Genomic DNA, 115,343 nt, shown 5'->3' with positions numbered 1-115,343 from the left:
CCGGGAGTCCGTCATCGAGCCGGGCGCGGGTGGTACGGAGGCGGTTGACGGGGACGCCGGCAGCGGCGACGAGGCCGCCGTGTCCGTAACGAAGTCCGAGGCGAAGCCGGAAGCGAAGTCCGGGGCGACAGGGGAGAAGAAGGCCGAGGTTCCTGCGGAGGCCGAAGCCCCTGCCAAGGCCCCCGCTGAAGCCCCTGCCAAGGTCTCCACCGAAGCTCCCGCCGAAGCGGAGAAGGGCACCACCAAGGCCGAAGAGCCCTCCGAGAAGCCCTGACGGATCACCCTCCGTCGCCACCGAGGCCGCCGCACCCACCGGGTCCGGCGGCCTCGGCGCGTACCGGGTCAATTTCCCGAGCCCTCTCGCGTTTGTGCAGGTCAGAGAGGTAAGTTCGGCCTTCCTTGCTAGCGGATCACCGTGATTCGTGCGTACTTTTGAATCCGTTCGGGGTGGGCCACCGGGTCCTCGCCCCCGGTGTGAGGAGTACGCGCAGCAATGTCTGTCCTGGATACGGCCGAGGCCCCGCACGTCGCCCACCGCGACAACCACACCCACCGCGATGTGAACGGCGGCTGGCTGCGGCCGGCGGTTTTCGGCGCCATGGACGGGCTGGTCTCCAACATCGCCCTGATGACCGGTGTCGCGGGCGGCTCCGCCTCCTCGCAGACCATTGTGATCACCGGGCTCGCGGGGCTCGCGGCCGGTGCGTTCTCGATGGCCGCGGGCGAGTACACCTCCGTGGCCTCGCAGCGCGAGCTGGTCCAGGCCGAACTGGACGTGGAGCGGCGCGAGCTGCGCAAGCACCCCGAGGACGAGATCGACGAACTGGCCGCGTTGTACGCGTCGCGGGGCGTCGAAGCGGCCTTGGCCCGCAAGGTCGCGGAGCAGTTGTCGAAGGACCCGGAGCAGGCCCTGGAGATCCACGCCCGCGAGGAGCTGGGCATCGACCCCTCCGACCTGCCCTCCCCGATGGTCGCCGCGGTCTCCTCCTTCGGCTCCTTCGCGCTGGGCGCGCTGCTGCCCGTACTGCCCTATCTGCTGGGCGCGACCTCGCTGTGGCCCGCCGTGCTGCTCGCGCTGATCGGGCTCTTCGGCTGCGGTGCGGTGGTGGCGCGGGTGACGGCGCGGTCGTGGTGGTTCAGCGGGCTGCGGCAGCTGGGCCTGGGCGGGGCCGCGGCGGGCGTGACGTACCTGCTCGGCATCCTTTTCGGTACCGCCGTGGGTTGACGGTTTATGCGGCCGGCCGCATAGTGAGCGAGTTACCGTGCGGTTTCAGGGTTCGGGCGGCCGGGCATAAGCCCCCAGCGTCGCGGGCAACGTCGCCCGCTGCACGTTGTCCCACCGGCGGGCGATCAATCCACATTCGCCCCGACTCGCACTTTACGTCTGAAGTCCACATCCTGGAATCAGGCATCCGCTGTTCGAGAAGCAGGCCATCATGTAACCTGCACGAAATTCTTCGCAGAGGGCCAAAGTCGTCCCTCGGCACCCTCAGATGCCATGACGACGACGGGAGAGCCGATGCGATCCGCATCCCACCCCGCCCAGCAGGGTTTGTACGACCCGCGCAATGAGCACGACGCCTGCGGCGTGGGCTTTGTCGCGACCCTCACCGGCGAGGCGAGCCACGCGCTCGTCGAGCAGGCCCTCACCGTCCTGCGGAACCTCGAACACCGCGGCGCCACCGGCTCCGAGCCCGACTCCGGCGACGGCGCGGGCATCCTGCTCCAGGTCCCCGACGCGTTCCTGCGCGAATCCGTCGCCTTCCCCCTCCCCGAGGCCGGCTCGTACGCCGTGGGCATCGCCTTCCTCCCGGCCGACGCCGAGGAAGCGGTCGCCGCCGTCTCGCGCATCGAGACCATCGCCGCCGAAGAGGGCCTCGACGTCCTCGGCTGGCGCGTCGTCCCCGTCGCCCCCCAGCTCCTCGGCAGCGGCGCCCGCGCCACCATGCCCGCCTTCTCCCAGCTCTTCGTCACCGCCCGCGACGGCGGCCAGGAGCTCACCGGCCTCGCCCTCGACCGCAAGGCCTTCGCGCTGCGCAAGCGCGCCGAGCGCGAGGCGGGCGTCTACTTCCCCTCGCTGTCCGCCCGCACCCTCGTCTACAAGGGCATGCTCACCACCGGACAGCTGGAGCCGTTCTTCCCGGACCTCTCCGACCGCCGCCTCGCCACCGCCATCGCGCTGGTCCACTCGCGGTTCTCGACCAACACCTTCCCGTCCTGGCCGCTCGCCCACCCGTACCGCTTCGTCGCGCACAACGGCGAGATCAACACCGTCCAGGGCAACCGCAACTGGATGCGCGCCCGCGAATCCCAGCTCGCCGGCGACCTGCTCGGCGCGGCCGACCGGGAGCGGCTGTTTCCGGTCTGCACCCCCGACGCCTCCGACTCCGCCACCTTCGACGAGGTGCTGGAACTCCTCCACCTCGGCGGCCGGTCCCTCCCGCACAGCGTGCTGATGATGATCCCCGAGGCCTGGGAGAACCACGCCTCCATGGACCCGGCCCGCCGCGCCTTCTACCAGTACCACTCCACGATGATGGAGCCCTGGGACGGCCCCGCCTGCGTCACCTTCACCGACGGCGCCCTCGTCGGCGCCGTCCTCGACCGCAACGGCCTGCGCCCCGGCCGGTACTGGGTCACCGACGACGGCCTCGTCGTCCTCTCCTCCGAAGTCGGCGTCCTCGACATCGACCCGTCCAAGGTCGTCCGCAAGGGCCGCCTCCAGCCCGGCCGGATGTTCCTCGTCGACACCGAGCAGCACCGCATCATCGAGGACGACGAGATCAAGGCCGGCCTCGCCGCCGAACACCCCTACGGGGAATGGCTGGACGCCGGCCTCATCGACCTCGCCGACCTGCCCGAGCGCGAGCACATCGTGCACACCCACGCCTCGGTCACCCGCCGCCAGCAGACCTTCGGCTACACCGAGGAAGAGCTGCGGGTCATCCTCGCGCCCATGGCCAAGGCCGCCGCCGAGCCGATCGGCTCCATGGGTACCGACTCGCCCATCGCCGCCCTCTCCGACCGGCCGCGCCTCCTCTTCGACTACTTCACCCAGCTCTTCGCGCAGGTCACCAACCCGCCGCTGGACGCCATCCGCGAGGAGCTCGTCACCTCGCTGATCTCCTCCCTCGGCCCCCAGGGCAACCTCCTCACCCCCTCCGCCGCCTCCTGTCGCAGCGTCACCCTGCCCTTCCCGGTGATCGACAACGACGAGCTCGCCAAGCTCATCCACATCAACGCCGACGGCGACATGCCCGGCCTCAAGGCCGCCACCCTCTCCGGCCTCTACCGCGTCAGCGGCGGCGGCGACGCCCTCGCCGCCCGGATCGCCGAGATCTGCGCCGAGGCCGACGCCGCCATCGAGGACGGCGCACGCCTGATCGTCCTCTCCGACCGGCACTCCGACGCCGAGCACGCCCCGATCCCCTCGCTGCTGCTCACCGCCGCCGTCCACCACCACCTCATCGGCACCAAGCAGCGCACCCAGGTCGGCCTGCTCGTCGAGGCCGGCGACGTCCGCGAGGTGCACCACGTCGCGCTGCTCATCGGCTACGGCGCCGCGGCCGTCAACCCCTACCTCGCGATGGAGTCCGTCGAGGACCTCGTACGAGCCGGCACCTTCCTGCCCGGCGTCGAGGCCGAGGACGCCATCCGCAACCTCATCAAGGCGCTCGGCAAGGGCGTCCTGAAGGTCATGTCCAAGATGGGCATCTCCACCGTCGCCTCCTACCGCGGCGCCCAGGTCTTCGAGGCCGTCGGCCTCGAAGAAGCCTTCGTCGACGCCTACTTCCACGGCACCGCCACCAAGATCGGCGGCGCCGGCCTCGACGTCATCGCCCGGGAGGTCGCCGCCCGGCACGCCAAGGCGTACCCCGCCACCGGCATCGCCGCCACCCACCGCCGCCTCGACATCGGCGGCGAATACCAGTGGCGCCGCGAAGGGGAACCGCACCTCTTCGACCCCGACACCGTCTTCCGCCTCCAGCACTCCACCCGCTCCCGCCGCTACGACATCTTCAAGCAGTACACGGAGCGCGTGAACGAACAGTCCGAGCGGCTCATGACGCTCCGCGGCCTGTTCACCCTCAAGAGCACCGGCCGCACCCCCGTGCCGCTGGAGGAGGTCGAGCCCGTCAGCGACATCGTCAAGCGCTTCTCCACCGGCGCCATGTCGTACGGCTCCATCTCCGGCGAGGCGCACCAGACCCTCGCCATCGCCATGAACCAGCTCGGCGGCAAGTCCAACACCGGCGAGGGCGGCGAGGACGCGGACCGCCTCTACGACCCCGCGCGCCGCTCCGCCATCAAGCAGGTCGCCTCCGGCCGCTTCGGCGTCACCTCCGAATACCTGGTCAACGCCGACGACATCCAGATCAAGATGGCCCAGGGCGCCAAGCCCGGCGAGGGCGGCCAACTGCCCGGCCACAAGGTCTACCCGTGGGTCGCCAAGACCCGGCACTCCACGCCGGGCGTCGGGCTCATCTCCCCGCCCCCGCACCACGACATCTACTCCATCGAGGACCTCGCCCAGCTCATCCACGACCTCAAGAACGCCAACCCCGCGGCCCGCATCCACGTGAAGCTGGTCTCCGAGGTCGGCGTCGGAACGGTCGCCGCGGGCGTCTCCAAGGCCCACGCCGACGTCGTCCTCATCTCCGGCCACGACGGCGGCACGGGCGCGTCCCCGCTGACCTCCCTCAAGCACGCCGGCGGCCCCTGGGAGCTCGGCCTCGCCGAGACCCAGCAGACCCTGCTGCTCAACGGCCTGCGGGACCGCATCGTCGTACAGACCGACGGCCAGCTCAAGACCGGCCGCGACGTCCTGATCGCCGCCCTCCTCGGCGCCGAGGAGTTCGGCTTCGCGACCGCGCCGCTGGTCGTCTCCGGCTGCGTCATGATGCGCGTCTGCCACCTCGACACCTGCCCCGTCGGTATCGCCACCCAGAACCCGGTGCTCCGCGAACGCTTCGCCGGCAAGGCCGAATACGTCGTCAACTTCTTCGAGTTCATCGCCGAGGAAGTCCGCGAACTCCTCGCCGAACTCGGCTTCCGCACCATCGAGGAGGCCGTCGGCCACGCCGAACTCCTCGACACCGAACGGGCCGTCGACCACTGGAAGGCCCAAGGGCTGGACCTCGCCCCGCTGCTGCACGTTCCCGACCTGCCCAGCGGCGCCGTCCGCCACCACATCGCCGCCCAGGACCATGGCCTCGCCAAGGCCCTCGACAACGAACTGATCAAGCTCGCCGCCGACGCGCTCGCCGCGTCCTCACCGGCCGACGCCCAGCCCGTACGCGCCCAGGTCGCCATCCGGAACATCAACCGCACCGTCGGCACCATGCTCGGCCACGAGGTGACGAAGAAGTTCGGCGGCGCGGGTCTGCCGGACGACACCATAGACATCACCTTCACCGGCTCCGCCGGCCAGTCCTTCGGCGCGTTCCTGCCGCGCGGCATCACCCTGCGCCTGGAGGGCGACGCCAACGACTACGTCGGCAAGGGCCTCTCCGGCGGCCGCGTCGTCGTCCGGCCCGACCGCGGCGCCGACCACCTCGCCGAGTACTCGACCATCGCCGGCAACACCATCGCGTACGGGGCGACCGGCGGCGAACTCTTCCTGCGCGGCCGGACCGGCGAACGGTTCTGCGTCCGCAACTCCGGCGCCACCGTCGTCTCCGAAGGCGTCGGCGACCACGGCTGCGAGTACATGACCGGCGGCGCCGCCGTCATCCTCGGCGAGACCGGACGCAACTTCGCGGCCGGCATGTCCGGCGGCACCGCGTACGTCATCGACCTCGACCCCCACAACGTCAACAAGGAGCTGGGCTCCGCCGTCACGACGCTGACCGCCGACGACCGGCAGTGGCTGCACGACGTCGTGCGCCGCCACCAGGAGGAGACCGGCTCCACCGTCGCCGCGACCCTCCTCGCCGACTGGCCGGCCGCCGCCGCCCGGTTCAGCAAGGTCGTACCGGCCACCTACCAGGCAGTGCTCGCCGCCAAGGACGCCGCCGAGCGAGCGGGGCTCTCCGAGTCCGAGATCCACGAGAAGATGATGGAGGCGGCGACCAATGGCTGACCCCAAGGGCTTCCTGACCACCGGCCGCGAGGTCGCCCAGACCCGCCCCGTCGGCGAGCGCGTCAAGGACTGGAACGAGGTCTACGTCCCCGGCTCGCTGCTGCCGATCATCAGCAAGCAGGCCGGGCGCTGCATGGACTGCGGCATCCCCTTCTGCCACCAGGGCTGTCCGCTCGGAAACCTCATCCCCGAGTGGAACGACTACGCCTACCGCGAGGACTGGTCCGCCGCCAGCGAGCGGCTGCACGCGACCAACAACTTCCCCGAGTTCACCGGCCGGCTGTGCCCCGCCCCGTGCGAATCCGCGTGCGTGCTGGCCATCAACCAGCCCGCCGTCACCATCAAGAACGTCGAAGTCACCATCATCGACAAGGCGTGGGACAGCGGCGACGTCACCCCGCAGCCCCCCGAGCGGCTCTCCGGCAAGACCGTCGCCGTCATCGGCTCCGGCCCGGCCGGGCTCGCCGCCGCCCAGCAGCTGACCCGCGCCGGGCACACCGTCGCCGTGTACGAGCGCGCCGACCGCATCGGCGGACTCCTGCGCTACGGCATCCCCGAGTTCAAGATGGAGAAGCGCCACATCAACCGCCGCATCGAGCAGATGCGCGCGGAGGGCACCAAGTTCCGTACGGAGGTGGAGATCGGCCGGGACGTCGACGCCGCCAAGCTGCGCAAGCGCTACGACGCCGTCGTGATCGCCGCCGGCGCCACCACCGCCCGCGACCTGCCGGTGCCGGGCCGCGAACTGAACGGCATCCACCAGGCGATGGAGTACCTGCCGCTCGCCAACAAGGTGCAGGAGGGCGACCTGACGGTCGCCCCGATCACCGCCGAGGGCAAGCACGTCATCGTCATCGGCGGTGGCGACACCGGCGCGGACTGCGTCGGCACCGCCCACCGTCAGGGCGCCGCCTCCGTCACCCAGCTGGAGATCATGCCCCGGCCGGGCGAGGAACGGCCCGCCAACCAGCCGTGGCCGACCTTCCCCATGCTCTACAAGGTCACCTCGGCCCACGAGGAGGGCGGCGAGCGGGTCTACTCCGTCTCCACCACCCACTTCGAGGGCGACGAGGACGGCAACGTGCAGTTCCTGCACCTCGCCGAGGTCGAGTTCAAGGACGGCAAGCTCGAACAGAAGCCGGGCACGGAGCGGAAGATCCCCGCCCAGCTCGTGACGCTGGCCATGGGCTTCACCGGCACCGACCAGGAGAACGGCCTGGTCCGCCAGTTCGGCCTGGAGCTCGACGCCCGCGGCAACATCGCATGCGACGGCGAGTACGCCACCAACGTGCCGGGCGTGTACGTGGCGGGCGACGCGGGCCGCGGCCAGTCGCTCATCGTCTGGGCCATCGCCGAGGGCCGCTCGGCCGCCCGCGGCGTGGACCGCTTCCTCGCGGGGGACAGTGCGCTGCCGGCCCCCATCAAGCCCACGGACCGCTCGCTGACGGTCTGAGCGACGGGCCCTCGCGGCCCCATAGTCGTCCGTACAGCGCCGTACGGGCCACAGCGGCGCCTGCTTCTCCCCGACCGGAGGCAGGCGCCGCGTTTCTACGTTCTGACGGGTCCGGTTCGGTTCGGCTTTATTTGGTTCAGTTCTGCCCGGACTCGGATGGCTGCTAACGGAGCGTTGCGCGGCCGGCGCGTTGTCGGCGTTCCAGGGCCGGCCGGGGGAGTAGGGGAGCACCCGGCGGGGCCAGCGAGGGCTACGTGTCGCAGTCCAGGACCGTACGGCACAGCCCGCACCGCGCCCGCAGCCTGCCCTGCACCGGCACTCTGATCCGCTGGTGGCAGGTCGGGCAGGGGAAGACGACGCGCAGCGGAGCGCGGCCCTCGAAGGTGTAGCCGCCGTTGGGAAGAGCGGACGCGGCGGACGACGGGTCCGCCTCCACCTGGCGGCGGTCCCTCGCGTACCGGTGGCGGGCGAGCCGCCCGGCGGCGGCCAGCGGCGGCCGCTGCTCGTCGCGCCGCGCGCGGGTCTGCCCCTTCACGTACGCCTCGTACGCCTGCGGGCTGGTGAACCACGGCGCCGGGTCCTCGTCGAAGGCGAGCGCCCGCTTGGCGAGGACGTAGCCGTACTCCTCGGGGGTGAGGTAGCCGAGCTTCTGGCTGGAGAGGGAGTCCTCCCGGTACGCGTCCAGCAGCAGCCACCCCGCCCCGAGATAGGCGGCCGCGGTGTCGGTGAGGATCTCGTTGTCCCGCGTGCCCGGGAAGGCGAGGTCGAGGCGGTGCAGATAGACGTGCATCACCTCGTGTGCGAGGGCGGCGCCGATGTCGCGGCGGTGGTTCTTGAAGCGGTCGTTCAGCTCGATGAAGTACTCGGGCCCGGCCGCCAGCTCGACGTTGGCCGCGTGCTGCATCTCGCGGAAGCTGACGATCATCCGGGCGTCGGGGAGGTGCAGATGCTGCACCATCGCGCGGGCGACGCGCTGCACCCCTAGGTGCAGGTCCTCGTCGTCGTCGAAGGCGACGTCGACGGGGAGCATGCTCAGCCCGAAGGTGTGCACCGTGTCGTAGGAGAGCCGTTTGTAGAGCGCGGTGATCGCGCTGCGGACCGTCTCCAGATGCGGAAAGCCGTGTTCGACATCGCTCCCCGGCACTGCCATGCGATCACCCCCGTGCTGCTCGGTCGGCCCGCCCCGAGACGTCGGCGACGTCGGCTCCGAGACGTTGCCCCAACTCTACGGGCGTGCACTGACAGCCCGGACGCGGCGGTGGAGGTGGCCGGAAAGCCACCCTTGTCACACCGTTCACCCCGTCCACATAATCACAAAACGTTTCACGGGCTTGTCGTTGTCATGATCCTGCCAAAGAGTCGACCGGAGTGCCTGCCAAGGCGCCGGATGAAGCGCCTGCCAAGGCGGCTCCCAAAGCGCCTGTCAAGGCGGCTTTCCCAGCGCCTGCCGAAGCGTTGCGCCCCCCACGGAAGGAAGTCCAATGACCCGTCACCTGAAGCCCCTCAAGAGAACCCTCGCCGTCGCCGCCGTCGCCCTCGCCGCCTTCAGCCTCCAGCCCGGCAGCGCCCAGGCCACGGCCGAATCGGCCGACCCCAGCCCCGGCGTCGTCGGCGGCACCCGCGCCCAGCAGGGCGAATTCCCCTGGATGGTCCGGCTGTCCATGGGCTGCGGCGGCGCCCTCTACACCCAGCAGATCGTCCTGACCGCCGCCCACTGCGTGGACGGCAGCGGCCGCGACACCTCCATCACCGCCACCGCCGGCGACGTCGACCTCAAGGGCTCCAAGGCCGTATCGGTGAAGTCCACCGACGTCCTCCAGGCCCCCGGCTACAACGGCAAGGGCAAGGACTGGGCACTGGTCAAACTCGCCAAGCCCCTCAACCAGCCCACCCTGAAGATCGCCGAGACCGACGCGAACAACTCCGGCGAATTCACCATCGCCGGCTGGGGCGCCGACCGGGAAGGCGGCCAGCAGCAGCGCTACCTCCTCAAGGCCAAGGTCCCCTTCGTCTCCGACGCCGTCTGCAAGAAGGCGTACGGCAACCAGCTCACCCCGGGCGACGAGATCTGCGCCGGATACATCGACAAGGGCGGCGTCGACACCTGCCAGGGCGACTCCGGCGGCCCGATGTTCCGCAAGGACGCGGCCGGCGGCTGGATACAGGTCGGCATCGTCAGCTGGGGCCAGGGCTGCGCCGAACCCGGCTACCCCGGCGTCTACAGCGAAGTGAGCGCCTTCGCCGCCAACATAAAGAAGGCGGCCAAGGGCCTCGGCGGCTGACGGCCGGCAGCGCGCGGACGGGCCCGTACCGACGGGCCCGTACCGACGGCCCGTCCGATCGACTTTCGTATGACGCGGACGGGGCCGCCGTCATCCTTCGGGCGTAGGCAACAGTGGCCGTACGGCCGTGGTGCGGGCACGTCCTGACTCCGTAACGTGCATCTCATGGCGCCGCCGACCGGCGACCGCGCCCCGAGACGCACACAGAAAAGGACCGCCCGTGCCCACCAAGGCCCGCATCCTCCTCGCCACCGCCTTCGCCACGGCCACCGTCGCCGTCGGAGTCGTGGCCGTCCCGGCAGGCAGCGCCCACGCCGCCGAACGCGACGGGAAGAGCCAGGCCATGGCCTTCACCAACCCCCTCAAGCAGGCCGTCGACATCGGCCAGGACGTCCGCGACCACCACGACATCCCCGGTCCGCTCCTCGCGGGCGCCGCCGTACTCGTCGCGGGCACCGGCGCGTACGGAGCGCTGCGCCTCGTCCGCCGCCGCTCCACGCACTGACGGGCTCCGCCCTCGGGCCGGCCGCGAGAAACGACACGCCGTGCGGCGCGCCACCGGGCACCGGCCCCCGCGCCGCGCCCCGGCAGCACCGCGACATAGGGTCGGGGCCCATGACGAACAGTGACAGCGACACCGCTACGGGCACCGCCAAGGACACCACCGTCGACGTCGACGAGGCGGTACGCGCGGAGCTCGGCCGGCTCCGCGACAGCATCGACAACATCGACGCGGCCGTGATCCACATGCTCGCCGAGCGCTTCAAATGCACCCAGCAGGTCGGTCACCTCAAGGCCCAGCACAAGCTCCCGCCAGCCGACCCCGCCCGCGAAGCCCGCCAGATCGGCCGCCTGCGCGAACTCGCCGAGAACGCCAAACTCGACCCCGCCTTCGCGGAGAAGTTCCTCAACTTCATCATCGCCGAGGTGATCCGCCACCACGAGACGATCGCCCGCTCCTGACGGCCCCTCCCGGCCGAGGCGGCGCGCCGCCCGGCCCACGCGCCCCCAAAAGCCGCCCCAACTCCACCCCCCGCCCAACAAACGGCACCGACCCCACACCCGCCCGTGCGAGCGCCGCACTTGTACGGACCCCACCCGCCCGTACGGATCACCCGCCCGTACGGACGCCACCCGGTACGGACCACCCGCCCCGTACCGACATCACCCCCGCACGGACCGACGCCACCCCCCCCGTAGGTCCGGCCGAGCGCCGACGTCACCCCGTACGTACACCCCCCGTCCCGACGTCACCCCCGTACGGACAGATAGTGCGCGCGGCGCTCCGCGTCGGCCGCCACCGCCACCCCGGTCCAGGCCATCGCCCGCGCCGCCGCCAGCACCGCGTCGTCCGCCGCCGCACCCACCGTGCACCGCGTGAACTCCCGCGTATGCGGCGAACCCTCGGCGCCCAGAATGCCGATGCTCGGATGGATCGCCGGCAGCGCGTGCGTCACGTTGCCCATGTCCGTCGACGCGCCCAACCGCACCGGCTGCACCGGCGGCGCCTCCACTGTGCGGCCCGTCGCCCGCAGCCCCTCCGCGTACGCGTCCATCAGCCACGAATCGTTGCGCAGATCCAGATAGTCCGGCTGCGTCGGACGGAATGCCACCGAACACCCCGTCGCGATCGCCGCGCCCTCGAAACACGCCTGCACCCGCTCCTTCAGCGAGCCGAGCTGCTCCGCCGTCGGCGTCCGCACCTCCCACTCCAGGACCGTGCGCTCGGGGATGATGTTCGACCGCTCGCCGCCGTCCCGCACCACCCCCGCCACCCGAAAACCATCCGGCAACTGCTGCCGCAACTGCCCCACAGCCACCTGTGCCACCACCGCCGCGTCCCCCGCGTTCACCCCCGACTCCGGAGACAGCGCCGCGTGCGCCGACCGGCCCGTGAACGTCACCTCGAAACGGGACACCGACGTCGTCGACGACCGCGGGTCCACATCGTCGTAGCGCGCCGGATGCGCCATCATCGCGACCGTCACCCCGTCGAACGCCCCGCGCTCCAGCATCAGCACCTTCCCGCCACCCGCCTCCTCCGCGGGCGTCCCCAGCAACACCACCCGAATCCCCAGCACCTCGGCGGCGGCCGCCAAACCGATCGCCGCGCCCGCGCCCGCCGCACAGATCACGTTGTGCCCGCACGCGTGCCCGATCCCCGGCAGCGCGTCGTACTCCGCGCACATCCCCACCGTCAGATCGCCGCTCCCGTACGAGCCGACCACCGCGGTCTCCAGCCCGTACGCACCCCGCTCCACCGCGAACCCGGCCCCGTCCAGCAGCTCCGCGAGCCGCGCCGCCGAGGCGTGCTCCTCGAACGACAGCTCCGGCTCCGCGTGCAGAGCCCGCCCGAGCTCCAGCAACCGCCCCGAGAACTCCCCGATCCGGGCATCCACGAGACCACGAGCACGATCACGCACAGCAGCGACAGACACAGCCAACTCCAGACGACTGACCAGACGACCAAACGGACACGACCACGCCCACAGCTTGCCCCAAACCGCAGTGCCCCCTCATCACCGACTGCGGCACCATGAGCCCATGCCCGTACTCACGCGCGACGAAGCGCAGACCCGAGCCCGCCTCCTCGACGTCCACCGCTACACCATCCACCTCGACCTCACCCGCGGCGAGGAACACTTCGGCTCCACCAGCACCATCCACTTCGACGCGCGCGAACCCGGAGCGGACACCTTCGTCGAACTCCCGGCCACCGGCCTGCGCCGCATCACCCTCGACGGCGCCGACCTCGACCCGGCAGCCGCCTCCGACGGCAGATACCCCCTCACCGCCCTCGCCCGCGGCGCACACGAACTGCGCGTCGAAGCCGAACCGCCCTACTCCCACACGGGCGAAGGCATGCACCGCTTCACCGACCCCGTCGACCAGGCCACTTACCTCTACACCCAGTGCTGCCTCGCCGACGCCCCCGCCGTCTTCGCCGCCTTCGACCAGCCCGACCTCAAAGCCGCCTTCCACGTCACCGTCACCGCACCGCCCGAATGGACCGTCCTCGGCAACGGCATCGCCACCCGCGTCGGAGACCCCGCCGAAGGCCACTGGGAACTCGCCCCCACCCCGCCCATCAGCACCTACCTCATGGCCGTCGCCGCCGGCCCCTGGCACTCCGTACGCACCGAACACCGCGGCATCCCCTTCGGCCTCCACGTACGCCAGTCCCTCGCCCCCCACCTCGACACCGACGCCGACGAACTCCTCGACCTCACCACCCGCTGCTTCGACCGCTACCACCAGAAATTCGACGAGCCCTATCCCTTCGACTCCTACGACCAGGCATTCGTCCCCGAATTCAACTCCGGCGCCATGGAAAACCCCGGACTCGTCACATTCCGCGACGAATTCATCTTCCGCTCGGCCGTCACCGACGCCGAACGCCAGACCCGCATCATGGTCATCGCCCACGAAATGGCCCACATGTGGTTCGGCAACCTGGTCACCCTCCAATGGTGGGACGACATCTGGCTCAACGAATCCTTCGCCGAATACATGGGCTACCAGACCATCACCGAAGCCACCCAGTACACCGACACCTGGGCCGACTTCGCCATCGCCCGCAAAGCCTGGGGCTACGACGCCGACCAGCGCCCCTCCACCCACCCCGTCGCCCCCGAACCCCAGCACGTCCTCGACACCGCCGCCGCCGAACTCAACTTCGACGGCATCTCCTATGCCAAGGGCGCCAGCGCCCTGCGCCAACTCGTCGCCTGGCTCGGCGAAAAGAACTTCCTCGCCGGAATCAACGAACACTTCGCCCGCCACCGCTTCGCCAACGCCACTCTCGCCGACTTCATCGACTCCCTCGCCCACGCCTGCGACCGCGACGTCCACGGCTGGGCCGAGAAATGGCTCCGCACCACCGGGGTCGACACCCTCATCCCCGAAATCACCACCACCACCGGCGGCGACGCCGAAAACTGGCGACTGATCATCCACCACCACGGAAGCCGCCCCCACCACCTCGCCGTCGGCCTCTACGACCAGTCACCCACCGACCCCGACCGCCTCACCCTCCGCGAACGCACCGAAACCGAACTCCCCGCGGACGGCGGCACCCACAGCCACACCCTCCCCGGCCAACGCCCCGCCCTCGTCCTCCTCAACGACAACGACCTCACCTACACCAAAATCCGCCTCGACCCCCACTCCTGGGACACCGCCCTCCACACGCTCTCCGGCCTCCCCGCCCCCCTCACCCGTGCCACCGTCTGGAACGCCGCCCGCGACATGGTCCGCGACGGCGCCCTCGCCCCCGCCGCCTACCTAGACGCCGCCCGCGCCCACCTGCCCCACGAGACCAACACCCCCATCACCCACGCCGTCCTCACCTTCGCGCGCACCCACATCGCCGACCACTACGTCACCCCCGAAGCCCGCCCCGTAGCCCTCACCACCCTCACCGAACTCTGCCGCGACCTCCTCGCCCGCACCGAGAACGGCGGCCAGGGAATCCGCCTCACCGCCGTACGCACCGCCATCGACAGCGCCACCACCCCCGACACCCTCCACGACTGGCTCCAGGCCGGCACCGTCCCCGGCGGCCCCCGCCTGGACCCCGAACTCCGCTGGCGCATCCTCACCCGGCTCGCCGCCCTCGGCGCCACCACCCCCGCCGACATCGACGCCGAACTCGCCCGCGACCCCAGCGCCACCGGCCGCGAAGGCGCCGCCCGCTGCCACGCCGCCCTCCCCGACCCCGCCGCCAAAGCAACCGCCTGGCACGCCCTGTTCGAGTCCGACGACCTCTCCAACTACCTCTTCAACGCCACCGCCCAAGGCTTCTGGCAACCCGAACAACTCGACCTCGTACAGCCCTACCTCGCCCGCTACTACCCGGCCGCCGTAGCCGTCGCCACCCGCCGCGGCACCACCCTCGCCGTCTCCGCCGCCACCCACGCCTTCCCCCACGCGCTCGTCACCGACGAGAACCTCCGCCTCGGCGAGGAATGCCTGCGCACCGCCGGCCCCACCCCCACCCTGCGCCGCCGCCTCACCGACCAACTCGACGACCTCAAGCGCGCACTGACCATCCGCGACACCAGCTACTGACCCCCGCGGCCTCGGCGGCCGACGCGTACGGAGCCATACAGCCGCAGTAGCGAAGCCGCAGGGTCGCACCTACGAAGCCGCATATACGAAAAGGGCCCCCGCCCCCCCGAAGGGGTGCGGGAGCCCGCCCTGCCGACGCCGCCCTCAGCGGCGGCCACGCTCGATCACGCGGCGCTCGATCACGCGGCGCTCAATCGCGCGGCTCACCCGCGGCGTCCGACGGCCGCGCCGTACGCAACTCCGCCACGAACCGCTCCACCGCACCGCTCTCCCGCGCGAAACCGTCCACCGGTTCGCCCACGATCCGGCCCGCCAGCTCCGTGGCCAACGACCCGACCTGCTCCCGCAGTTCCGCCTCGGCCACCGCGCGCTCCGCGTCGATCACCGCGTGCCCCGCCGCGACGATCTCCTCACGCTGCCGCTGCCCCTCGGCCCGCAACTCCGCGATCAGCGCCGTCCCCTGCTCAGCGGACTCCTGCCGCAGCCGAGCCGCCTCATGACGGGCCTCCGCCAGCAGCGCCTCGTACTCCGCATGGACACGCGCGGCCTCCGCACGTGTCGCCTCCGCCACCTCGATCCGCCCCTCGGTGGCCTTCTCCCGCTCCACGAGCACCCTCGCGATGCGCGGCAGCAGCACCTTCGCCATCACCGCGAACAGCAGGAAGAAGAGAACCAGCCCCAAGACGAACGGCACGGGCTCCGGCTTGAGCGGACCAATGTCCAAAGCAATGTCCATGACGTGAAGATTAGTCGAAACAAACCCGCCGACGCGCGGCCCCCCATTAGCAGACTCAACCGCCCCACACCGCACGGCAGTACCACGATTGGGCGAACCATGACCGGATCACAACCGAAAATCGCACGAACCCAGTAATTTGATGCGGCTGTCACCCACCCCCACCACTCCACGGGCAGCCCCCACAGACGCCGCACCCCGAAGAGGCACCGCCATGCCCGCCCCCGACTCCACCAGCGCCCTCGCCGGCGGCGCCCAAGGCCCCGACGCCTTACGCCCCCTCCTCGCCACCGTCCTCGATGCACTCACCCACGGCGCCACCACCCGCGACGGCCCCCTGCCCGCCGGCGGCCCCGACACCGTCGACGACCGCGTACGCGCCGCCACCGACCCCGTCATCCCCGAAAGCGGCACCGGCGCCCACGAAGCCCTCCACACCCTCGTGCACACCCTCACCGCAGGTACCGCGGACCCCGCACACCCCCACTGCGCCGCCCACCTCCACTGCCCGCCGCTCGCCCTCGCGGCCGCCGCCGACCTCGCCGCCAGCGCCCTCAACCCCTCGATGGACTCCTGGGACCAGGCCCCCGCCGCCTCCCAACTCGAAGCCCGCACCACCCAGGCCCTCGCCGCCCTCGCCTACCCCGACGGCCCCGCACCCGACGCCCTCGTCACCACCGGCGGCACCGAATCCAACCAACTCGCCCTCCTGCTCGCCCGCGAAACCCACCCCTCCCGCCCCCTCCGCATCATCTGCGGCGCCAACGCCCACCACAGCATCCACCGCGCCGCCTGGCTCCTCGGTCTCCCCGCACCCATCACCATCCCCACCCCCACCGGCACCATCAACCCCACCCAACTCGGCGAAACCCTCACCACCACACGCACCCACCACCCCGGCCCCCTCCTCGTCATCGCCACCGCCGGCACCACCGACACCGGCCAGATCGACCCCCTCCCACACATCGCCGCCCTCTGCCACACCCACCGCGCCACCCTCCACGTCGACGCCGCCTACGGCGGACCACTCCTCTTCAGCCACACCCTCCGCCCCCTCCTGAACGGACTCGACCGCGCCCACACCATCACCCTCGACCTCCACAAACTCGGCTGGCAGCCCATCGCCGCAGGACTCCTCCTCGTCCCCGACACCACTGCCCTCCACCCCCTCGACCACCGCGCCGACTACCTCAACGCCGACGACGACACCGAAGCCGGCCTGCCCGACCTCCTCGGCCGCTCCCTCCGCACCACCCGCCGCCCCGACACCCTCAAAATCGCCGTCACCCTCCGCGCACTCGGCCGCCACGGCCTCGCCGACCTCATCGAAACCGTCTGCACCACCGCCCAACACCTCGCCGACCTCATCGACGCCCACCCCACCCTGGAACTCCACTCCCGCCCCACCCTCAGCACCGTCCTCTTCCGCCCCACCAACGCCACTGCCCACACCATCGCCGACACCCGCCGCCGCCTCCTCCACCAAGGCCGCGCCGTCCTCGGCCGCGCCACCACCCCCACCGGCCTCTGGCTCAAAGCCACCCTCCTCAACCCCCACACCCGCCCCACCGACCTCCACGCACTCCTCCAACTCATCGCACCACCCCCGGAAGGCGCCCCCGCCGATGACCACCGCCCCATCCTCTGACCGCCCCCCAGCCGCACCCTCGACCCCCACCCGCCCCCTCGACCTCGCAGGCATCGGCATCGGCCCCTTCAACCTCTCCCTCGCCGCCCTCGCCCACCCCCTCACCCACCTCCACACCGCGTTCTACGACCAACGCCCCAACTTCACCTGGCACCCCGGCCTCCTCATCGACAACACCACCCTCCAAGTCCCCTTCCTCGCCGACCTCGTCACCCTCACCGACCCCACCAACCCCTGGACCTTCCTCAACTACCTAAAAACCCACCACCGCCTCTACCCCTTCTACTTCTCCGAGAAATTCCACATCCACCGCACCGAATACAACGCCTACTGCCGCTGGGTCAGCGAAAACCTCACCGGACTCCACTTCGACCACCAAATCGACACCATCCGCTGGAACCCCCAACGCACCCTCTTCGAAATCGACTACACCCAACTCGACACCCACGGCGAAGCCGAAGCCCTCGGCCGCGCCTACACCCGCAACATCGCCCTCGGCATCGGCACCGCCCCCCACATCCCCACCGCCCTGCGCCCCCTCGCCGAAACCCCCACCACCCCCGTCATCCACTCCGCCCACTACCTCGACCACCGCCAGAAACTCCTCACCGCCGAACACATCACCGTCATCGGCTCCGGCCAGTCAGGAGCCGAAATCTTCCTCGACCTCCTCCAGCACCGCCCATCCGGAAAAGAAAAACTCCACTGGCTCGCCCGCACCCCCGCCTTCGCCCCCATGGAATACAGCAAACTCGGCCTCGAACAATTCACCCCCGACTACACCCACTACTTCCACGCACTCCCCGAACCCGTACGCGACCAACTCCTCCCACAGCAATGGCAGCTCTACAAAGGAATCGACGCCCAAACCCTCGCCGCCATCCACGACGAGCTCTACCGCCGCACCCTCGACGGCGGCTGGCCCGACACCGTCCTCACCCCCGGCGTCAACGTCCGCACCGCCGGCCGCGTCGGCGCCACCCGCATCGAACTCCACCTCGACCACGTCCAACAAGGCACCCGCACCCGCCTCACCACCGACGCCGTCATCCTCGCCACCGGCTACCGCGAACGCCCCACCGACGCCCTCCTCGCCCCCCTCGCCCCCTACCTCCGCCGCGACACCGCGGGCCGCCCCCGCATCGACGAACACCAGCGCCTCACCCTCGACCCCAGCGTCACAGGCTCCATCTACGTACAGAACGCCGAACGCCACACCCACGGCCCAGGCGCCCCCGACCTCGGCCTCGCCGCCTGGCGCAGCGCCACCATCCTCAACAACCTCACCGACACCACCCCCTACCCCCAACCACACCGCACCGCCTTCACCACCTTCGGCCTCCCCCAACACCCCCGAACCCCCACCACCCCAAAACCACTCCCACTCCCCGAACCCGCCAACCACCTCAAGGTCTGACCTCAACCACAGCTCTCGGCACACAGCCCCACACCTGAGAAGCTGCGGCCATGACCCAGCACCTGCCCTACGGCACCCCCGAAACCCCCCGCCTCGCCGTCCGCGGCGAAGCCCACCTCGAAGTCGACCCCGAAACCGCCCGCCTCGACATCACCGTCAACGCCCGCGGCACCGAACGCCACACCACCCTCGAAGACCTCACCCGCCGCAACACCCACGTACTCGACCTGCTCAAGAACTACGACCACGCCATCGAAAACCTCGAAACCGGCAGCTTCACCATCACCCCCCAACTCACCGAAAAAGGCCGCCACGAACGCATCCACGCCTACCACGGCCACGTCCACACCACCGCCACCATCAGCGACTTCACCACCCTCGGCGAACTCACCGCCCAACTCACCACCCTCGAACTCACCCGCGTCGACGGACCCTGGTGGAGCCTGCGCCCCGACTCACCCGCCCACCGCGACGCCCGCCGCCAAGCCGTCCACGAGGCCGTACAACGCGCACGCGAATACGCCGACGCCCTCGGCGCACAGCTCGACGCCATCGTCGAACTCGCCGACATCGGAGCCGACGACCCCACACCCCCCGGCCCCATGGCCTACGGACCGCCCGGCGCCGCCCGCTCCGCCGGATACGGCGGAGCCGCCCACTCCGAGCCCACCCTCGACCTCGAACCGCAACGCCAGCACGTCTACGCCCAGGTCAACGCCCGCTTCACGATGACCCGCCCCATCCTCTGAAACCACCCGCGCACCGCTCATCAGAGCGCCCCCGCGCACGTTTCACTACTTGTCAACAAGCCTTCACCCAAAGGCCGTTGGCCTGTCCCAACCGACAGATTCCCTACCCATCAGTACGTCATAGAGTCGAACCATGCGCCGAGCAAAAATCGTCTGCACCCTAGGACCCGCCACCGACTCGTACGAGCAGATCAAGGCACTCGTCGAGGCAGGAATGGACATCGCCCGCTTCAACCTCAGCCACGGCACCTACGCCGACCATGAAGCGCGGTACCACCGGGTGCGTAAAGCCTCAGAAGAAACCGGCCGCAACGTCGGCGTCCTCGCCGACCTTCAAGGCCCGAAGATTCGCCTCGGCCGCTTCCGCGAAGGACCTGTACTCCTTGAACGCGGCGACGAGTTCACCATCACCGTCGAGCCCGCCGAAGGCGACCGCCACCGCTGCGGCACCACCTATGAAGGACTCGCCGCCGACGTCACCCGCGGCGAACGCATCCTCGTCGACGACGGCCGCGTCACCCTCGAAGTCATCGAAGTCGACGGCCCCCGCGTCAAGACCATCGTCATAGAAGGCGGCATGGTCTCCGACCACAAGGGACTCAACCTCCCCGGCGTCGCCGTCTCCGTCCCCGCCCTCTCCGAAAAAGACGTCGAAGACCTCCGCTGGGCACTTCACGCCGGCGCCGACATGATCGCCCTCTCCTTCGTCCGCAGCGCCGACGACATCCTCGACGTCCACCGCATCATGGACGAAGAAGGCCGCCGCCTCCCCGTCATGGCGAAAATCGAGAAACCACAGGCAGTCGACAACCTCGAAGGCATCGTCGCCGCCTTCGACAGCATCATGGTCGCCCGCGGCGACCTCGGCGTCGAAATGCCACTCGAAACCGTGCCCATCGTCCAAAAACGCGCCATCAAACTCACCAAACGCAACGCCAAGCCGGTCATCGTCGCCACCCAAATGCTCGACTCCATGATCGAGTCATCCCGCCCCACCCGAGCCGAAGCCTCCGACGTCGCCAACGCCGTCATCGACGGCACCGACGCCGTCATGCTCTCCGGCGAAACCAGCGTCGGCAAATACCCCGTAGAAACCGTCAAAACCATGAGCCGCATCGTCGAAGCGGCCGAGGAAGACGTCCTCCTCAAAGGACTCCCACCCCTCACCGAACGCAGCAAACCCCGCACCCAAGGCGGCGCCGTAGCCCGCGCCGCAGCCGAAATCGGCGACTTCCTGGGAGCCAAATACCTCGTAGCCTGCACCCAGAGCGGTGACACCGTCCGCCGCCTCTCCCGCTACCGCTCCCCGATCCCCCTCCTGGCCTTCACCCCGGAACCCGCCACCCGCTCCCAGCTCAACCTGACCTGGGGAGTCGAGACCTTCCTCGGCCCCCGCGCCGAGAACACCGACCAAATGGTCCAGCAGGTCGACGAACACCTCCTGCGCATCGGCCGCTGCCAGAAGGGAGACGTGGTCATCATCACCGCGGGCTCCCCACCAGGAGTCCCGGGCTCGACCAATCTGGTACGGGTGCACCGCATCGGCGAGGACGATTCGCCGAAGAAGCAGGCCAGTGCTTGAGGCCGACGCTTCAGTCAGTACTTCGGCCCGATGTACTGATCCATGAGGGCTACGGAGGCGCGGCGGGCGACGGAGACATTGGCCGGTCCATCTCCGCGCCGCGTCATCTTCCATTCGACGCCGACCTTGTCGAAGGTATCGGTGCAGAGCTTGAGGACGTCCTCGGACTTGTTGGTGAAGAAGTAGCGCGGATATTCATAGCGCTTGCGCTCGCCGCCTACGAGTCGGGTGGCCCAGTTGGTGATGCGACACCCGTCGGAGTGGATGAGCCCGCGCAGGAACTCCCAGGGGCGGGCGTCCACGATCTGCTGCTGCCATGGTTCGAGGGCTATGAGGCGGTCGTGCTTCTTGCCGGGGCCGTGCTGCGGGAACAGGCAGGGCCAATGTCGGCCGTAGCTGGTCACGGTCACGCACCCTTTCCGCTGGAGCGAGTACGCCCGTAGAGCGGGCCGTACGGCCAGGATCGCGCTGTGACAGGCGTCGATGAGCCCCGGCCATGCGTCAGCGCAAGCGATGCGCAGTTGGTGACCGCCGCGCGGCTGCCGGCTGATGCAGCCGTCCCCGAGATAGAGGCCGAGTAGGTAGGCGTACGCGGCTTCGTCGAGGGGGAGGCCGTCGCAGCGTGGGCAGTCGGCTCGCCTCGCTCGGGGGAGGGGCTCGATTCGCGTATGCCAGCTGCGGAGCACAGACCTGGATATTCCGGTCTCTCGGCTGACGGAGTTGAGGCTGCGACCTTGGCCGACGAGTGCGAGCGCACGCCTGCGCGTATCGATGTCGTACATGAGGACGAGCTTGGCCGGGCCTTTGCGGGCGGGGGCCTAATCGCCCATCTGTTCACCGTGGCGAGTGAAGATCGCCAACAGAATGTGAACCTTGGAATTAAAGGGAAAGTGCCTCGGGTGGGATTCGAACCCACGCTGTCGGTGGTTTGAGCACCGTGTCTCTGCCGCTGGACTACCGAGGCTTCCTGTGAAACGGAGGTTAGCGGAGAACCGCGTTGTATCAAACATACAGGAGCTAGGTAGGCTCGTGTGGCACAGCCCTGTCTGGAACGAGGAGTCCCGTGGCCGCCGCCGAGCCCCAGCCGCATGCCGACGACGAGCAGTCGCACGTCCCCCCGCTGACGACCCGCGTCGTCATCGCGGAGGACGAGGCCCTGATCCGGCTCGATCTCAAAGAGATGCTTGAAGAAGAGGGGTACAGCGTCGTCGGCGAAGCCGGCGATGGCGAGACCGCCGTCGCCCTGGCCCGGGAGCACAAGCCCGACCTCGTCATCCTCGACGTGAAGATGCCCGTACTCGATGGGATCTCGGCAGCGGAGCGCATCGCCGCGGAGTCCATCGCGCCTGTGCTCATGCTCACGGCCTTCTCGCAGCGCGAGCTGGTGGAGCGGGCGCGCGACGCCGGGGCGATGGCGTACCTGGTCAAGCCGTTCAGCAAGAGCGACGTGGTGCCGGCCATCGAGATGGCGGTTTCGCGGTTCACGGAGCTGAGGACGCTGGAGCGGGAGGTCGCGGACCTGTCGCAGCGGCTGGAGACGCGGAAGCTGGTGGACCGGGCGAAGAGCGTGCTGCAGACGCAGTACGGGCTGACGGAGCCGGCGGCGTTCCGGTGGATTCAGAAGACGTCGATGGACCGCAGGCTGTCGATGCAGCAGGTGGCCGAGGCCGTGATCGAGGACGCCGAGGAGAAGAAGGCGTCCAAGGGGGAGTAGGCGGGAAGCGGAATAGCCCGCCCTCGCCCCATGTGAGCTGTCATCATTTGGATAGCAGTCACGTTCTTGACCAACCCGCATTTCGGCTCGGGAGGGTGAGGTAGTCCATTGGGGAGGGCGAGGGTGCCCACCGTGCTCGTGCTCACGGCCTTGGAGGAGGAATACGAGGCGGTTCGGCGCCGTCTGGACGGGGTGAGCGAGATTGAACTGTCCCGGGGTACGCGTTTGGATACCGGGCGGGTGCCGGGGCTCCCTTGGCGGATCGCCCTCGCCGAGACGGGGCCGACCAATACCCAGGCGGCTCTTGTCGCCCAGCACGCGGTCGAGGAGTTGGCTGCCCAAGCGGTGCTGTTCGTCGGTGTCGCCGGCTCGCTTCGGGACGACCTGCGGCTGGGCGACGTGCTCGTCGCCAGCAAGGTGTACGGGTATCACGGGGGTCGCGAGAGCAAAGATGGATTCAGCGCCCGGCCTGCGGCCTGGGAGCCGTCGTACAAGATGGATCAACTCGTTCGTTCGGCTCGTCGCAACGACCCCTGGGCTTTCCTGACCCGGCCTTCTCCACCGCATGAACTGGCCTCCTCTGAGTCGCCCAAGGTGCACTACGCTCCGCTCGCCGCGGGTGACGTGGTGATCGACTCCCGTGATTCCGAGACCTTTCGGCGAATCCGGCGTCACTACAACGATGCCGTGGCTGTCGACATGGAGAGTCACGGGGTCGCCCAGGCCGTGCGGATGTTCGGTGAGCTTCCGATGGTCACGGTGCGCGGCATCAGTGACTTGGGGAACGGCGGCAAGGAAGCGGCCGACACGCAGGGATATCAGCCCCTGGCAGCCAGGCACGCCGCCGCCTTCGCACTACGTGTGCTGCGTGAACTGCGACCCTTACAAACGCCGTTGCCGCACGAAGAGCGGGGTCACTCGTGCCCCACGCCCGTCGTGGCACCGAGGCCGGCGCAGACGCGGGTTGGTGAGAATTGGACCCGTCAGCCGGTCGTGCGGATTCAAGAATGCGAATACCTGCTGTACGACGAAGACGAGGATCTGCTTCGCGAGACGCTCGACGGTGCGGTGATCCGGCGCCAGGCGAAGGCTTGCGTGGTCTCCGGTCGGCCAGGCCGGGACTTGTTCGTCTGGTTGCGCCAAGTGGAGTTGTCGCGGGTGACGCACGATTCTGACCGTGATGCCCTGGCGGCGCTGGAGCGGGAGGCCGAACTGTGCCGCGAGCTGCGAGGGCCCGAGGTCGTGCAGTTGTCCTGTGGGGGCGGGCTTGCCACTCTGGCGTTGCGATGGCCCTCGGGCCCAGGCGGGGGGCGCCCGGCGGATACGCTCCGTGAAATGCTGCCCGATCCTTCGGGTCGACAGCCTGATCGCCTTCGGCTGTTCCGGACGGTGGAGGGGCTCGTAGCTGTGGCCGAGGCGCTCGACAGGTTGCACGGTCAGGGGCTTTCGCATCGGGCGCTGCAGTCCACCGCGGTTGTCCTGGGCCGGCCGCGCATGGTGCTGAGGGACCTCGGGTTGGCCGCTTTCCGACCGCGTCGCGGTGAGCACGCGGGTCCGTATCAGGCCCCTGAGCAGAAGCACGGCTCCCGTGTGATCCCTGGCCCTGCCACTGACGTTTACCAGCTCGGGGCGTTGCTGCACAGCGCGCTCACGGGGCGCACGCCTGTACCGGGGATGCCGCCCTACTCCCAGTCCGCTCAGGTGCCTCCCTCACTCGTCGGCGCGATGCGCTGTGCGCTGGAGGACGAGCCTGCCGATCGTCCGGATCTCTGCTGGCTCCGTCGGGAGCTCACGACCGCTGCCCGCGAACTGTCCGCCGTGCCCGGACGCGGCTGAGGAGCCTTGATGTCTGTCGTCACCGTGTCCCTCCGGGCACCGTTGGTACTGGTGCCCGGGTACTCGTTCGACGAGCAGTTGCGCAAGAAGGCCGGCACAGGAGTGGGGCTGCCCGATTCCGTCGATCGCGTCTTGGCCGATCTCAATGCCCTGCGTGGTGGGGTGGCTGCGTTACTGGACGTCGGGGGCGACGCCACCAAGCCGTCACTGATGCTGCACACTCGCAACTACCGGTTGAAGCTTGAACCCACTGATCGCCGGACCGGCTATCTCATCAGATTCATCGATCCCGTCCGGCTCTCCGACCATGCGAGGCTGGCGCAGTCCTGCCTGGTCGTGCGGCCGCACGGCTGGCGACTGGCGCTCGAACTGCGGGGCCTACCGGACGATGCCGACGCGTACTGGGAGGAACTGGTACGGGCGTGGCACGGTCTTGGCGAGGAGCGTGCGGAGGCATGCCGGGTCCCGCGGATCACCGAGGCTCAGGAAGCCTACCTGGACTCGGTTGACCGGGTGATCGATGCGACGGAGGAGATCGCGACCCGCTATGAACGGCGGGCTGCCCCGTTTCCGTACGGCAAGGTTCTGGCGACCGGAGGCAGACGGAACACTCCGAGTGCGAGGTACGAGTTCTTGTTGGTCGGGGCTGAGCGGCCCTCGGCTGGTGCCTTTGTGTGTCTCCAAGGGGACAGCGAGAGCCGTGGGCAGGTGGAGAGAGTCGAGGACCGGTCCGTTACGGTCCGTTTCGACCAGCCCGTGTCGTGGGAGGATCTGCCGCAGCGTGGAGCACTGGAAATCACCCCGAACGCGGTCGTGTACCGGAAACAGCGGCAGGCTGTCGCTGCGCTGCGCGCGCGGGACACCAGCAACCACCGATTGCTGGACGTCTTGGTGGAGCACCGTGTCCGCGCCATTCCGGGCAGCTCCGCACGGCCTCGTGAGCAGCTCGACCCTGAACAGTTGGAGGCGTTCCGTCGGGCGTTGACCACGGAGGATCTGTTGGTGGTGCTCGGGCCGCCGGGTACCGGCAAGACCCGGACCATTGCTGAGATCGCGCAGGCCAACGCCACTGCCGGTGGGCCGGAACCGGGGCGGGTGCTCGTCACTTCGCAAACCAATCGGGCCGTGGACAATGTGCTGGCCCGGCTCTCTCGGGAACTTGTGGTGGTCCGGGTGGGCACTGAGCGCAAGGTGCATCACGATGTGAAACCGCTGCTGTTGGAAAACCTGGCGGAGAATGTGTCGCAGGAGATCCAGCACGCGATGACGGGGCGTGTGCAGGCATACCGGGATGCGGAGGCGGCGGCGCCGTGGGCTGTCGAACTGGCTGAACGGATCGAGCGGGCAAATTCGTTTGTCTTGGGCGTACGGACGGCCGCGGCGCAACTCAGGGAAGCGGTTGGCTCGGCGGGAGGGCTGGAGCGGGAGAGGCTGTCGACGCTGGAGAGTGAGCAGGCGACACGGCGTGAGGCGGGTGCTGGGTTCGTGGCGCGGAGCACGGGTCTGGGGAACGCTCTCTGCACCGCTCGCCGGCGGTCCGATGCCAGGTTGACGGGCTGGTTTCACCGGCTGCGGAGCCGTCGGCTGGAGCGCAAGTTCGCTGTGGCGGAGGCGGCGAGGGAGCACGAAGAGCAGGTGCTCGTCGACCTCGACCGGGCGGTCGAGGTCGCACGTGATGATATGGATCGGGCGGTGGAGGGCGACCCCTCGGTGTGTACTGCGCGCGATGCCAAGGCAGCCGTGGAGAGGGAACGGGACGTGGGGCTGCTGCAGGCATACGAGGCGGCCGATATGGCGGTGGCAGCTCTCTCGACCGTCGTGCACGAGTGCCTGCCACCGGTTCGGTCAAAGGATGCCGAGGAGGCGCTGGGCGAGCTGGGTGGCTGCTATCGGCAACTGGAGCGCTGGCGGCCGGTGATCATTGCTCGGCGTCAGTTGGCTGAGGAGTGGGCTGCTGCCGCCGGGGAGGGGCGGGGCCTGCTGCAACGCGAGCTCCTGCGCTACGCACAGGTGGTCGGTGCTACTTGCATTGGAGCGGCTTCGCGTTCCGAACTGTCCGGTGTCGACTTCGACTTGGGCATCGTGGACGAGGCGGGCCAGATCGGGGTCGCGGACGCCCTGGTCCCCCTCAGCAGGGTCCGGCGTGGCGTCTTGGTGGGAGACGACCGGCAATTGCCGCCCTTCGTCGACTCTGAAGCGGCTGATTGGGGCCGGGGTATCGACGATCCCGGTGTGCTGGATCTGCTGTCCCGCAGTGCGCTGGAGCGGTTGCGGGCCGGGCTGCCCGGGTCGCATGTCGTAGAGCTGACCAGGCAGCGCCGAATGCCTCGTGAGATCGCGGATTTCATCTCGTCGGCTTTCTACCGGGGGCGTCTCGTCACGGAGAAGGAGCACTTGCATGGGGGGCCGCTGTTCGCGAGTCCTATGGCCTTCGTCGACACCGGTGATCTCCAGGAGCGGGTGCGGCATGAATCAGCGGGCCGGAGGGCTGAGGAGCGGTACGGTCGCAAGGGTGTGTTCAACACCTGTGAGGCTCGCTTGCTGGCACTTCTCGCTGCCTATTACCACGGGCGTGGGATTGAGTGGGTGATCATCGTTCCATACCTCGCACAGCGCGCTGCCGTGCTCGCCCAGCTTTCCCCGCTCATCGGTGACTCGGAGCTGGCCGAAGCTTCGGTGGGCAGTGTCGATTCGTATCAGGGAGGGGAGCGGGACACCGTGCTGTACGGCTTCACCCGCAGCAATTCGCAGGGGAGGGTCGGGTTCCTGAAGGAGCTGCGTCGTGCCAACGTCGCCTTCTCCCGTGCCCAGCGGCAGCTGGTGATGGTGGGGGACCTGAGTACATTGCTCCGTGCGGATGACCCCGGGTTCCGCGGGTTGGCCGAAGAACTGCATCTGCATCTCTTGCGCTGCGGTGATCTGAGCTCCTACCGCGACGTCATGAAGCGGATCACGGAAGATTTTCCTGGTGCCGGCATCGGCACAGAAGGTGGTCCGCGGTGACTGCGGCTGCGCGGCTGATGCCTTTTCCCGAGGAACGGGTGTTGGAGGACGCGGCATTCGTCCAGGGAATGGCGCCCAAGCGGTTGTACGCCTTGCTTCTGCCGGTCTGGGAGGTGGAGGTGCGTGCCGACATTACGGAGGGTGAGGACTTCGCACTCATCGACCGTTTCGTCGGTCGGGGGCTGCGCCGAGGCGGGTTGCGTACGATCGACGAACTCGAAGCGTTCTTCTCCTTGGACAGGGCACTCATCGTCCAGGCTGTGCGCTTCCTCATCGCCATCGGGCATATCGTGGAGCACGATGGCAGGCTCGCTCTCACGGACCTTGGTGCGCGTTCCGTGGACGACGATGTTCTTTATGTCATGTCCCGCCAGGATCGCCGGAAATTGTACTTCGAGGCGTTGACTTGCACTCCTATGCTCCGCGCCTACTATGACGAGGACACTGTCTCGCTGCTTTCCGGAGACAGGTTGCAACAGGTGTTGCGTGGTGGTGGTTATCCGCAGTTCCGGCAGGTCGCGGTGGAGGCGGGGTTCGACCGCAGTGCCTTGGAGCTTCTCAACCGGCGGAAGGATCGGGCCCGCTTCAACCTGCCGGTAGCGTTCGATGCCTTGGAGAGCCTCGGAGAGGTTCTCACTTTTCTCCCGGTGTACCTGGTGCGGGGAGCCGAAGATCTGCTCGTTTACAGCCAGGCGGGTGGCGGTTCGGCGCCCGACGCCGCACTCACAGACCTTTGTTCCCACGCCGCTTGGCTCACCGGCCCGTTGGACAACGAAGATCAACGAGAGGTGCTGGATGAGAGGTCGCATGGCGCGGCCATGAAATGGCTCGGCGAGCAACAGCTGAATTCGGTCGCCCCGGAACAGGATGAGGACGGGACGTGGCTGGTGCCGTTGCCTCCTGACAGGTTCGGGGAGGGCGGACTGCCGTTCACCCGGATCGGCTCCTACCGTATGGCCGGGACGCATTTCTTCCGACTCTGGTGTGCGGATGCGACCAAGCGCAAGTACGCGCTTCTTGAGCGACTGGACCAGCGGCTGGGTGCTCGCAGTCAGGTCACCCGCGCGGAGGTGGAGCAACTCGCCGCGCTTCTCGCACGGCAGTTGCGGTTGGACCTGCCCAGCCTTGTCCGGCTACGCGTGGGTGCTGGGAAGGCGGGCCTGCACGGTTTGGAGTCACGGCTGGGGCGACTGGAGGACGAGAAGGCGTGAACGACACCAGCCAGCTGATTTTGGCCGAGTACGAGCAGGTCAAGCAGGAACAGCGGGCGCGCATCGGCTTCCGGGACAATCTGCTCTACGCCACATTCGCCGTGATGGCAGGCGTCGTCGGTGCCACGTTGCCCCGGGGCGGGCATGTCGAGATGCTTCTCCTGCTGCCGCCGCTGTCGGTCATCCTCGGCTGGACCTATCTGGTGAACGACGAGAAGATTTCCGCCGCGGGACGTTATGTGCGTGAGCAGCTCGCGCCTCGACTGGCGGAGCTGACGCCGGACTGTCCTGACGTGTTCGGCTGGGAGTCCGCACACCGCAGCGACGCACACCGCTCCTCGCGCAAGCGGATTCAACTCGCTGTGGATCTCTTGGCGTTCTGTCTGATTCCGCTGGCGGCCCTGATCGTCTATTGGGCCTTCGGCCCGCTGAATTGGCCGCTGGTCCTGGCCTCGGTGGCGGAGGCAGCCGCAGCGGTCGGCCTGGCACAGCAGCTTTTCCGCTACGCGGATACCTCACGCTGACGAAGCGGCTCTGACGTTCAGTCTTCGCCGAGGTATGCCTTGCGTACGGATTCGTCGTGGAGCAGGTGGTCGCCGGTGCCGGAGAGGGCGATGGTGCCGGTTTCCATGACGTGGCCGTAGTCGGCGAGGGAGAGGGCTGCTTGGGCGTTCTGTTCGACGAGCAGGATGGTGGTGCCGGTGGCTTTCAGTTCCGCGATGGTCTCCATGATCTTCTGCATCATGATGGGGGAGAGGCCCATGGACGGCTCGTCGAGCATGAGGAGTTTGGGGCGGGACATGAGGGCGCGGCCCATGGCGAGCATTTGTTGTTCGCCGCCGGATAGGGTGCCGGCTGCTTGTTTGCGGCGTTCGCCGAGTATGGGGAAGAGTTCGTAGGCGCGTTCGGCGTCCTTGTTGATTTCGGTGGGGTTTTTTCTGAGGAATGCGCCGAGTTGCAGGTTTTCGGCGACGCTGAGTCGGGGGAAGATGCGGCGGCCTTCGGGGGAGTGGGCGAGGCCGCGGGCGACGATTTGGTGGGCGGGTGTGCCGGTGAGTGGTCGGCCGTCGAAGTTGATGGTGCCGCTCTGGGGGGTGAGGAGGCCGGAGATGGTGCGTAGGGTGGTGGTTTTTCCGGCTCCGTTGGTGCCGATGAGGGTGACTACCTGGCCTGTGTCGACGGTGAAGGATATGCCTTTTACGGCTTGGATTTTGCCGTAGGCGACTTTGAGGTCGTCCACTTCGAGGAGTGTGGTCACTGGTTGTCCTCCGTGTGGGCGCCGGTGTCCGGTGGTGTGGGTGTCGCTGCTTCGGCGGCTTCTACTTCTGCTATTTCTTCGGCTCCGGGTGCGCCTTCGAAGGGGGTGCCGAGGTAGGCGGCGATGACGCGTTCGTCGGCTTGTACGGCGTCGGTGGTGCCTTCGGTGAGTTTTTCGCCTTGGACGAGGACGGCCACGCGGTCGCAGAGGTTGAAGATGAAGCGCATGTCGTGCTCGATGACGAGGACTGCGGTGCCTTGGTCGCGGATGGCGAAGACGAGTTGCTGGGTGGTGCGGGTTTCTTGGGGGTTCATTCCGGCGGTGGGTTCGTCGAGGAGGAGTAGTCCGGGGTCGGCGGCGAGGGCTCGGGCGATTTCGAGTTTTCGTTGTTCGCCGTAGGGGAGGTTGCGGGCGAGGTGGTCGGCTTTGGGGGTGAGGCCGGTGAATTCGAGGAGTTCTTGGGCTCGTTGGGTGGAGGCGGTTTCGGCTCGGTGGAAGGCGGGGCCGCGGAGCAGCGCGGAGAAGAGTCCTTCTTTGGTTCGGGTGTGGTGGCCGACGAGGACGTTTTCGAGGACGGTCATGTTGGCGAAGAGGCGGATGTTCTGGAAGGTGCGGGAGATTCCTGCTTTGGCGACGAGGTGGGGTTTTGGGGGGAGGGTGGTGTTTTTGTAGGAGACTTTTCCGCTGGTGGGTACGTAGAGGCCGGTGAGGCAGTTGAAGAAGGTGGTTTTTCCGGCGCCGTTGGGGCCGATGAGGCCGACGATTTCGCGGGGGTGGACGGTGAGGTCGACGGCGCGTACGGCGGTGAGTCCGCCGAAGCGCATGGTGACGCCGGTGGCGGTGAGGACGGGGGTGTCGGTGGTGGTCGTCATGGCTTTCACGCCTCTGCCTTGGTGACGCCGACGGTGCCGGGTGGTAGGTCGCGGTTGGGGACGTCGAGTTGGCCGGTGTCGTGGTATTCGAGCTGCTGGCGGCGGTTGGGGATGATTCCTTCGGGGCGTAGCCGCATGAGGAGGATGAGGGCGATGCCGAAGGCGAGGAGTTGGTAGTCCTGGAGGAATTGGAGTTTGGCGGGGATGAGGTAGAGGAGTGCGGCGCCCAGGAGCGGGCCGCTGATGGTGCCCATTCCGCCGAGGATGACGGCGGCGAGGAGGAAGGCGGAGTTGGGGGGTACGGGGCCGGCGAAGACGTATTGCTCGGGTACGACGGTGGAGGTGACGTGGGCTTGGACGGTGCCGGCGAGTCCGGCGAGGGTGGCGCCGAGGGCGAAGGCGAGGAGTTTGAGGCGGAAGCTGTTGATTCCGCTGGCGGTGGCGGCGGTTTCGTCTTCGCGGATGGCTATCCAGGCGCGGCCTATGCGGGAGTTTCCGGCGCGGCTGAAGACGAGGACGACGAGGATGGTGATGAGGAGCATGAGGAGGTAGTAGTTGGCGAATGGGGTGAGGGTGATTCCGGCGATTTTGTGCGGGGTGCTGAATGAGTAGCCGAAGATGACGAGGTCGGGGATGTTGGGGATTCCGTTGGGTCCGTTGGTGACTGATGGTCCGGAGTTTCCGTCGAGGTTTCCGACGGTGATGCGGAAGATTTCTCCGAAGCCGAGGGTGACGATGGCGAGGTAGTCGCCGCGCAGTCGCAGGGTGGGGGCGCCGATGATGACGCCGAAGATGAGCGAGGCGGCGGTGCCGGTGAGGGCGGCGGCCCAGAAGGGGAAGTGGATGTTGAAGGTGGAGGCGGTGGAGCCGGAGACGAGGGCGGCGGTGTAGGCGCCGACGCCGAGGAATGCGACGTATCCGAGGTCGAGGAGTCCGGCCAGGCCGACGACGACGTTGAGGCCGAGGGCGACGGTCGCGAAGATGAGGATGTTGACGGCGATGAGGGTGTATTGGTCGGTGTTCTGGGTGAAGGGGAAGGCTGCTGCTGCGGTGAATGCGGCGATGATGGTGATGTTGCGGTGTTTGTTGGTGAGGGTGGTGAGCCGGGCGATGAGGCCGGATTTGAAGAGCGCTACGGCGCCGAAGGTCACGAGGATGAGGAACCCGGTGAAGAGTTCGCCGTATTCGGTGTCGATTCCGTAGGTGGTGATGTAGAGGGCGAGGCCGAATGAGGCGGCGATGATGAGGATTTCGGCCCAGGAGGGGAGGGGCCGGGTGGGGCGTAAGGGGTGGGAGGTGTGGCCGGGACGTACGGTCCGGTAGATGCCGTGGAGGGTGGCGCCGAGGGCGCCGGTGTGGAGCCGGCCGCGGTGGGGGAGTGAGGCGGCGGTGCGTCGGTCGATGGGCAGGGCGAGGGCGCCGAGGAGGGTGGCGAGGGTGGTGGCGGCGGCTATGTAGCCGCCGGGTTCGAGGTTGGCGAGGCCGCCGAGTTGGTCGGCGATGGCGAGGAGGGTGTACCAGGTGGTGGCGAGGGTGCCGGCGGCGAGGTAGGCGGTGGCGTTGTTGCCGCCGGCTGGGGTGAGCCAGGTGAGGCCGGGGGTTTTCCAGGCGGCGAGGGTGAAGACGAGGGTGAGGAGGCCGCCGATGAGGGTGAGGACTTGGAGGCCGCCGGGGTAGCCGGTGACGGTGAGGTCGCCGGGGAAGTCGGTCGTCCAGGTCCAGGCGAGGAAGGTGGAGAAGACGGTGAGGGCGGCTCCGGCGGTGGTGATGATGCGGGCGGTGGTGATGGGGAGGGGGATGACGGGGGTGGTCTCGGTGTGGGTTGGTGTGGTCATCGCTGTCACGCCCGATCCGCTACGCGTTCGCCGAGGAGTCCTTGTGGCCGCAGGAGGAGCACGGCGATGAGGAGTACGAAGGCCCAGACGTTGGCCCAGCTGCCGCCGCCGAGCTGCTGCATGCCGGGGATGTCCTGGATGTAGGTGATGGTGAGGGCTTCGGCGAGGCCGAGGACGACGCCGCCGAGCATGGCTCCGTAGATGTTGCCGATGCCGCCGAGTACGGCCGCGGTGAAGGCTTTGAGGCCGAGGATGAAGCCCATGAGGACTTCGACTTGTCCGATGCGCAGTCCGTAGGCGACGCCCGCGACACCGGCGAAGCCGCCGCCGATGGCGAAGGCGAGGACGATGATGCGGTCGGTGTTGATGCCCATGAGTTTCGCGGTGTCGGGGTCCTGGGCGGTGGCCTGCATGGCGCGGCCGGTGCGGCTGTTGGCGATGAACAGGCCGAGGGCGATCATGCAGACGGGTGCGGCGACGAGGACGAAGACGTCGTTGCGCTGGAGGTGGAGGTTGCCGGCGAGTTGGAAGGAGTCGCCGCTGATCTGGGGGAAGCTGCGGGCCTTTTTGGCGTCGGGGTAGAAGCTCCAGACGATTTGCTGGAGGGCGAGGGAGAGCCCGATGGCGGTGATCAGCGGGGCGAGCCGGGGTGCGCCTCGCAAGGGGCGGTAGGCGAAGCGTTCGGCGGCGGTGGCGACGGCGACGGAGGCGATGACGGCGCCGATGAGCATGAGGGGGATGGCGATGGCGAGGCTGGTGCTGGTGGGGAGCCAGAGCCAGATGGTGAGGGCGCCGAATCCGCCGATCATGACGATCTCGCCGTGGGCGAAGTTGATGAGCTGGACGATGCCGTAGACCATGGTGTAGCCGATGGCGATCAGTCCGTAGGTGGCTCCGAGGGCCAGGCCGGTCATGAGTGTCTGGGGTAGTTCGTGCACCGCGGGGCCTCCGATGCGAGTGTCGGATGTGACGCCGCGCGGGGGCGCTGGTGGCGCCCTCGCGCGGGGGTGCTGCGGCGGGGCGGTGCGGGGGTCACTCCTTGAAGGTGGCGCTCTTCACGGTCGCCCATTTGCCGTTTTTGACGGTGTAGACGGTGAGTTGTTTGTTGGTGGTGTCTCCGTACTGGTCGAAGGAGACTTTGCCGGTGACGCCTTCGAAGGAGACGTGGGACATGGCGTCGACGACTTTGGCGCGGGCGTCGTCGGGGAGTTTGCCGTCGTTGTCGTTGATGACCTTCTTGACGGCTTGGATGATGGCCCAGGCGGCGTCGTACGAGTAGCCGCCGTAGGCGGCGTAGGGGTCTTTGTAGTTCTGGGCGGCGTAGTCCTTGACGAAGCCTTTGGCGGAGTCGAGCTGCTGTACGGGGTAGCCGACGGAGGTGGCGAGGTCGCCGTTGTCGTTGCCGCCTGCCGCTTTGATGAAGGCGGGGTCGTAGATGCCGTCGCCGCCCATGACGGGGACGTTGGCGCCGGCGCGTTTGGTCTGGCCGGAGAGGAGTCCGCCTTCGGGGTACTGGCCGCCGAAGTAGACGGAGTCGGCGCCTGAGTTCTTGATTTTGTTGGCGGTGCTGGAGAAGTCGGTTTCCTTGGTGGTGAGGTGGTCGGTGCCGACTACTTGTCCGCCGAGCCGTTTGAATTCCTGGCTGAAGATGGTGGCGAGGCCGGCGCCGTAGGTCTGTTTGTCGTCCACGACGAAGGCTTTGCGTTTTTTGGCGTCCTTGTAGAGGTATTGGGCGGCGAAGCGGCCTTGGATGATGTCGGTGGTGGCGGTGCGGAAGTAGGTCTTGAAGGGGCGGGCCTTCTTCCCCTGGCCCCATTCGTCGCCCTGGCTGAGGGCGGGGTTGGTGTTGGCGGGGGAGACCTGGGTGAGGTTGGCGTTGGCGAAGACGCGCTGCATCGACTGGGCGACGCCGGAGTTGAGGGGGCCGACGGCGCCGAGGACGCTGGTGTCGGCGGCGAGTTTGGTGGCGTTCTGCTGACCGGAGGCGGGCACGGCCTGGTCGTCGAGCGGCGTGATCTTGAAGGTTACGCCTTTGACCTCGTTGTTCTTGTTGGCGGTTTTGACGGCGAGGTCGACGGAGTTCTTGATTCCTTGGCCGAGCGCGGAGAGGGAGCCGGTCAGCGGTGCGTCGACGCCGATGGTCACGGTGGTCTTCTTGCCGCCGTTGTCGCTGCCCTTGTTGTCGTCGCGGGATCCGCAGGCGCTCAGGGTGAGGGCTCCTGTGGTGAGCGCGGTGGTGAGGATGAGCAAGGAACGGTGTCGCACGTCGATTCCTTTCCCTGGCGCGGCTCCCTCTGCTGAGGTGCCGTATCGCTCGCCGGGTGGGCGTGGAATGTGCGGTGCTTGAGGTGCGATCCGCCCGGCGGGGTGGTGACTGGCCGTGACTATAAGGGTGTGCGAGGGGATGGGGCAGTGGTGCCGTCCATGCTGTGACTGTCTTGTTATGACGCGAATCACTGTTTGGGGTTTGTGTAGAAGATCTAATCGGATGGTTGGGGCGGATCATGATTCTTCGCCGATCCGGGTCGCTTGAATCCGCAGTTCCGCTAAGGGGTTCGGTGAGTCGCGGCCTGTGGTGGGTCGCAGATGGCGCGGAGCGCTGATGACAGATCACGGGCATAGTTGCCGCCGAGGGGGAAACTCCGGTTTTGAATGGCGCGAATGCTACGGAGTGTTATGGCGAGGAAGGGCAGTCGCGCGTCGTGCGGCAGGCCGGCGCAGCGGTGCACCGTCGAGTCGACGGTGATGGGCCGGTGGGTGGTGGCGCGAACGGTGAAGGGCGGGCGCGGCCGGGTGGTGATGGTGAGGCCCGGGTAGGGCTGGGTGATGGATTCGACGGTCACGGCGGGGCCGGTGGTGACGGTGATCCGCAGTTGGTAGGTGAAGGTGCGCCGCGGGCGGTCGGGCGGGGCGGTGCGGCCGGTGTAGGCGATCTCGGTGACCTGGTTGGGCCGGGGCGGCGGCGGGGGTGCTTGCCGGGTGGTGTGGAGGTAGCCGTAGCCGCCTGCGGTGGCGAGGGCGCAGGCGGTCGTGAGGGCGAGGGAGGTGCGGGCGGGGAGCGTGACCCAACGCCCGTACCAGGTCAGCGGGTTGAGGGTGATGCGTGTGGGGCGGGGGTGTTCGTCGGCGGGTGCCGTGCCGTTGCCGGCTTCGACGGGCCCGATGCCGCTCACCGTGTGCTCGCCGGGGGCCTCGGCCGGGCGCGGGGCGCGGTCATGTCGGCGGGCGCCAGTTGTCGGAGCTGTACGTCGCGCCGTTCGCGGCGGTGCAGCGCTGTTCGGCTTGGCGCTTGATCAGCCGGTGTGCGGCGTCGGTGCCGTGGGCGTCGCGTTCGGCGTGTGCGGCATGCACGATGGCGTCGTAGATCTCGCGCTGCTCGTTGGACAGGCCCTTCTGTTCCCAGTCGAGGCCGGCCCCTTCGCCGCCGGTGAGTTCCTGTTCGGCCCAGTAGGCGATGAGTCGGGTGCACGCCTGGATGAGCGAGGCGGTGGGGGCGGCGCTGGGTGTGGTGGCGGTGGCCCGGGGGCGGTGGGGCGTGGAGCCCGGGTCGCAGCCGCTGAGCGCGAGGGTGAGGGTGAGTGTGGCGGTGAGCGCCAGCGTGCGGGCGGCGGTGCGCTGTGCGGGGGTGTGGGGCGGGGCCCTCATGGGGGCACGGTAGGACTGCCCCGCGGGGCTGGGAAGTGGGTGCGGCGGCTTCGGGCCGCCCGGGAGCGGCGGCTGGGGAGGAGCCGGTCCCGGGCGGGGCGCGGGTCCGGGCTCCTCCTGTCCGTCAGCGGTCGGCTGTCGTGCCGGGTTCGGTGTCCGTGACGGGGGGTGCGTCGCGGAGGAGGCAGGTGAGGCGGGCGGTGCAGACGCGCTTGTCGTCCTCGTCGGTGATGACGATCTCGTACGTGGCGGTGGACCGGCCGCGGTGTACGGGGGTGGCGACGCCGGTGACGAGTCCGGAGCGGGCGCTGCGGTGGTGGGTGCAGTTGAGGTCGACGCCCACGGCGATCTTGGTGGGGCCGCCGTGCAGCATCGAGCCGACGGAGCCGATGGTCTCGGCGAGTACGGCGGAGGCGCCGCCGTGCAGCAGGCCGTAGGGCTGGGTGTTGCCTTCGACGGGCATGGTGGCGACCACGCGGTCGGGGGAGGCGTGGACGATCTGGACGCTCATGCGGTCGCCGAGGTGTCCGGCGGTCATCATCAGGGACAGGTCGAGGCCGCTGTCGGCCCACTGGTCCAGGACTTCTTGTGGGAACGTGGTCCGGCTCTGTTCGCCCATGGGGTCGCGGCTCCGATCGTCCTTTGTGGTCGTTGATGTGGCAACGGTGTTCTTGCCGGAAGTATTACCCGTCGGTTCGGTGGACCGTCAGGCCGGGTCCTGGCGGTCGGAGGCGGGTGTGGGCGGAGTGGGCTCCAGCCGTACGACCACGGACTTCGAGGCGGGGGTGTTGCTGGTGTCGGCGGTGTGGTCCAGGGGGACCAGGACGTTGGTCTCGGGGTAGTAGGCGGCGGCGCAGCCGCGTGCGGTGGGGTAGTGCACGATCCGGAAGCCGGGTGCGCGCCGTTCGGTGCCGTCCGTCCACTCGCTGACGAGGTCGGCGTACGAGCCGTCGGCGAGGTCGCGGGCGCGGGCGTCGTCGGGGTGGACGAGGACGACGCGGCGGCCGTTCTTGATGCCGCGGTAGCGGTCGTCGAGGCCGTAGACGGTGGTGTTGTACTGGTCGTGGGAGCGGATGGTCTGCAGGAGCAGCCGGCCTTCGGGCGCCTTGGGGTATTCGACGGGGGCGGCGGTGAAGTTGGCCTTGCCGGTGGCGGTGGGGAAGCGGCGGTCGTCGCGCGGGGCGTGCGGCAGGGCGAAGCCGCCGGGCCTGGCGACCTTGGCGTTGAAGTTCTCGAAGCCGGGGATGACCGCGGCGATACGGTCGCGGATCGTGCCGTAGTCCTTCTCGAACGCGTCCCAGGGGGTGCGGCTTTCGGGGCCGAGGACGTTCCGGGCGAGGCGGCAGACGATGGCGGGTTCGGAGAGCAGGTGGGGGCTTGCGGGCTCCAGTCGGCCGCGGGAGGCGTGGACCATGCCCATGGAGTCCTCGACGGTGACGAACTGGTCGCCGCCTGCCTGGGGGTCGCGTTCGGTGCGGCCGAGGGTGGGGAGGATGAGGGCGCGGGCGCCGGTCACCGCGTGGGAGCGGTTGAGTTTCGTCGACACGTGGACGGTGAGGCGGGCGCGGCGCACCGCGGCCTCGGTGACGTCGGTGTCGGGGGTGGCGGAGACGAAGTTGCCGCCCATGGCGAAGAAGACCTTGGCGTCGCCGTCGCGGAGCGCGCGGATGGCCCGTACGACGTCGAGGCCGTGGGCGCGGGGCGGCGCGAAGCCGAATTCCTTCTCCAGGGCGTCGAGGAAGGCGGGGGCGGGGCGTTCGAAGATGCCCATGGTGCGGTCGCCCTGGACGTTGCTGTGGCCGCGTACGGGGCAGACGCCGGCGCCGGGGCGGCCGATGTTGCCGCGCAGCAGGAGGAAGTTGACGACTTCCTGGATGGTGGGGACGGAGTGCTTGTGCTGGGTGAGGCCCATGGCCCAGCAGACGATGATGCGCTGGGAGCCGAGGACCATGCGCAGCATGCGCTCGATCTCGGCGCGTGGGAGGCCGGTGGCCTGGAGGGTCTCGTCCCAGTCGGCGGCGCGGGCGGCGCGGGCGAATTCCTCGAAGCCGTGGGTGTGTTCGTCGATGAAGTCCTGGTCGACGGCGCCTTGGGTGTCGAGGATGAGTTTGTTGAGGGCGCGGAAGAGGGCCTGGTCGCCGCCGAGGCGGATCTGGAGGAAGAGGTCGGTGAGCGAGGTGCCGTTGCCGGCGAGGCCGCGTGCCTTCTGGGGGTTCTTGAAGCGCTCCAGGCCGGCTTCGGGCAGCGGGTTGACCGAGATGATCTTCGCGCCGCCCTGCTTGGCCTGCTCCAGGGCGGAGAGCATGCGGGGGTGGTTGGTGCCGGGGTTCTGTCCGGCGACGATGATCAGGTCGGCTTTGTAGAGGTCTTCGAGGAGGACGCTGCCCTTGCCGACGCCGATGGTCTCCGTGAGCGCGGAGCCGGAGGACTCGTGGCACATGTTGGAGCAGTCGGGCAGGTTGTTGGTGCCGAATTCGCGGGCGAAGAGCTGGTAGAGGAAGGCGGCCTCGTTGCTGGTGCGCCCGGAGGTGTAGAAGACGGCCTCGTCGGGGGAGCCGAGTGCGGTGAGCTCCTCGGCGATGATGTCGAAGGCCCGCTCCCAGGGCACCGGCTCGTAGCGCTCGGCGCCTTCGGCGAGGTACATGGGCTGGGTGAGGCGGCCCTGCTGGCCGAGCCAGTAGCCGCTGCGGGCCGCGAGGTCGGCCACGGGGTGGGCGGCGAAGAAGTCGGGCGTGACGCGGCGCAGCGTCGCCTCCTCGGCGACGGCCTTCGCGCCGTTCTCGCAGAATTCGGCCTTGTGCCGGTGGTCGGGCTCGGGCCAGGCGCAGCCGGGGCAGTCGAACCCGTCCTTCTGGTTCACCTTGAGGAGGGTGAGGGCGGTGCGGCGCACGCCCATCTGCTGCCGGGCCATGAGCAGGGAGTGGGCGACGGCCGGCAGCCCGGCGGCGGAGTGCTGTGGCGCGGTGACGTCGGGCGCGTCCTGTACCGGATCTCCTGCGGGCGGTTTGCCTGCCATGTCGGCTCCCCTTCGGCGGTGTGCCTGCGACCTTGCTGCTGCTTAGATCCTGACACGAGGGGCTGACAGCGGCAGTGGCGAGGTCGTGTGCGGCGGGGATTGTCAGTGGGGCGTGGCAGGATCGGGGGCGTGGCAGCAAAGGCATCGAAGACGAGCGCAACGACCGGCACCGAGGCAGCGGAGGGAGGCCGCCCCCGTCTGCTCCTGATGGACGGGCACTCCATGGCGTACCGGGCGTTCTTCGCGCTGCCCGTGGAGAATTTCACGACCTCGACGGGGCAGCCGACGAACGCGGTGTACGGCTTCGCGTCGATGCTGGCGAACACCCTGCGCGACGAGGCGCCTACGCATTTCGCGGTGGCGTTCGACGTGTCGCGCAAGACGTGGCGGTCGGAGGAGTTCCCCGAGTACAAGGCGAACCGCTCGAAGACCCCGGACGAGTTCAAGGGGCAGGTCGAGCTGATCGGCGAGATGCTCGACGCGATGAGCGCGAAGCGGTTCGCGGTGGAGGGCTTCGAGGCCGACGACGTCATCGCGACGCTCGCGAAGCAGGCGACGGCGGAGGGGTTCGAGGTGTCGATCGTCACGGGCGACCGTGACTCCTTCCAGCTGGTCACCGACGATGTCACGGTGCTGTATCCGACGAAGGGCGTCTCGGAGCTGACGCGCTACACGCCGGAGAAGGTGGTGGAGAAGTACGGGCTCACGCCGCAGCAGTATCCGGACTTCGCGGCGCTGCGCGGCGACCCGTCGGACAACCTGCCGGGCATTCCGGGGGTGGGTGAGAAGACCGCCGCGAAGTGGATCAACCAGTTCGGTTCGTTCGCCGAGCTGGTGGAGCGGGCGGACGAGGTCAAGGGCAAGGCCGGGCAGAATCTCCGCGATCACCTGGAGTCCGTGAAGCTCAACCGCCGGCTGACGGAGATGGTCCTCGATGTGGAGCTGCCGTGCGGGCCGCTGGAGCTGGGCCGTGAGCCGTACGACCGGCAGGCGCTGACGGTCTTCCTGGAGGGCCTCGAAATCCGTAACGCGGGTCTTCGGGACCGGCTGCTGGCGGTGGACCCGGGCACCGCGGAGGCGGCGGAGGCGGCCCCGGAGGTCGGCGTCGAGCTGGACGGCTCGGTGCTGGGCGCGGGCGGGCTCGCGCCGTGGCTGGCAGAGCACGGTGCGCATCCGCTGGGGCTGGCGACGGTGCACGCCTGGGCGCTGGGCAGCGGCAGCGTCAGCGAGATCGCGCTGGCCACGGCGCAGGGGCCGGCGGCCTGGTTCGATCCCTCGCAGCTCGACGAGGCGGACGAGACGGCGTTCGCGGCGTGGGTGTCCGACGAGTCCAAGCCGAAGGTGATGCACAAGGCGAAGGAAGCGATGCGGGTCTTCGCCGAACACGGCTGGTCGGTGGCGGGAGTGCGGATGGACACGGCGCTGGCCGCGTACCTCGTCAAGCCGGGCCGGCGGTCCTTCGAGCTGGACGCGCTGTCCGTGGAGTATCTGGGCCGTGAGCTGCCGACGGCGGCGGCCGACAGCGGGCAGCTCGCGTTCGGCGCCGACGAACAGGCCGAGGCGGACGCGCTGATGGGCCACGCCCGTACGGTCCTCGACCTCGGCGAGGCGTTCACCGGCAGGCTGCGGGAGGTGGGCGCCGCCGAGCTGCTGACGGACATGGAGCTGCCGACGAGCGCGCTGCTGGCCCGGATGGAGCGGGCGGGCATCGCCGCGGACCGGGCGTGGCTGGAGCGGATGGAGCAGCAGTTCGCCGGGGCCGTGCAGCAGGCGGTCCAGGAGGCGCACGCCGCGGCGGGGCACGAGTTCAACGTGGGGTCGACCAAGCAGCTTCAGGAGGTCCTCTTCGGGGAGCTGGCGCTGCCCAAGACGAAGAAGACCAAGACCGGGTACACCACGGACGCGGACGCCCTGGCCTGGCTCGCGGGGCAGACCGAGAACGAACTCCCGGTGATCATGCTGCGCCACCGTGAGCAGTCCAAGCTGCGCTCCACGGTCGAGGGGCTGATCAAGGCCATCTCGCCCGGCGGCCGCATCCACACGACGTTCAACCAGACGGTGGCGGCGACGGGCCGGCTCTCGTCCACCGATCCGAACCTGCAGAACATCCCGGTGCGTACGGACGAGGGGCGGGCCATCCGCCGCGGCTTCGTCGTCGGCGAGGGCTACGAGTCGCTGCTGACCGCCGACTACAGCCAGATCGAGCTGCGGGTGATGGCGCATCTCTCCGAGGACGAGGGGCTGCTGGAGGCGTTCACCTCCGGGGAGGACCTGCACACCACGGTCGCCTCGCAGGTCTTCGGCGTCGCCAAGTCCGAGGTCGACCCCGAGATGCGCCGCAAGATCAAGGCCATGTCGTACGGGCTGGCGTACGGGCTGTCGGCGTTCGGCCTGTCCCAGCAGCTGGGGATCGCCCCGGACGAGGCGCGCCGGCTGATGGACACGTTCTTCGAGCGGTTCGGCGGGGTGCGCGACTACCTCCAGCACGTCGTCGAGGAGGCGCGGGCCACGGGGTACACCCAGACGATTCTCGGCCGCCGCCGCTACCTCCCCGATCTGAACAGCGACAACCGCCAGCGCCGGGAGATGGCGGAGCGCATGGCGCTCAACGCGCCGATCCAGGGGACCGCCGCGGACATCGTCAAGATCGCGATGCTCCGGGTGGACGCGGCCATCGCCGCCGAGGGACTGGCCTCCCGGATGCTGCTCCAGGTGCACGACGAAATCGTGCTGGAGATCGCCCCCGGCGAGCGGGACCGCGTCGAGGGGCTGGTCCGCCGCGAGATGTCCGGAGCGGTCGAACTGCGGGCCCCGCTGGACGTGTCGGTGGGCGTCGGAGCGGACTGGGAATCCGCCGCGCACTGACCGCCCCGGGTACGGATCGTGCCGCCCGCATCCCGCTTCGTGAGCGGGGTGCGGGCGGCCGTCGCGGCCGTCCGTCCGGGCCGGGCCCGGTCTGTGGCTGAGGGCAGGAAGTTGCCGTAGTGTCACCTGCGTTGACACGCGGGGGAGCGCCGCATCGCCCACGGAGGGGACAGACGGATGGCAGCGAAGTTCGGTCGGCGACTGCGCAGGGGAGCCGCTACGACTGCGGTGGCCGCGGCGGCGATGGCCGCGATGACGGCCTCCCAGGCCCCTGGGTTCGCCGTGTCCCGCACGGACCCGGCCACCGAGGCGACGCCGCCTCCCGGCCCACCGGCCGACGGCGGTTCGCCGTACCACACGGACCTGCCGCCCCTGAACACCCCGAACAAGCCGGGCACTTCGCCCGGCTCGTCGGCCGGTTCGGGCACCGGCACGCCGGAGTCCGGCATACCCGCGACCGTTCTGGACGCCTATAAGAAGGCCGAGTCGACTCTGGGGACCGCCAAGCCCGGCTGCAACCTGCCCTGGGAGCTGCTGGCCGCGATCGGCAAGGTCGAGTCGGGCCACGCCCATGGCGGCGCGGTCGACGAGGCCGGCACGACCCTTCAGCCGATCCTCGGCCCGGTCCTCGACGGCAAGGGCTTCGCGCTGATCAAGGACACCGACGGCGGCAAATACGACGGCGACTCGCAGTACGACCGCGCGGTCGGCCCGATGCAGTTCATCCCCTCGACCTGGGCGATATGGGGCAAGGACGGCAACGGCGACGGGGTCAAGGACCCCAACAACATCTATGACGCGGCGCTCGCCACGGGGTACTACCTGTGCGGGGTGGGTGGCGATCTGTCGGACGACGCCAAGATGGATCTCGCGATCCTCGGCTACAACCACTCGACGGAGTATCTGAACACGGTCCGCACCTGGTTCGACTACTACCGCGAGGGCACGCACGAAGTGCCCGACGGCACCGGCGTGCTGCCCAAGCTCCCGAAGTCCACCCCGAAGCCCACCCCGGGTGCAGGTACGGGCGCCGGCAAGGGCTCCACTGGCAGTAGCTCCAACGGCAAGGGTTCCTCCAACGCGGGCAAGGGCTCGGGGAGCGGCAAGGGCGGCGCCGGGGGGCACGGCAAGAGCCCCTCGCCCTCTCCCCTCCCGCCGAAGACCGGCCACGGCGGCATCGAGGTGCCGTCCAAGCCCTCGCCCGAGCCCAAGCCTCCGACGACGCCTCCCACGAAGCCCCCGACGACCCCGCCGACCACGCCCGCGAACCCTGCTGCCCTCGACTCCGTCGGCGCACGCGAGCTGACGGCCACGGCGGGCGACGAGTTCAGCGCGCAGCCCCGGGTCAAGGCCAAGGACAAGGCGGGCAAGCCGCTCGCCGGAGTGCGCGTCCAGTTCGAGATCGTCGGCAAGACCAAGGCCCGGTTCCCCGGCGACGCCACCCGCGTCTCCGTCGTCACCGGCCGCGACGGCACCGCGACCGCCCCGAAGCTCCGCGCGGGCGAGCAGGCCGGGGAGTTCACCGTGCGGGCCACCGTCCCCGGGCAGAAGATCGCCGCCGTCGACTTCGCGGCGACCGTCACCGCCCGTCCCGCGCCCACCCCGAAGGCCGACGCGCTGGTGCGTACGGGCACCGGTCCGCTCACGGCCGAGGCCGGCGGCTCCTTCGCCGGGCACATCGGTGTCAAGGCGACGTACCGGGGCAAGCTCGCGGCGGGCGTGCCCGTGACCGCGACGATGGTCGCCCCTGGATCGGGGAAGCCGGCGGAGAACGACAAGGGCCCGTACTTCAAGGCGCCCGACAGCGCGGGCGGCAAGGACGCGGGCGGCAAGGGCTCGGACGGGAAGGGCTCGGACGGGAAGGGCTCCAACGCCGGGGCCGGCGCCGATGACAAGGGCAAGGCCGCCGACAAGCCGATCCGTACCCTCTCCGGTCTCAAGACGGACGCGAACGGCGTCCTCACGCTCCCGGAGATCTTCACCGACGGCCACACCGGCACCTTCCAGCTCCGCCTCGCCACCGCCGACGGCGCGGTCCTGACCATCGAACTGACCGTCACGGCGCCCGCGGCCCACTGATCCACCGGGGCGCGCCGCAGCCCCTCGCACGTACCCGCCCTGTGCCGCCCGGATCCGATCCGGGCGGCACAGGGCGGTGCAACGTGTTCTCATCTCGGCCCCTCGTTGCTACGGTGCCTCCGCCCTGACGCCGCATCAGCAACCGGGAGGCCGAGCATGCGCGCACTCATCGCCGCGGCCATCGGACTGGCCGCCGCCCTCGCGCTCGTCCTCACCATCACCGCCATCGGACCGCCCAGCGGCGAAACCTCCCCCAAACCCCTGCAGACCACAGTCCCCGCACACCCCTGAGGGAGGGACGTACCGCCATGCGCCGCGCTGTGCCACCCGGGGAGGACCGGGAAGACCCGCCCCCCGGCCCCCCGGCCGAACCCCGCACCCGCGGCGGCGGGATGCGCCGCAGAGCGAGCCTCGTGCTGCTCGCCGCGGCCGTCTTCTGCGCCGCCCTGTCGCCGCTGCTGCGCTGGTACGCCTTCCCGCGGCTCGCGAAGATCCCGCCCAGCCAGTACCAGTCGGTCGTCATGGAGGCCAAGGACGCCGACCTGATCGACTACAACAAGATGGAGGCCAGGAAGGTCCCCAGGGTCAACATCGTGCAGACCCTGAAAGGCAACGTCGAACAGGCCAAGAAGGTCAAGGACGCCACCGGCCGCGACGTCGTCGTCTGGGACACCCTCAGCTACATCGTCGGCCCCGACGGCAAGATGGTCTCCCGGATCCCCGAGCGCTACGTCTTCGACGCCCACAGCCAGGAGCCCGTGCACGCCGGCGGCGAGAGCGTGGACGGCACCCCGGTGCGCCGCGACGGCATCGAGTACAAGTGGCCCTTCCTCACCGAGAAGCGCGACTACCAGTACTTCGACATGCAGACCCGCACCTCCGCGCCCATCCACTACCGGGGCACCCAGACCTTCCACGGCCTCAAGGTCTACTACTTCGAGCAGACCATCCCCTGGACCAAGGTCCCGCTGCCCAAGAAGATGCCGCTCGGCGTCACCCCGGAGGTCGTCAAACAGACGGGCCTGGAGCGCTGGTACAGCACCAAGCGGATGTTCTGGGTCGACCCGGTCACCGGGGCCCCGGTCAACGGCGAGGAACTCCATAAAGAGGAGATGCGCTGGACCGGGCATCCCGAGAAGAAGCCGATCACCGCCTTCGCCGGGCATGTGAAGATGCGGCCGGACTACGTCGAGTCCACCGTCAAGCTCGTCAAGTCCCAGCGGGTCCTCGTCCTGCTGCTCACCAGCTACCTCCCGTGGGGCCTCCTCGGACTGGGCGGCGTACTCCTCGCTCTCTCCCTCGTCCTCGAAGCCCGCTCCCGCCGCCCGGGCTCCGGCGCCGCCCCGGCCGAGAACCCGGCCCCGGACCCCGAACCCGTGCCCGTCTGATCAGCCCTGCGTGCCCGACCAGCGCCGCGCCTTCGACGAACGCCGCGCCTTCGATGAGCGCCGCGCACCTTCGGTCAGTGCCGGCCTTCGGTCAGCGCCGGGCGTTGGTGCGCCGCGTCGGCGCCGCGGCCGTCGGATCCTCGGGCCAGGGATGCCTGGGGTAGCGGCCGCGCAACTCGGCCCGCACAGAGCGGTATCCGTCCTTCCAGAAGGACGCCAGATCGGCGGTGACGGCCGCCGGGCGGCCGGCCGGCGACAGCAGATGTATGAGCAGGGGCACCCGGCCGCCCGCGATCCGCGGCGCCTCCTGCCAGCCGAAGAGCTCTTGCAGCTTCACCGCCAGCACCGGCTGATCGCCGCCGTAGTCCACACGGACCCGCGAACCGCTCGGCACCTCGATCCGTTCAGGGGCCAGCTCATCGAGGCGAGCGGCGTCCCCCGACGCCCAGGGCAGAAGCCGCGCGAGCGCCTTCCCGGCGTCCACCCGCTCCAAACCGGACCGCTTCTGCGCACGATCGAGTTCAAACCCCAACCAGTCGTCGATACGGTCCAACAGCGCCGCGTCGCTCACGTCCGGCCACGGCGCACCCAACTGGCGGTGCAGAAAGGCCAATCGACCGCGCAGCACGGTCCCGTCGGCCGTCCAGCGCAGCAGCCCCAGCCCCTCCCGCCGCAGCCCGTCCAGCAGCGCCGCCCGTACGCGCGCGGGGTCGGGAGCCGGCAACTGCCGCGCGCCCAGCTCGATCGCCCCCAGCCGCTCCACCCGGCGCGCCACGACATCCCGCCGCTCCTCGCTCCAGCCGACCTCCTCGCTCTCAGTCCGCAGAGCGGCAGCGGCGGTACGGGCCGTGTGCTCGTCGATCACGGCGGCCAGCCGCACCCGCGCGGACGCCGCGGCCACCGGCCGGTCGGCGACGGCGACCGCGAGCCACGCCGCGCTGCGCGTCCGCGACCCGTCGCCGAGCTCCGCGCCGGTCCCGGACGCCATCAGATACGCGCCCGCGCCCCGCGACCGGGCCACCCGCTCCGGGAACGCCAGGGCTGCCACGAGACCCGCGGCCATGTCATCGGTGACGAGGCCGGCGGCCGCGCCGGAGCCTGCCCTGTCGGTGGCGTCCGCGCGGACACCGGCGTCCGTACGCGCGTCGGCAGCCGTGCGCGCGCCCGCGTCGGTACCGGCGCTCGCGCCCCGCCTCGGCTGCGGGCTCGCAGCGCTGGGGCTCGCGCCTGCCACGCCTGTGACGCCCGCGACGCCTGTGTCAGTTGTGCCCACGCCCGTCGCGCCCGGGCCAGTTCCGCGGCCCTCCAGTGAGCGGCCTGCCGACGGCCTGTCGCGGAGTGCGCCTTCCAGGCGGCGTGCTTCCGTACGCCAACGTGCGCCGTAGCCGTCGCCGCCCCGGCGGGCGGCTCGCCAGGCGCCCGCCAGGTCGTCGCCGTACTCGCGGGGCGGCTCCTCGCTCAGCAGGGCCACGACCTCGGCGGCCCGGCGCGCGCCGACCTCCGGCGCACCGTCCAGCAGGGCCCGCGCGAGCCGCGGGTGCAGCCCCAGCCGGGCCATCCGGGCGCCCCGCCGCGTGGCGCGGCCGTCCGCTCCCACCGCGCCGATGGCGCTCAGCACCTCCCGGGCGGCGGCCAGCGCACCGGCCGGGGGCGGGTCGAGCAGGGCGAGACCCGACGCGTCCGGGGCGCCCCAGCAGGCGGCTTGCAGCGCGAACGCCGTCAGGTCCGCGACCGTGATCTCCGGGGCGGGGAAGCGCGGCAGCCGCGCGTCGTCGGCCTCCGCCCAGCAGCGGTAGACGGCGCCCGGCGCCTCCCGGCCCGCCCGCCCGGCCCGCTGGCGCGCGGCGGCGCGGGAGGCCCGTACGGTCGTGAGCGCGCTCAGCCCGCGCGCGTGGTCCGTGCGGGGCTCACGGGCGAGCCCGGCGTCCACCACGACCCGTACCCCCGGAACTGTGAGGCTCGACTCCGCGACCGAGGTCGCCAGCACCACGCGCCGTCCCGCTCCGCCCGCGAGAACCGCGTCCTGCACGGCGGCCGGGGCGCGGCCGTGCACCTGCAACACCTCGGCGCCGAGCGCCTCCGCGCCGCCCAGCAGACCGGCGACCCGGCCGATCTCGCCGACGCCCGGCAGGAAGCACAGGACGTCCCCGCCCCGTTCGCGCAGCGCCCGGCGCACCACCGCGGCGACGTGCTCCAGCAGGGCCGGGTCCACCCGCATCCCGTGCGGCGGCCGCACCGGCCGCGGCGGCGGCGCCCAGACGGTCTCCACGGGATGCGAGACGCCCTCGGCGGTCACGACGGGCGCGTCGCCGAGCAGCCGCGCCCAGCCCTCCGCGTCCGTCGTCGCGGAGGCCGCCACCAGGCGCAACTCGGGCCGGAGCGCGGCCCGTACGTCGAGCAGGAAGGCGGCGGTGGTGTCGGCGTCGAGGTGCCTTTCGTGGCACTCGTCGAGCACGACGGCGTCGACGCCCGCCAACTCCTGGTCGCGTTGCAGCCGTTGCAGCAGCACACCCGTCGTCACCACCTCGACGACGGTCCGCCGGCCCGCCTTGCGCTCGCCGCGCACGGTGAACCCGACCCGCTCGCCGACGTCCTCGCCCAGGAGCCACGCCATGCGGCGGGCGGCGGCACGGGCCGCGATCCGGCGCGGTTCGGCGACGATCACCCGGCGCGCGGGCCCGCCGCCGGTCAGCCCGGCGAGCACCAGCGGCACCAGGGTCGTCTTGCCGGTGCCGGGCGGCGCGCAGAGCACTGCCGCCCCGTGTCCGTCCAGGGCCTCGGTCAGGGCGGGAACGGCGGTGCGTACGGGCAGTCGGTCGAGTGCGTCAGCGCGGATGGTCACCGGTTCATCTTCGCAGCGGCCTCGCGCGGCGCGGGAAGCCTGTGGATAACCGCCGGGGCGGCCGCGGCCGTCGTCCGTGCAGCCGGTACGGCCGCCCGCCGGAACCGGATCAGTCGCGCTCGCAGATGAAAATGGCCGTCCCGGGGATGAGGTTTCCGCGCAGCGGGGACCAGCCGCCCCACTCCTGGCTGTTCCACGCCGGCCACTCCGGCTCGACCAGGTCGACCAGGCGGAAGCCGCCGGCCACCACGTCCCGTACCCGGTCGCCCAGGGTGCGGTGATGTTCCACGTAGACGGCGCGGCCGTTCTCGTCCTGCTCCACGTAGGGCGTGCGGTCGAAGTACGAGGCGGCGACGGAGAGCCCTTCGGGGCCCGGCTCGTCGGGGAACGCCCACCGGACGGGGTGGGTGACGGAGAAGACCCAGCAGCCTCCGGGCCGCAGCACCCGCCGCACCTCGCGCATCACGCGTATCGGGTCGGAGACGAACGGGACGGCCCCGTAGGCCGAGCACGCGAGGTCGAACGTCCCGTCGGGGAAGGGCAGGGCCCCGGCGTCGGCCTCTACCACGGGGAAGGGGGAGCCGATGCGCAGCGCGTGCTGCAACTGCCGGTGCGAGAGGTCGAGCGCGACCGGGCGCGCGCCCTGCGCGGCCAGCCAGCGGGAGCACTGGGCCGCCCCCGCCCCGATCTCCAGGACGTCCCGGTCCTTCAGTTCGGCGGCCGGGCCGAGCAGCGCGGCCTCGGCCTCGTCGAGGCCCTCCGGGCCCCACACGAAGCGGTCGTCGCCCAGGAACCCGCCGTGCTCCTGCTGGTACTCGTCGGCGTTCCGGTCCCACCAGCCGCGGTTGGCCCGGCTGCTCTCGCTCGTTCCGGCGGTGCGCCGGGTAGCCTCCGGCTCATGTTCTTGGATCATCGTGACGCCCGTCGTACCCTTCGTTCGGATCGATGACCGCGGAGCGCGGCACGACCCTTGTGGCCTCGCTGAACAGGGGTTGTGCCAGGTATGGGATGTTCTGTCCTGGGTGTGCGCCTTCGCGCATTGACCGTGCCCGGCTGCCCCCGTATGCTACAAGTTGCGCTGCGGGCCTGCGCGCCTCAGACGGAGCAGGTCGCGCTCGCACTTGTTGTATGTCCCCTCGGTTGCCGAGGCGCTTCCGGTTCTCCGGAAGGTGCGCTTCTAAGGCTGTCCGGCTTCGGCAGTGCGATACCGGCTCACGGCGTAGCAGTACCTACGACTCACTGTCCGTACCGGAGCCCTTTCCCACATGACGAGCAGCACCGAGACCACCGCCACCACCCCGCAGGTTGCGGTCAACGACATCGGTAACGAGGAAGCCTTCCTCGCCGCGATCGACGAGACGATCAAGTACTTCAACGACGGCGACATCGTCGACGGCGTCATCGTGAAGGTCGACCGGGACGAGGTCCTGCTCGACATCGGTTACAAGACCGAAGGCGTCATCCCTTCCCGCGAGCTCTCGATCAAGCACGACGTCGACCCGAACGAGGTCGTCAAGGTCGGCGATGAGATCGAGGCCCTGGTTCTCCAGAAGGAGGACAAGGAAGGTCGTCTCATCCTGTCCAAGAAGCGCGCTCAGTACGAGCGTGCCTGGGGCACGATCGAGAAGATCAAGGAAGAGGACGGGATCGTCACCGGTACCGTCATCGAGGTCGTCAAGGGTGGTCTCATCCTCGACATCGGCCTCCGTGGCTTCCTGCCGGCGTCTCTCGTCGAGATGCGCCGCGTCCGCGACCTCCAGCCCTACGTGGGCAAGGAGCTCGAAGCCAAGATCATCGAGCTGGACAAGAACCGCAACAACGTGGTCCTGTCCCGCCGTGCCTGGCTTGAGCAGACCCAGAGCGAGGTCCGTCAGACCTTCCTCACGACTCTGCAGAAGGGCCAGGTCCGCTCCGGCGTCGTCTCCTCGATCGTCAACTTCGGCGCGTTCGTGGACCTCGGCGGCGTCGACGGTCTCGTGCACGTCTCCGAGCTCTCCTGGAAGCACATCGACCACCCCTCCGAGGTTGTCGAGGTCGGCCAGGAAGTCACCGTCGAGGTTCTCGACGTGGACATGGACCGCGAGCGCGTGTCCCTGTCGCTCAAGGCGACGCAGGAAGACCCGTGGCAGCAGTTCGCCCGGACCCACCAGATCGGTCAGGTCGTCCCGGGTAAGGTCACCAAGCTCGTTCCGTTCGGTGCGTTCGTGCGCGTCGACGAGGGCATCGAGGGCCTGGTCCACATCTCCGAGCTGGCCGAGCGCCACGTGGAGATCCCGGAGCAGGTCGTCCAGGTCAACGACGAGATCTTCGTCAAGGTCATCGACATCGACCTGGAGCGCCGTCGCATCAGCCTCTCGCTGAAGCAGGCCAACGAGTCCTTCGGCTCCGACCCGTCCGTGGTCGAGTTCGACCCGACCCTGTACGGCATGGCCGCGTCCTACGACGACCAGGGCAACTACATCTACCCCGAGGGCTTCGACCCCGAGGCCAACGACTGGCTGGAGGGCTACGAGCAGCAGCGCGAGGCCTGGGAGACCCAGTACGCCGAGGCGCAGCAGCGCTTCGAGCAGCACCAGGCTCAGGTCATCAAGTCCCGCGAGGCCGACGAGCAGGCCGCGGCCGAGGGTGCCGCGGCTCCCGCCGCCGGTGCCAGCACGGGCGGCGGCAACGCCTCCGGTGGCGGCTCGTACTCCTCGGAGTCGGCGGACAACTCCGGCGCCCTGGCGTCGGACGAGGCCCTGGCCGCGCTCCGCGAGAAGCTGGCCGGTGGTCAGAGCTGACGCTCTGCCCCGCGGTCGGTCGTAGTAGCTGACTGAGTAAGGCCCGCTCCCCATTGGGGAGCGGGCCTTACTCATGCGCGGACAGCGTCCCGTGAGACTCAGCCGCCCGGGGTGACCTTGATGTTGGTCAGCCCCTTGCCGCCGGAGACGGTGTTGCTCTCGTACACGACGGTTTTGCAACTGCTCGCGTCGTAGTTGGTGACGTTGACGGCGAGCCGCGAGGAGCCCTTGGCGCCGGTCAGATCGGACTTGTTGCCGCGGAAGACGGTGCCGCAGCCCCAGCCGGACTGCTGGGTGTGGGTCTGGTAGCCGTCGTTGCTGGTGTGCGTGCCCGTGTTGTTCTCGACGAGCACGCCGTTGCCCTTCACATCGACCCAGGAGTCGTCGTAGTTGGCGTTGCTGAGCCCGCTGCCGTCGAAGGCGTTGCCGGATATCTTCGCCCCGGTGGTGCCTTCCTTGATGTCGACGTTCTCGCCGCGGACGTCCGGGCCGATGGTGTTGGACCGGATCTGTATGTTGTCGCTTCTGTCGGAGAGCCCGCCGGCCGAGCCGACGTAGACGCCCTCGCCCATGCCCTGGCCGTCCTTGCCGGTGTCGTAGATCTTCGAGTTCTCGATGACGCCGTCGCGACTGGACTTGCGGAAGTGCACGCCCTCCATGTCGAGGCCGTGGACGGTCACCGAGTCGATGGCGACGCCGTCCGCGCCGTCCATCATGATCCCCTTCTGGCCGCCGGTGACGGTGATGCCCTTGACCGTCCAGTACGAGGCCCCGTTGAGGTGGAGCCCGTAGCCGCCGCCGGCTGTGAGCACGGCCTTCGGTGAGCCGGTGAGCGTGATGCGCGAGGAGGCGGAGCCGTGGGCGGTGGTCTTGAAGTTGCCGTTGTACGTGCCGTCGGCGAGCTGGATCGTGTCGCCCGGCTTGGCGGCGGTGAGGGCGGATTTGAGCTGGGCCGCGGTGGAGACGGAGATGACGGACGAGGTGGAGGGGATGGCTCGGACGTAACTGGCGGCCGGGGCGCCATTCGCGGCCGATGCGGCGGCTCCGAGGCCGCCGACGGCGAGCAGAGCGGCGGTGGGGGCCGCCAGGAGCGGTCTGGCACGCATTCGAGATCCTTTCCTATATGTGAACAGTGAGTGTGCATATGAATCCGTGCGGCGGTTCGCGAACCTAGGGGCAGCCTGACGCGGCGTCAACCCACCGGGACGCATGCGTGATGCGAAGGATCAGGCCGCGCCCGTACCAGGGACTCCGCCTCAACTCCCAGGAGCGGCAAGCGGGAATGGCCGGCCTGGGTCCGGTGTTCTTCAAGACGGAAACACGAGGAGGAGCGGTCACTGTGCTGGAACCGCAGGGTTTGTACGAATGGGAGCCCAAGGGGCTCGCCGTAGCCGACCTGGCCCTCGCCCAGGACTCGGCGGGGCTGGTCATGCTCTACCACTTCGACGGCTACATCGACGCCGGCGAGACGGGTGAGCAGATCGTCGAGCGGCTCCTGGACGGGCTGCCGCATCAGGTCGTCGCCCGCTTCGACCACGACCGGCTCGTCGACTACCGGGCCCGCCGCCCGCTGCTCACCTTCCAGCGCAACCGCTGGACCGCGTACGAGACGCCCCGGATCGAGCTGCACCTGGTGCAGGACGCCACCGGCGCGCCCTTCCTGCTGCTGACCGGCCCCGAGCCGGACGTCGAGTGGGAGCGGTTCGCGGCGGCCGTGCGCGAGATGGTCGAGCGGCTGGGCGTACGGATGTCGGTCACCTTCCACGGCATCCCCATGGGCGTCCCCCATACGCGCCCCGTAGGCATCACGCCGCACGGCAACCGCACGGACCTCATGCCGGGCCACGCCGCCTTCTTCGACGAGGCGCAGGTCCCCGGCAGCGCGGCGGCCCTCATCGAGTACCGCCTCGCGGAGGCGGGCCACGACACGCTCGGCGTGGCGGCCCACGTCCCGCACTACGTGGCCCGCTCCTCCTACCCCGACGCCGCCCTCACCGCGCTCGAAGCGGTCACCGCCGCCACCGGGCTCGTCCTGCCGAGCGCCGCGCACTCGCTGCGCACCGAGGCGCTGCGCACGCAGGAGGAGATCGAGCGGCAGATCGGCGAGGGCGACGAGGAGCTCGTCGCGCTGGTACGGGGCCTTGAGCACCAGTACGACGCGGTGGCGGGCTCCGAGGCGCGCGGCAACCTCGTCGCGGAGCCCGTGGAGCTGCCCTCCGCCGACGAACTCGGCGCGGAGTTCGAGCGTTTCCTCGCCGACCGCGAGGGCGACGGGGGCCAGTGACCCCCAGCCGTATAGCGTGGGCCGCATGCTGAAGGTGGGCCTTACGGGCGGGATCGGCGCCGGCAAGAGCGAGGTGTCGCGGCTGCTCGCCTCCTACGGGGCGGTGGTCGTGGACGCCGACAAGATCGCACGCGAGGTGGTGGAGCCGGGCACGCCCGGACTGGCGGCCGTCGCCGCCGAGTTCGGGCCCGAGGTGCTCGCGGCCGACGGCTCCCTGGACCGGCCCGCGCTGGGCACAGTCGTCTTCGCCGACCCGGACCGGCTCGCGGCCCTCAACGCGATCATGCACCCCCTGGTGGGCGCCCGCTCCGCGGCGCTGGAGGCGGCGGCGGGCCCGGACGCCATCGTCGTCCACGACGTGCCGCTCCTCACGGAGAACGGCCTCGCGCCGCTCTACGAAGCCGTCGTCGTCATCGACGCCGCCCCCGACACCCAACTCGACCGGCTCGTACGGCTGCGCGGCATGACGCCGGACGACGCGCGGGCGCGCATGTCGGCCCAGGCGACGCGCGAGGAGCGGCTGGCGGTCGCGGATCTCGTCATCGACAACGACGGCCCGCTGGAGGCGCTGGAGCCGCAGGTCCGCGAGGTCTGGGCGAAGCTCGTGGAGCGCGCGGGGGCGTCGTCGGGGCCACGGCCGGAATAGGACGCGACCGCGCCGCGTTGGGACGGGCATACGCCGTGATCACGCACGCCCGCGGCCGACCCCGGCGTTCCGCATCCGGAACCCGGGCACGGGACCCGTACCGGGAAGCCGCGTCCGGGGCCCGTATCCAGGAAGGAGTACGGCACGTGCCCGAGCCGACGCCCGAGACCCACGTCATCGACTACCGCGCCGCGGAGCGGCTGCTGGCCGTCCACGACCCGCGCGGGGCCGTCAAGCTCCTCGACTCGGTCATCACCGCCCATCCCGAGAACACCGCGGCCCGCCTGCTGCGCGCCCGCGCCTTCTTCGACGCGGCTCAACTGCGCCCCGCCGAGCTGGAATTCCAGCTCGTTCTGGAGCGCGAACCGGACAACGCCTTCGCCCATTTCGCCCTGGCCCGCACCCTCCAGCGCGACGGCCGCGCCGCCGAGGCCACCCGCCACTTCCGCCTGGCGGCGGCCCTCGACCCCCGGCCGGAGTTCGTCGAGGCGGCCCGCTTCGACGAGGGGGCGGCCTGACACCCGGGCGAACGCCCTACGGGGCGGCCGTTTCCGGATGCCGCCCCCGTAGACACGTTCTTCCGTAGGGCCCTATGCGAGCGCGGACGCCAGCAGGGCGGCCGTTTTGGCGAGCAAGGGGTCGTCCGAGGGGCCGTCGGCCCGCTTCTTGGTGGACAGGACGGACAGTACGATCGGCGTTCGGTTCGGGGTCCAGGCGATGCCGACGTCGTTGGTGGTGCCGTAGTCGCCGGTGCCCGTCTTGTCCGCGAGGGTCCAGCCCTTGGGGAGGCCAGCGCGGAAGCGGTTCTCGCTGGTGGTGTTGGCGAGCAGCCAGGTGGTCAGCCGCTGCCGGTCGCGGGGCGCGAGAACGGTGCCGAGCACGAGCTTCGCGTACGTACGGCCGATGGCCTTCGGGCTGGTGGTGTCCGTCACGCGCCCGGGTTCGGAAGAGTTCAGCTCGGGCTCCCAGCGGTCGAGCCGGGTCGTCCGGTCGCCGACCGAGCGGCAGAAGCGCGTGACGGCCGCCGGGCCGCCGAGCTCGCGGAGCATGAGGTTCGCCGCGGTGTTGTCGCTGTAGTCGAGGGCAGCCGCGCACAGTTCGGCGACGGTCATGCCGTTCGCGAGGTGTTCGGGCGTGCTGGTGACGGGGGAGTAGCCCGAGTTCGCGACGTCCTGCTCGGTGTACCGGACGCGCTTGGCGAGGAACTCGCCGTCGCGGTCGAGGTCCCTGAGGATGGCGGCCGCGGCCATCGCCTTGAACGCCGAACAGAACGGAAAGAGCTCGTCCGCGCGGTACCGCACGCTCTTGCCCGTGACCGTATTGCGCGCGAACACCCCGAGCCGGGCGGAATGCTCCCGTTCCAGCTCGCTCAGCGCCCGTGAAACGCCGTCCTCCGTGCGCGGGGCGGCGGCATGGGCAGACCCGCCGGTGAGAACCGCGGTCCCCAGGGCCGCCCCCGCGCCGAGGGCGAGAACAGCACGGCGGCTCGGGCGCGTTCCGAAATTCTCCACGATGGAATTCTCCTCTGCCGGATGATCAACATCTGGAAGAGAAGACTGCCCGGCACGCCTCCCGGTTCCTCCTTAAGAGGAGCCGGGGCCGCTCCCAGGGGGCGGGTCGCTCCTAGGGTGGCGGGTTTCGCGGGCCGCTCCGTCGCCCGCGGCCGTCGCGCTTGACCGGTTCGTACGGCGGGACGTCCCGCCCCGGCTGGTAATGGGGCCCCTGGCGGATATGGCGCACCACCATGAACAGGTCCGCGCTCGTCACCGCGGAGAGCACCCCGCAGGCGATCGCCCACCCCGGACGGCCGAGTTCCGCGAAGACCACCGTCCCCGCGAGCGCCCACGCCAGCCCCCACACGGCCAGCCCGCACCTGAGCCTGAGCGGGCTGCGTGCCTGCACCGGTTCGCTGCCCGTACGCATCGCCACGCATCTCCTGCTACCAGAATCCACCCGATCCCGGCCCAGGCAAAGCACTCCCGCGCCCCGCGCCCGCGGGCCCCCTTCCCACCTGCGCGGTCGGGGTTCCCGGCGGCCAGTAGGGTCGGGGCCATGGACGGCCTCGACACCCTCGCCCACGCGCTCGGACAGCGCACCCCGGAGCAGCTCGCGGGCCTCCTCGCACGCCACCGCGAGCCCCTTTCGCACCGGCCCGCGCCCACCCGGCTGCGCCAACTGGCAGCCGCCCTGTGGTCGTACGAGACCGTCCACCACCTCGTCCTCCAGCTCGACCGGCCCCGGCTCCAGCTCCTCGCGGCCGTCTCCCGCGCCGGGCAGCGGCTCGCCGAGGAGAACGCGCCGCCCCGGCCGCCCGCGCCCCGCTCCGGGGCCGGCTTCGAGGCGCTGATGTCGCACAGCCTGTCCTTCCCGCAGCTCGCCGCCGAGCCCGTACCGGCCGAGACGGCGTACGAGGCGCTCGGCGCGGGCGGCCCCGGGGCCGCCCGGGAGGCCGCCGCCGCGGCGCTGCGAGCGCTGTACGAGGACGGGCTCGCCGCACCCGCCGAGGACGGCCGGATCGTCGTACCGCCACGCGTCCCGCAGCTCATCGGCGGCCTCGGCCTCGGAGACTTCGCCCCCGTCGCGCCGCGGCCCGCGCCCGCCGCCCTGACACGGACCGACCCGGCTCTCGTCGGCGCGGAGACGCAGGCCGCCGCGGCCACCCTCGCCTCGGCCATGGACCGGCTGCTCGCCGCGCTCGCCGCGCAGCCCGCCGCCCTGCGGAAGTCGGGCGGGCTGGCCGTCCGCGAGACCAAGCGCCTCGCCAAAGCGGCCGGCATCGGCGAAGACCGGGCCCGGCTGCTCCTCGACACCGCCGAGGCCGCCGGGCTGATCGCGCTCAGCCGGGACAGCGGCGGCACGACGGCGCTGCCCACCGCCGCGTACGACGACTGGCTGGCGCGGCCCGCGGGCGAGCGGCTGGCGCCCGTGCTGACGGCCTGGGCGGAGCTGCGCGCGATCCCCACGCTGGGTGCGCTGGGGGAGCCGCCGGCCGCGCTCGTACGCGGGCACGACCGGTATGCCGCTCCCCTGCGCAGGGCGCTGCTGGAGGCCCTCGCCGCGCTCCCCGAGGGGGTCGGTGTCGCCGTTCCCCCGCCGCCGCTGCCGGACGCTCAGGACGCGCTCCAGCCGCTGCACGGGCTCATCCAGGCCGCAGATTGGCACCGCCCGCTCGCCGTCGCCGGCCAGCCGATGGCGGCGGACCGGTCGGCGCACACCCTGAGCGAGGCGGCGTTCCTCGGCGTCGTCGCCCACGGCGCGCTCAGCCCGCTCGGCCGGGCGCTGCTCGCCGGCCCCGCCGGACTCCGCGCCGAACTGAGCCGCCTCCTGCCCCCGCCGCTCGAACACGCCCACTTCCAGGCCGACCTGACCGCCGTCGCCCCCGGCGCGCCCTCGGCCGGGCTCGCGGAACTCCTCGGCGCCTGCGCCGACCGCGAATCGGAGGGGCACGCCGTCACCTGGCGGTTCAGCGCCGATTCCGTACGGCGCGCCCTGGACGCGGGGCACGCCCCCGGCGCGCTGGTCGCCGACCTGACCGCCGCGTCCGCCTCGGGGGCGCTGCCGCAGCCCCTGACGTACCTGATCGGCGACACCGCCCGTACGCACGGCCGGGTACGGGTCGTGCGCACCGCCTGCTGCGTCCGCTCCGACGATGAGGCCCTGGTACGGGAGCTCGCCGCGCACCGCGAGCTGTGTGCCCTGGGGCTGCGCGCCATCGCTCCGACGGTCCTGGTCGCCGCCGAGCCTCCGGACGCCGTCCTGCGGGCCCTGCGGGCGGCCGGATACGCCCCCGTACTGGAGGCGGAGACCGGTACGACGGTCGTCGAACGCGCCGCCGCGCACCGCGCGAAGGCCCCGGCGCCGCTGCCCTCCGCCCGCAAGGCCGCCGAGCCGCTCGCCCTCGCCGAGCGGCTGCTGCGGGGCTGAGCCGGCCGGATTGTCAGTGCCCCTCCGTAGACTCGGGAACCGCTCGGACAACACGGGAAACGGCTCGGAGAGCACGGGAAACGGCGAGGTGGTGGGGCGGGTGAGGCTGGCGTCGGGGCGGCTTTCGGCCGCCGCGGACCCTCGTGGCCCCTTGGCGGGTGCCGCGGCCGGTCAGGCCGGTGCGGACGGTTCTCACGGCGCCTCCGACCGGGGCGCGCATGCCGGTCCGATGGCGCGCTGCGCCGCCGTCTTCCTGCCCGGCGAACCGCCGCGCGAGGGCGGCTTCGCCTTCTGGCGGCCGGACGGCGACGACCTTCCGGCCGCGGTGGCGGGGGAGCGCACCGAGCTGACCGTCGTGCGCCGGCGCGAAGACGGCGTAGAACGGCGCACGGTGCCCGCACTCGTGCTCCCCCTGGCGCAGGCCGTCCCCCTGCTGGCCCGCGCCCGCCACGACCCCTCGGCCCATCCCGCGGCCGCCTGCTGGGGCGCCGCGGTGCTGCACGGACTCCAGCTCGTGGCCCGCGGCAGGCTGCTGCCCGGGCTGACCGAGGCCGACGCGGACACTTGGCGGGCGGGGCCGCTGGACACCGAAGATCTCGCGCATCTGCGGGCAGTCGTCGCGGCCATGCCCGTCGAGGCGTACGCGGCGCCGCTGCCCGGCTCCGGGCCGCCGCGGCTCCCGGACCCCGACGGCCTCGTACGGGCGCTGCTGGACGCGGTCGCGGACACCCTGCCGCGGACGCCCGCGGCGCCCCTCGCGGCCGGTGAGCCGTACGCCGCGCGCACCGCGCACCAGCTGCCCGCGCTGCGCGAGTGGGCCGCGGAGGCCGCCGCCGGGACGGACGGCGGGGTGCGGATCTCGCTCCGCCTGGACCTGCGCGCGTACGACCTCTACGAAGAGGACGGCGCGCTCGCGGCGGCCGTGGTCCAGGTCCACAGCCTCACCGACCCCACCCTGCTCACGGACGCGGCCGCGCTGTGGGAAGGGCGCGCGGGGGAGCATTTCGGGGCGCGCGCCCGTATCGACACCGTTCTTTCGCTCCGGCGCGCCGCCCGCGTCTGGCCGCCGCTCGGCCGCCTCCTGGAGCGTCCCGTGCCCGACGTGCTGACGCTCGACGAGGACGAGCTGAACGAACTGCTCGGCATGGCCGCACACCGCCTGTCGGCGGCCGGGGTAGCCGTCCACTGGCCCAGGGAACTGGCCCGCGAGATGACCGCCCGCGCGGTCGTACGGATCGCCCCGGGCACCGCGTCCGACGAACCGAGCTTCTTCGACGCGGAACAGATCCTCGAATTCCGCTGGCAATTGGCGATCGGCGGCTCCCCGCTCACCGAACAGGAGATGGACGCGCTCGCCGAAGCGCACCGGCCCGTCGTCCGCCTCCGCGACCAGTGGGTGCTGGTCGACCCCGCGCTCGTACGCAAGGCCCGCAAGCGCGACCTGGGGCGGCTCGACCCCGCCGAAGCCCTCTCCATGGCGCTCACGGGCACCGCCGAGGTCGACGGCGAACAGATCGCGGCCGTCCCGGTCGGGGCGCTCGCCGTCCTGCGCGACCGGCTCACCGCCGAGGCCAAGCCCGCCGTCCAGCCGCCCGGGCTGCGCGCCACCCTCCGCGACTACCAGCTGCGCGGACTCGGGTGGCTCGACCGGATCACCTCGCTCGGCCTCGGCGGCTGCCTCGCCGACGACATGGGGCTCGGCAAGACGATCACCGTCATCGCCCTCCACCTGCACCGCGCGCCCGACGACCCCACGCTGGTGATCTGCCCGGCCTCCCTGCTCGGCAACTGGCAGCGCGAGATCGAACGCTTCGCGCCCGGCGTCCCCGTACGCCGCTTCCACGGCTCAGGCCGGACCCTGGACGACCTGGCCGGGGGCTTCGTGCTCACCACATACGGCACGATGCGCTCCAGCGCCGAGGAGCTCGCCGCACGCCCCTGGGGGCTGGTGGTGGCGGACGAGGCGCAGCACGTGAAGAACCCGTACGCGTCCACCGCCGTGGCGCTGCGCACGATCCCCTCCACCGCCCGGATCGCCCTCACCGGCACCCCCGTGGAGAACAACCTCTCCGAACTGTGGGCGCTCCTGGACTGGACCACCCCCGGGCTGCTGGGCTCCCTCAAGAACTTCCGGGCCCGCCACGCACGGGCCATCGAGAGCGGCGAGGGCGACGAACAGGCCCAGGAGGCCGTCGAGCGGCTGGCCCGCATCGTCGCGCCCTTCCTGCTGCGCCGGAAGAAATCCGATCCGGGCATCGCCCCCGAGCTGCCGCCCAAGACGGAGACCGACCAGCCGGTGGCGCTGCTGCGCGAACAGGCCGCCCTCTACGAGGCCGTCGTCAGAGAGACCCTCGTGAACATCGAGGGGGCCGAGGGCATGGCGCGGCGCGGCCTGGTGATGAAGCTGCTCACGGCGCTGAAGCAGGTCTGCAACCACCCCGCCCAGTATCTGAAGGAGGGCGGCGAGCGGCTGGCCGGCCGTTCGGGGAAGCTGGAACTGCTCGACGAACTGCTGGACACCATCCTCTCCGAGGGCGGATCGGTCCTGGTCTTCACGCAGTACGTGGAGATGGCCCGGCTGCTCTCCGCCCACCTGACGGCGCGCGGCGTGCCGTCCCAACTGCTGCACGGAGGCACCCCGGTCGGGCAGCGCGAACAGCTCGTGGACCGCTTCCAGTCCGGCGAGGTCCCCGTCTTCCTGCTGTCCCTGAAGGCGGCCGGCACGGGGCTCAACCTCACCCGCGCGAGCCATGTCGTGCACTACGACCGCTGGTGGAACCCGGCGGTCGAGGACCAGGCGACCGACCGCGCGTACCGCATCGGCCAGACCCAGCCCGTGCAGGTCCACCGCCTCGTCACCGAAGGCACGGTCGAGGACCGCGTCGCCGAGATGCTGGAGGCGAAGCGCGCGCTGGCCGACGCGGTCCTCAGCGGCGGCGAGTCGGCGCTGACCGAGCTGAGCGACGCGGAACTCGCCGAGCTGGTGACCCTGAGGAGGCCGCGATGACCTTCGCCGAGTCCTGGTGGGGCAACGCCTGGATCGAAGCCCTGGAGAGCGCGTCGCTCGACACCGGCCGGCTCTCCCGGGGTCGCGTCTACGCGCGCGGAGGCCACGTCCACGACATCACCGTCACGCCCGGCCGCATCGGGGCCCGCGTCGACGGCAGCCGCCCGCGCCCGTACCGCACCGGCATCGAACTGGGCGTCTTCTCCGACGCCGACTGGGACCGCTTCCTGAGCGCCGTGGCCGCCCAGCCGTCGCACCTCGCGGCCCTCCTCGACAAGGACATGCCGCACGCGCTCGTCGACGCCGCCGCCGAGGCCGGTGTGCGGCTGCTGCCGGGCCCCGGCGACCTGGTGCCGCGGTGCTCCTGCCCCGACCGGGGGCACCCCTGCAAACACGCGGCAGCCCTCTGCTACGAGGCCGCCCGGCTGCTGGACGCGGACCCGCTCGTCCTCTTGCTGATGCGGGGCCGCGACGAGCGCGCGCTCCTCGACGACCTCGCCCGCCGCAACGCGGCCCACGCCTCCCGTGAGTCACCGGCGGCACGCGCGGGCATCGACGCCCTTACCGCCCTCTCCGCCCCGCGGGGGACCGCCCTCGCGGCCCTCCCGGAGCCGCTCCCCGTCCCGCCGCGCCCCGGCATACCGCCGGCGCTCCCGCCCGCCGGCCGGCTGCCCGTGGACCCGGCGGCGCTCGACCTGCTGGCCACGGACGCGGCCGCCCGCGCCCACGCCTTCCTCACCACGGGCAGCGACCCGCACCCCGGCCTCACCCCCTGGCAGGACGCGGTCCGGCTCGCCGCCACCCGGCCCACCTCCGGACTGACCGCCACCACCCGCACCCTCTACCGGAGCCTCGCCGCCGGAACCGGCCGCACCCCGACGGACGTGGCCCGCGCGGTGGCCGCCTGGCGGCAGGGCGGACTGGAGGGCCTGACGCTCCTCGAAACCGCCTGGAACCCGCCGGCCGGCCCCTTCGACCGGGCCCGCCCCGCCCTGGCCGCCGCCGGCCTGCCGCCGCTGCGCCCCCGCCACAACCACCTCACCGACGACGCCCGCGGCCTCCAGCTCCGCTTCGGCCACGACGGCCGCTGGTACCCCTACGAGGCGGACCCTGGCCCCGACCCGGACTGGTGGCCGGCGGGCCCCGCTGAAGAGGACCCGGCGGACGCCCTGACAGCCCTGCGGCAGCGCGACGACCCGGCGGCGTCGCCGCACTGAACCCCGCGGGCCGAGGGACGCTCGCGGAAGACCGGCGGCCCGGCAGCGGGCCCGGGCCCCTCCCGTCGGGACCCGGCGTGCATCATGGGTCCGTGTGGTGGGAAGCGATCTCGTGGACGCGATTGACGCAAGCGCTTGTGGAGCGGATCGCGACGGCGGAAGCGGAGGACGGCAGCCCCTGGCTGCGGGTCGCCGTCGACGGCGCTCCCGCCGCCCGGCCCGCGGAGCTGGCGCGAGGCATGGCCGAGGAGCTGCGGGCCCGTGGGCGGCCGGTGGCCGTCATCGGGACCGGCGGATTCCTGCGGGCCGCCTCGCTGCGCTTCGAATACGGGCGCCAGGACGCCGACGCGTACTACGACCTGTGGCTCGACGCCGGCGCGCTCCACCGCGAGGTGTTCGCCCCGCTGGAGCCCGGCGGGAGCGGGCGGGTGCTGCCCGATCTCCGGGACCCCGTGACGGACCGGGCGACGCGGAGCCCGTACCTGACGGTGCCGCCCGGGGGTGTGGTGATCGTGCACGGCCCGCTCCTCCTCGGGCACTGGTTCCCCTTCGACCTCGCGGTGCACCTGCGGATGTCTCCCGCCGCGCTGGCGCGGCACACGGACGAGGCGGAAGCCTGGACCGTACCCGCGTTCGCGCGCTACGCGGACGAAGTGCGACCCGAGGACGCGGCCCAGGTGGTCGTACGGGCCGACGACCCGCGCCGTCCGGCGTGGAGCGGATTCACAGCAGGCGCTTGATCTCGCCGCGGACACGGTAGAAGCCGCCCGGAGCGGGGGCGAGCGCGTCCACCACGTAACGGACGCCGGGCTCGCGTATCTGGCGCGGGAACTGGACGTTCCACAAGGGTTCGTAGCCTCCGGAGACGACGTGCACCCGGAGCCGGCCGGCCTCCTCGACGCACTCGACGACGACGCCCGACGCCGGGGCGGCCGTCACGGTCGCCAGCGTGGTCGTCGGCGCGTAAGTGGGCAGCGCCTCGGCCGACTTGACGTCCACGGGGACCGGAACGGTGCCGGTCCGCGCGGCGGCGATCGCGGCCTCCGTCGCGTCGACGCACACCAGCGAGCCGTCCGTGGTGACCATGTAGAGCTTCTCGTCGAGGTACTGCATCGACAGCGCCGAACCGCCGCCGGTGCCCAGCTTCCACAGCCGGGTGCCGTCCGCCGCGAAGCAGTACACGGACGCGGCGGAGTCGCCCGCGAAGACGTACCGCCCGCCGGGGGCGGTGGCGCAGGAGTAGACCGTGGTGTCGCACGGGTAAGCGGCCTCCGTGCGGCCCGTCGCCTTCGACAGGCGCTGGACGACGTGGTGGCTGGTGCCCGCGTAGACCGCGTCGTCCTCCTGCCAGCCGAACAGCACCGCGCCGGTGGTCTTCGAGCGCCACAACTCGCCGCCGCCGTCGTGGGCGTACGCGGTCACGCCCTGGGTGTGGCCGTGGTAGACGGCCCGCTCGTCGCGGCGCACCATCCAGGCGTGCGCGCCGGCGCTCTTGCGCGACCACTGGTACTCGTCCTCGTGGTCGATGACCGTCAGACCGCCGTTCCGGTCCGCCACGTTGAGCACCCCCTCGTGGACGTCCAGCCAGAAGATGTCCACGTCCGCCGCGATCTGATAGGCGGCGAAGGGGAGCTTGGAGGACAGGTCGTAGACCGTGCCGTCGTCGCAGCCCGCGTAGATCCAGAAGTCGTCCGCCACCAGGCACTTGACGCCGTCCGGCAGCCGGTAGCGGGAGAGCACCTCGCCGTCGTGCGCGAGGGTGTAGACGTCGCCGGACTGGTTGCCCACCCAGCAGCGGTCCTGGTCGATGTGGATGCCGAACGCCGCGGAATCCGTACGGAACCGCCACAGCACCGGGGCCACGGCGCGCGCCGTCGACGGCGCGGAGCTGACCTGACGGCGCGTCACGGACCGGGCGGCGCGCCCGCCCTGCACGGCCGGCGCGTACCCCTTGCGGACCTTCTCGCCGATCTTCTTCGCCGCCGCGGCCCGCGCCTTCTCGGTGGTGGGGAAGGAGGACGTCTGCAACTGGCCCGCGGCGCCGATCCGTCCGTACCGGACGGAGACGGTGACCCCGTCCACGGTCACCTCATAGAACTTGTGCGCCCCGCCGCCGTCCTGTGACAGCTCCAGATACGTCCTGTCGCCCGACGCCTGTGTCACGGCATACCCCTCTCCCAGGGCGGCCACCAGCGGCCGACCTCTACTGCTGGAGAACGCTAGGGGCTGCCACTGACAATCGGCCGGGCGAGCGCGCCGGCGCCGCTCCGGGACCGCCTCAGAAGAGCGGCTCCGGCAGGACGCCCTCCAAGGCCAGCAGGGCGCGCTTGACCTCCAGGCCCCCGCCGAAACCGCCGAGGCCGCCGCCGCTCTCGATCACCCGGTGGCACGGGACGACGACCGGCAGCGGGTTGGCGCCCATCGCCGTCCCCACGGCGCGGGCGGCCCCGGGATCGCCGACGCGGTGGGCGAGGTCCTGGTAGCCGACGACCGTGCCGTACGGGACATGGGCGGCGAGCGCGCGCAGCACCCGGCGGTTGAAGCCGCCGGTGAGCGACCAGTCCAGCGGCACGGTGAACGCCCGCAGCCGTCCGTCGAAGTAGGCCCCGAGCTGGCTCTCCGCCTCCGCCAGCGGGTCGCGGGCCGCCCCCGCCGCCGCGGGCCCGGTGCCGAGGCGGCGGGTCAGCCGCTCCACGGCCTGCGACGCGTGCTCCTCGCGGGCGTCGAAGACGACGTTGAGCAGCCCCTCGGCCGTGGTGGCGATCCCCAGCGCGCCGATGGAGCTCTCCAGCGTCGCCCAGGACCAGGACCGGACCGCGGCGCTCTCGGCCGTACCGTGCTCCGGCGCCGATGCGGAGCCGTCGGGGCCCTCTGTGTCTGTCACACGAGCAGCGTAGGCCCTGCGGTCCCGCCCCCGCTGCGCGCCGGCTCAGGCCGCGGCCGGTACCCGGACGGGCGGCCCGGCGGCCCCTGGGGAACGCCGCGCCCCGTCGCCGAGGGCGTCGCGGATCTCCGCCGGCTTGTTGGTGATGAGGCCGTCCACGCCCATACGGGCCAGGGACCGCGCGGCGCAGGCGTCGTCGACGGTCCACGCGGAGAGCCGCAGGGGGCGGCCGTGCGGACCTCGGAGCGCGTGGACGGCGCGGAGGTAGCGCGCCGTGACGGCCTTGTGGTTGGGGTTGATCTGATCGGCGTACGCCGCGTACGAGCGGAGCTCGGCGGCCTTCGGGGCGCCGAGGAACCCGAGCGTCAGATCGGGGCGGAGCCGGTGGAGGGTCCGCAGCGAGGCCGCGTCGAAGCTCTGGAGGACCAGCCGGTGGGCCACGTGCCCCCGGTCGAGCCAGCCCCGGCGGCGCAGCTCCGACGTGATCCGGCGCTCGATTCCGGGGTAGAGCTCCGGCGCCTTGACCTCCATGAGGAGGTTCTGGCGGTTGCGCTCGACGCGGTCGAGGTAGCGGCCGAGGGTTGGTACGCGCTGTCCGGCGAACCGGCGGTCGAACCAGCTGCCCGCGTCGAGCCGCTCGATCTCGGCGAGCGTGAAGTCCGCCACCCGCCACGGCGACCGGTTCGGATAGCGCTGCTCGGCGTCGGTCGTCCGGCTGAGCGTGGTGTCGTGCAGGACGACCAGCGCGCCGTCCTTGGTCCGCTGGACGTCGTTCTCGACCCAGGTGATGCCGAGGCGGGCGGCGACGTCGACGGAGGCGAGGGTGTTCTCGGGCGCGCTGACGGGCGAGCCGCGGTGGCCGATGACGAGGGGTTCGGGCGAATGGGGGGTGGCGCGGGCGTCGGCGGGTCCGGTGAGCAGCGCGGACATGCCCAGAAGCGCACTGGCGACGGCGACGGCGGGGCGCAGTTGCATACGGTCTCCTCGCGGCGTCCGATCCGGGCCGGGAACGTCCCGGATGTGGCGTACAAGAAGATAAGTACGCGATGTTCGGCGAGCGCGCTCGGCATCGGCGGGCTTCGCGGATATTTCGCCTCTCGTCCGGCCGCGTGACGGGTTCCGGACTCCGGCAGCCGGGCCGTTGTCAGTGGTGGGTCGTACGGTGGTTCCATGCGGCCCGTATCCAAGATCGAACGCACCGTGGCGCCCTTCGAGGTCGTCAGCCCCTACCAGCCCAGCGGCGATCAGCCGACAGCCATCGCCGAGCTGGAGCGGCGCGTTCGCGCAGGTGAGAAAGATGTAGTGCTGCTCGGTGCGACCGGTACCGGCAAGTCGGCGACCACCGCGTGGATGATCGAGAAGTTGCAGCGGCCCACCCTGGTCATGGCGCCGAACAAGACCCTCGCGGCCCAGCTCGCCAACGAGTTCCGGGAGCTGCTGCCCAACAATGCGGTCGAATATTTCGTCTCGTACTACGACTACTACCAGCCCGAGGCGTACGTACCGCAGTCGGACACCTACATCGAGAAGGACTCCTCGATCAACGAGGAGGTGGAGCGGCTGCGCCACTCCGCGACGAACTCGCTGCTCACCCGCCGGGACGTGGTCGTGGTGGCCTCCGTCTCCTGCATCTACGGCCTGGGCACCCCGCAGGAGTACGTGGACCGCATGGTGCGGCTCAAGGTCGGCGAGGAGATCGACCGCGACCAGCTGCTGCGCCGGTTCGTGGAGATCCAGTACACCCGCAACGACGTGGCCTTCACCCGCGGCACCTTCCGCGTCCGGGGCGACACCATCGAGATCTTCCCGGTCTACGAGGAGCTCGCCGTCCGCATCGAGATGTTCGGGGACGAGATCGAGGCGCTCTCCACGCTCCACCCGCTCACCGGCGAGGTGATCTCCGACGACCAGGAGCTGTACGTCTTCCCGGCCAGCCACTACATCGCCGGTCCGGAGCGCATGGAGAAGGCCGTCGCGGGCATCGAGGCCGAGCTGGCGGAGACCCTCGCCAAGATGGAGAAGCAGGGCAAGCTGCTGGAGGCCCAGCGGCTGCGGATGCGCACGACGTACGACATCGAGATGATGCGCCAGATCGGCTCCTGCTCCGGCATCGAGAACTACTCGCTGCACATGGACGACCGCGAACCCGGTTCGCCGCCCAACACCCTCCTCGACTACTTCCCGGAGGACTTCCTCCTCGTCATCGACGAGTCGCACGTCACCGTCCCGCAGATCGGCGCGATGTACGAGGGCGACGCCTCCCGGAAGCGCACCCTCGTGGAGCACGGCTTCCGGCTGCCGTCCGCCATGGACAACCGGCCGCTCAAGTGGGAGGAGTTCGTCGAGCGGATCGACCAGACCGTCTACCTCTCCGCCACCCCCGGCAAGTACGAGCTCGCGCGCGGCGACGGCTTCGTCGAACAGATCATCCGTCCCACCGGCCTCGTCGACCCCGAGGTCGTCGTCAAGCCGACGGACGGGCAGATCGACGACCTGGTGCACGAGATCCGGACGCGCACGGAGAAGGACGAGCGCGTCCTGGTGACCACCCTCACCAAGAAGATGGCCGAGGACCTCACCGACTACTTCCTGGAGCTGGGCATCCAGGTGCGCTATCTGCACAGCGACGTCGACACCCTGCGCCGCATCGAGCTGCTGCGCGAGCTGCGGGCCGGCGAGTACGACGTGCTGGTCGGCATCAACCTGCTGCGCGAGGGGCTCGACCTTCCCGAGGTCTCCCTGGTCGCGATCCTCGACGCCGACAAGGAAGGGTTCCTGCGCTCCGGGACCTCGCTGATCCAGACCATCGGACGCGCGGCGCGCAACGTCTCCGGCCAGGTCCATATGTACGCGGACAAGGTCACCCCGGCGATGGAGAAGGCGATCGAGGAGACCAATCGCCGCCGGGAGAAGCAGATCGCGTACAACAAGGAGAAGGGGATCGACCCGCAGCCGCTGCGGAAGAAGATCGGCGACATCGTCGCGACCATCGCGCGCGAGGAGATCGACACCCAGGAGCTGCTGGGCACTGGCTACCGGCAGGGCGACAAGAGCAAGGGCAAGGCCCCGGTGCCCGCGGCGTCCGGCAAGTCCGGCAAGGCGGCGGGCGCCGGCAAGGGCGGCGCCCCGCTCACGGACCGCCCCGCCGCGGAGCTCGCCGAGATCATCGAGGAGATGACGGAGCGGATGCGGAGCGCGGCGGCCGAGCTGCAGTTCGAGGTCGCGGCCCGGCTGCGCGACGAGGTGGGGGAGCTGAAGAAGGAGCTGCGGCAGATGAGGGAGGCGGGCATCGCCTGACGGGCGGCCGTGACGCGCTGCGAGAACGCGGTGCGAGAACGTGGTGCGGGGGGTCGTCTCAAGGGCGTGTTGCAAGAACGCCACAAACCACGTCCGACCGATGGCACCGGGAGCGCCAGTGCATAGGGTTTTCCCAGGAGGCCGCGCCGACCGCGCGGCCACGGGTGACACTCGGTACATCGAGAAGGGGACAGCGCGTGACGGTCAACTTGGCCAAGGGCCAGGGCATCAGCCTGAAGAAGGCCGACGGGGGCACCCTGACCGCGGTGCGGATGGGGCTGGGCTGGCAGGCAGCTCCCCGCCGCGGCCTGTTCGGCTCGCGCACGAAGGAGATCGACCTGGACGCGTCGGCGGTGCTGTTCGCCGAGGGGGAGCCGGTCGACGAAGTGTTCTTCCGCCACCTCGTCAGCAATGACGGTTCGGTCCAGCACACCGGCGACAACCTGGTCGGCGGCGCCGGACAGGGCGGCGACGACGAGGCGATACTCGTCGATCTGCAGCGGGTTCCGGTGCACATCGACCAGATCGTGTTCACGGTGAACTCGTTCACCGGCCAGACCTTCGCCGAGGTGAAGAACGCCTTCTGCCGGCTGGTGGACGAGACCAACGGCCAGGAGCTGGCCCGCTACACCCTCGACGGCGGCGGCGCGTACACCGCGCAGATCATGGCGAAGGTGCACCGGTCCGGCGGCGGCTGGCAGATGACGGCGATCGGCGTGCCGGCCAACGGCCGCACCTTCCAGGATCTGATGCCGGCGATCCTGCCCAGCCTGTAAGCGGTGGGAACGGGCCGGGGCGGGGGCTCCGGCCGGGGCCCGGCGGAGGCGAACCGCCGGGCCGGCGGGCATGGCCGTGCGCGACGGGCACGGCCGCGAACGACATAGCGAGGGGGCGCGCCGATGACGGCCGAACTGGTCCGGGGCCAGAACCATCCACTGCCTCAGACCCGTTTGGAGATCCGGGTCTCGGCGGGCGGCCCGGTCGTGGCCGGGGCCGTTCTCGGCGACGAGCGGGGGCGGGTCACGGACGCCGCGTGGGTGGCGCACCCCGCCGCACCGCACCTCCCCGGCCTCGAAGTGTCCCAGCAGGCCGCCGCCGACCACCGGCTGGCCGTGGATCTGGACGCGCTCCCCGCAGCCGCCCACCGGGTCAGCGTGCTGCTCGCGCTGCCGTCCGGCGCGGGCGGCCCGGCGCGCTTCGGCGCGATGGCCGCGCCGTTCGTCGCCGTCACCGGCCTCGACGGCACCGAGGTCGCCGGCTACACCATCACCGACCTGGACTCCGAGTCCGCGGTCGTCGCGCTGGAGCTCTATCGCAGGCAGGGCGCGTGGAAGGTACGGGCCGTGGGCCAGGGGTACGCGGGCGGGCTGGCCGCGATGCTGCACGATCAGGGGCTCCCGGGCGCCGCCGAGCTGGCCGCCGCCATCGAGGCGGCGGTGGACCAGGGGGCGGCCCGTTCGATCACCCCGCCGCCGCGGTCCTCGCGGGACCAGGGCAGAGGCAGGGACCAGGGCAGAGGCAGGGACCAGGACAGGGGCGGGCACCAGGACCGAGGCGGGGACAAGGACGAGCGGGCGCGGCGCCCGGGCGGCAAGAACGAGTCCCCCGAGGCGGCCGGGCCCGGTTCCGGTCCGGTCGACTACCGGCATCCCGGGCGCCGGTCCGCGAAACCGCCCCAGTCCCCGCCGCCCGGCCGGTCCTCCGCGCCGCCGCTCGCCCCGCCGCACGCCGTAGCGGACGAACGCGCCGGCGGGGAGGAACGGGCCGATACGTCCGCAGCGGGGCCCGCAGCCGGGCCCGTGGCGGGTGATGCCAGCGGCTGGACGATGGACGAGCGGCTCTACAACCAAGTCTGGGGCATGTTCGAGGACCTGGCCCGTACGGTCGCGGCGTACCGCGGCGCGGTGGACTTCGCGGAGTCGCGGATGGAGCGGGAGATCGACGGCGTCCTCTCGGACCCGCGCACCCGCGTCGGCCCGGCCGCCGACGCCGCCCGCGAGGCGGCGCGCGGCAAGCAGGCCGGGCTCGTGGCGCAGGCCCGCGCCGTCCTCGACCGCGACCTCGGCCGGCTCGCCGCCGAGTCCGACGTCGTCGAGCACGCGCTGCCGCCCGCCTACGCCCGGTGGGACAGCCCCGTCTGGCAGGGCTACCAGGTGCCGTTCGAGGCCCCGATGGCTCTGCGCCTCGGCGATCTGCGCCTGCCGGAACGCGATGACCTGCGCATCCCCATGCTGATGCGGCTGCCGCTGGAGCGCGGGCTGTGGATCGACAGCGGCCGTACGGGCGCCCCGGAGGCGGCGCTGATGGCGTCGGCCGAGGTGCGCAAAGCGGCCATGGACACCGCGGTGGCGCACGCCGCGCGGCTGCTCGCGGTCCATCCCGTCGGCGACTTCGCGGTGCAGGTGATCGACCCGGCCGGGGCGGCGGGCGCCTCGCTCGCCCCGCTGCTGCGGTCGGGCGCGCTCCGGGAGCCCCCGGCGGCCGGTGCACGGGGGGTGTCCGCGACGCTGACGAAGCTCACGCAGCGGGTCGATCTGGTGCAGATGGCGGTCCGCAGCGGCGCCGTGGACTCGCTGCCGCGCGATCTCGACACCGCTGAACAGCTGCTGATCGTCAACGACTTCCCGCACGGCTTCGACGACCGGGCCGTCAACCAGCTGCGCTACCTCGCGGACGAGGGGCCGTCGGTGGGCGTCCATCTGATGATGGTGGCCGACCGGCAGGACGCCCGGGAGTACGGGCCGGTGCTCGATCCGCTGTGGCGGGCGCTGCTGCGCCTCACGCCGGTCCCCGACGACCACCTCGCCGACCCCTGGGTCGGGCACGCCTGGACGTACGATCCGCCGGCTGTGCCGCCGGGGAGCGAGGTGCTGGTTCAGGTGATCCGGCAGGTTGGCCAGGCATTGCAGGCCCACCGCCGCTGACCTGCTGATTTGCCTTTTCCTTTACCTGTTCTTGGCTGTTCCTGTACTCTCTGGGGTGTGGAGGTCACGGCTGGCGTGTCGACGGACCGGGGCCTCCGGCAGCGACGACGCTGTGAGTGCCGTACGACTCTGCCGGAGGAGCCGCAGTGGATGTTTCCCTGAACGTGTGGGTGCTGACGATCGTCGGGCTGTGCGCCCTGATCGCCGCCGACTTCTTCATCGGCGGCCGCAAACCGCACGCGGTCTCCATCAAGGAGGCCGCCGTCTGGACGGTCGTCTGGGTCGCCCTCGCGGCGGTCTTCGGGCTCGGCCTCTTCCTCTTCGGCGGCGGTCAGCCGTCGGGCGAGTTCTTCGCCGGGTACATCACCGAGAAGTCGCTGAGCGTCGACAACCTCTTCGTCTTCGTGCTGATCATGGCCAAGTTCGCGGTACCGCCGATCTACCAGCAGCGGGTGCTGATGGTCGGCGTGCTCATCGCGCTCGTCCTGCGGGCGATCTTCATCGGCGCGGGCGCCGCGATCATCGCCAATTTCTCCTGGATCTTCTACCTCTTCGGCGCGTTCCTGATCTGGACGGCCTGGAAGCTGATCCAGGACGCGCGGAGCGACGAAGAGGACGAGGAGTTCGAGGAGAACCGCCTGCTCAAGGCGGTCGAGCGGCGCGTTCCCTCCACCAGCGCGTACCACGGCACCAAGCTGTTCATCGCCGAGAACGGCAAGCGGCTGATGACGCCGATGCTGGTCGTCATGCTGGCGATCGGCACCACCGACATCCTCTTCGCCCTCGACTCCATCCCGGCGATCTTCGGCCTCACCCAGGACCCGTACATCGTCTTCACCGCCAACGCGTTCGCCCTCATGGGCCTGCGCCAGCTGTACTTCCTCATCGGCGGCCTGCTGAAGAAGCTGGTCCACCTCTCGTACGGCCTGTCGGTCATCCTCGGCTTCATCGGGGTGAAGCTGATCCTGCACGCGCTGCACGAATCCGGTCTGAACGTCCCCGAGATCAGCATCCCCGTCTCGCTCGGCGTCATCTGCGCGGTCCTGATCGTCACCACGATCACCAGCCTGCGGGCCTCGAAGAAGCAGGCCCAGGCGGAGGCGGCGGAGCGCAAGGACAGCCTCGGAGTCTGACCGGCCCGGGCCGGGCGGGTGCCGGATCGTTACGCCTCCTCCGGAGCGGGGCCGTCCGGCCGCCGCGCCACTACCGTGGTGCGCGGCGGCCCGCAGTCGGCGCCGCTTGTTCCGAGGGGGGACCCATGCACCACCGCATAGCAGCCACCGTCTTGGCGACGGGCACGGCCGCGGCGACTCTGTTCGCCGCGTCGCCGGCGTCCGCCGCGTCCGTCGCGCCCTCCGTGCACATCACGGAGATCTACTACAACAGCCCCGGCAAGGACACCCGTTCCAACTCCAGCCTCAACGCCGAATGGGTGCGGATCAAGAACTCGACGAGCCGCGCCGTGAACCTGAGGAACTGGACGCTGACGGACGCCTCCCGTCACCAGTACAAGTTCGGCTCCTACACCCTGGGCGCCGGGAAGTCGGTGAAGGTGCGCACCGGCCGGGGCGGCGACACCGCGGCCAACCGCTACCAGGACCGCCGGGCCTACGTCTGGAACAACGACCGGGACACGGCGACGCTGCGCAAGTCGAACGGGTCGAAGGCCGACTCCTGCTCGTACAGCAACTCCCGCCGCGCCTCGGTCCTCTGCTGAGAGGGCGTCACCAGCCGCGCTCGCGCCACTCCGCGAGGTGCGGACGCTCGGCGCCGAGGGTGGTGTCGCCGCCGTGGCCGGGGTAGACCCAGGTCTCGTCGGGGAGCGCGGCCATCAGCTTGTGCTCGACGTCGTCGAGCAGCCGGCCGAAGGCTTCGGGGTCGCCCCAGGTGTTGCCGACGCCGCCGGGGAAGAGGCAGTCGCCCGTGAACAGGTGCGGGTGGCCGTGCGGGTCGTCGTAGACCAGGGCGATGCTGCCCGGCGTGTGCCCCACGAGGTGGCGGGCGGTCAGCTCGACCTGGCCCACCCGGATCGTGTCGCCGTCCTCGACGGGCACGTCGGTCGGCACCGGGATGCCCTCGGCGTCGTGGCGCCCGGCGTAGGTGCGGGCGCCGGTGGCGTCCACCACCTCGCGCAGCGCTCCCCAGTGGTCGCCGTGCCGGTGGGTGGTGACCACCGAGGCGATGCCGCTGTCGCCGATCAGGTTCAGCAGGGTCGCCGGCTCCGCGGCGGCGTCGATCAGCAACTGCTCGTCCGTCGCGCGGCAGCGCAGCAGATAGGCGTTGTTGTCCATCGGGCCGACCGCGACCTTCGAGATCATCAGCTCGGTCAGCTCGTGCACGTCCGCCGGTCCGCCGACCTTCACCGCTCCGCTGTACGTCATGTCGTCAACCCTATAGCGGCGGGAGCGCGGGCAGCAGGCCGCCGGAGGAAGCGCCCCGGACCGTGAGCCCGGCCCCGTCCGCGCGGCCGACGAGCCAGCCGAGCAGCTCGGCGGGGGAGCCCGTGACGGTGGTGACGTCGCCGTCCTCGCGGCCCGTGCGCCGGCTGCTCCCGTCGGGGGTTTCCAGCCGCAGCGCGGGCACCCCGGCGCGGCCCGCGAGCTTCACGTCGCTCATGAAGGCGATCTCCCGCGCGACGAAGGAGTCCGGCAGGTCGTCCAGCCCGTAGCCGATGCCGAGGTCCACGTGGTGCAGCTCGACCTCCACGAGGCGGCGGAACGGCAGCATGGCCGCCCGCTCCATGACGCCGTTGCGCATCTCCACGACGTACTCCCAGCGCTCCTCGGGCACGGCCGTCGCGGCCTCGTCGAGGCGGGCGGCGCTGGCGCGGAGGTCGTCGAGGTGGGCTGCCAGCGGGCGCGCGCAGTCGCGCTCGATGTCGGCGTCGCGGGCCTCGGTGCTGAGGTACATCGGCGTCTTGACGTCCGTACGGGCCCAGGTGAGGAGGTTGGTGATGGCGTCGGCGTTGCGGGCGACGTGCGCGAACACATGGCCCCGGGTCCAGCCGGGGAGCAGCGACGGGGCGGCGGCTCCCGCGTCGTCCAGGGCGCCGGCCCCGGCGAGGAGGCGTTCGGTGGCGGCCTGTACGGCGGCGGTGTCGGATGCGAAATCGCTCATGATCGGCACCCTAGCGGCGGCCACCCATTCGGGTGAAGGTGGTCGGCAGCGGCCGTGAATCGAATGTGCGTGCTATAGGCTCGGGGGAGGCACGAGAAACGACATCCGAGCGACGCCCCCATACCCTGGGTCCGGGGTGCGGCGCACCCCGCAGCTCTCAAGAAAGGTGCCTACCGGCGTGGCCGACCGTCTCATCGTCCGTGGCGCTCGCGAGCACAACCTCAAGAACGTCTCGCTCGACCTCCCCCGTGACTCCCTCATTGTCTTCACCGGGCTTTCGGGGTCGGGCAAGTCCTCCCTCGCGTTCGACACGATCTTCGCCGAGGGGCAGCGTCGCTACGTCGAGTCGCTCTCCTCCTACGCCCGCCAGTTCCTGGGCCAGATGGACAAGCCCGATGTGGACTTCATCGAGGGGCTCTCCCCGGCGGTGTCCATCGATCAGAAGTCGACCTCGCGCAACCCGCGCTCCACGGTCGGCACGATCACGGAGGTCTACGACTACCTCCGGCTCCTCTTCGCCCGCATCGGCAAGCCGCACTGCCCCGAGTGCGGCCGCCCGATCTCCCGGCAGTCGCCGCAGGCCATCGTGGACAAGGTGCTGGAGCTGCCCGAGGGCAGCCGCTTCCAGGTGCTGTCCCCGCTGGTGCGCGAGCGCAAGGGCGAGTTCGTCGATCTCTTCTCCGACCTCCAGACCAAGGGCTACAGCAGGGCCCGGGTGGACGGCCAGACGATCCAGCTCGCCGAGCCGCCCAAGCTCAAGAAGCAGGAGAAGCACACCATCGAGGTGGTCATCGACCGCCTGACGGTGAAGGACAGCGCCAAGCGGCGGCTCACCGACTCGGTCGAGACCGCGCTCGGGCTCTCCGGCGGCATGGTGATCCTCGACTTCGTGGATCTCGCCGAGGACGACCCCGAGCGCGAGCGGATGTACTCCGAGCACCTCTACTGCCCGTACGACGACCTGTCCTTCGAGGAGCTGGAGCCGCGCTCCTTCTCCTTCAACTCGCCCTTCGGCGCCTGCCCGGACTGCACCGGTATCGGCACCCGCATGGAGGTCGACCCCGAGCTGATCATCCCCGACGAGGACAAGACCCTCGAAGAGGGCGCCATCAACCCCTGGTCGCACGGGCACACCAAGGACTACTTCAACCGGCTGGTCGGCGCGCTCGCCGCCGAGCTCGGCTTCCGGATGGACATCCCCTGGGCCGGTCTGCCCCAGCGCGCCAAGAAGGCCCTGCTGAACGGCCACAAGACCCAGATCGAGGTCCGCTACCGCAACCGCTACGGCCGGGAGCGCGCCTACACGACCGCCTTCGAGGGCGCCGTGCCGTTCGTGAAGCGGCGGCACTCCGAGGCGGAGAGCGACTCCAGCCGTGAGCGCTTCGAGGGCTACATGCGCGAGGTGCCGTGCCCCACCTGCGACGGGACGCGCCTCAAGCCGATCGTCCTCGCCGTCACGGTGCAGCAGAAGTCGATCGCGGAGGTCTCCGCGATGTCGATCAGCGAGTGCGCGGACTTCCTGCGGGGCATGAAGCTCAACGCCCGCGAGAAGAAGATCGCCGAGCGCGTGCTCAAGGAGGTCAACGAACGGCTGCGGTTCCTCGTCGACGTCGGCCTCGACTATCTGTCGCTGAACCGGGCGGCGGGCACCCTCTCCGGCGGCGAGGCGCAGCGCATCCGGCTCGCCACGCAGATCGGCTCCGGCCTGGTCGGCGTGCTGTACGTGCTGGACGAGCCGTCCATCGGGCTGCACCAGCGCGACAACCACCGGCTCATCGAGACCCTCGTGCGCCTGCGCGACATGGGCAACACCCTGATCGTCGTCGAGCACGACGAGGACACCATCAAGGTCGCCGACTGGGTGGTCGACATCGGTCCGGGCGCGGGCGAGCACGGCGGCAAGGTCGTGCACAGCGGTTCGCTGAAGGAGTTGCTGCGCAACAAGGACTCCGTCACCGGGCAGTACCTGGCCGGCAAGCGGGCCATCGCCACCCCGGACGTCCGGCGGCCGCTGGACGTGGAGCGGCAGCTCACGGTGCACGGCGCACGCGAGAACAACCTGCGCGACATCGACGTGTCCTTCCCCCTCGGGCTGCTGACCGCCGTCACCGGAGTCTCCGGCTCCGGCAAGTCGACGCTGGTCAACGACATCCTCTATACCCACCTGGCCCGCGAGCTGAACGGCGCCAAGTCCGTGCCCGGCCGGCACACCCGGGTGGACGGCGACGACCTCGTCGACAAGGTCGTGCACGTCGACCAGTCGCCCATCGGCCGTACGCCGCGCTCCAACCCGGCCACGTACACGGGCGTCTTCGACCATGTGCGCAGGCTCTTCGCCGAGACGATGGAGGCCAAGGTCCGCGGCTATCTGCCGGGGCGCTTCTCCTTCAACGTCAAGGGCGGCCGCTGCGAGAACTGCTCCGGCGACGGCACCATCAAGATCGAGATGAACTTCCTGCCGGACGTGTACGTGCCGTGCGAGGTCTGCCACGGCGCGCGCTACAACCGGGAGACCCTGGAGGTGCACTACAAGGGCAAGTCCATCGCCGAGGTGCTGGACATGCCCATCGAGGAGGCGCTCGACTTCTTCGAGTCGGTGCCGACGATCTCGCGCCACTTGCGCACGCTCCATGAGGTCGGCCTCGGCTATGTGCGGCTGGGGCAGTCCGCCCCGACGCTGTCGGGCGGCGAGGCGCAGCGCGTCAAGCTCGCCAGCGAGCTCCAGAAGCGGTCGACCGGCCGTACGGTCTACGTCCTGGACGAGCCCACCACCGGGCTGCACTTCGAGGACATCAGCAAGTTGATCAAGGTGCTGTCCGGGCTGGTCGACAAGGGCAACACCGTCATCGTCATCGAGCACAACCTCGATGTGATCAAGACGGCGGACTGGGTCGTCGACATGGGCCCCGAGGGCGGCAGCGGCGGCGGACTGGTCATCGCCGAGGGCACCCCTGAAGAGGTCGCGGCGGTTCCGGCCAGCCACACCGGCAAGTTCCTGCGCGACCTCCTGGGCGACCGGGTGAGCGACGCGGCGCCGCCCGCGACGCGGAAGGCGGCGAAGAAGGCGCCCGCGAAGAAGAAGACGGTGGCCGCGGCCGCCGCCGGCAAGGCGGGGGCGAAGACGGCCACCGCCAAGACGGCCACGGCACAGAAGACCGCCGCGAAGAAGACCGCCGCGAAGAAGGCCACGAAGGCGCGTCGCGCCTGACCGGCCGGTGAGCGGCGGCTGTGACCGACCGCGCCGCGTGCCGCCTGCCGCCCGCCGCCGGATGTCCTCGGACGTCCGGCGGCAGGCTGGTACGGGTGGGCGGCCGGGATACGGTCCCGGGCCGGGTGATCGGGTAGCCGGGTGCGGGCTGAGGACGGGCGCGGGTCTGGATCTGTTCCTGGGCCTGGGCCTGATACGGGTTACGGGCCGATCGGTGCGGCTCCTGGGTCCCTGCGAGTCAGGCCGCGCCGGTCGTGAATTCGTAGAGGTCGTACGCGACCATGGCCAGCCGTCCGGGGCCGCCCCGGTAGCCGAGCGCCGAGCCCAAGGGGCTCGTCACCTCCTGGTAGCCGATGACGTTCAGCGCGTCAGGGGCGGCCGTGCCCATCCACAGCGCGCCCTCCTCCGTCGACGCGAACCAGCACGGCCCGTCCGCGTACGCGCCCCAGGTGGTGCTGAAGTTGAAGGCCTGCGGGCGCTGAGGGTCGACCAGGAGATTGGCCTTGCCCCGGAGGATGGGCTTCCAGGTCTGCTCGGACACCGTGAAGTACCAGAGGTTGTGGTCCTGGGGCCCCACCGAGCAGTTCGCCACCAGCAGCGAACCGCCGTGCACGGAGAGGCTGTTGATGCCGCGCTGGGCCTCGGGGTTGAAGACCGTCTGCGACATGATCCGGCCGGACGGCACCTGGACAACGCAGACGTAGCCGTCCTCGGAGCCGGTCACCACATAGGCGGTGCCGGCCGCGTCGGACAGGACCTCGGTCGCCTGGATGTCGTGCAGCCCCCAGGGATTGACCGGATGCGGATTCCGTACGTCCACGCTCCGCGCGAACCTCAGGCGGCGCCGCGCCGGATCGTAGTTCCACAGGGAGACATGGCCCGTGGAGTGCCCGACCACCAAGGTGCCCGGCGAACCGGCGCGGACCCCCTGCCCGCTGGTGGCGACGCCCAGCGCCGGATCGTAGGGGACGGTCCCGGCCGGGCACAGGTCGCTCCAGTCGCCGCGCGGCGAGTGCCACAGGGCGAGGGAGCGGTCGTCGTTCGAGCTCGCGATCGTCCGGCCGGGCAAGGGGGCGACCATCTGCACGCCCTGGAAGGCGGGGCTGTTGACCGCCACATTGATGCGCGGCCCGGCGACCGCCGACTCGGTGAAGCGGAAGACGCTCATCGAGCCGTCCCAGCGGCCGACGGCGAACTGGTCGTCGTCCAGCCACGCGAGCCGCTGCGCCATCTCGTACGTCGCGCCGCTGGAGGTGATCGGCAGTGCCGCCGCCGGGGTCGGCCGGGGCGGCAGGGCCACCCCGCGGTCGGCGAGTTCACGGCGGGACCGGAGTACCGGAGGCACCGATCGCGGATCAGACATGACAGCCGCCTTCCCGTACGCGTCGCGTATGCGCCGCCTCTCGTACGACTATCTACCCGCACATGCCGCTCCTGTACGCCCCGGACGACACTCCAGGGGCGTCAGGTGTCAGACGACCGTGCCCCGGTGCGGGGCCCGGCGCGGCGTGGAACGCGCGGCAGCCTCAGACGAGCTCCGACGCGTAAGGGGGCTGCGCTCCGGCGCGGGAGCAGGTGACGGCCGCCGCCCGGGCGGCGAACCCCAGGATGTCGCGCCACTGCTCGGCGTCCAGTGAAGCGATCTCGGCGGGCGAGAGCGCGCCGTGCTCCGCGAGCCGGTGGAGCAGGGCCGCGTTCACGGTGTCGCCCGCGCCGATCGTGTCCACGACGTCGACCCGTTCGCCGGGCACCGCGTACTCGTCGCCGGCCCGGGTCCGTACGCTCAGCCCGTCGCCGCCCCTGGTCAGGACGGCGGCGGCGGGGCCGGCGGCCAGCCAGTCGGTCAGCGCGGCGTCGACGTCCGAGCCGTCCGCCAGCCATTCGGCGTCCTCGACCGACAGTTTGAGCAGCGTCACATGCGGCAGCCAGGAGCGGAAGCGGGCGCGGTAGGCGGCGGCGTTCGGGATCAGCCCGGCCCGGATGTTGGGGTCGAGCGCGGTGAAGACACCGCGTTCCGCCTCGCGCTTCAGCAGCGCCTCGTACGCGCTCGCGCCCGGCTCCAGGACCAGGGAGCAGGTGCCCAGCGACAGCGCGCGGGTCCCCTCCGGGAGCGCGGCGGGGAGTTCGAAGAGCCGGTCCGCCGTGCCCTCGACGTAGAAGCCGTAGCCCGCCGAACCGTCGGCGTCGATGCTGGCCACGGCGAGCGTCGTCGGCTCCGGGCCGCGCTGCACCGGGGCCGCGTCCACGCCGGCGGCCCGCAGCTCCGCCAGCAGCGCTTCGCCGAAGGCGTCCGTCGAGACCCGTGAGCAGAAGGCGGCCGGCGATCCGAGCCGGCCGAGCGCCATCGCGGTGTTGTACGGGCCGCCGCCGCGCTGGGGGAGCAGCGCGGGCAGCGCTCCGTCCGCCTGGGCGCTGCCGGGCACGAGGTCGATGAGGGCTTCTCCGGCGACGACGATCACGAGGGCGTTCCTTTCCCGATCCCTATCCCTGAGCCGGGTTCTCCCGGCGCCGCGGGCGCGCGGCGCGGTCGGGCGGCCGGGCCGCCCGACCCACTGCCGTGGCCCCGGCGAATCCCATCACACCTGCGGCGCGAGCGGGCCTGGTGAGCCCTGCTTTTTCTGCGGTTTCTCCTGGCCGGCCGGGGTTCTGCGGGGTGGGGCGACCGAAGCGGAATGATCTGTGACGGTATCGTCGGGGAGCCAGCGAACCGCCTCAGCCGCCCCTGTGGAGCACTCATGAGCAGCCAGCCGCCCGCCCGCCGAACCGTGCTGCGGGGAGTCGCCCTGGCCGGGGCCGCCGGGCTCGGAGCGGCGGCCTGTTCGGGCGGCGGGTCCGGGGGGAAGCCGCCGGCCACCCCCACGGCGCCGGTCGACCTCGGCGCGGCCTCCGCGGTGCCGGTGGGCGGCGCGAAGCTCTACCGCGAGAAGCGCGTCGTCGTGGCGCAGCCTGCCAAGGGCCAGTACAAGGCGTTCAGCGCGGTCTGCACGCACGCGGGCTGCGTCGTCGACAAGATCGAGGACGGGAAGATCAACTGCCCGTGCCACGGCAGCCAGTTCGACGCCGAGACCGGGAAGGTGCTGCGCGGCCCGGCGGGCGCGCCGCTGCCGGCCGTGCCGGTCAAGGCGGAGGGCGGCAAGCTCGTGGCGGGGCCGGACGCCTGAACGTCCGCCGCCGGAGTGGCCGCCACCGGGGTCCGGAGCGGACCGCCGGAGCGGACCGCCGGAGCGGACCGCCGGAGCGGACCGCTGGGGCGGGGCCGCAGGTCGTAGGGGCGTAATTCCCGATCGGCGGTCGAGCCCGGGTGCGCATATCGGCGCGCAAATAATCAGTTTTTTCCATAGTTTTGACTCGATACGCTCGGATCGGCAGCCGGTTGTGCCCGAACGGACCGGGCGTCGCCGACGCCGCGCCGGCACAGCGGGTGCGCCGCCCGGTACCGAGAAAGGACTCCCATGAGCGGGACGACCCAGCACGCCCCCGAACTCCGTCCGCTGCGCGACCGGGTGACCGCTCCGTCGTCCCTCGCGCTGCCCTCGGCCGGCGAAGGCCTCACCTGGCGGCCCGCCACACCCGCCGACATTGGCCTGATCGTCGACCTGAAGCGGGCCGCGGGCGAGGTCGACCACCCGCGCTGGCTGGTGACGAGGGACGAGCTGGAGGAGGAGTTCAAGGGGGAGAGCTTCGACCCCGAGCACGACACGGCGATCGCCCTGGACGCCGCCGGGCGGGCCGTCGCCTACGGCTCGGCCGCTGCCCCGTCGAGCCCCGAGACGATCGTATGGGTCAGCCTCGACGGCGAGGTGGTCCCGGACCGCCGCGGCGAAGGCATCGGCAGCGCGCTGCTGGCGTGGCAGGAGGCCCGCGGGCTTCAGCACTTCGCGGCCTGCGACTCCGTCCTGCCCGGATGGCTCGCCTCCGGTGCGAACGACAACGACGCCGCCACGATCCGGCTCCTCGAAGCGCACGGCTATGACCGCGCCCGGTGGTGGCTGGAGCTGGAACGCGACCTGGCCGAACCCGTCGCCGAGGTGCCGACCGCGCCAGGGGTACGGCTGGTGCCCTACGGGCCGCAGTGGCAGGAGCGGTCCAGGGACGCCTACAACGACGCCTTCCGGGACCACTGGGGCTCCCAGCCGGCGACCGCCGCCGAGTGGGCCGCCAGCGACCGCCTCGAAGCGTCCCGCCCGGACCTGTCCGTACTCGCCGTCACCTCTGCCGCCCCGGACACTCCCGATACACCTGGTGCTCCTGGCGCCACAGGTGCCCCCGATACACCTGGTGCTCCTGACGTCGCCGGTGCCCCCGACGCCGAGCGCGTCGTCGGCTTCTGCTTCGTCGATGTGGCCAAGGACGAATGGCCGCTGCGCGGGTTCCCGTTCGGTTACGTCACGGCCGTCGGCGTACGGCGGGACGCCCGGGGCCAGGGGCTGGCGCGTACGCTGCTCGCCCACGCGCTGCGGTCGCTGCGCGCCGAGGGGCTGGACAAGGCCGTACTCGACGTCGACGCCGAGAACCCCTCCGGCGCCCTCGGCCTGTACCAGAGCCTCGGCTTCACCGTCGGCGACCGCGCGGTCAGCCTCGTCAAGCGCTTCTGACCTCCCCAGCCGCCCGCGGGGCGCCCCCGCCGTCCGGCCGCGACGACGGGAGAGCCTCGGTGGGCGGGGTCGCCGCACCTCGTGCCCGCCCGTACGGCCCTCAGGTCCAGTCCCAGCCGATGCCCAGGATTCCCGGCCGTACGCTCTGCTCGACCAGATGCACCCCGCGATGCCGCCCGGCGAGCGTCAGATCCTGCACCCGGCCGCGCGGCGCGCCGGCCGCGGCCTGGGCGAAGCGCCGGCAGCGCACCGGGAGGGCCGCCGCGTCGAAGCGCACCTGGAGTACGTACTGGGCGCCCGCGAACCCGAACCCGCGTACGTACTCGGTGCTCGGCCCGCCGGTGCCGTCCTCGAAGCCGTAGGCGAAGACATAGGTGTCACCGGCCCGCAGCCGCGTGTCGAAGAGCAGTTCGCAGGCGACCACGCCTGTCTCCGCGTGCCACCGCACGCGCCCCAGCCGGCAGTTTTCCGCCGCCCGCACCGCCACCTTGCCGGGGTCGCAGCCGGGGTCCCCGTGGTGGATGGCCACGTAGCGGTCCACGCCGTCCCGGTGCGCGCGCACCACATGGTGCGAGTCCCGGCCTTGCAACTCGCGCCGGTCGCCTATACGGACCCGCTCCATGTGGCAGAGGGTGTGCAGACCGCCGTCCGAGGGGGCTTCGAGTTCGGTGAGGAGCCGCTCCAGGGGGCGCGGTTCGTCCACCAGCGAGCGGTACGTACGGCCGGCCGGGCGCTCGTGGTCCGCGGGGCGTACGGAGGGTTCCAGCAGCCGGGTCAGGGCCTGCGCGGGCAGCTCCAGGATGTCCTCCAGGGCCCGTATCGCCCGCAGCGACTCCGGGCGCATCGGTCGGCGGGCCCCCTGCTGCCAGTAACTGAGGCTCGTCACCCCGACCTTGATGCCGCGTTGCGCGAGCCGGTGCTGGACCCGGTGCAGCGCCAGCCCGCGGGCGGTCAGTGCGGTGCGGAGGGCGAGGTCGAAGGGCCCGGTGCGCAGCGTCCGCGCGAGTTCGGCCTCGGTCGGCTTCGTCCGTGAGGTGATGTGCACGGTTCCCGCACCCCTCTGTGAATTTTCACAACCAGTGTGGCAGGTCTCATCGTCTGGGACCGCTGTGTTCCTGGCTGACAGATGTGCTCTGTTCACATCGGGTTCCCGCCGTTCACACCTCCGCCTCACCCGCATTGAATCCTGTTGACCGACCCCCGACAACACACGGATGCTCCTCACCAGCGTCCGGACGCGCTCCTCCACACCAACCCCCCCCAGCTCGGGAGGAACGCAATGACCCGTGCACCCGCACCCTCGCAGCAGAGCCGCGCACGCGGCAGACGGCTGCCGATAGCCGGCTTCATAGCCTCGGCGCTGCTGGCCGGAACCGCCGTGACGACGGCGACCGCCGCGACCGCCACGGCCGCGCCCGCCGGCAGCGCCGCACCGGCCGCCGCATCAGCCGCCGCACCCGCCGCGGCGTCGCTCCAGGCCGCGAGCGGCCAGAGCGCCGGCCTCAAGCCCGTGCCCGGCGCCAAGAAGCTCAACATCACCATGCAGGCCCAGCAGAAGGACAACTGGTGCTGGGCCGCCTCCGGCGACACCATCGCCACGTTCTTCGGCCGGAACTACAGCCAGAATCAGTTCTGCAACGCGGCCTTCAACCGCCGCCAGGGCACCGACTGCCCCAACAACCAGGCCAACCTCGCCAACGTGCAGACCGCGCTGCGCTGGGCGGGCATCAACTCCGGCAATTATGTGACCGGATGGCTGCGCTACCCGACCGTGCAGAATGAGATCAGCGCCGGGCGGCCGATCGAGACCCGCATCGAATGGTCCTCCGGCGGCGGGCACATGCATGTGCTGTACGGCTACGACAACTCCCGCGACAACCAGGTCTCCTGGGGCGACCCGTGGCCCTCCAACAACCGCTACAACTGGGCCTCGCACGACTGGTATGTCAGCAATCAAGAATTCTCCTGGACCCACTCGCTCTACGGGATCGGAGCGTGAGGTCATGACCGCGACGAACCGCACCAACGCGACGAGCCGTACTGACGACGCGGCGAGCCGAAGCGACCGGACGGACCGTACGGACGCGACCAGCCGCACCAAGAAGAACGCGGTCCGCGCGGCCGCCGCCAGTGGCGCGCTCGCCGGCGTGCTCCTGGGCTTCGTCCCTGCGGCCCAGGCCGCAGGGACGCCGGCCCCGCCGAACGCCCCCGCCGCCTCCGCGGTCGCCGAGGCCCATCAGGCGGCTACCGCCCCCGCCACGCTCGACACGCTCTCCCGCTTCTTTGCCCGCGACAGCGCGGCCGGCGGCGCGGTGGCCAAGGCGAAGGCGGCCCCCAAGGTCGAGGGCGCGACGGTGCCGGTCTACACGCTCGCGCCGGAGTTCGTGGCGGGCAAGGCGAAGGCCCCCGTGGCGAAGCTCGACTTCCTCGCCACCGGGGCCGTCTCCGCCGACGGGCGGAAGGCGTCGGTGTGGGCCGTCAGGCAAGGCGGCTCGTACAAGGTGGTCAACATCGCCACCGGCGACGACGAGACGCGCTACGCCGCGGCCGGGGCCAAGAAGGCGAGCGGCGGGACCGTCTTCCGCGAGCCGCAGATCGACGCCTGGTACGTGCAGCGCGGCGACCGGGTACTGCCGCTGGACGCCGACGCCGAGCGCGCCGTGGGCGCGAAGGGGATCAGCGTCGAGGCGTACCAGGCGCGGGTGCACAAGGCGTACGGCGACAAGCTGCCGGGCTCCGCGTACGCCAAGAAGGGCCTGGCGGGCGGCTACGGCGCCGACTCCTCCGACAAGTCCGACTCCGGCAGGTCCGAATCCGCTACGGCCGACTCCGCGAAGGTTGGGGCGCCGGCAGTGGCGCAGGCCGCGTCGGTGGGGCACGGCAACGACGGCCTGCTGACCGCGACCTCGCTCGCGACGGGCGGGGCGGCCGTGGTGGCGCTCGGCCTGTCCGTGATGGCGGCCAGGCGGCGGCGACGCGCCTGACGATCGGACCGGCCCCGGCAAGAACGATTCGCCGGGGCCGGTGCGGACGGGCCGCGGATCGGTTCGCGGCCCCTGGACGGACGGCCTGAACCGCGGATCGGTTCGCGGCCCCTGGACGGACGGCCTGAACCGCGAATCGGCCCGCGGTCCCGGCCGGGCCGGATCGGCTCCCTCCCGGAGGCTCCGGTCGGCCCGTCCTCGATCAGCGGCCCCGGCGGCAAGCGCCTCCCCGCCGCCGGGGCTCCTCCGGGGCTGTGTTTCCGGGGGTCCCGGGGGGCCCGGAGGCCCGGGACCCCGGGGGCTCTGAAGCCCGTCCGATGCCCGCCCGAAGTTCCGTCCGAAGCCTCGCCCGCCGCCCCGAGCGAGCGGGCTCCCGGCCCGGAGCCGGCACCGCTCGGCGACGGAACTGTCACCGGCCGCAAGTAGGGTGTCTGGCATGGCCGACCCCAGCAGCTACCGACCCAAGCCGGGACAGATCCCCGACTCGCCCGGGGTCTACAAATTCCGTGACGAGCACGGCCGGGTGATCTACGTAGGGAAGGCGAAGAGCCTCCGTCAGCGGCTCTCCTCGTACTTCCAGGATCTCGCCGGGCTGCACCCGCGTACCCGGACCATGGTCACCACGGCCGCCTCCGCCGAGTGGACCGTCGTGTCCACCGAGGTCGAGGCGCTCCAGCTGGAGTACTCGTGGATCAAGGAGTTCGACCCGCGGTTCAACGTCAAGTACCGCGACGACAAGAGCTATCCTTCCCTCGCCGTCACCCTCAACGAGGAGTTCCCGCGGGTCCAGGTGATGCGCGGTCCCAAGAAGAAGGGCGTGCGCTACTTCGGGCCGTACGGGCACGCGTGGGCGATCCGCGAGACCGTCGACCTGATGCTCCGGGTCTTCCCGGTACGGACCTGCTCCGCCGGGGTGTTCAAGCGCTCCGCCCAGATCGGCCGGCCCTGCCTGCTCGGCTACATCGGCAAGTGCTCCGCGCCCTGCGTCGGCCGGGTCACCCCCGAGGAGCACCGTGAACTGGCCGAGGAGTTCTGTGACTTCATGGCCGGGCGCACCGGTACGTACATCCGCCGGCTCGAAGCGGGGATGCGCGAGGCCGCCGAGGACATGGAGTACGAGAAGGCGGCCCGGCTCCGCGACGACATAGAGGCGCTCAAGCGCGCCATGGAGAAGAACGCCGTCGTCCTCGCCGACGCCACCGACGCCGACCTGATCGCCGTCGCCGAGGACGAGCTCGAAGCCGCCGTGCAGATCTTCCACGTGCGCGGCGGCCGGGTCCGCGGGCAGCGCGGCTGGGTCACCGACAAGGTCGAGGCCGTCGACACCGCGGGCCTCGTCGAACACGCCCTCCAGCAGCTCTACGGCGAGGAGAAGGGGGACGCGGTCCCCAAGGAGGTCCTCGTCCCCGCCCTCCCGGACCCGGTCGAGCCCGTCGCGCAGTGGCTCACCGAGCGCCGCGGCTCCGGCGTCAGCCTGCGCATCCCGCAGCGCGGCGACAAGAAGGACCTGATGGCCACGGTGCAGCGGAACGCCCAGCAGTCGCTCGTGCTGCACAAGACCAAGCGCGCCTCCGACCTGACCACCCGCTCCCGCGCCCTGGAGGAGATCGCGGAGGCGATCGGCCTGGATTCCGCGCCGCTGCGCATCGAGTGCTTCGACATCTCGCACCTCCAGGGCGACGACGTGGTGGCCTCCATGGTCGTCTTCGAGGACGGGCTGGCCCGCAAGAGCGAGTACCGCCGCTTCCAGATCAAGACGTTCGAGGGCCAGGACGACGTCCGGTCCATGCACGAGATCATCGGGCGCCGCTTCCGCCGCTACCTCCAGGAGAAGCAGAAGACGGGGGAGTGGGCGGACGAGCCGGACGCGGCAGCGGCGCTGGACACCGCGGCCCTCACGGACGCCGCGGCCATGGCGAGCTCGGCGGTTTCTTCCGACTCAGGCTCAGGGGCCTCGTCCGCCCTGCCGGCCTCACCCGGCCCGGCGGCTTCTTCCAGCCCGGCGGCCTCTTCCGGCCCCATGGTCTCGTCCGACTCGTCCGACTCGTCCGACTCGTCCGACTCGGCAGCGCCGACAACCCCGTATGGCCCGGCGACCTCTCCCACCCCGGCTGCCCCGCCCGCCCCAACAACCTCCCCCGACCCGCTGGAATCCGGCCCCCTCGACGACGACGGCCGGCCCAAGCGGTTCGCGTACCCGCCGCAGCTCGTCGTGGTCGACGGCGGGCAGCCGCAGGTCGCCGCGGCCAAGCGGGCCCTGGACGAGCTGGGCGTCGACGATGTCGCCGTCTGCGGGCTCGCGAAGCGGCTCGAAGAGGTCTGGCTGCCGGACGAGGACGATCCGGTCGTCCTGCCGCGCACCAGCGAGGGGCTCTACCTCCTCCAGCGCGTCCGCGACGAGGCGCATCGTTTCGCCATCACCTATCAGCGCAGCAAGCGCGCCAAGGGCATGAAGGCCGGTCCGCTGGACGCCGTGGCCGGCCTCGGGGACACCCGCAAGCAGGCGCTGATCAAGCACTTCGGGTCCGTCAAGCGGCTGCGCGCCGCGACGGTCGAACAGATCTGCGAGGTGCCCGGCATCGGCCGCAAGACCGCCGAGACGGTCGCCGCGGCCCTCGCCAAGGCGGCTCCGGCCGCCCCTGCGGTGAACACCGCGACAGGAGAGATCATTGAGGATGAGGAGGCGGCGCCCGCCGCGTCCTCACCGGAACGGGGGCACGAGGCATGAACGAGACCCATGGAGACGGAGCACAGGTGAGTACGGCTACGACGGCGGAGCCGGGCGGCGAGACGGCGGCCATCCCCGAGCTGGTGATCATCTCCGGCATGTCGGGGGCGGGCCGCAGCACCGCCGCGAAGTGCCTGGAGGACCTCGGCTGGTTCGTCGTCGACAACCTGCCGCCCGCCCTGATCCCCACCATGGTGGACCTCGGCGCCCGCTCGCAGGGCAATGTGGCCCGTATCGCCGTGGTCGTGGACGTACGAGGCCGGCGCTTCTTCGACAACCTCCGCGAATCGCTCGCCGCGCTGGCGGCCAAGCACGTCAAGCGGCGGGTGATCTTCCTGGAGGCGTCCGACGAGGCCCTGGTCCGCCGCTTCGAGTCGGTCCGCCGGCCGCACCCGCTCCAGGGCCCGGGCCGCATCGTCGACGGCATCGCGGCCGAGCGCGACCTGCTGCGCGAGCTGCGCGGCGACGCCGACCTGGTCATCGACACCTCCAGCCTCAACGTCCACGAACTGCGCGCCAAGATGGACGCCCAGTTCGCGGGCGAGGAGGAGCCGGAGCTGCGGGCGACCGTCATGTCGTTCGGCTACAAGTACGGGCTCCCGGTCGACGCCGACCTCGTGGTGGACTGCCGCTTCCTGCCGAACCCGCACTGGGTCCCGGAGCTGCGGCCCTTCACCGGCCTCAACGAGGAGGTCTCGGGCTATGTCTTCAACCAGCCCGGCGCCAAGGAGTTCCTCGACCGGTACGCGGAGCTGCTCCAGCTCATCGCCGCCGGCTACCGCCGCGAGGGCAAGCGCTACGTGACCATCGCCGTCGGCTGCACGGGAGGCAAGCACCGCAGCGTCGCCATGTCCGAGCGGCTCGCCCAGCGCCTGGTCTCGGAAGGCGTCGAGACCGTCGTCGTCCACCGGGACATGGGGCGCGAATGACGGACCGCACGTTGCGCATGCGGCGCGTACGCAGGTTCGTGCCGGGCAGCCGTACGCGCCGGGGCCCGCGGGGCGCCCAGCCGAAGGTCGTCGCCCTCGGCGGCGGCCACGGACTGTCCGCCTCGCTCACCGCGCTGCGCCGGATCACCGGCGACCTGACCGCCGTCGTCACCGTCGCCGACGACGGCGGCTCCAGCGGCCGGCTGCGCGACGAGCTCGGCGTGCTGCCCCCCGGCGACCTGCGCAAGGCGCTGGCCGCGCTCTGCGGCGACGACGACTGGGGCCAGACCTGGGCTCGGGTGATCCAGCACCGCTTCACCAGCGAGGGCGAGCTGCACGAGCACGCCGTCGGCAATCTGCTGATCGTCGCCCTCTGGGAGCAGCTCGGCGATCATGTGAGCGCCCTGGACCTGGTCGGCAAGCTGCTCGGGGCGCACGGCCGGGTGCTGCCGATGTCGGCGGTGCCGCTGGAGCTCCAGGCGCTCGTACGAGGCCACGACGCGGACCGGCCGGACGAGCTGTCGACCGTCCGGGGGCAGGCCACCGTGGCGCTCACCCCCGGCGAGGTGCAGTCGGTGCACGTGGTGCCGGAGGACCCGCCGGCGGTGCCGGAGGCCGTGGCGGCGGTGCTCGACGCCGACTGGGTGGTGCTCGGCCCCGGCTCCTGGTTCTCCTCCGTCATCCCGCATCTGCTCGTCCCCGAACTGCTCGAAGCGCTCCAGGAGACCAAGGCGCGCCGGGTCCTCTCGTTGAATCTGGCTCCGCAACCCGGTGAAACAGATGGCTTCTCCCCGCAGCGTCATTTGGAGGTTTTGGCCCGACACGCCCCTAAACTCGCCCTGGACGTGGTGTTGGCCGACGAGGCCGCCGTGCCCGACCGGGAAAGCCTCACCGAAGCCGCCAAGCGGCTCGGCGGCACGGTCGAGCTGGCGCCCGTGGCCGCGCTCGACGGTTCCCCGAAGCACGACCCGGAGCTGTTGGCCGCCGCGTACGACCGTATTTTTCGGATGCATGGAAGGATCGGCCCATGGCGATGACGGCAGCGGTGAAGGACGAAATCTCCCGGCTTCCCGTCACCCGGACCTGCTGCCGGAAAGCGGAGGTCTCGGCGATCCTGCGGTTCGCGGGCGGGCTGCACCTGGTGAGCGGCCGCATCGTGATCGAGGCGGAGCTGGACACCGGGATCGCGGCGCGGCGGCTGCGCAAGGACATCCTGGAGATCTTCGGCCACGCCTCCGACCTGGTGGTGATGGCCCCCGGCGGGCTGCGGCGCGGCAGCAGATACGTGGTGCGGGTAGTGGCGGGCGGTGACCAGCTGGCGCGGCAGACCGGCCTGGTCGACGGCCGCGGCCGGCCGATCCGCGGACTGCCCCCGCAGGTCGTCTCGGGCGCCACCTGCGACGCGGAGGCCGCCTGGCGCGGCGCGTTCCTCGCGCACGGCTCGCTCACCGAGCCCGGCCGCTCCTCGTCGCTGGAGGTCACCTGCCCGGGCCCGGAGGCCGCGCTCGCGCTGGTCGGCGCCGCCCGCCGGCTCCAGATCGCGGCCAAGGCGCGCGAGGTGCGCGGCGTGGACCGGGTGGTCGTACGGGACGGGGACGCGATCGGCGCGCTGCTGACCCGGCTCGGCGCGCACGAGTCGGTGCTGGCGTGGGAGGAGCGCCGGATGCGGCGCGAGGTGCGGGCCACCGCCAACCGGCTCGCCAACTTCGACGACGCCAATCTGCGCCGCTCGGCGCGGGCCGCGGTCGCCGCGGGGGCGCGGGTGCAGCGGGCGCTGGAGATCCTCGGCGAGGAGGTGCCGGAGCACCTCGCCGCGGCCGGCCGGCTGCGCATGGAGCACAAGCAGGCGTCGCTGGAGGAGCTGGGCGCGCTGGCCGACCCGGCGCTGACCAAGGACGCGGTGGCGGGCCGTATCCGTCGGCTGCTGGCGATGGCCGACAAGCGCGCGCAGGACCTGGGGATTCCGGGCACGGAGTCGAATCTCACCGAGGAGCTGGCCGACGACCTGGCCGAGGGGCTGGTCGGCTGACCGGCCCGGATCGACCCAGCCGCCCCCGGCGTCCGAAAAGAACGGATGCCGGGGGCGGCGCCGTGTCCGCCCCGGACGAGTCATTGACATGATCATGAAGTGTGGCAAGCCTGTCGTCTGCGTACAGACGCGACAGACAACGGCAAGGGGGGCACATGAGACGCAAGGCGAGAGCGCTTCTCGCAGTGACATCGCTGTTATTCGGCGGACTGGCCGCAGCACCCTTCGCACAGGCACAGGCACAGGCACAGGCACAGGCACAGGACCGGGCGGGCGGGGACGGACTGTCCGTATGGGCCGCCGACGTGGGCCGCGCGCAGCTGCCGACGCTGCTGCGGGCAGGCGTGGACGGGCAGGAGCTCGGCAGGCGAATACCGGACAAGGGCACCGCCCCGGTCGAGCTGTACCTCACCGGCGGCCAGGCCGCGACCCTCCGCGGCCAGGGCGTCCGCCTCGCCGAGAAGAAGATCTCCAAGCGGACGACGGAGCGGCTCAAGGCCGCCGGGGACGGCGTCTTCCGCCCGTACAGCGGCAAGAACGGACTTCAGCAGGAGATCGTCGAGACCGGGCAGGCCCATCCGGACATCACCAAGGTCGTCAGCATCGGCAAGACGCTGAACGGCCAGGACATCCTCGCGCTCAAGCTCAGCAAGGGCGCGAAGAAGATCCCCGACGGCGAGAAGCCCTCGACGCTGTACGCCTCCAACCAGCACGCCCGCGAGTGGATCACGCCCGAGATGACCCGCCGGCTGCTCCACTACTACCTCGACAACTACGGCAGGAACGAGCAGATCACCAAGCTCGTGGACCGGTCCGAGCTGTGGTTCGTGCTCTCCGCCAACCCGGACGGCTACGACTACACGTTCAAGGACCCCGCCAACCGGCTCTGGCGCAAGAACCTGCGGGACAACAACGGCGACGGCAAGATCACGGCCGGCGACGGCGTCGACCTCAACCGCAACTTCTCCTATAAATGGGGCTACGACAACGAGGGTTCGTCGCCCCGCCCGGCGAGCGAGACCTACCGCGGCAAGAGCCCCTCCTCCGAGCCGGAGACCCAGGCCCTCGACGCGTTCGAGAAGCGCATCGGCTTCAAGTACGCCGTCAACTACCACTCCGCGGCCGAACTCATCCTCTACGGCGTCGGCTGGCAGGTCGCCACGCCGACCCCGGACGACGTGATCTACCGGTCCCTGGCCGGCACGCCGGAGAACCCCGCGATCCCCGGCTACCACCCGCAGGTCTCCTCCGAGCTGTACACCACCAACGGCGAGGCCGACGGCCACGCGGCCAACGTCAACGGGGTCATGATGTTCACCCCGGAGATGTCGACCTGCCAGACCGCCTCCGCCGTCGACCCCGACGACCCCTGGAACCCGGCCGACTGCCAGTCCGTCTTCAACTTCCCGGACGACGAGAAACTGATCCAGCGGGAGTTCGCCAAGAACATCCCCTTCGCCCTCTCGGTCGCCGAGAGCTCCCTCCACCCCGACCGGCCGGCCTCCTCGGTGGGCATCCCCGCGCCCGACTTCAGCCCCGACACCTTCGCCATCTCCTACGCGCGCGGCGAGGGCCAGCAGGTCGCCGTCACCGCCCGCAAGAGCCTCCGCGACAAGCGGCTCAACTACCGCGTGGACGGCGGCCGTACGCACACCGAACCGCTGAAGGCGTGGACGGGCGGCGAACGGTACGGAGGCGACGACAACCTCCGCTTCGACCAGTACCGGGCCCAGGTGGAGGACGCCGCGGTCGGCTCCAAGGTGCAGGTCTGGTTCACCGGCCGCACCCGCGACGGGGCGAGCACGTCCAGCAAGCCCTTCACCTACACGGTCGCCGAACGGCCCCGCGCCGACACCCTGATCCTCGCCGACGAGGGCGGCGCCGGCCCCGCCCGCCACCTCGCCGCCTACACCAAGGCCCTCGCGGACAACGGCCGCAAGGCCGCCGTCTGGGACGTCGCCGAACAGGGCGCGCCGCACGCCCTCGGCGTGCTCGGCCACTTCCGGACCGTGCTCTGGTACACCGGCGCGAACCGCCCCGGCGGCCCGACCCTGCTCGCCGTGCGCGACTTCATCAACGAAGGCGGCAAGGTCGTCACCAGCGGCGAGCTGGCCGGCGGCAGCTCGCGCGTCGGCCCGGCCGACACCGACGACTTCAGCCAGTACTACCTGGGCGCGTACGGCCGTACGTCCCTCAAGGCGCCCACGAAGTTCACCGGCGCGGGCGGCCTCAAGGACGTCGCCGCGAACCTCGCGGACGCCCCCGGCAACCCCCTTGACGCGGCCGGCTCGTACGCCGTCACCTCCGACTCCCTGCCGCCGGCCCAATTCCCGCAGTTCACCGGCGCCGCCGCCGGGGACTACCAGGGCCCGCGCCCGCCCTCCCAGCCGTACGAGGGCGACTGGATGGCGACCGCTCAGCACCAGGACAGCGCCTATACGCGGCTGGCCCGCACCGTCGACCTGACCGGCGCGAGCGCCGCGGACAAGCCGGGCCTCGCCCTCCAGCTCAGCTACGACACCGAAAAGGGCTATGACAACGCGGTCGTCGAGGCGCACACGGTGGGCCAGGACGACTGGACCACGCTGCCCGACGCGAACGGCGGCACCACCACCGACGTCCCCGCCGAGTGCGGGCAGGGCTACTACATCAACCTGCACCCCTGGCTCACCCACTACCTGACCCTGGGCGACGGCAGCTGCCAGCCGCGCGGCACCTCGGGGGCGTGGCACCGCTTCACCGGCTCCTCGGCGGGCTGGCAGCCGGCCTCCTTCGACCTGAGCGCCTACGCGGGCAAGAAGGTCGAGCTGGCCGTTTCGTACGTCACCGACCCCAACACCGGAGGGCGCGGGGTCTTCGTCGACAGCACCAAGATCGTCATCGGCGGCGCCGCACAGCCCACCGAGGGGTTCGAGACCGCCCTCGCCCCCTGGACCGTGCCCGGACCGCCGCCCGGCAGCCCGGCGAGCGCCTCCGACTGGACCCGCTCCAAGGAGCTCTTCCACTCCTCGGCGGCCGTCACCACCCGCGACACCGTCCTGCTGGGCTTCGGCCTGGAACACGTGCCGGGAGCGGCCGAGCGGGCCAAGCTCCTGGGCGGCGCGCTGCGGGCCGTCCGCGGCTGACCGAGCGTGACCGGGAGCGCCGGCCCGCACCCCGCGACAAGGGGTGCGGGCCAGCGCTGCCAATGTCACGTACGTCCCTTGTTAGAGGTAGGGTCGGACTAGGTCGGGGACATCCCATACAGCTCGCCGGCGTCCAGACCGGCAAACCAACGAGGAGATCGGTTCGTGACGATCCGCGTAGGCATCAACGGCTTTGGCCGTATCGGTCGTAACTACTTCCGCGCCCTGCTGGAGCAGGGTGCGGACATCGAGATCGTCGGTGTCAACGACCTGACCGACAACGCCACCCTGGTTCACCTGCTGAAGTACGACACCATCCTGGGTCGCCTGAAGCACGAGGTCAGCCACACCGACGACACCATCACGGTCGGCAGCCAGACCTTCAAGACGATGGCCGAGCGCGACCCGGCCGCCCTCCCGTGGGGCGAGCTCGGCGCCGACATCGTCATCGAGTCCACCGGCATCTTCACCAAGAAGGCCGACGCCGCCAAGCACCTCGCCGCCGGCGCCAAGAAGGTCCTGATCTCCGCGCCCGCCAAGGACGAGGACATCACGATCGTGATGGGCGTCAACCAGGACAAGTACGACGCGGCCAACCACCACGTCATCTCGAACGCCTCCTGCACCACCAACTGCGTGGCGCCGATGGCCAAGGTTCTCCTGGAGAACTTCGGCATCGTCAAGGGCATGATGACCACGGTCCACGCGTACACGAACGACCAGCGCATCCTGGACTTCCCGCACAAGGACCTGCGCCGCGCCCGCGCCGCCGCCGAGAACATCATCCCGACCACCACCGGTGCCGCCAAGGCCACCGCCCTGGTGATCCCGGAGCTCGCCGGCAAGCTGGACGGCATCGCCATGCGCGTCCCGGTCCCCACCGGCTCGGTCACCGACCTGGTCATCGAGCTGGAGCGGGAAGCCTCCAAGGACGAGGTCAACGCCGCGTTCCAGAAGGCCGCCGAAGGCCAGCTCAAGGGCATCCTGGAGTACACCGAGGACCCGATCGTCTCCTCGGACATCGTCAACTGGCCGGCCTCCTGCACGTTCGACTCCTCCCTGACCATGGTCCAGGGCAAGAGCGTCAAGGTCATCGGCTGGTACGACAACGAGTGGGGCTACTCCAACCGCCTGGTGGACCTGACCACCTACGTCGGCGGGCAGCTCTGACCGTTGCCTGACCCGGGCACCGAGATGTGAAGGACAGGGCTCGTGCGGCGCGATGACGCGCCGTCCGGGCCCTGTCTCATGACTGACTACGACGGAGTCACCATGAAGACGATCGACGAACTCATCCAGGACGGGGTCGAAGGGAAGCGGATCTTCGTCCGCGCCGACCTCAACGTGCCGCTGGACGGCACCGCCATCACCGACGACGGACGCATCCGCGCCGTCGTCCCGACGGTCAGCGCGCTCGCCGAGGCGGGCGCCAAGGTGATCGTCGCCTCACACCTGGGCCGCCCGAAGGGCGCCCCGGACCCGCGGTTCTCCCTCGCGCCGGCCGCGGCGCGACTGGGCGAACTGCTCGGCAAGAACGTCTCGTTCGCCACCGACACGGTCGGCGACAGCGCGAAGGCCACCGTAGCCGCAACGGCGAACGGCGAGGTCACGCTGCTGGAGAACCTCCGTTTCAACGCGGGCGAGACGAGCAAGGACGACGCCGAGCGCGGCGCGTTCGCCGACCGGCTCGCGGAACTCGCGGACCTGTACGTGGGCGACGGCTTCGGTGCGGTGCACCGCAAGCACGCCTCCGTGTTCGACCTCCCGGCCCGGCTGCCGCACGCCGCCGGCTACCTCATCGCCACCGAGGTCGGCGTCCTGAAGAAGCTGACCGCCGAGGTCGAGCGGCCCTACGCCGTCGTCCTGGGCGGCGCGAAGGTCTCCGACAAGCTCGGGGTCATCGAGCACCTGCTGGAGAAGGCCGACCGCATCCTGATCGGCGGCGGCATGGCGTACACCTTCCTCAAGGCCCAGGGCCACGAGGTCGGCATCTCGCTGCTCCAGGAGGACCAGATCCCGAAGGTCCAGGGCTACCTGAAGCGCGCCGAGGAGCGCGGCGTGGAGTTCGTGCTCCCCGTCGACGTCCTGGTCGCCGGTGAGTTCCCGGACCTGGAGACCAAGGCTCCGGCCAACCCCACGACGGTCGCCGCGGACGCCATCCCGGCCGACCAGGAGGGTCTGGACATCGGTCCCGAGACCCGCAAGCTGTACGCCTCGAAGCTCGCCGACACGGCCACCGTCTTCTGGAACGGGCCGATGGGCGTCTTCGAGCACCCCGACTACGCCGAGGGCACCAAAGCCGTCGCACAGGCGCTGCTGGACAGCCCGGCGTTCACCGTCGTCGGCGGCGGCGACTCGGCCGCGGCCGTGCGCCTGCTGGGCTTCGACGAGAACGCCTTCGGCCATATCTCGACCGGCGGCGGCGCGAGCCTCGAATACCTCGAAGGCAAGACGCTCCCCGGCCTCGCCGCACTGGAGGACTGAATCACCGTGAGTGACCGCACCCCGCTGATGGCGGGCAACTGGAAGATGAACCTCAACCACCTTGAGGCCATCGCGCACGTCCAGAAGCTCGCCTTCGCCCTCGCCGACAAGGACTACGAGTCCGTCGAGGTCGCCGTGCTGACGCCGTTCACCGACCTCCGGTCGGTGCAGACGCTGGTCGACGGCGACAAGCTCAAGATCAAGTACGGCGCCCAGGACCTGTCGGCGCACGCCTCCGGCGCGTACACCGGTGAGATCTCCGGCGCGATGCTCGCCAAGCTGAAGTGCACGTACGTCGCGATCGGGCACTCCGAACGCCGCCAGTACCACGGCGAGAACGAAGAGGTCTGCAACGCCAAGGTCAAGGCCGCCTACCTCAACGGCCTCACCCCGATCCTGTGCGTCGGCGAGGGCCTGGACGTCCGCAAGGCCGGCAACCAGGTGTCGCACACCCTCGCGCAGCTCGACGGCGCCCTCGCGGACGTCCCGGCCGAGCAGGCCGAGTCCATCGTGATCGCCTACGAGCCGGTCTGGGCGATCGGCACCGGCGAGGTCGCCACCCCCGAGGACGCGCAGGAAGTCTGCGGCGCCATCCGCGGGCGGCTCGCCGAGCTCTACGGCCAGGAGCTGGCCGACAAGGTCCGCATCCAGTACGGCGGCTCCGTGAAGTCCGGCAACGTCGCGGCGATCATGGCGCAGCCGGACGTCGACGGCGCCCTGGTGGGCGGCGCGGCGCTGGACGTGGACGAGTTCGTCAAGATCGTCAGGTTCCGCGACCAGTAGCAGCGGGCGGCGGCTACGGCTGCTATGACGATGGGGCCCACCCGTCGTACCCTGTCGGGGCCGGGACCGGCGTATACGCGCCGCCCGGCCCTGCGCCGTTTTCAGTGTTCCTTAGCGGTTCTGGCGTTTTCAGTCCGAGAGTGTTCAGTCCGAGAGAGTTGGTCCAGCCGTGGTCTTGGGGTTCTCGATCGCCCTCATCGTCTTCAGCCTGCTGATGATGATGCTGGTGCTCATGCACAAGGGGAAGGGCGGCGGCCTCTCCGACATGTTCGGCGGCGGCATGCAGTCCTCCGTCGGGGGTTCCTCGGTCGCCGAGCGCAACCTCGACCGGATCACCATCGTCGTCGGCGTGCTGTGGTTCGTCTGCATCATTGTGCTCGGCCTGCTGATGAAGCTCGACAGCTGACGTACCGTCGTATGCGCGGCCTATCATGGGCCTTGCGTCCCGGGGACGGGCGGTAACTCCGGCCACTGGACGCGCGTTGGGCCTTACGTAGACTGGGGCGCCCGCAGCGGAGCTGCTCATTTGACGCTTCGCGGCACCATCACGCAGGGAGTTACGACCGTGGCAAGTGGCAACGCGATCCGAGGAAGTCGGGTCGGAGCGGGGCCGATGGGGGAGGCCGAGCGAGGCGAGTCCGCGCCGCGCCTCCGCATCTCCTTCTGGTGCTCGAACGGGCACGAGACGCAGCCGAGCTTCGCCAGCGACGCGCAGATTCCCGACACTTGGGACTGCCCGCGCTGTGGTTTCCCCGCAGGCAAGGAGCGGGACAATCCGCCGGACCCGCCGCGTACCGAGCCGTACAAGACGCACCTCGCGTACGTGCGCGAGCGGCGCAGCGACGCGGACGGCGAGGCGATCCTCGCCGAGGCGCTCGCCAAGCTCCGCGGCGAGATCTGAGCGAGTCCGACCGGACGAGAGCGACGGCAGGAAGCACGGCTCCTGACCAACACGGCCCGGCCGCGCACCCTTTGAGGGTGCGCGGCCGGGCCGTTGTCAGTGGTCGCCGCTACGGTTTCGTCAATGGCCGGAGCGGGTGCGGGAAACGGGGGAGCTGTGACGGCGGTTGACGAGAGAGTGGTCCGTCCGGGTGTCGGAGGGGGCTTCAAGCGGCTGTGGTCGGCGGCCGTGATCTCCCGCGTCGGAGACGCGCTGCGCTCCGCCGCACTGCCCCTGCTCGCCGTCTCGTTGACCGATTCGCCGGTGCTCGTCTCGCTGGTCACCGCCGCCGGATTCCTGCCGTGGCTGCTGTTCGGACTGCTCGGCGGCGCCGTCGCGGACCGGGTCGACCAGCGGCGGGCCATGTGGGCGGTGGACGTGGTCCGCGCCCTGCTCATGGCGGCCTTCGGCGCCGCCGTGGCCTGCGGGGCGGCGACGATCGGCCTGCTCATCGCGGTCGCCTTCGCGCTCACGACCCTCCAGACGCTCTTCGACAACGCGGCCACGGCCCTGCTGCCCGCCGTCGTGGACGAAGCGGCGCTGGGCACCGCGAACGCGCGGCTGATGACCGGCCAGCAGATAGCCGGCTCGTTCGTCGGGGCGCCGCTGGTCCCGGTGCTCCTCGGCATCGGCCTCGCCATGCCGTACGCCGCCGACGCGGGCACGTACCTCCTCGCGGCCGTCCTCGTGGCCGGGCTGCGGGCGGACCCGCCGCGGCGGCCGGCCCGCGCCGCCGGGCGCACCCTGCGGCGCGAGATAGCCGACGGCATACGGGCGCTCTGGCGCGACCGGCTGCTGCGCTGGCTGTGCGCGTCCACCACCCTGTGCAACGTCGGCGTCGGCGCGCTCATCGCCATGCTCCCGCTGCTGGTCAAGGGGTGGCTGGACGCCGGCGACGCGGGCTACGCGGCGGCCGTCGCGGCCTATGGCATCGGCGGGGTGGCGGGCGGCCTGGCCGCCGGGCGGATCACGGGACGGCTCGGGCCGGCCCGGAGCCTGTTCCTCGGCGGCGGGCTCCAGGCCGGCTGCCTGGCCGTGCTCGGAACCGCCCGCTTCCTGCCGGCCGCGATCGCCGCCATGGCGGTCTTCGGCTTCGTCGGCATGCTCTGGAACGTCACCCAGGTGACCCTGATGCAGCGCCGCAGCCCCGCCGGGATGCTCGGCCGCACCAGCGCCGCGTTCCGCACGCTCGGCGTGGCGGGCGCGCCCTTCGGCGCGCTCGCCGGGGGAGCGGTGGCCGCCGCCTGGGGGCTGAACACGCCGATGCTGCTCGCGGCGGCGCTCTTCGTCCTCGCGGTCCTCGCGCTCTCACCCGCCCTCAAGGAGGCGGACAGCGGAATGGCGGCGGACCGCGGGCAGACGTCTCATACCGGAGTCTGATCAATTAGGTTGGAAGGCGGCGGGACAGGTACGAGAAGAAGTGGGCTGATGTCCGAGATGAACGCAGACGGCCGCAGCAGGCTCGACCAGATGCCTCAGTGGAACGCGCTGGCCAAGCACCGGGACGAGCTGGGGGAGGTGCACCTGCGGGACCTCTTCGCGGACGACCCCGGGCGCGGCGAGCGCTACGGCCTCCAGGTGGGCGACCTGTACCTGGACTACTCCAAGCACCTCGTCACCGACGAGACGCTCCGCCTGCTGCGCGAGCTGGCGGCCGCGGCCGGAGTGAGCGAGCTGCGGGACGCGATGTTCCGCGGCGAGAAGATCAACACCACCGAGGACCGCGCCGTCCTCCACACCGCGCTGCGCGCCCCCGAGTCCGCGGTCATCGAGGTGGACGGCCAGAACGTGGTCCCCGCCGTGCACGCGGTGCTCACCAAGATGCAGGTCTTCGCCGACCGGGTGCGCTCGGGCGACTGGAAGGGCCACACCGGCAAGCCGATCAAGACCGTCGTCAACATCGGCATCGGCGGCTCCGACCTCGGCCCGGCGATGGCCTACGAGGCGCTGCGCGCCTTCACCGCCCGCGACCTCCAGTTCCGCTTCGTCTCGAACGTGGACGGCGCGGACCTGCACGAGGCAGTGCGGGACCTCGACCCGGCCGAGACGCTGTTCATCATCGCCTCGAAGACCTTCACCACCATCGAGACCATCACCAACGCCACCTCCGCCCGCGACTGGCTCCTGAACGGCCTCGGAGCCGGCCAGGACGCCGTCGCCAAGCACTTCGTGGCGCTGTCGACCAACGCCGAGAAGGTCTCGGAGTTCGGCATCGACGTGGCCAACATGTTCGAGTTCTGGGACTGGGTCGGCGGGCGCTACTCGTACGACTCGGCGATCGGCCTGTCCCTGATGATCGCCATCGGGCCGGACCGATTCCGGGAGATGCTGGCGGGCTTCCACCTCGTCGACGAGCACTTCCGCTGCGCCCCGCCCGAGGAGAACGTCCCGCTGCTGCTGGGCCTGCTGGGCGTCTGGTACGGCGGCTTCCACGACGCGCAGTCGCACGCGGTCCTGCCCTACAGCCACTACCTGTCGAAGTTCACGGCCTACCTCCAGCAGCTGGACATGGAGTCCAACGGCAAGTCCGTGGACCGCGACGGCGAGCCGGTGAACTGGCAGACCGGGCCCGTCGTCTGGGGCACGCCCGGCACCAACGGCCAGCACGCGTACTACCAGCTGCTGCACCAGGGCACCAAGCTGATCCCCGCCGACCTCATCGGCTTCGCCGAGCCGGTGGACGATCTGCTGCCGGGCCTGGTGGCCCAGCACGACCTGCTGATGGCGAACCTGTTCGCGCAGGGGCAGGCGCTCGCCTTCGGCAAGACGCCGGAGGAGGTCGCGGCGGAAGGGGTGCCGGCCGAGCTGGTCCCGCACAAGACGTTCAAGGGGAACCGGCCCACCACCACGATCCTCGCGAAGGAACTCAGCCCGTCGGTGCTCGGGCAGCTGATCGCGCTCTACGAGCACAAGGTGTTCGTGCAGGGAGCCATCTGGAACATCGACTCCTTCGACCAGTGGGGCGTCGAGCTGGGCAAGGTGCTCGCGAAGCGGATCGAGCCCGCGCTCAGTGAGGGCGCCGAGGTTTCCGGGCTGGACGAGTCCACCGCCGCGCTGGTCGCGCGTTACCGTTCGCTGCGGGGGCGCTGAGGTTCTCCGCCACGCCGGGCCCCGGTCACCTTCGCGGTGACCGGGGCTCGGTGCGTATGTACGGCTCACAGATCGGGGCTCCGCCCCGGGCCCCGGTCCTCAATCGCCGGACGGGCTGGATGTGGTGCCCATCGATCTCCTCCCGGCCAACGCTGGGAGGTGGCCGTGGCCGTAACGATCGATCGCCGGACGGGCTGGTTTCCCAGCTGTGAGGAGATCGATGAGTCGTCCCGTCCCGCCCTACGCCGAAGCCGGCGGGTACAGCGAGCGGGGGAGGTCCGCCGCCGCTGCTCGGTCCAGGAGCCAGAGGGTGCGGGTGCGGCCGTAGGCGCCGGCTGCCGGGGCCTGGACTTCGCCCGCGCCCGAGAGGGCGATCGTCACCGCCCGCGCCTTGTCCTCGCCCGCCGCCAGCAGCCAGACCTCGCGGGCCGCGCGGATCGCGGGGAGCGTCAGGGAGACGCGGTTGGGCGGGGGCTTGGGCGCGCCGCGTACGCCGACGACCATGCGCTCGCTCTCCCGTACGCCCGGCTGCTCGGGGAAGAGCGACGCGACGTGCGTATCCGGGCCGACGCCCAGCAGCAGCACGTCGAAGGACGGCACCGGGCCGTGGTCCTCGGGCCCGGCGGCCGCGGCCAGCTCGGCCGCGTAGGCCTCCGCCGCCGCGTCCGGGTCGTTGCCGTACGGGCCGTGGGACGCCGGCATCTCGTGCACGCGGGCCGGGTCGAGGTCCACCGCGTCCAGCAGCGCCTCGCGGGCCTGGGTGACGTTGCGCTCCGGGTCCCCGTCCGGCAGGAACCGCTCGTCGCCCCACCACAGGTCGAGCCGTGAGAAGTCCACGGCGTCCCGGGCGGGCGCCGCGGCGAGGGCCGCGAGCAGCCCGTTGCCGTTGCGCCCGCCGGTCAGCACGACCGAGGCGGAGCCCCGGGCGGCCTGCGCGTCCACGATCTTCGTGATCAGCCGGGCCGCCGCGGCCTGCGCCATCAGCTCCTTGTCCCGGTGCACGACGATCTGCGGGGCGCTCACTTGGACGTCGCCTTCTTCGGAGCGCCCTTGGCCGGAGCGCTCTTCTTCGCGGCCGCCGGAGCGTCCTTCTTCGGCGCCTCGTCAGCGGACCCGCCGGGGGCCGGCGTCTCCGCCGGCTTGTCCGCGCTGGTCAGCTGCTTGACGCCCAGCGTCACCGTCGCCCGGTAGATGTCGTCCGGGTCGAGCCGTCGCAGCTCCTCGGCGATCAGGTCGGCGGTCTCCCGCCGCTTGAGCGCCACGTGCCGGTCCGGCTGGCCGGGCATGGCCAGCTCGGCCAGCGCGCCGTCCGCGCGGTCGAGGCAGATGACGCCGTCCGCCGTGGTCAGCCGGACCGCGGTGAGCCCGGGACCCTCCGAGACCTTCCGCTCGACCGGCACCTTCAGCCGATCGGCGAGCCACAGCGCGAGCAGCTCGCTGCTCGGGTTGTACGCCTCGCCCTCCACGACCGCGGAACTGATCGCGGAGTGCTTCTGGTCCAGCGCCGCGGCCAGCATGCTGCGCCACGGCGTGATCCGGGTCCAGGCGAGGTCGGTGTCGCCGGGCGCGTACGCCTCGGCGCGCACCCCGAGCGCGGTCACCGGGTCCTCCTCGGCGGCGGCGTCGGTGATCCGGCGCTGGGCCAGCTTGCCGAGCGGGTCCGCGGCCGGGTTGTCCGGCGCGTCCTCGGGCCACCAGACCACCACGGGGGCGTCCGGCAGCAGCAGCGGGAGGACGACCGACTCGGCGTGGTTGGCCAGTTCGCCGTGCATGCGCAGGACGACGGTCTCACCGGTGCCGGAGTCGGAGCCGACCCGGATCTCGGCGTCCAGCCGGGCCATCTTGCGGTCGCGCGGGGAGCGGCCGGGCCGCTTGATGACGGCCACGATGCGAGAGGGGTGCTCCCGCGACGCGTCGCCGGCGGCCTTGAGCGCGTCGTAGGCGCTGCCCTCGTCGGTGACGATGACCAGGGTGAGGACCATTCCCACGGCGGGGGTGCCGATGGAGTGCCGGGCCTCGATGAGACCCGCGTTGATACGGGACGAGGTGGTGTCCGTCAGATCGATTCTCATGGCCGGCGCCAGCTCCTGCCGTCTCGTGCGAGCATCTCGTCCGCCTCTGCCGGCCCCCAGGTGCCCGACGCGTACTGCGCGGGCTTGCCGTGCTTGTCCCAGTACTCCTCGATCGGGTCGAGGATGTTCCAGGACAGCTCGACCTCCTGGTGCCGGGGGAAGAGGTTGGCGTCGCCGAGCAGCACATCGAGGATGAGCCGCTCGTACGCCTCCGGGCTGGACTCGGTGAAGGACTCGCCGTAGGCGAAGTCCATGGTGACGTCCCGGACCTCCATCGAGGTGCCGGGCACCTTGGAGCCGAATCGCACGGTGACGCCCTCGTCCGGCTGCACCCGGATGACCAGGGCGTTCTGCCCCAGCTCCTCGGTGGACCCGGCCTCGAAGGGCAGGTACGGCGCGCGCTTGAAGACCACCGCGATCTCCGTGACGCGGCGTCCCAGGCGCTTGCCGGTGCGCAGGTAGAAGGGGACGCCCGCCCAGCGGCGGTTGTTGATCTCCAGCTTGATGGCCGCGAAGGTGTCGGTCTTCGACTTGGGGTCGATGCCCTCTTCTTCGAGGTAGCCGGACACCTCTTCGCCGCCCTGCCAGGCGTGCGCGTACTGGCCGCGTACGGTGTGCGCGCCGAGGTCCTTGGGCAGCTCGACCGCGCCCAGCACCTTGAGCTTCTCCGCGACCAGCGCCTTCGGGTGGAAGGAGCCGGGCTCCTCCATCGCGGTGAGCGCGAGGAGCTGGAGCAGGTGGTTCTGGATGACGTCGCGGGCCGCGCCGATGCCGTCGTAGTAGCCGGCCCGGCCGCCGATGCCGATGTCCTCGGCCATGGTGATCTGCACGTGGTCGACGTAGGACCGGTTCCAGATCGGCTCGAACATCGTGTTGGCGAACCGCAGCGCCAGGATGTTCTGGACCGTCTCCTTGCCCAGGTAGTGGTCGATCCGGAAGACCTCGTTGGGCGGGAAGACGTCGTGCACGATCTGGTTGAGCTCTTGCGCGCTCTTGAGGTCGTGGCCGAACGGCTTCTCGATCACCGCGCGCCGCCAGGAGTCGCCCGGTCCCTCGGACAGCCCGTGCTTCTTGAGCTGTTCGACGACGTTGGGGAAGAACTTCGGCGGTACGGAGAGGTAGAAGGCGAAGTTGCCGCCGGTGCCGCGGGCCTTGTCGAGCTCGTCGATGGTGGCCTTGAGGGTCTTGAACGCCTCGTCGTCGTCGAAGACGCCCGGGACGAACCGGAAGCCCTCGGCGAGCTGCTGCCACACCTCTTCGCGGAAGGGGGTGCGCGCGTGTTCCTTGACGGCGTCGTGGACGACCTGGGCGAAGTCTTCGTTCTCCCAGTCGCGCCGGGCGAAGCCGACGAGTGAGAAGCCCGGCGGCAGCAGGCCGCGGTTGGCGAGGTCGTACACCGCGGGCATCAGCTTTTTGCGGGACAAATCGCCCGTGACGCCAAAGATGACCAGGCCCGACGGCCCCGCGATACGCGGGAGCCGCCGGTCCTGTGCGTCACGCAGCGGGTTGACTCCGCTTGCGGATACAGGGGACAAGGTCACGCCTCCGAAGGGGACAGACGCTTGAGCTCGGCCTCGGTGGACTTCAGGAGGTCGACCCAGGCCGCCTCGAACTTGTCGACGCCCTCGTCCTCCAGGAGCTGCACGACATCGTCGTAGGAGACCCCGGCGGCGGCGAGGTCGTCGATCTGGCTCTGCGCCTCGTCGTACGTGCCGCGCACCGTGTCACCGGTGATCTCGCCGTGGTCGGCGGTCGCCTCCAGGGTGGCCTCCGGCATGGTGTTCACCGTGTTCGGGGCGACCAGGTCGACCACGTACAGGGTGTCCTTGTAGGCCGGGTCCTTGACGCCGGTCGAGGCCCACAGCGGACGCTGCCGGTTGGCGCCGGCCGACTCCAGCGCGGTCCACCGGTCGGAGGAGAAGACCTCCTCGTACGCCTGGTAGGCGAGGCGGGCGTTGGCCAGCGCGGCCTTGCCCTTCAGTGCCTTGGCGTCGCCGCCGAGGGCGTCGAGGCGCTTGTCGATCTCGGTGTCCACGCGGGACACGAAGAAGGACGCCACCGAGTGGATCTTGGAGATGTCCAGGCCCGCGGCCTTGGCCTTCTCCAGACCGGCCAGGTAGGCGTCCATGACCGCGCGGTAGCGCTCCAGCGAGAAGATCAGCGTGACGTTGACGCTGATGCCCAGGCCGATCGTCTCGGTGATCGCCGGGAGCCCCGCCTTGGTGGCCGGGATCTTGATCAGGGTGTTGGGGCGGTCCACCAGCCAGGCGAGCTGCTTGGCCTCGGCGACCGTGGCCCCGGTGTTGTGCGCCAGCCGCGGGTCGACCTCGATGGAGACCCGGCCGTCCTGGCCGTCCGTCGCGTCGAAGACCGGCCGCAGGATGTCGGCGGCGTCGCGGACGTCCGCCGTCGTGATCATGCGGATGGCTTCCTCGACGGTGACCTTGCGGGCCGCGAGGTCGGCGAGCTGCTGCTCGTAACCGTCGCCCGAGGAGATCGCCTTCTGGAAGATCGACGGGTTGGTGGTGACGCCGACGACGTGGCTCTGGTCGATCAGCTCGGCCAGGTTGCCGGACGTGATGCGCTTGCGCGACAGGTCGTCCAGCCAGATCGCGACGCCTTCGTCGGAGAGGCGCTTGAGTGCGTCCGTCATGGAAATTGCATCTCCTACTTGTCGTATACGGGCGTCAGCGGCCGGCGGCGGCGAGCGACTCGCGGGCCGCGGCGATGACAGCCTCGGATGTCAGGCCGAACTCGCGGTAGAGCACCTTGTAGTCGGCGGAGGCGCCGTAGTGCTCCAGCGAGACGATCCGGCCGGCGTCGCCGACGAAGCGGTGCCACGTCAGGCCGATCCCGGCCTCGACCGCGACGCGCGCCTTCACGTCCGGCAGCAGCACGCCGTCGCGGTACGCCTGATCCTGCTCCTCGAACCACTCGACGGACGGCATCGACACCACCCGGGTGGGAACGCCCTCGGCCTGGAGCGCCTCGCGGGCCTCGACGGCCAGCTGGACCTCGGAGCCGGTGCCGATCAGGATGACCTGCGGCCGGCCGCCCTCGGCCTCGAAGAGGGTGTAACCGCCCTTGGCGGCGTCCTCGTTCGCCTCGTACGTCGGCACGTTCTGCCGGGTGAGGGCGAGGCCGTGCGGCGCGGGCTTGGCGTTGTGGCGGCGCATGATCTCGCGCCAGGCGGTGGCCGTCTCGTTGGCGTCGGCCGGACGGACCATGTTCAGGCCCGGAATCGCGCGCAGCGCGGACATGTGCTCGACCGGCTGGTGGGTCGGGCCGTCCTCGCCGAGGCCGATGGAGTCGTGCGTCCACACGTACGTGACCGGCAGCCGCATCAGCGCGGCGAGCCGCACGGCGGGGCGCATGTAGTCGGAGAACACCAGGAAGGTGCCGCCGTAGATGCGGGTGTTGCCGTGCAGCGCGATGCCGTTCATGGTCGAGCCCATGGCGTGCTCGCGGATGCCCCAGTGCACCGTACGGCCGTACGGGCTGGCCTCCGGCAGCGGGTTGCCCGCCGGGAGGAACGAGGACGAGGCGTCGATCGTGGTGTTGTTCGAGCCGGCCAGGTCGGCGGAGCCGCCCCACAGCTCGGGGACCACGTCGCCCAGCGCCTTCAGGACCTCGCCGGACGCCTTGCGGGTCGCGACGGCCTTGCCGGCCGGGAAGGACGGCAGCGCCTTCTCCCAGCCGTCGGGCAGCTCGGCCGCGTTGATCCGGTCGAACTCGGCGGCGCGCTTCGGGTTGGCGGCGCGCCACTCCTCGAACCGCTTGTTCCAGGCGGCGTGCGCGTCGCGGCCGCGGTCGACGACCTCGCGGGCGTGGGCGAAGACCTCGTCCTCGACCTGGAAGGTCTGCTCCGGGTCGAAGCCCAGCACCTTCTTGGTCGCGGCGACCTCTTCGTCGCCGAGCGCCGCGCCGTGCGCGGCGCCGGTGTTCTGCGCGTTCGGGGCCGGCCAGGCGATGATCGTGCGGGCCCCGATGATCGAGGGGCGCTCGGTCTCGGCCTGCGCCGCCTTCAGCGCCTTGTAGAGGGCCTTGACGTCGAAGTCGCCGTTGGCGGACTGCTCGACGCGCTGTACGTGCCAGCCGTACGCCTCGTACCGCTTCAGCACGTCCTCGGAGAGCGCCGTCTCGGTGTCGCCCTCGATCGAGATGTGGTTGTCGTCGTAGATCGCGACGATGTTGCCGAGCTTCTGGTGGCCGGCCAGTGAGCTGGCCTCGGCCGAGATGCCCTCTTCGACGTCGCCGTCGGAGACGATCGCCCAGATGGTGTGGTCGAAGGGGGAGGCGCCGGCGGCGGCGTCCGGGTCGAACAGGCCGCGCTCGTAGCGGGCGGCCATCGCCATGCCCACCGCGTTGGCGATGCCCTGGCCCAGCGGGCCCGTGGTGGTCTCCACGCCGCGGGTGTGGCCGTGCTCGGGGTGGCCGGGGGTCTTGCTGCCCCAGGTGCGGAACGACTTGAGGTCGTCCAGCTCCAGGCCGTACCCCGCCAGGTACAACTGGATGTAGAGGGTGAGGCTGGTGTGACCCGGGGAGAGGACGAACCGGTCACGGCCGGTCCAGTCGGCGTCGCTCGGGTCGTGCCGCATCAGCTTCTGGAACAGCAGGTACGCGGCGGGCGCGAGGCTCATGGCCGTGCCGGGATGGCCGTTGCCGACCTTCTGCACGGAATCCATGGCCAGGACGCGGACGGTATCTACGGCCCGCTGGTCCAGATCGGTCCAGTCGAGGTCTGTGGTGGTCGGCTTGGTGCTCACCCTGCGTCAGGGCTCCTCTCCACATGTCGAGTGCCGCGGGACGGTGTGTCAGCCGGGCGCTGTCGAGCCTACCCCCGCCGGAACGTGCGCCTTTTCGACGTGCGGTCGGTTGCCTGACCCGACGTCTGCGGCAACCGAACGCGCGGCTCGGTCATTCCCGGCGCCCAGGTGCGGCCGTGTATCCAGGGTGCCCGCGAAGCCCGCGCCCCGCCTCCTGAGCGGGGCCGTTCCTCCGAAGCGGGACGTCGTCCAACACGGGCCCACCCCCGCGAAGGCCGAGGTATCCGCTACGTCTAGAGTGGCGTGGTACGCGCAAGTCTTTACCGGGCCATCACGCCCGGTGCTTGCTGGGTCTTATCGCGGCGTCCGCCGCTGAAGTCACTGAACCAGGGGTGTGCGTGACGGCCGTCGAATCCCGTCCTGCGGGGGTGCTCGCTACGAGCCCTAGCCACCGGCCGTTCGGGGCCCGTGTCAAAGGGTTCGTAGCTCTCACCAAGCCACGGATCATCGAACTGCTGCTCATCACCACAGTGCCGGTGATGTTCCTCGCCGAACAGGGCGTGCCCAACCTGTGGCTGGTGCTGGCCACCTGCTTCGGCGGCTACCTGTCCGCGGGCGGCGCCAACGCGCTGAACATGTACATCGACCGCGACATCGACGCGATGATGGACCGGACCTCCCAGCGCCCGCTGGTGACCGGCCTGATCTCGCCGCGCGAGGGCCTGGTCTTCGGGCTCGTCCTCGCGGTCGTCTCGACGCTGTGGTTCGGACTCCTCGTCAACTGGCTGTCCGCCGCGCTGTCGCTGGGCGCGCTCCTCTTCTACGTCGTCCTCTACACGATGGTCCTCAAGCGGCGCACGTCGCAGAACATCGTGTGGGGCGGCATCGCGGGCTGCATGCCGGTCTTCATCGGCTGGTCCTCGGTCACCAACTCGGTCTCCTGGGCCGCCGTGGTCCTCTTCCTCGTCATGTTCTTCTGGACGCCGCCGCACTACTGGCCGCTGTCGATGAAGGTCAAGGAGGACTACGCGCGGGTTGGCGTGCCGATGCTGCCCGTCATCGCCTCCAACACGGTGGTCGCCCGGCAGATCGTCATCTACAGCTGGGTGATGGTCGCCGTGTCGCTGACGCTGTGGCCGCTCGGGTACACCGGCTGGTTCTACCCGGCCGTGGCCGTCGTGACCGGCGGCTGGTGGCTCAAGGAGGCGCACGGGCTGCTGGCCCGCGCCAAGGCCGGGGTCACGGGCGCCAAGCTCAAGGAGATGCGGCTCTTCCACTGGTCCATCACCTACGTGTCGCTGCTCTTCGTGGCGGTCGCGGTGGACCCCTTCCTGCGCTGACGCGCGACTCTGGAACTCCCGGGCGGGACCGGTGGCCAAGGCCACCGGTCCCGCCCGTCGCCATTTCCCTTACCCGTCGGTAGCATCCTGGCCATGGCAGACACCCAGCAGGCCGACCCGCAGCAGGCCGAAGAGAACGCGCCCGACACCGCGCCCGACAAGGCCCAGCGCCGGACGGCCGGGCACGCCAAGCGCCTCGCGAAGCAGATGAAGGCGTTCGCCGAGCACCACGGCGGCAGCGCCGAGGGCCAGCTCGCGCACATCGGCCGCGGCGTCACCAGGGTCGCCCTCGTCGGCGCCGACGGCGAATGGGGCAACCTCGTCGCCCCCTCCCACGAGAGCGCCCGCGACGCCGCCGAGCTCGCGGGCATCGGCCTCCAGGACGACTTCGACGGCGACCTCGCCGCCAAGGTCCGCACCGGCCCGTACGAGTGGAGCCGCATGGCGGGCATCCAAGTCGGCGGCCCCGGCAATCCCACCGCCGATAACTGACGCGCCCCTCGGCCGTTAGACCCACCGGAGAGCGGCCCCGCGGCCCCCACGGCCGCCCCGGCGCTCGGGCGAGGAGGAGCGGATGGACGGCATGCCGTCGCTCGTCGATCAGTACAGCCATGGCGCGGTCCACGGCGAACTCGGCCTCGGCACCTTCGAGGCCCACCTCGCCGAGGCCGCCGGAGCCGCCGGCCCCGCGCCGCCGGGCACCACCTACTACGACGGCTGGGCCGGCCTCGCCGTGCGCCGCTGGTGCCCGCCGCTGCTCGGCCTGGAACCGCACTGCCCGCCCGTCCGCTACCTCGCCAGACGGCGCGAACTCGGCGCGTACCAGGCCGGCCGCGCACTGCTGCGCGGGTCGGGCATCGGCACCTATCTGCTGGACACCGGCGCGCCCGGCGAACTGACGTCGGCCCCGGAACTGGCGGACGCCGCCGAGGGCCGCGCTCACGAGGTCGTACGCCTGGAATCCCTCGCCGAACAGGTCGCGGACACCTCAGGGTCCGCCGACTCCTTCTCCGCCTACACCGCGGAGGCGCTGTACGCGGCAGCCCAGCACGCGACCGCCTTCGCCCTGGGCGTCGACGTCTGCGAGGACGAGCCGCCCGGCGCGGACCGCGTGCGCCGCACCGCCGACCGCTGGCTGGCCACCCGCCGGACCGGCTCCTGGCCGCGGGACCCCGCGCTCGTCGGCCATCTGCTGTGGAGCGCCGTCGCCACCGGCCTGCCCGTACAACTGCACTGCCAGGACCCGCGGCGGCTGACCGGATTCCTGCGCGCCACCACCGGCCTCGGCACCGACCTGGTGCTGCTGCCCGGCCTCCGGCACCACCGGCGGGCCGCGCAGCTCGCCGCGGTCTTCCCGCACGTGTACGCGGATACGGGGCCCCGGCCCCAGGAGACGCTGGGGGAGGCCCCGTTCGGCAAGCTGCTGTTCTCCACGGGCGCGCGGGCGCTCGCCGAGCTCTACGTGGTGGGCGCGCGGCGGTTCGTGTCGGCCATGGACCGGCTCGTCGCCGAATGGGTCGCCGACGGCGTCTGCGGGCGGGCCGACGCGCGGCGGATCGCCTCGCTCGTCGCGGCCGGCACCGCCCGGCGGATCTACCGGCTGGACGCGGCCGGGGCGGCGGGCTGAACGGCTTCGTGCTCGCCCGAGGGCTGCTCGCCGGAAGGCTGCTCGCCCGAGGGCGCGGGCAGCATCGGTGCTTCGGCGCGCTCGCGCAGCGACAGGAAGACCCGCAGCACCGCGATCCACACCAGGCAGGACCCGAACATGTGCACCCCGACGAGCAGCTCGGGCGTGTCGGTGAAGTACTGCACATAGCCGATGGCGCCCTGCGCCAGCAGCACCACGAACATCTCCAGCACCTTGCGGCGCGGCTCCGCGGGGGACTTCACGGCCCGCAGCGTGAACCACAGCGCCACCGTCAGCCCGACGACGATGAAGACGAAGTCCACGTGCAGCTGGGTGACCTCGCGCCAGTCCAGCGGGATGCGCCGCACGTCCTTGGACGCGTCGCCGGCGTGCTTGCCCGCGCCGCTGACCACGGTGCCGATGACGATCAGCGCGGCGCTCGCCGCGACGAGCACCCAGGACAGCTGCCGCACCGGCCGGCCGACGAGGTCGCGCGGCTCGGCGTCCCCCTCGCGGGAGCGCTGCCAGGTGATCACCGCGACCGTCAGCAGACCGGAGGCCAGCAGGAAGTGCGAGCTGACGATGTACGGGTTCAGGCCGGTCAGCACCGTGACGCCGCCGACGACCGCGTTGCCCATCACGAGCCAGAACTGCGCCCAGCCGAGCCGGGTGAGGCCGCGGCGGCGGGGGGCGAGGGCCCGCGAGGCGATGATGAACAGGCCGACGACCCCGCAGAGCACATACGTCAGCATGCGGTTGCTGAACTCGATGATGCCGTTGATGCCCATCGCCCCGGTGGGCGTCAGGCTCTCTTCGGTGCAGGTCGGCCAGGTCGGGCAGCCGAGCCCGGACTGGGTCAGCCGCACCGCGCCGCCGGTGACGACGATGATCACGGCCATCACGACGGTGGCCAGCGCGGCTCCGCGCACGAAGCGCGCGGAGGGCTGCCAGCGGTCGGCGATGAGCTGGAGGGGGTTCAGCGTATTCGGCACGCGCTCATCGTAATCAGGTGCTTGTGCATCTTTTCACTTGGGGGCCGAGTCGGTGTTCCGGGGCTCTTCCGCGGGCTCTCGCACAGGGTCCGGACGGTGTCGCACGGACGCCGCCGGGGTCACTCCCAGCGGAACCAGCGGGCGGCGGCGCCCAGGCCGAGCACGGCCCATACGGCGAGGATGCCGAGGTCGCCCCACGGCATCCCCGCGCCGTGCTGGAGCACGTCGCGCAGGCCGTCGGAGAGCGCCGAGATCGGCAGCAGTTCCAGGACGCTCCGCGCCGCGCCGGGGAACTTGTCCAGCGGCACGATCACGCCGCCGCCGACCAGCAGCAGCAGAAAGACCAGGTTCGCGGCGGCCAGCGTCGCCTCCGCCTTCAGCGTGCCCGCCATCAGCAGGCCGAGACCGGAGAACGCGGCGGTTCCGAGCACCAGGAGCAGGAGTACGGCCAGCGGATTGCCGTGCGGGGACCAGCCCAGGGCGAAGGCGATCACCGCCAGCAGCACCACCTGGAGGGCCTCGGTGACCAGCACCGCACACGTCTTGGCGGTCATCAGCGCCCAGCGTGGCAGCGGCGACGCGCCGAGCCGCTTCAGGACGCCGTAGCGGCGTTCGAAGCCGGTCGCGATGGCCTGGCCGGTGAACGCCGTGGACATCACGGCGAGGGCCAGCACGCCGGGGGCGAGGAAGTCGACGGACTTCCCGCCGCCGGTATCGATGATGTCGACGGCGCTGAAGAGGACCAGCAGCAGAGCCGGGATGATGATGGTCAGCAGCAGCTGTTCGCCGTTGCGCAGCAGCATCCGGGTCTCCAGGGCGGCCTGCGCCCGGATCATCCGAGGGAGCGGCGCCGCGCCGGGATTCGGGGTGAACGTGCCCGTAGCGCTCATGCGCGCAGCTCCTTGCCGGTCAGCTCCAGGCTGTCGTCTTCCGGGGGGCGACCCCCGTGCCCCCGGCCGGGGGTGTCGTACGCCGTCATGCCCGCAGCTCCTTGCCGGTCAGCTCCAAGAAGACGTCTTCCAGGGTGTGCCGCTCGACCGAGATCCGGTCGGGCATGACGCCGTTCTGCGCGCACCAGCTCGTCACGGTGGCCAGCAGCTGCGGGTCGACCTCGCCGGAGACGCGGTACGTGCCGGGGGTCAGCTCGACGGCCGCCGACTGGGCGGGGAGCGCCTTCAGCAGCGAGACGAGGTCCAGTCCGGGGCGGCCGCCGAAGCGCAGGGTGTTCTCCGCGCCGCCCTTGCACAGCTGCTCGGGGCTGCCCTGGGCTATGACCTTGCCGCCGTCCACGATCGCGACGTCGTCCGCGAGCTGCTCGGCCTCGTCCATGTGGTGGGTGGTGAGTACGACGGTGACGCCGTCGGCGCGCAGCTCGCGCACGAGTTCCCAGGTGGCGTGGCGTGCCTGCGGGTCGAGACCCGCGGTCGGCTCGTCCAGGAAGACGAGTTCGGGGCGGCCCACGACGGCCATCGCGAGGGAGAGCCGCTGCTGCTGCCCGCCGGACAGCCGCCGGTAGGAGGTGCGGCCGCAGGCGGCCAGCCCCAGCCGCTCGATGAGCGCGTCGACGTCCACGGGGTGCGCGTGCAGGGAGGCGGTGTGGCGCAGCATCTCTTCTGCGCGCGCTCCCGGATAAACCCCGCCGCTCTGGAGCATCACCCCGATGCGCGGACGGAGCGCGGCGGACTCGGCCACGGGGTCGAGTCCCAGTACGCGGACCGTTCCGGCGTCGGGCCGGCGGTATCCCTCGCAGGTCTCGATGGTGGTGGTCTTGCCCGCCCCGTTGGGGCCGAGCACGGCCGTCAGGGTCCCGCGCGCCACGGACAGGTTCAGCCCGTTCACCGCGGTTTTCGCGCCGTACCGCTTGACCAGGCCGACGACCTCGACGGCGGGCTCGTTTCGCATGCCGGGAAGTCTACGAACCGGCGGCGGCCGGCGGTGGCCCGGGGCGGAAACAGGCCCGGATTAGGTGACCCTAAGTGATCGAGACCACCGTCGGGCCGGTCGGGCAGGGCTTGTCGTGGTCCAGGGAATTACGCAACAATAGCGTTGTGAAAAACGTGAGCGAGGCTCAGACGGGACCCGCGGCCACTCCGGCCACAGGGCCCGGCGGCGCTGCGCCCGCGCCCGTCCTCGACGAGCAGCGCGGCACGCGCAATCGCGTCGTCCGTTCCATCCTCGACCACGGCCCGTCCACTACGGCCGAGGTCGCCCTGCGGCTCCAGCTGACCCAGGCGGCGGTCCGCCGCCACCTCGACACCCTCGTCGCCGAGGGCGTCGTGGAGCCCCGTGAGAAGCGCGTCTACGGCGCGCGCACCCGCGGGCGCCCCGCCAAGGTCTTCGCGCTCACCGAGTGCGGCCGGGACGCCTTCGACCAGGCATACGACAAGCTCGCCTCGGACGCCCTGCGCTGGATCGCGCAAGCCGCGGGCGGCGGCGAGATGGGCGAGGCGGCGGTAGCCGCGTTCGCCCGGGCCCGGCTCGCGGCTCAGGCCGAGGGGTATCGGGACGCCGTCGAGGCCGCCGAGCCCCGCGGGCGCGCTGAGGCGCTGGCCAAGGCATTGACCGCAGACGGGTACGCTGCTACGGCGCGCAGCGCACCGGTCGGCGAACAGCTCTGCCAGCACCACTGCCCGGTCGCCCATGTCGCCGAGCAGTTCCCGCAGCTGTGCGAGGCGGAGACCGAGGTCTTCTCCCACCTGCTCGGGACTCACGTGCAGCGTCTGGCCACCATCGCCCACGGCGACGGGGTGTGCACGACGTTCATTCCGCGCAGCGGGACAGAGCCCGCTCCACAAACCACCACAGCATCCACCAGCACGGCCGGGAGGAACCCCGCATGACGCTCCCTACGGAGACTGCTCACCCCGAGCTTGAGGGTCTGGGCACGTATGAATACGGCTGGGCCGATTCCGATGTGGCCGGTGCCGCGGCCAAGCGCGGGCTGTCCGAAGAGGTCGTCCGCGATATCTCGGCGAAGAAGAACGAGCC

89 protein-coding genes, 1 tRNA gene and 1 pseudogene (1 of these 91 running past the window's edge) are annotated in these 115,343 nt (G+C 70.9%); 56 read left to right on the top strand and 35 right to left on the bottom strand.

The annotated features are described in order from the left end of the window. The 4 genes from lgt to AB0I22_RS24895 form a co-directional block, all read left to right on the top strand. Positions 1-274: the 3' portion of a prolipoprotein diacylglyceryl transferase gene (gene lgt, locus AB0I22_RS24910; protein WP_363133104.1), read on the top strand. The gene continues 791 nt to the left of window position 1, outside the view; the window shows 274 of its 1,065 coding nt (coding positions 792-1,065); its start codon lies beyond the left edge, outside the window; its stop codon occupies positions 272-274. Positions 275-493: 219 nt separating this feature from the next. After that, positions 494-1,225: a VIT1/CCC1 transporter family protein gene (locus AB0I22_RS24905; protein ID WP_363133103.1), complete on the top strand. Its 732-nt coding sequence runs from the start codon at positions 494-496 to the stop codon at positions 1,223-1,225. Between the two features lie 294 nt (positions 1,226-1,519). Then, positions 1,520-6,082: a glutamate synthase large subunit gene (gene gltB, locus AB0I22_RS24900; RefSeq protein ID WP_363133102.1), complete on the top strand. Its 4,563-nt coding sequence runs from the start codon at positions 1,520-1,522 to the stop codon at positions 6,080-6,082. Beyond that, positions 6,075-7,535, top strand: coding sequence for a glutamate synthase subunit beta (locus AB0I22_RS24895; protein WP_363133101.1), 1,461 nt, complete (start codon positions 6,075-6,077; stop codon positions 7,533-7,535). Before gltB ends, AB0I22_RS24895 begins: the two co-directional genes overlap by 8 nt. Positions 7,536-7,785: 250 nt before the next feature. Here the strand turns inward: AB0I22_RS24895 and AB0I22_RS24890 are convergent, their stop codons facing one another. Beyond that, positions 7,786-8,685 (bottom strand): hypothetical protein, encoded by a 900-nt coding sequence (locus AB0I22_RS24890; RefSeq protein ID WP_363133100.1) that lies wholly within the window; start codon positions 8,683-8,685, stop codon positions 7,786-7,788. Between the two features lie 331 nt (positions 8,686-9,016). Between AB0I22_RS24890 and AB0I22_RS24885 the strand changes: the two genes are divergently transcribed. The 3 genes from AB0I22_RS24885 (at position 9,017) to AB0I22_RS24875 (ending at position 10,780) form a co-directional block, all read left to right on the top strand. Next, positions 9,017-9,817: a serine protease gene (locus tag AB0I22_RS24885; protein WP_363133099.1), complete on the top strand. Its 801-nt coding sequence runs from the start codon at positions 9,017-9,019 to the stop codon at positions 9,815-9,817. Positions 9,818-10,037: 220 nt separating this feature from the next. Continuing rightward, on the top strand, positions 10,038-10,322 hold the full coding sequence (locus tag AB0I22_RS24880) for a hypothetical protein (protein ID WP_363133098.1): 285 nt from the start codon (positions 10,038-10,040) through the stop codon (positions 10,320-10,322). A gap of 110 nt (positions 10,323-10,432) precedes the next feature. Beyond that, entirely contained in the window at positions 10,433-10,780 is a 348-nt protein-coding gene (locus AB0I22_RS24875) for a chorismate mutase (protein ID WP_363133097.1), read from the top strand. A 287-nt stretch (positions 10,781-11,067) separates the two neighbouring features. On the opposite strand, the gene AB0I22_RS24870 is transcribed toward AB0I22_RS24875, so the two are convergent. After that, entirely contained in the window at positions 11,068-12,216 is a 1,149-nt protein-coding gene (locus tag AB0I22_RS24870) for an amidohydrolase (protein WP_363133096.1), read from the bottom strand. A gap of 145 nt (positions 12,217-12,361) precedes the next feature. Between AB0I22_RS24870 and pepN the strand changes: the two genes are divergently transcribed. Further along, positions 12,362-14,887 carry an aminopeptidase N gene (gene pepN, locus AB0I22_RS24865; protein ID WP_363133095.1) on the top strand — a complete coding sequence of 842 codons (2,526 nt, stop codon included), beginning with the start codon at positions 12,362-12,364 and terminating at the stop codon, positions 14,885-14,887. Between the two features lie 190 nt (positions 14,888-15,077). Here the strand turns inward: pepN and atpF are convergent, their stop codons facing one another. Continuing rightward, on the bottom strand, positions 15,078-15,623 hold the full coding sequence (gene atpF, locus AB0I22_RS24860; protein ID WP_363133094.1) for a F0F1 ATP synthase subunit B: 546 nt from the start codon (positions 15,621-15,623) through the stop codon (positions 15,078-15,080). A 214-nt stretch (positions 15,624-15,837) separates the two neighbouring features. Here atpF and AB0I22_RS24855 point away from each other — a divergent pair, with 214 nt between their 5' ends. The 4 genes from AB0I22_RS24855 (at position 15,838) to pyk (ending at position 21,019) form a co-directional block, all read left to right on the top strand. After that, positions 15,838-17,271 carry an aminotransferase class V-fold PLP-dependent enzyme gene (locus AB0I22_RS24855; protein WP_363133093.1) on the top strand — a complete coding sequence of 478 codons (1,434 nt, stop codon included), beginning with the start codon at positions 15,838-15,840 and terminating at the stop codon, positions 17,269-17,271. Next, the gene (locus AB0I22_RS24850) at positions 17,249-18,688 is read left to right on the top strand and encodes a SidA/IucD/PvdA family monooxygenase (RefSeq protein WP_363133092.1); all 1,440 of its coding nucleotides are present in this window, start codon (positions 17,249-17,251) and stop codon (positions 18,686-18,688) included. The genes AB0I22_RS24855 and AB0I22_RS24850 overlap by 23 nt, the downstream gene beginning before the upstream one ends. A gap of 50 nt (positions 18,689-18,738) precedes the next feature. Next, the gene (locus tag AB0I22_RS24845) at positions 18,739-19,437 is read left to right on the top strand and encodes an SIMPL domain-containing protein (RefSeq protein WP_363133091.1); all 699 of its coding nucleotides are present in this window, start codon (positions 18,739-18,741) and stop codon (positions 19,435-19,437) included. 133 nt (positions 19,438-19,570) lie between these two features. After that, positions 19,571-21,019 (top strand): pyruvate kinase, encoded by a 1,449-nt coding sequence (pyk, locus tag AB0I22_RS24840; RefSeq protein WP_363133090.1) that lies wholly within the window; start codon positions 19,571-19,573, stop codon positions 21,017-21,019. A 14-nt stretch (positions 21,020-21,033) separates the two neighbouring features. On the opposite strand, the gene AB0I22_RS24835 is transcribed toward pyk, so the two are convergent. Together AB0I22_RS24835 and AB0I22_RS24830 are read right to left on the bottom strand one after the other, a co-directional pair. After that, positions 21,034-21,801, bottom strand: coding sequence for a transcriptional regulator (locus tag AB0I22_RS24835; RefSeq protein WP_363133089.1), 768 nt, complete (start codon positions 21,799-21,801; stop codon positions 21,034-21,036). Between the two features lie 109 nt (positions 21,802-21,910). Beyond that, positions 21,911-21,983, bottom strand: a tRNA-Leu gene (locus AB0I22_RS24830). Between the two features lie 99 nt (positions 21,984-22,082). Here AB0I22_RS24830 and AB0I22_RS24825 point away from each other — a divergent pair. From AB0I22_RS24825 to AB0I22_RS24805, 5 genes are all read left to right on the top strand, one after another. After that, positions 22,083-22,733, top strand: a complete 651-nt coding sequence (locus tag AB0I22_RS24825) for a response regulator (protein WP_363133088.1) — start codon at positions 22,083-22,085, stop codon at positions 22,731-22,733. Between the two features lie 123 nt (positions 22,734-22,856). Next, positions 22,857-24,569, top strand: a complete 1,713-nt coding sequence (locus tag AB0I22_RS24820; protein WP_363133087.1) for a hypothetical protein — start codon at positions 22,857-22,859, stop codon at positions 24,567-24,569. A gap of 9 nt (positions 24,570-24,578) precedes the next feature. After that, the gene (locus AB0I22_RS24815; protein ID WP_363133086.1) at positions 24,579-27,572 is read left to right on the top strand and encodes an AAA domain-containing protein; all 2,994 of its coding nucleotides are present in this window, start codon (positions 24,579-24,581) and stop codon (positions 27,570-27,572) included. Then, on the top strand, positions 27,569-28,783 hold the full coding sequence (locus AB0I22_RS24810; protein ID WP_363133085.1) for a hypothetical protein: 1,215 nt from the start codon (positions 27,569-27,571) through the stop codon (positions 28,781-28,783). Before AB0I22_RS24815 ends, AB0I22_RS24810 begins: the two co-directional genes overlap by 4 nt. Then, positions 28,780-29,307, top strand: a complete 528-nt coding sequence (locus AB0I22_RS24805; protein WP_363133084.1) for a hypothetical protein — start codon at positions 28,780-28,782, stop codon at positions 29,305-29,307. Before AB0I22_RS24810 ends, AB0I22_RS24805 begins: the two co-directional genes overlap by 4 nt. A gap of 17 nt (positions 29,308-29,324) precedes the next feature. Here AB0I22_RS24805 and AB0I22_RS24800 read toward each other — a convergent pair whose 3' ends face one another. The 9 genes from AB0I22_RS24800 to AB0I22_RS24760 all read right to left on the bottom strand — a co-directional run bounded on the left by AB0I22_RS24800 (position 29,325) and on the right by AB0I22_RS24760 (position 39,409). Then, on the bottom strand, positions 29,325-30,041 hold the full coding sequence (locus AB0I22_RS24800; RefSeq protein ID WP_363133083.1) for an ABC transporter ATP-binding protein: 717 nt from the start codon (positions 30,039-30,041) through the stop codon (positions 29,325-29,327). Next, positions 30,038-30,913: an ABC transporter ATP-binding protein gene (locus AB0I22_RS24795; RefSeq protein WP_363133082.1), complete on the bottom strand. Its 876-nt coding sequence runs from the start codon at positions 30,911-30,913 to the stop codon at positions 30,038-30,040. Before AB0I22_RS24795 ends, AB0I22_RS24800 begins: the two co-directional genes overlap by 4 nt. Before the next feature lie 5 nt (positions 30,914-30,918). Continuing rightward, complete coding sequence (locus tag AB0I22_RS24790; RefSeq protein ID WP_363133081.1) at positions 30,919-32,748, bottom strand: branched-chain amino acid ABC transporter permease; 1,830 nt, start codon at positions 32,746-32,748, stop codon at positions 30,919-30,921. 5 nt (positions 32,749-32,753) lie between these two features. Next, positions 32,754-33,686, bottom strand: a complete 933-nt coding sequence (locus AB0I22_RS24785; RefSeq protein WP_363133080.1) for a branched-chain amino acid ABC transporter permease — start codon at positions 33,684-33,686, stop codon at positions 32,754-32,756. A gap of 94 nt (positions 33,687-33,780) precedes the next feature. Beyond that, entirely contained in the window at positions 33,781-35,013 is a 1,233-nt protein-coding gene (locus AB0I22_RS24780; RefSeq protein ID WP_363133079.1) for a branched-chain amino acid ABC transporter substrate-binding protein, read from the bottom strand. 281 nt (positions 35,014-35,294) lie between these two features. Next, the gene (locus AB0I22_RS24775; protein WP_363133078.1) at positions 35,295-35,921 is read right to left on the bottom strand and encodes a Tat pathway signal sequence domain protein; all 627 of its coding nucleotides are present in this window, start codon (positions 35,919-35,921) and stop codon (positions 35,295-35,297) included. A 40-nt stretch (positions 35,922-35,961) separates the two neighbouring features. Next, positions 35,962-36,393: a hypothetical protein gene (locus AB0I22_RS24770; RefSeq protein ID WP_363133077.1), complete on the bottom strand. Its 432-nt coding sequence runs from the start codon at positions 36,391-36,393 to the stop codon at positions 35,962-35,964. Positions 36,394-36,517: 124 nt separating this feature from the next. Continuing rightward, positions 36,518-37,012, bottom strand: a complete 495-nt coding sequence (locus tag AB0I22_RS24765) for a PaaI family thioesterase (RefSeq protein ID WP_363133076.1) — start codon at positions 37,010-37,012, stop codon at positions 36,518-36,520. Between the two features lie 87 nt (positions 37,013-37,099). Then, positions 37,100-39,409, bottom strand: a complete 2,310-nt coding sequence (locus tag AB0I22_RS24760; RefSeq protein WP_363133075.1) for an FdhF/YdeP family oxidoreductase — start codon at positions 39,407-39,409, stop codon at positions 37,100-37,102. 129 nt (positions 39,410-39,538) lie between these two features. Between AB0I22_RS24760 and polA the strand changes: the two genes are divergently transcribed. The 4 genes from polA (at position 39,539) to AB0I22_RS24740 (ending at position 45,741) form a co-directional block, all read left to right on the top strand. Beyond that, the gene (polA, locus tag AB0I22_RS24755) at positions 39,539-42,274 is read left to right on the top strand and encodes a DNA polymerase I (RefSeq protein WP_363133074.1); all 2,736 of its coding nucleotides are present in this window, start codon (positions 39,539-39,541) and stop codon (positions 42,272-42,274) included. Positions 42,275-42,451: 177 nt separating this feature from the next. Further along, complete coding sequence (locus tag AB0I22_RS24750) at positions 42,452-44,353, top strand: lytic transglycosylase (protein ID WP_363133073.1); 1,902 nt, start codon at positions 42,452-42,454, stop codon at positions 44,351-44,353. 156 nt (positions 44,354-44,509) lie between these two features. Then, positions 44,510-44,644, top strand: coding sequence for an SPW_0924 family protein (locus tag AB0I22_RS24745; RefSeq protein ID WP_363133072.1), 135 nt, complete (start codon positions 44,510-44,512; stop codon positions 44,642-44,644). Positions 44,645-44,745: 101 nt separating this feature from the next. Further along, the gene (locus tag AB0I22_RS24740; protein WP_363133148.1) at positions 44,746-45,741 is read left to right on the top strand and encodes a DUF3068 domain-containing protein; all 996 of its coding nucleotides are present in this window, start codon (positions 44,746-44,748) and stop codon (positions 45,739-45,741) included. Between the two features lie 91 nt (positions 45,742-45,832). Here AB0I22_RS24740 and AB0I22_RS24735 read toward each other — a convergent pair whose 3' ends face one another. Next, on the bottom strand, positions 45,833-48,583 hold the full coding sequence (locus tag AB0I22_RS24735; protein WP_363133071.1) for an ATP-dependent helicase C-terminal domain-containing protein: 2,751 nt from the start codon (positions 48,581-48,583) through the stop codon (positions 45,833-45,835). A gap of 109 nt (positions 48,584-48,692) precedes the next feature. Next, positions 48,693-49,496, bottom strand: coding sequence for a class I SAM-dependent methyltransferase (locus AB0I22_RS24730; RefSeq protein WP_363133070.1), 804 nt, complete (start codon positions 49,494-49,496; stop codon positions 48,693-48,695). Between the two features lie 352 nt (positions 49,497-49,848). On the opposite strand from AB0I22_RS24730, the gene rpsA reads away from it, so the two are divergent. Continuing rightward, positions 49,849-51,363, top strand: coding sequence for a 30S ribosomal protein S1 (rpsA, locus tag AB0I22_RS24725; RefSeq protein WP_363133069.1), 1,515 nt, complete (start codon positions 49,849-49,851; stop codon positions 51,361-51,363). A 98-nt stretch (positions 51,364-51,461) separates the two neighbouring features. On the opposite strand, the gene AB0I22_RS24720 is transcribed toward rpsA, so the two are convergent. Then, positions 51,462-52,469 (bottom strand): right-handed parallel beta-helix repeat-containing protein, encoded by a 1,008-nt coding sequence (locus AB0I22_RS24720; RefSeq protein WP_363133068.1) that lies wholly within the window; start codon positions 52,467-52,469, stop codon positions 51,462-51,464. A 233-nt stretch (positions 52,470-52,702) separates the two neighbouring features. Here AB0I22_RS24720 and AB0I22_RS24715 point away from each other — a divergent pair, with 233 nt between their 5' ends. The 3 genes from AB0I22_RS24715 to AB0I22_RS24705 all read left to right on the top strand — a co-directional run bounded on the left by AB0I22_RS24715 (position 52,703) and on the right by AB0I22_RS24705 (position 54,811). Next, entirely contained in the window at positions 52,703-53,647 is a 945-nt protein-coding gene (locus AB0I22_RS24715; RefSeq protein WP_363133067.1) for a PAC2 family protein, read from the top strand. A gap of 25 nt (positions 53,648-53,672) precedes the next feature. Then, a complete protein-coding gene (gene coaE / locus AB0I22_RS24710) occupies positions 53,673-54,293 on the top strand; it encodes a dephospho-CoA kinase (RefSeq protein WP_363133066.1) in 621 nt (206 codons plus the stop codon). A 146-nt stretch (positions 54,294-54,439) separates the two neighbouring features. Then, positions 54,440-54,811, top strand: a complete 372-nt coding sequence (locus tag AB0I22_RS24705; protein WP_363133065.1) for a tetratricopeptide repeat protein — start codon at positions 54,440-54,442, stop codon at positions 54,809-54,811. A gap of 72 nt (positions 54,812-54,883) precedes the next feature. Here the strand turns inward: AB0I22_RS24705 and bla are convergent, their stop codons facing one another. Next, on the bottom strand, positions 54,884-55,804 hold the full coding sequence (bla, locus tag AB0I22_RS24700; protein WP_363133064.1) for a class A beta-lactamase: 921 nt from the start codon (positions 55,802-55,804) through the stop codon (positions 54,884-54,886). A 112-nt stretch (positions 55,805-55,916) separates the two neighbouring features. After that, the gene (locus tag AB0I22_RS24695) at positions 55,917-56,216 is read right to left on the bottom strand and encodes a DUF6343 family protein (RefSeq protein WP_363133147.1); all 300 of its coding nucleotides are present in this window, start codon (positions 56,214-56,216) and stop codon (positions 55,917-55,919) included. A 129-nt stretch (positions 56,217-56,345) separates the two neighbouring features. Here AB0I22_RS24695 and AB0I22_RS24690 point away from each other — a divergent pair, with 129 nt between their 5' ends. The 4 genes from AB0I22_RS24690 to AB0I22_RS24675 all read left to right on the top strand — a co-directional run bounded on the left by AB0I22_RS24690 (position 56,346) and on the right by AB0I22_RS24675 (position 63,181). Beyond that, the gene (locus AB0I22_RS24690; protein WP_363133063.1) at positions 56,346-58,217 is read left to right on the top strand and encodes a helicase-associated domain-containing protein; all 1,872 of its coding nucleotides are present in this window, start codon (positions 56,346-56,348) and stop codon (positions 58,215-58,217) included. A 229-nt stretch (positions 58,218-58,446) separates the two neighbouring features. Further along, a complete protein-coding gene (locus AB0I22_RS24685) occupies positions 58,447-61,224 on the top strand; it encodes a DEAD/DEAH box helicase (protein ID WP_363133062.1) in 2,778 nt (925 codons plus the stop codon). Then, complete coding sequence (locus AB0I22_RS24680; RefSeq protein ID WP_363133061.1) at positions 61,221-62,441, top strand: SWIM zinc finger family protein; 1,221 nt, start codon at positions 61,221-61,223, stop codon at positions 62,439-62,441. Before AB0I22_RS24685 ends, AB0I22_RS24680 begins: the two co-directional genes overlap by 4 nt. A gap of 92 nt (positions 62,442-62,533) precedes the next feature. Beyond that, positions 62,534-63,181, top strand: coding sequence for a uridine kinase (locus AB0I22_RS24675; RefSeq protein ID WP_363133060.1), 648 nt, complete (start codon positions 62,534-62,536; stop codon positions 63,179-63,181). On the opposite strand, the gene AB0I22_RS24670 is transcribed toward AB0I22_RS24675, so the two are convergent. The 3 genes from AB0I22_RS24670 to AB0I22_RS24660 form a co-directional block, all read right to left on the bottom strand. After that, entirely contained in the window at positions 63,165-64,604 is a 1,440-nt protein-coding gene (locus AB0I22_RS24670; protein ID WP_363133059.1) for a WGR domain-containing protein, read from the bottom strand. The genes AB0I22_RS24675 and AB0I22_RS24670 overlap by 17 nt on opposite strands. A gap of 115 nt (positions 64,605-64,719) precedes the next feature. Then, the gene (locus AB0I22_RS24665) at positions 64,720-65,232 is read right to left on the bottom strand and encodes a methylated-DNA--[protein]-cysteine S-methyltransferase (protein WP_363133146.1); all 513 of its coding nucleotides are present in this window, start codon (positions 65,230-65,232) and stop codon (positions 64,720-64,722) included. Between the two features lie 138 nt (positions 65,233-65,370). Next, positions 65,371-66,300 (bottom strand): glycerophosphodiester phosphodiesterase family protein, encoded by a 930-nt coding sequence (locus AB0I22_RS24660; RefSeq protein WP_363133058.1) that lies wholly within the window; start codon positions 66,298-66,300, stop codon positions 65,371-65,373. Positions 66,301-66,495: 195 nt separating this feature from the next. On the opposite strand from AB0I22_RS24660, the gene uvrB reads away from it, so the two are divergent. The 5 genes from uvrB (at position 66,496) to AB0I22_RS24635 (ending at position 73,263) form a co-directional block, all read left to right on the top strand. After that, complete coding sequence (gene uvrB, locus AB0I22_RS24655) at positions 66,496-68,622, top strand: excinuclease ABC subunit UvrB (protein WP_363133057.1); 2,127 nt, start codon at positions 66,496-66,498, stop codon at positions 68,620-68,622. Positions 68,623-68,819: 197 nt separating this feature from the next. Next, positions 68,820-69,398 (top strand): TerD family protein, encoded by a 579-nt coding sequence (locus tag AB0I22_RS24650; protein WP_363133056.1) that lies wholly within the window; start codon positions 68,820-68,822, stop codon positions 69,396-69,398. Between the two features lie 123 nt (positions 69,399-69,521). Next, positions 69,522-71,546 carry a TerD family protein gene (locus tag AB0I22_RS24645; RefSeq protein ID WP_363133055.1) on the top strand — a complete coding sequence of 675 codons (2,025 nt, stop codon included), beginning with the start codon at positions 69,522-69,524 and terminating at the stop codon, positions 71,544-71,546. Between the two features lie 146 nt (positions 71,547-71,692). After that, positions 71,693-72,679 carry a TerC family protein gene (locus AB0I22_RS24640; protein ID WP_363133054.1) on the top strand — a complete coding sequence of 329 codons (987 nt, stop codon included), beginning with the start codon at positions 71,693-71,695 and terminating at the stop codon, positions 72,677-72,679. A gap of 125 nt (positions 72,680-72,804) precedes the next feature. Beyond that, positions 72,805-73,263 (top strand): lamin tail domain-containing protein, encoded by a 459-nt coding sequence (locus AB0I22_RS24635; RefSeq protein WP_363133053.1) that lies wholly within the window; start codon positions 72,805-72,807, stop codon positions 73,261-73,263. A gap of 7 nt (positions 73,264-73,270) precedes the next feature. On the opposite strand, the gene AB0I22_RS24630 is transcribed toward AB0I22_RS24635, so the two are convergent. After that, a complete protein-coding gene (locus AB0I22_RS24630) occupies positions 73,271-73,927 on the bottom strand; it encodes an MBL fold metallo-hydrolase (RefSeq protein ID WP_363133052.1) in 657 nt (218 codons plus the stop codon). A 10-nt stretch (positions 73,928-73,937) separates the two neighbouring features. Further along, on the bottom strand, positions 73,938-74,663 hold the full coding sequence (locus tag AB0I22_RS24625; RefSeq protein WP_363133051.1) for a maleylpyruvate isomerase family mycothiol-dependent enzyme: 726 nt from the start codon (positions 74,661-74,663) through the stop codon (positions 73,938-73,940). A 178-nt stretch (positions 74,664-74,841) separates the two neighbouring features. Here AB0I22_RS24625 and uvrA point away from each other — a divergent pair, with 178 nt between their 5' ends. Continuing rightward, positions 74,842-77,871, top strand: coding sequence for an excinuclease ABC subunit UvrA (gene uvrA, locus AB0I22_RS24620; RefSeq protein WP_363133050.1), 3,030 nt, complete (start codon positions 74,842-74,844; stop codon positions 77,869-77,871). Between the two features lie 238 nt (positions 77,872-78,109). Here uvrA and AB0I22_RS24615 read toward each other — a convergent pair whose 3' ends face one another. Beyond that, positions 78,110-79,234, bottom strand: a complete 1,125-nt coding sequence (locus AB0I22_RS24615; RefSeq protein WP_363133049.1) for a hypothetical protein — start codon at positions 79,232-79,234, stop codon at positions 78,110-78,112. Positions 79,235-79,397: 163 nt separating this feature from the next. Then, positions 79,398-80,330, bottom strand: a complete 933-nt coding sequence (locus AB0I22_RS24610; RefSeq protein ID WP_363133048.1) for a carbohydrate kinase — start codon at positions 80,328-80,330, stop codon at positions 79,398-79,400. A 276-nt stretch (positions 80,331-80,606) separates the two neighbouring features. On the opposite strand from AB0I22_RS24610, the gene AB0I22_RS24605 reads away from it, so the two are divergent. Continuing rightward, positions 80,607-81,032 (top strand): Rieske (2Fe-2S) protein, encoded by a 426-nt coding sequence (locus AB0I22_RS24605; RefSeq protein WP_363133047.1) that lies wholly within the window; start codon positions 80,607-80,609, stop codon positions 81,030-81,032. Between the two features lie 291 nt (positions 81,033-81,323). Continuing rightward, complete coding sequence (locus AB0I22_RS24600; protein ID WP_363133046.1) at positions 81,324-82,466, top strand: N-acetyltransferase; 1,143 nt, start codon at positions 81,324-81,326, stop codon at positions 82,464-82,466. Positions 82,467-82,566: 100 nt separating this feature from the next. On the opposite strand, the gene AB0I22_RS24595 is transcribed toward AB0I22_RS24600, so the two are convergent. Beyond that, positions 82,567-83,511 carry a hypothetical protein gene (locus AB0I22_RS24595; protein ID WP_363133045.1) on the bottom strand — a complete coding sequence of 315 codons (945 nt, stop codon included), beginning with the start codon at positions 83,509-83,511 and terminating at the stop codon, positions 82,567-82,569. Positions 83,512-83,745: 234 nt separating this feature from the next. Between AB0I22_RS24595 and AB0I22_RS24590 the strand changes: the two genes are divergently transcribed. The 14 genes from AB0I22_RS24590 to pgi all read left to right on the top strand — a co-directional run bounded on the left by AB0I22_RS24590 (position 83,746) and on the right by pgi (position 101,558). After that, entirely contained in the window at positions 83,746-84,465 is a 720-nt protein-coding gene (locus AB0I22_RS24590; protein WP_363133044.1) for a papain-like cysteine protease family protein, read from the top strand. 4 nt (positions 84,466-84,469) lie between these two features. Further along, positions 84,470-85,450, top strand: coding sequence for a hypothetical protein (locus AB0I22_RS24585; RefSeq protein ID WP_363133043.1), 981 nt, complete (start codon positions 84,470-84,472; stop codon positions 85,448-85,450). 436 nt (positions 85,451-85,886) lie between these two features. Then, positions 85,887-88,178 carry an excinuclease ABC subunit UvrC gene (gene uvrC / locus AB0I22_RS24580; RefSeq protein ID WP_363133042.1) on the top strand — a complete coding sequence of 764 codons (2,292 nt, stop codon included), beginning with the start codon at positions 85,887-85,889 and terminating at the stop codon, positions 88,176-88,178. Beyond that, the gene (gene rapZ, locus AB0I22_RS24575) at positions 88,175-89,107 is read left to right on the top strand and encodes an RNase adapter RapZ (RefSeq protein WP_363133041.1); all 933 of its coding nucleotides are present in this window, start codon (positions 88,175-88,177) and stop codon (positions 89,105-89,107) included. Before uvrC ends, rapZ begins: the two co-directional genes overlap by 4 nt. After that, positions 89,104-90,144: a uridine diphosphate-N-acetylglucosamine-binding protein YvcK gene (yvcK, locus tag AB0I22_RS24570; protein WP_363133040.1), complete on the top strand. Its 1,041-nt coding sequence runs from the start codon at positions 89,104-89,106 to the stop codon at positions 90,142-90,144. The genes rapZ and yvcK overlap by 4 nt, the downstream gene beginning before the upstream one ends. Then, on the top strand, positions 90,135-91,136 hold the full coding sequence (gene whiA / locus AB0I22_RS24565; RefSeq protein ID WP_363133039.1) for a DNA-binding protein WhiA: 1,002 nt from the start codon (positions 90,135-90,137) through the stop codon (positions 91,134-91,136). Before yvcK ends, whiA begins: the two co-directional genes overlap by 10 nt. A gap of 155 nt (positions 91,137-91,291) precedes the next feature. Next, positions 91,292-94,261, top strand: coding sequence for a M14 family zinc carboxypeptidase (locus AB0I22_RS24560; protein WP_363133038.1), 2,970 nt, complete (start codon positions 91,292-91,294; stop codon positions 94,259-94,261). 165 nt (positions 94,262-94,426) lie between these two features. After that, positions 94,427-95,431 (top strand): type I glyceraldehyde-3-phosphate dehydrogenase, encoded by a 1,005-nt coding sequence (gap, locus tag AB0I22_RS24555; protein WP_363133037.1) that lies wholly within the window; start codon positions 94,427-94,429, stop codon positions 95,429-95,431. 102 nt (positions 95,432-95,533) lie between these two features. After that, positions 95,534-96,745, top strand: a complete 1,212-nt coding sequence (locus AB0I22_RS24550; protein WP_363133036.1) for a phosphoglycerate kinase — start codon at positions 95,534-95,536, stop codon at positions 96,743-96,745. A 6-nt stretch (positions 96,746-96,751) separates the two neighbouring features. Beyond that, positions 96,752-97,528 carry a triose-phosphate isomerase gene (gene tpiA, locus AB0I22_RS24545; protein ID WP_363133035.1) on the top strand — a complete coding sequence of 259 codons (777 nt, stop codon included), beginning with the start codon at positions 96,752-96,754 and terminating at the stop codon, positions 97,526-97,528. Positions 97,529-97,697: 169 nt separating this feature from the next. After that, a complete protein-coding gene (gene secG / locus AB0I22_RS24540) occupies positions 97,698-97,934 on the top strand; it encodes a preprotein translocase subunit SecG (RefSeq protein ID WP_363133034.1) in 237 nt (78 codons plus the stop codon). 159 nt (positions 97,935-98,093) lie between these two features. Then, complete coding sequence (locus AB0I22_RS24535) at positions 98,094-98,429, top strand: RNA polymerase-binding protein RbpA (protein ID WP_363133033.1); 336 nt, start codon at positions 98,094-98,096, stop codon at positions 98,427-98,429. A 156-nt stretch (positions 98,430-98,585) separates the two neighbouring features. Then, positions 98,586-99,848 (top strand): MFS transporter, encoded by a 1,263-nt coding sequence (locus tag AB0I22_RS24530; RefSeq protein WP_363133032.1) that lies wholly within the window; start codon positions 98,586-98,588, stop codon positions 99,846-99,848. A gap of 57 nt (positions 99,849-99,905) precedes the next feature. Next, entirely contained in the window at positions 99,906-101,558 is a 1,653-nt protein-coding gene (gene pgi / locus AB0I22_RS24525) for a glucose-6-phosphate isomerase (protein WP_363133145.1), read from the top strand. 240 nt (positions 101,559-101,798) lie between these two features. Here pgi and pgl read toward each other — a convergent pair whose 3' ends face one another. The 5 genes from pgl to tkt are packed head-to-tail and all read right to left on the bottom strand — an operon-like array spanning position 101,799 to position 108,396. Then, positions 101,799-102,581 (bottom strand): 6-phosphogluconolactonase, encoded by a 783-nt coding sequence (gene pgl / locus AB0I22_RS24520; RefSeq protein WP_363133031.1) that lies wholly within the window; start codon positions 102,579-102,581, stop codon positions 101,799-101,801. Further along, positions 102,578-103,630, bottom strand: coding sequence for a glucose-6-phosphate dehydrogenase assembly protein OpcA (gene opcA, locus AB0I22_RS24515; RefSeq protein ID WP_363133030.1), 1,053 nt, complete (start codon positions 103,628-103,630; stop codon positions 102,578-102,580). The genes pgl and opcA overlap by 4 nt, the downstream gene beginning before the upstream one ends. After that, complete coding sequence (gene zwf, locus AB0I22_RS24510; RefSeq protein WP_363133029.1) at positions 103,627-105,165, bottom strand: glucose-6-phosphate dehydrogenase; 1,539 nt, start codon at positions 105,163-105,165, stop codon at positions 103,627-103,629. Before zwf ends, opcA begins: the two co-directional genes overlap by 4 nt. A 2-nt stretch (positions 105,166-105,167) precedes the next feature. Beyond that, the gene (gene tal, locus AB0I22_RS24505; protein WP_363133028.1) at positions 105,168-106,283 is read right to left on the bottom strand and encodes a transaldolase; all 1,116 of its coding nucleotides are present in this window, start codon (positions 106,281-106,283) and stop codon (positions 105,168-105,170) included. 34 nt (positions 106,284-106,317) lie between these two features. Further along, complete coding sequence (tkt, locus tag AB0I22_RS24500) at positions 106,318-108,396, bottom strand: transketolase (protein ID WP_363133027.1); 2,079 nt, start codon at positions 108,394-108,396, stop codon at positions 106,318-106,320. Between the two features lie 392 nt (positions 108,397-108,788). Here tkt and AB0I22_RS24495 point away from each other — a divergent pair, with 392 nt between their 5' ends. The 3 genes from AB0I22_RS24495 to AB0I22_RS24485 all read left to right on the top strand — a co-directional run bounded on the left by AB0I22_RS24495 (position 108,789) and on the right by AB0I22_RS24485 (position 111,363). Beyond that, the gene (locus tag AB0I22_RS24495; RefSeq protein ID WP_363133144.1) at positions 108,789-109,736 is read left to right on the top strand and encodes a heme o synthase; all 948 of its coding nucleotides are present in this window, start codon (positions 108,789-108,791) and stop codon (positions 109,734-109,736) included. A 93-nt stretch (positions 109,737-109,829) separates the two neighbouring features. Then, the gene (locus tag AB0I22_RS24490) at positions 109,830-110,228 is read left to right on the top strand and encodes a hypothetical protein (RefSeq protein ID WP_363133026.1); all 399 of its coding nucleotides are present in this window, start codon (positions 109,830-109,832) and stop codon (positions 110,226-110,228) included. An 82-nt stretch (positions 110,229-110,310) separates the two neighbouring features. Then, positions 110,311-111,363, top strand: a complete 1,053-nt coding sequence (locus AB0I22_RS24485; RefSeq protein WP_363133025.1) for an amidohydrolase — start codon at positions 110,311-110,313, stop codon at positions 111,361-111,363. Here AB0I22_RS24485 and AB0I22_RS24480 read toward each other — a convergent pair. The 3 genes from AB0I22_RS24480 to AB0I22_RS24470 form a co-directional block, all read right to left on the bottom strand. Further along, a complete protein-coding gene (locus AB0I22_RS24480) occupies positions 111,330-112,355 on the bottom strand; it encodes a COX15/CtaA family protein (protein WP_363133024.1) in 1,026 nt (341 codons plus the stop codon). The two genes, AB0I22_RS24485 and AB0I22_RS24480, sit on opposite strands and share 34 nt — an antisense overlap. Positions 112,356-112,474: 119 nt before the next feature. Continuing rightward, a complete protein-coding gene (locus AB0I22_RS24475; protein ID WP_363133023.1) occupies positions 112,475-113,245 on the bottom strand; it encodes an ABC transporter permease in 771 nt (256 codons plus the stop codon). Positions 113,246-113,330: 85 nt separating this feature from the next. After that, the gene (locus AB0I22_RS24470; protein WP_363133022.1) at positions 113,331-114,257 is read right to left on the bottom strand and encodes an ABC transporter ATP-binding protein; all 927 of its coding nucleotides are present in this window, start codon (positions 114,255-114,257) and stop codon (positions 113,331-113,333) included. Between the two features lie 146 nt (positions 114,258-114,403). On the opposite strand from AB0I22_RS24470, the gene AB0I22_RS24465 reads away from it, so the two are divergent. Together AB0I22_RS24465 and AB0I22_RS24460 are read left to right on the top strand one after the other, a co-directional pair. Beyond that, entirely contained in the window at positions 114,404-115,195 is a 792-nt protein-coding gene (locus tag AB0I22_RS24465; protein WP_363133021.1) for an ArsR family transcriptional regulator, read from the top strand. After that, positions 115,192-115,343 (top strand): annotated as a pseudogene (locus tag AB0I22_RS24460) (Fe-S cluster assembly protein SufB); the annotation flags it as partial. The gene AB0I22_RS24465 and the pseudogene AB0I22_RS24460, both read left to right, overlap by 4 nt.

Source organism: Streptomyces sp. NPDC050610 (genome assembly GCF_040654875.1).
GTDB lineage: Bacteria > Actinomycetota > Actinomycetes > Streptomycetales > Streptomycetaceae > Streptomyces.
The sequence above is the reverse complement of the archived record's forward strand: the minus strand, read 5'-3'. Positions and strand labels throughout refer to the sequence as shown.

Coding starts and splice junctions, on each gene's coding strand:
- AB0I22_RS24600 (WP_363133046.1), top strand. CDS start 81,324: ATGAGCGGGACGACCCAGCACGCCCCCGAACTCCGTCCGCTGCGCGAC.
- AB0I22_RS24635 (WP_363133053.1), top strand. CDS start 72,805: ATGCACCACCGCATAGCAGCCACCGTCTTGGCGACGGGCACGGCCGCG.
- rpsA (WP_363133069.1), top strand. CDS start 49,849: ATGACGAGCAGCACCGAGACCACCGCCACCACCCCGCAGGTTGCGGTC.
- uvrB (WP_363133057.1), top strand. CDS start 66,496: ATGCGGCCCGTATCCAAGATCGAACGCACCGTGGCGCCCTTCGAGGTC.
- AB0I22_RS24685 (WP_363133062.1), top strand. CDS start 58,447: ATGGCGCGCTGCGCCGCCGTCTTCCTGCCCGGCGAACCGCCGCGCGAG.
- AB0I22_RS24875 (WP_363133097.1), top strand. CDS start 10,433: ATGACGAACAGTGACAGCGACACCGCTACGGGCACCGCCAAGGACACC.
- AB0I22_RS24470 (WP_363133022.1), bottom strand. CDS start 114,257: ATGCGAAACGAGCCCGCCGTCGAGGTCGTCGGCCTGGTCAAGCGGTAC.
- AB0I22_RS24690 (WP_363133063.1), top strand. CDS start 56,346: ATGGACGGCCTCGACACCCTCGCCCACGCGCTCGGACAGCGCACCCCG.
- AB0I22_RS24730 (WP_363133070.1), bottom strand. CDS start 49,496: ATGATCCAAGAACATGAGCCGGAGGCTACCCGGCGCACCGCCGGAACG.
- AB0I22_RS24760 (WP_363133075.1), bottom strand. CDS start 39,409: ATGGCAGGCAAACCGCCCGCAGGAGATCCGGTACAGGACGCGCCCGAC.
- rapZ (WP_363133041.1), top strand. CDS start 88,175: ATGAACGAGACCCATGGAGACGGAGCACAGGTGAGTACGGCTACGACG.
- AB0I22_RS24630 (WP_363133052.1), bottom strand. CDS start 73,927: ATGACGTACAGCGGAGCGGTGAAGGTCGGCGGACCGGCGGACGTGCAC.
- AB0I22_RS24815 (WP_363133086.1), top strand. CDS start 24,579: ATGTCTGTCGTCACCGTGTCCCTCCGGGCACCGTTGGTACTGGTGCCC.
- AB0I22_RS24680 (WP_363133061.1), top strand. CDS start 61,221: ATGACCTTCGCCGAGTCCTGGTGGGGCAACGCCTGGATCGAAGCCCTG.
- AB0I22_RS24770 (WP_363133077.1), bottom strand. CDS start 36,393: ATGAGGGCCCCGCCCCACACCCCCGCACAGCGCACCGCCGCCCGCACG.
- AB0I22_RS24560 (WP_363133038.1), top strand. CDS start 91,292: ATGAGACGCAAGGCGAGAGCGCTTCTCGCAGTGACATCGCTGTTATTC.
- pyk (WP_363133090.1), top strand. CDS start 19,571: ATGCGCCGAGCAAAAATCGTCTGCACCCTAGGACCCGCCACCGACTCG.
- pepN (WP_363133095.1), top strand. CDS start 12,362: ATGCCCGTACTCACGCGCGACGAAGCGCAGACCCGAGCCCGCCTCCTC.
- AB0I22_RS24765 (WP_363133076.1), bottom strand. CDS start 37,012: ATGGGCGAACAGAGCCGGACCACGTTCCCACAAGAAGTCCTGGACCAG.
- opcA (WP_363133030.1), bottom strand. CDS start 103,630: ATGAGAATCGATCTGACGGACACCACCTCGTCCCGTATCAACGCGGGT.
- AB0I22_RS24740 (WP_363133148.1), top strand. CDS start 44,746: ATGCGCCGCAGAGCGAGCCTCGTGCTGCTCGCCGCGGCCGTCTTCTGC.
- AB0I22_RS24905 (WP_363133103.1), top strand. CDS start 494: ATGTCTGTCCTGGATACGGCCGAGGCCCCGCACGTCGCCCACCGCGAC.
- yvcK (WP_363133040.1), top strand. CDS start 89,104: ATGACGGACCGCACGTTGCGCATGCGGCGCGTACGCAGGTTCGTGCCG.
- AB0I22_RS24485 (WP_363133025.1), top strand. CDS start 110,311: ATGGACGGCATGCCGTCGCTCGTCGATCAGTACAGCCATGGCGCGGTC.
- pgi (WP_363133145.1), top strand. CDS start 99,906: ATGAACGCAGACGGCCGCAGCAGGCTCGACCAGATGCCTCAGTGGAAC.
- AB0I22_RS24605 (WP_363133047.1), top strand. CDS start 80,607: ATGAGCAGCCAGCCGCCCGCCCGCCGAACCGTGCTGCGGGGAGTCGCC.
- whiA (WP_363133039.1), top strand. CDS start 90,135: ATGGCGATGACGGCAGCGGTGAAGGACGAAATCTCCCGGCTTCCCGTC.
- AB0I22_RS24845 (WP_363133091.1), top strand. CDS start 18,739: ATGACCCAGCACCTGCCCTACGGCACCCCCGAAACCCCCCGCCTCGCC.
- AB0I22_RS24745 (WP_363133072.1), top strand. CDS start 44,510: ATGCGCGCACTCATCGCCGCGGCCATCGGACTGGCCGCCGCCCTCGCG.
- AB0I22_RS24790 (WP_363133081.1), bottom strand. CDS start 32,748: ATGACCACACCAACCCACACCGAGACCACCCCCGTCATCCCCCTCCCC.
- AB0I22_RS24625 (WP_363133051.1), bottom strand. CDS start 74,663: ATGAGCGATTTCGCATCCGACACCGCCGCCGTACAGGCCGCCACCGAA.
- AB0I22_RS24890 (WP_363133100.1), bottom strand. CDS start 8,685: ATGGCAGTGCCGGGGAGCGATGTCGAACACGGCTTTCCGCATCTGGAG.
- AB0I22_RS24660 (WP_363133058.1), bottom strand. CDS start 66,300: ATGCAACTGCGCCCCGCCGTCGCCGTCGCCAGTGCGCTTCTGGGCATG.
- AB0I22_RS24720 (WP_363133068.1), bottom strand. CDS start 52,469: ATGCGTGCCAGACCGCTCCTGGCGGCCCCCACCGCCGCTCTGCTCGCC.
- AB0I22_RS24835 (WP_363133089.1), bottom strand. CDS start 21,801: ATGTACGACATCGATACGCGCAGGCGTGCGCTCGCACTCGTCGGCCAA.
- AB0I22_RS24615 (WP_363133049.1), bottom strand. CDS start 79,234: ATGTCTGATCCGCGATCGGTGCCTCCGGTACTCCGGTCCCGCCGTGAA.
- AB0I22_RS24695 (WP_363133147.1), bottom strand. CDS start 56,216: ATGCGTACGGGCAGCGAACCGGTGCAGGCACGCAGCCCGCTCAGGCTC.
- AB0I22_RS24490 (WP_363133026.1), top strand. CDS start 109,830: ATGGCAGACACCCAGCAGGCCGACCCGCAGCAGGCCGAAGAGAACGCG.
- gltB (WP_363133102.1), top strand. CDS start 1,520: ATGCGATCCGCATCCCACCCCGCCCAGCAGGGTTTGTACGACCCGCGC.
- AB0I22_RS24585 (WP_363133043.1), top strand. CDS start 84,470: ATGACCGCGACGAACCGCACCAACGCGACGAGCCGTACTGACGACGCG.
- AB0I22_RS24850 (WP_363133092.1), top strand. CDS start 17,249: ATGACCACCGCCCCATCCTCTGACCGCCCCCCAGCCGCACCCTCGACC.
- coaE (WP_363133066.1), top strand. CDS start 53,673: ATGCTGAAGGTGGGCCTTACGGGCGGGATCGGCGCCGGCAAGAGCGAG.
- AB0I22_RS24645 (WP_363133055.1), top strand. CDS start 69,522: ATGACGGCCGAACTGGTCCGGGGCCAGAACCATCCACTGCCTCAGACC.
- AB0I22_RS24475 (WP_363133023.1), bottom strand. CDS start 113,245: ATGAGCGCTACGGGCACGTTCACCCCGAATCCCGGCGCGGCGCCGCTC.
- AB0I22_RS24750 (WP_363133073.1), top strand. CDS start 42,452: ATGGCAGCGAAGTTCGGTCGGCGACTGCGCAGGGGAGCCGCTACGACT.
- AB0I22_RS24885 (WP_363133099.1), top strand. CDS start 9,017: ATGACCCGTCACCTGAAGCCCCTCAAGAGAACCCTCGCCGTCGCCGCC.
- atpF (WP_363133094.1), bottom strand. CDS start 15,623: ATGGACATTGCTTTGGACATTGGTCCGCTCAAGCCGGAGCCCGTGCCG.
- AB0I22_RS24590 (WP_363133044.1), top strand. CDS start 83,746: ATGACCCGTGCACCCGCACCCTCGCAGCAGAGCCGCGCACGCGGCAGA.
- AB0I22_RS24550 (WP_363133036.1), top strand. CDS start 95,534: ATGAAGACGATCGACGAACTCATCCAGGACGGGGTCGAAGGGAAGCGG.
- AB0I22_RS24795 (WP_363133082.1), bottom strand. CDS start 30,913: ATGACGACCACCACCGACACCCCCGTCCTCACCGCCACCGGCGTCACC.
- AB0I22_RS24895 (WP_363133101.1), top strand. CDS start 6,075: ATGGCTGACCCCAAGGGCTTCCTGACCACCGGCCGCGAGGTCGCCCAG.
- tal (WP_363133028.1), bottom strand. CDS start 106,283: ATGACGGACGCACTCAAGCGCCTCTCCGACGAAGGCGTCGCGATCTGG.
- uvrC (WP_363133042.1), top strand. CDS start 85,887: ATGGCCGACCCCAGCAGCTACCGACCCAAGCCGGGACAGATCCCCGAC.
- AB0I22_RS24855 (WP_363133093.1), top strand. CDS start 15,838: ATGCCCGCCCCCGACTCCACCAGCGCCCTCGCCGGCGGCGCCCAAGGC.